Genomic DNA, 111100 nt, shown 5'->3' with positions numbered 1-111100 from the left:
GGCATCCAGTCTGACAGGGGCCATGGGGACGCTTGACGTGCCCCCGACAGCATTTTAGAACAATTCTAAACCGCGGTCCGCCGCGGTGGCCATGACGTAAACATGCCGACGATGAGGGTCAATCACTCCCGATGACCCCCGATTGCTCCCTGGTGCCAGTGTTGCTCCGGGATGAGGCTGCGGGCCGCGATGCCGATGGATGCGGGCCATGGTGCCCATGGAGACGTGTGATGAAGCTTTCGACCAAGGGACGCTACGCGATGGTGGCACTGGCCGATATCGCGCTGCAGGGCGAGGACGTGCTGGTCTCGCTCGGCGAGATATCCAAGCGGCAGGCTATCTCGCTGCCCTATCTCGAGCAGCTCTTCGTGAAACTGCGCCGGGCCGGGCTCGTCTCATCGGTGCGCGGGCCGGGCGGGGGCTACAAGCTCGCGCGGGCGGCCACAGAGATCCGCGTGGCCGAGATCCTCGGCGCGGTGGATGAAACGGTGAGCGCGATGCATACCGGGGCAGGGGCCTCGGGCGCGGTGTCGGGGTCGCGGGCGCAGAGCATGACGAACCGGCTCTGGGAAGGGCTGTCGGCCCATGTCTACGTCTTTCTCCACCAGACCCGGCTCAGCGATGTCGTGCGCAATGACCTGACGCCGTGCCCGGCCGTGCCTTCGCTCTTCGAGGTGGTCGACGAATGAGCGTGACGGCGCGAGCGGACTGGGGCTCTGCCCCAGACCCCGAGGTACGACGCACAAAGAAACCGGGGACCGAGCTCTGATGCAGCGGGTGTATCTCGACTATAATGCCACGTCGCCGCTGCGGGCGGAGGCGCGCGCGGCGATGATCGCGGCCATGGATGCGCTGGGGAACCCGTCCTCCGTCCATGCGGAAGGGCGCGCGGCCAAGGCCATCGTGGAGAAGGCGCGGGCGCAGATCGCGGAGGCGATCGGGGCGTCGGGCGCTGACATCGTCTTCACGTCCTCGGCCACCGAGGCGGCGGCGCTGGCACTGTCGGGGCGCGAGCTCGCGGGCGCGGCGGTGGAGCATGACGCGGTGCGCGCCTACGCGGACGCCTCGCTCCCGGTGTCGCGCGACGGGGCGGTGACCGTGCGCGATCCAGCGGCAACGACCCTGCAGCTCGCCAATTCCGAGACCGGGGTCATGCAGACGCTGCCCGCCGGGATCGCGGTGAGCGATTTCACGCAGGCCTTCGGCAAGGTGCCGGTTTCTTTTGCCTGGTCGGGGGCCGAGATGGCGCTCGTCTCCGCCCACAAGCTCGGCGGGCCCAAGGGCGTGGGCGCGCTCATCGTGCGGCAGGGCGTGGATGTCCCCGCGCAGATCCGCGGCGGCGGGCAGGAGATGGGGCGGCGCTCGGGCACGGAGAATGTCATCGGCATCGCGGGCTTCGGCGCGGCCGCGGAGGCCGCGAGCCGGGATCTCGAAACCGGGGTCTGGAGCCGCGTCGAGGAATTTAGAAATATTCTAGAAACAACTCTGGAAGCCGTGACGAACAATATTATTTTTGTCGGGAAAGGCGCCGCACGCTTGCCCAACACCTCCTGCTTCATCGCACCCGGCTGGAAGGGCGAGACGCAGGTGATGCAGATGGACCTCGCGGGCTTCGCCGTATCGGCGGGCTCAGCCTGCTCGAGCGGGAAGGTCCGGGCCTCGGGCGTGCTGACGGCGATGGGCTATGACGCGACCGAGGCCAGCCAGGCTCTCCGCGTCTCCATCGGGCCCGCCACGACGGAGGAAGACGTGCGCAGGTTCGCAAACACCTGGGCCTCGAAATACGAAAAGATTTGCGCCAGAGCAGCGTGAGAGGAAGATCCATGGCAGCACTTGACACGATGAAGGTCAAAGAAGGCGTCGAGGAAGACACCGTCGCCAAGGTCGCGGCGCTGGCCGGCAAGTACAAGCACGGCTGGGAAACCGAGATCGAGATGGACTACGCGCCGAAGGGCCTCTCCGAGGACATCGTGCGCCTGATCTCCGCCAAGAACGACGAGCCCGAATGGATGCTCGAATGGCGCCTCAACGCCTACCAGCGCTGGCTTTCCATGAAAGAGCCCGATTGGGCGATGGTCGATTTCCCGAAGATCGACCTGCAGGACCAGTATTACTACGCGCGCCCGAAGAGCATGGAGGAAAAGCCGAAGTCGCTAGACGAGGTCGATCCGAAGCTTCTGGAGACCTACACCAAGCTCGGCATTCCGCTGAAGGAGCAGAAAATCCTCGCAGGCGTCGAAGAGGTGGACGCGACGCCCGAGGACAATTCTGAACGCCGTGTTGCGGTCGACGCGGTCTTCGACAGCGTCTCCGTGGGTACGACCTTCAAGAAGGAGCTCGCCGAAAAGGGCGTGATCTTCTGCTCGATCTCCGAGGCGATCAAGGATTACCCGGACCTCGTGAAAAAGTATATCGGCTCCGTCATCCCGCCGTCGGACAACTACTATGCCGGGCTGAATTCGGCCGTCTTCTCCGACGGCTCGTTCGTCTATGTCCCGCCGGGGGTGCGCTGCCCTATGGAGCTTTCCACCTATTTCCGGATTAACGCGGAAAACACCGGCCAGTTTGAGCGCACGCTCATCATCTGCGACCGCGAGGCCTATGTGAGCTACCTCGAAGGCTGCACCGCGCCCCAGCGCGATATCGCGCAACTCCATGCAGCGGTCGTGGAGATTGTCGTCATGGACGACGCGGAGGTGAAGTATTCCACGGTGCAGAACTGGTTCCCGGGCGATGAAGAGGGCAAGGGCGGCATCTACAACTTCGTCACCAAGCGCGCCGATTGCCGGGGCGACCGCTCTAAGGTGATGTGGACGCAGGTGGAGACCGGCTCGGCCGTCACGTGGAAGTATCCGTCCTGCATCCTCCGGGGAGAGGAGAGCCAGGGCGAGTTTTACTCCATCGCCATCGCCAACAACCTCCAGCAGGCCGATACCGGCACGAAGATGATCCACCTGGGCAAGAACACGAAGTCGCGCATCGTCTCGAAGGGGATCAGCGCGGGCAAGGCCCAGAATACCTATCGCGGCCTTGTGACGATGCACAATCGCGCCAAGAACAGCCGCAACTACACCCAGTGCGACAGTCTCCTCATCGGCGATACCTGCGGGGCGCATACCGTCCCCTATATCGAGGTGAAGAACAACTCGAGCCGGGTGGAGCACGAGGCGACGACCTCGAAGGTCGATGACGACCAGCTCTTCTACTGCCGCCAGCGCGGCATGGACGAGGAAGAGGCGGTGGCGCTCGTGGTCAACGGCTTCTGCAAGGAAGTGCTGCAGGCCCTGCCCATGGAGTTCGCGATGGAAGCGCAGCAGCTCGTGGCGATCTCGCTCGAGGGATCGGTGGGCTGATCCGAGCGCACCGGCACCATGGACGACGCGCAGACATATACGCAGGCGCAGAAGGCGCGCATTGCCAGAACCTCGCGCAGGTCGGCGGGTCGTGAGGCCTGGCTGATCTTTTCCGCCGGCGGTGCGGCGATCGCCGTGGCGCTGTTCGTGCTCGGCTTTCCCGGCCTGCTCACGCTGAAGTTGCTGACCGGGCTCCCCGAGACTGCGCTGTGGGGCGCGATGGCCTTCGGGATCGCGGCGTGTCTGGCGACTTTCCATTTCCCGCGCGCCTCGCGGGCGATCGCAGCGGCGAAGCGCCTTGATGTCGAACTCCTCTACGCCGAGGAGCGTGTGCGGCGTGGAAGCCCTCGGCAGGGCCACCATGACGACGGGCCGATCGCGCCATGAGCCGACTTTTCGCTGCCACGGCCACCGCGATCTTCTGCGCGGGCTTCGCTTTCGTCGTCGACGCGATCACCGACGCGCTCGCGGCCTGGCAGCTCGTGACCCTGGCCGCGCTCTCCGGGTTTCTCGGCTCTCTATTCGGAAATTCACTCCTCGGGATGCGGCGCAAATGAGGCGCAGGTTTTCCAAAAGGTTGCCGCAATCCGGCCCCGTTTCGCCCCTAACGTGCATGGGTGGGGGCAAAAGGGGATTGAGATATGTCGACCTTGAGCCAAGATCGAAAGCGCGCGTGGGAAGAGCGGCTGGCCCGCATCGAGTCCGGGCGCACCATGACGCAGACAGCGGGCGCCGAGGGTACCGTGCCCATGAAGCTTGCCAAGCGCGGCGGCGGCAAGGTCAAGGTGGGCATGACGGGCTACGTCGCGCTTCTCGCGGGTATGGCTGCGGGCTGGTGCTCGGCGATGCTGGCCTGCGTGGCCGCGCCCTCCGCGATGCTTCTCGAGGCCTACGACTTCGGCGAACGGGCGGAGCTCATCGCGCTCTACACCGATCCGCTCGCGGCCTTCCTCTGCTTTGTCGTCCTGTGCGGTATCCTGCGGATGCAGAGCTTTTCGGGAAAGTTCTTCGGCCTCGTGATCATGGCCTGGGTCTTCGGGCTGCAGATGGATCTCGGCGCGCCCACGGTGGCGGAGGTCGTCGAGTTCGGCAAAGCGATCGTGGCGGGCGAGATTGCCTGGAGCGAGAAGATCGCCGACTTCCAGACCTGGGCCAACGAGTCCCTGGCCTAACCACAGACTTCACATCCGAGCGCATTTGCCCCGGTGCCGACTTGTTGGCCCGGGTGTTCGTGCTTGCGTCCCCGCTTATGTCCCCCATTGAAAGTGCCGCGCCCGGTGCGCGGTCCAAAGGAGCCGTCCGATGCTAGAAATCAAGAACCTGCACGTCGAACTCGAGGAGGAGGGCAAGAAGATCCTGAAGGGGGTCGACCTGGTGCTCGAACCCGGCAAGGTCCACGCGATCATGGGGCCGAACGGCTCGGGCAAGTCCACGCTCTCCTACGTCCTCGCCGGCCGCGAAGGCTACGAGGTGACCGAAGGCACGGCCACGATGGACGGCGAGGACATCCTCGACATGGAGCCGGAAGAGCGCGCGGCCGCAGGCCTTTTCCTCGCGTTCCAGTATCCGGTGGAGATCCCCGGTGTGGGCAACATGACCTTCCTGAGGACCGCCGTGAACGCGCAGCGCAAGGCGCGCGGCGAGGACGAGCTCAGCGCGGGCGAGTTCCTCAAGGTGATCCGCGAGAACGCCAAGGCGCTCAAGATCGATGCGGACATGCTCAAGCGGCCCGTCAATGTCGGCTTTTCCGGCGGTGAGAAGAAGCGCAACGAGATCCTGCAGATGGCGATGCTCGAGCCCAAGATGTGCATCCTCGACGAGACGGATTCCGGCCTCGACGTGGACGCGATGAAGCTCGTGGCGCAGGGCGTGAACGCGCTCCGCGACGAGGGCCGCACCTTCCTTGTGATCACCCACTACCAGCGCCTGCTCGACCATATCCAGCCGGATGTCGTCCACATCATGGCCGATGGGCGCATGGTCACCCAGGGCGGGCCGGAGCTCGCGCTCGAGGTGGAGAACAACGGCTACGCAAACCTCCTCGAGGAGGCGTAGATGGCGCTGCCAGAAGCACGACAGGACCTCACCGAGGCGGTGCTCGCCGCCCATCCGCTGCCGGAGGCGGGCCCGTGGCTCACGCAGGCGCGTGAGGCTGCCCGGCTGCGGCTCGCAGCACTCGGGATGCCCATGGGCCGGGACGAGTACTGGAAATTCACCCGCCCGGACGCGTGGACAGGCGCCAAGGCCCATGATGCCTCTTCCGAGGCGTCGCGTGTGTTCGACGCCGCCGCGCCGCTGACGCTTGTTTTCGTGGATGGCGTCTTCGATGCGGACGCCTCCGACGACACCGCCCTCGAGCACGTGAAGATCGAGCGGCTCGCGGATGTGAGCCATACCGACCTGCACTGGGCCAAGGCGCTCTACGGCGTGCTCGAAGCGTCCGCGAACGAGGCGCCGCGCGTCGATGGCGCGCGCCTCTTCAAGCCGGTGGCGCGCCCCCTTGCGGCGCTCAACACCGCCACTGCCGAGGACGGGCTCCTCATCCACGCCACGGGCGCGGTCGCGCGGCCCATCCGCATCTCCTACCGCTCGGGCGGGGGCGAGGCCGTGCTGCATCACCTCGTGAAGGTCGATCCCGGCGCGTCGCTCACGCTTCTCGAAGAGGGGCAGCCGGGCGGGCGCTCGAACGTGATGCTCGAGGCCGATATCGCCGAGACCGGCACGTTCCATCACCTGCGCATCCAGGCCCCGGAGCAGGATCGCGCCACGCTCACCAATCTCTTTGCCCGCACGGGCGTGGAGAGCACGTTCAAGAGCTTCGGCTTCACCGCCAATGGCGCGGCCACGCGGAACGAGGCCGTCCTCGAGATCCTCGGGGACAATGCCGTCGCGCATATCGCGGGCGGTTGCCTTGGCGATGGGGCGCGCGGAAAATTCCACCACGACGACACCGTCTATATCACCCATGACGCGGTGAACTGCGAAAGCCGGCAGGTCTTCAAGAAGGTGCTGCGCAACGGCGCGGTGGGTGTCTTCCAGGGCAAGATTCTCGTGCAGCCTCACGCGCAGAAGACCGATGGCTACCAGATCAGCCAGTCGCTTCTGCTCGATGACGACAGCCAGTTTCTCGCCAAGCCCGAGCTCGAGATCTACGCCGACGACGTGGCCTGCTCGCACGGGTCGACGTCGGGCGCGATCGACGAGGAGGCGCTCTTTTACCTGCGCTCCCGGGGCGTGCCGCGGAAGACGGCGGAGAACCTGCTGACGCTTTCCTTCCTCGCCGAGGCACTCGATGAGATCGAGGATGCCGAGCTGGCGGAGATGGTGCTGGGCCAGATCGAAGGGTGGCTCGCGGACTGATGCCTGTGACGCGCGACATCGTGCAGAGCTACCGCCGTCCGCGGACGGTCATGCGCCGGCTTCTCGAGGCCGGGCAGCGGGAGGACCGTGCCATCGCCATCCTTCTGGGCGCCTGCACCATGCTCTTCGTGGCCTCCTGGCCGCGGCTCGCGCGGCAGGCGGAGCTGACAGGGAGCGATCTCACGCAGGATCTCGTCTACGCGATGTTCTCCTCGCTCTTCATCATGCCGCTCATCCTCTACGGGCTCGCGGCGCTCTCACATCTTCTCGCCCGCGCCATCGGAGGGAAGGGGACGTGGTACGGTGCGCGGCTCGCGCTCTTCTGGACCCTCCTGGCGACCTCGCCGCTCATTTTGCTCTGGGGGCTCACGCAGGGCTTCATCGGGGCGGGCACGGAGGCGCAGCTGACGGGTGGGCTCTGGTTCGTGATCTTTGTCGTGCTGTGGTCGGTCAATCTCAGGGAGGCGGAGCAGGGATGAACGGCCTCGTCTCCCTCATGGGCACCTCGGTGACGCGTCCGACAGAGGCCGCGCGCGCGCTCCTCGGGCTCAATCTGAGCCGGGATGTGGCGTGGACGATGCTGGCGCTCTCGCTCGTCGTGACCGTGCTGGTGATGTTTGTCATGTCGGGCGGGGAGCCCGTGCCGCTCGTGCCCGCGCTAGAGCCGCTTAGCCCGTGGATGACGCTCGTCTTCCTCGGCTGCACGACCGTAATCCTGGGCTACGCGATCCATTTCACGGGCAACGCGATGGATGGGGAGGGCACGCTGACAGGCGCGCTTCTCATCGTGGCTTGGCTGCAGATTTTGCAGGTCGCCGGGCTCATCATCCAGGGGATGCTCATCCTCTTTTCCCCGCCGCTCAGCGCCCTGGCGGGCCTCGGTATCTCCATCGGGCTCATCTGGGTGCTCTTGAGCTTTGTCAGCGAGCTGCACAATTTCGGCTCGCTGGGCCGGGCGGCGCTTCTCATGCTCTTCGTCATCGTGGGCATCATGCTCGGCCTCACGCTTCTTCTCGGTCTCATCGGAGTGGGTCTATGACATACGACGTCGCCGCGGTGCGCCGCGATTTCCCGATCCTCGCGCGGGAGGTGAACGGCAAGCCGCTTGTCTATCTCGACAACGGCGCCTCGCCGCAAAAGCCGCAAGCGGTCATCGATGCGGTCAGCCATGCCTACAGCCACGAATACGCCAATGTTCACCGTGGCTTGCACTATCTGTCTAATGTGGCCACCGAGAAATACGAGGCCGTCCGTGGGACGCTCGCGCGCTTCCTGAACGCGCCCTCGGAGGAGGAGATCGTCTTCACCTCGGGCACGACGGAAGGGATCAACCTCGTCGCCTATGCCTGGGCCATGCCGCGCTTCGAGCCCGGCGACGAGATCGTGCTCTCCATCGCCGAGCACCACGCCAACATCGTGCCTTGGCATTTCCTGCGCGAACGGCAGGGTGCTGTGTTGAAGTGGGTGGACGTGGACAGCGCGGGGGCGCTAGACCCCCAAGCGGTCATCGACGCCATCGGCCCGAAGACGAAGCTCGTGGCGATCACCCATCTTTCCAACGTGTTGGGCACGAAAGTCGATGTGAAAGCCATCACCGAGGCGGCTCACGCGAAAGGCGTGGCAGTCCTCGTCGACGGCTCGCAGGCCGCTGCGCACATGCCCGTGGACGTGGCCGATCTCGACTGCGATTTCTACGCCGTTACCGGCCACAAGCTCTACGGCCCGTCAGGCTCCGGCGCGATTTACATCAAGCGCGCGCGGATGGAGGAGATGCGCCCCTTCATGGGCGGCGGGGACATGATCAACGAAGTCCACCGCGACCACATCTCCTGGAATAAGCCGCCGATGAAGTTCGAGGCGGGGACGCCGGGCATCGTGCAGCAGATCGGGCTCGGCGTGGCGGTGGAGTACATGTTGGCCCACGGGATGGAGGCCATTTCCGCCCACGAGGACACGCTGCGCGATTATGCGCGCGATCGGCTCGACGGCCTGAACTGGCTCAACGTGCAGGGGCATACCCCTGACAAGGCAGCGATTTTCTCGTTCACGATGAACGGCGCCGCCCATGCCCACGATATCTCGACCATCCTCGACAAGCGCGGCATCGCCGTGCGCGCGGGGCACCATTGCTGCCAGCCGCTCATGGAGCACATGGGCGTGCCTGCGACGGCGCGGGCCTCGTTCGGAATGTACAACACGACCGAGGAGGTGGACGCCCTCGTCGACGCGTTGGAGCTCTGTCACGATCTCCTGGCCTAAGGGGACGAAGCGGGCATCAGTTCTGTGAAAATGGCGGACCGTAGAGGATTCGAACCTCTGGCCTCTGCCTTCGGAGGGCAGCGCTCTATCCAGCTGAGCTAACGGTCCACTGCCGTGGCTATAGGCGGCTCTGCGCAGTGCTGCAATGCCTCACATGCGGGCGCTCGAGGCCAGACAAGAAAAAAGCCCCAGCGGGGCCTTTTCTCGATCAGGTAGGGCTGGGGTTCAGCGGCCCCAGGTGCGCACCGTTCCGCAATCCACGTGCACGAAGTTCGACCCCGAATACTTGCCGACGCCGCCTGCCGCGCAGGAGGCTGCCGCGCGGGCCACGGCGCTCACGGAGCGGCCGTTCATGCGCAGGTCGGCTGCTTTCGCTTCCATGTGGAGGGAGCGCTTGGCCACGCCCGAGGAGCGCCGACGCAGCATCGCGTTGGTCTGGGGCGTGCGGTAGCCCGAAAGCAGCATGAAGCCATTGTCGGTGTCGAGGAGGTTGCGCGTGGCGGCGATGATATCGACGGTGCGCGTGTCCATGGAGGCGGCCGCGTCCTGACGCCAGTCGCGCATGAAGTAATTCACTTCCTGCATGGCGTCGGCGATGTACTTGCCGTCGATCCAGTAGATCATGTCGAGATGTTCGCCCGTGCGCCCGGAATACATCTTGATCCGGCGCACATCGCCCGCACCGCGCAGAAAGCCGAAAGCGTTGGAGTAGGTCGGCGCTGCCGTGATGGCGGTGGCTACAAATGCACGCAGTAACCCGCGACGCGAAAAGCGCATGCCTGTATCGTTCATGGCCTCAATGCCCTTGTTGTCCCGTTCACCAAACCGCGCCAATCTTTGTTGGCCATCGGCGTCCCCAGGTGTTGCGGCCTTATGGCATAAGACGTGAGGCCTCCCAAGACGGTTTTGCCCAAAGCCCTGGATTGTTTCCCAAATTGGCGAATTCTTGCGCATCCAAGGGGGGCTGTGACTTTTGTGCAAAGGCGCGGTGATTGTTGGCAACAGGGTTGGAGAGCGCCTTGGCGATGCCGTATTCGTGAGTGGACGCGCGGCGATTGATGCCGTGTCATCATTCCATTGTAGTTTTGATTTCACCGGAAGGTTGGTCATGGCGCTCTCTCACTGGCTTTCGCGGGTCCTCTGCAAACTCCTTGCCATCGGTGGTGTCGCCGTGTGCTTCGCCCTTCCGGCGCAGGCGCAGGTCACCGCCTTCAAGCAGGCCGTGGCGGAAGCGGCGGCCGGGGATGCGGCCATCGCGACCTTCTACCGGGAGCGCGCCTACACCCCGATTTGGACGCGAGACGCCGACCAGGCACGCCGGGTGGCGTTGATCGAGGCACTGCGCGAGGCGCCGCTCCACGGACTGCCGGTGTCGGACTACGCGCCGAACGCCGTGATCTCGCAGATGCGCGCAGCGCGCACCGTGGCCGATATGGGCGCGCTCGAAGTCTACATGACGCGGACCTTCCTCGAGTATGCCCGCGACGTGCAGACGGGCGTGCTCACCCCGGGCGAGGTGGATGACGAGATCAAGCGTGAGGTGCCGCTGCGCGACCGCGGTGCGCTCCTGACGGAGTTCGGCGCATCGGCAGCGCCCGGCGCGTTCATGGACGCCTTGCCACCCGCGACACAGGAATACACGCGCCTCATGAAGCAGAAGCGCATGCTTGAAGAGCTCATGGCCGGGGGAGGTTGGGGCGCCACGGTACAGGCGCGGGCCTTGGAAATCGGTGATCGAGGCCCGGCCGTCGTGGCGCTCCGCAACAGGCTCATCGCCATGGGCCATCTCGAGCGGACCACGACCGAGACCTATGACCTCGCCATCTCGCAGGCGGTGCGCCGGTTCCAAGCGGCCAACGGGCTCGAGGAAGATGGCGTGGCCGGGGCCGGCACGCTGGCCGAGATCAACAAGGGCGTGGATACGCGCCTCGCTCAGGTCCATGTGGCCATGGAGCGCGAGCGCTGGATCAACCGGCCCCTGGGTGATCGCCACATCTGGGTAAACCTCACGGATTTCACCGCGCAGGTGCGTGACCACGGCGTGACGACCTTCAAGACCCGCTCCGTCATCGGCGCGCGCGACAGTGACCGCCGCTCGCCGGAATTTTCCGATGAGATGGAGCACATGGTCATCAACCCGAGCTGGTACGTGCCGCGCTCCATCGCGACGAAGGAATACCTGCCGCAGCTCAAGGCCAATCCCAACGCCGTGGGTCATCTCGAGATCACCGATGTGCGCGGGCGTCGCGTGAACCGCGCGGAGGTGGACTTTACCCAGTTCACGCAGCGCAACTTCCCATTCGACATGCGCCAGCCGCCGAGCCGCTCCAACGCGCTGGGGCTCGTGAAGTTCATGTTCCCGAACAAGTACAACATCTACCTGCACGACACGCCGCAGAAGAGCCTCTTTGCGCGCGAGGTGCGCGCCTTCTCCCACGGCTGCATCCGGCTCAATGACCCGTTCGATTTCGCCTATGCGCTGCTGGCCGCGCAGGAGGCAGATCCCGAAGGCTTCTTCCAGGCAAAGCTGCGGACAGGCGTGGAGGCGCAGGTCGATCTCGTGGAGCCCGTACCGGTCCATCTCGTCTATCGCACCGCCTTCACGACCCCCACAGGCGAGCTGCATTTCCGCCGCGATGTCTATGGCCGCGACGCCCGCATCTGGGATGCGCTCGCGGCGCAAGGGGTGGCGCTAGGCGCGCCGAGGGGGTAGCACCGCCCCGCGCGGCGGCCCTGCCGCGGGAGGAGGCGATGGCCCACAAGATCAAGGATATCGCCGCCGCCCTCGGCGTGGCCCCACAGGGCGACGGGGAGCTCACCGTCTCCGGTCTGGCAGAGCCTGCCATGGCAGCGCCCGATGAACTCGCACTCGCCTCCAACCCGGCCTACGCCGAAACACTCGCCCACGGTGCAGCGCGGGCCGCGCTTCTCTGGGACGGGGCAGATTGGCAGGGGCTCGGGCTCGCCGCGGCCATTTGCGTTGGCCGCCCGCGCTATGCCATGGCCGCGCTCACGAGGCTCTATGACGCCGCCTGGGAAGCTGCCGGCGCGCCGAGCCAGCATCCCACCGCCGTCATCGCGCCCGATGCGGCGGTCGAAGCCGTGGCGCTCGGCCCCTACACGGTCATCGGGCCCGGTGTCGTGATCGAGGCCGGCGCGCGGATCGGCAGCCATGTGAGCATCGGGGCAGGGACGCGCATCGGCGCCGATGCCTTCATCCGTGACGGGGTGCGCATCACCCATGGCGTGCGGATTGGGGCGCGTGTGGTCATCCAGCCGGGCGCCGTCCTCGGCGGCGATGGCTTTTCGTTCGTAACGCCGGAGCCCTCGAGCGCCGAGACCGTGCGCGAAACGCTGGGCAAGGAGAGCGAGGCCGCGCAGCAGCCCTGGGCGCGTATCCATTCGCTGGGCGGGGTAGAGATCGGAGACGACGTGGAGATCGGCGCGGGCAGCAGCATCGACCGCGGCACCATCCGCGCGACGCGCATCGGCACGGGCACCAAGATCGACAGCCTCGTGCAGGTGGGACACAACGCCGAGATCGGCCAGCATTGCCTGCTCTGCGGCCAGGTGGGCATCGCGGGCTCCGCCAAGATCGGCGATTTCGTCATCCTCGGCGGGCAGTCCGGCGTGGTCGACAACATCAGCATCGGCGACCGCGTCGTCACCGGGGCCGGCACGCTCTGCATGTCGAACGTACCGGCCGGGCGCGTCATGCTCGGCTCGCCCGCCACGCAGATGACCGCCAGCATCGAAAGCTACAAGGCGCTCCGCCGCCTCCCGCGTGACCTCGCGGCGCTCAAAAAAGCGGTTTCAAAGCTCCGGGGGAGTGACTAAATCCGGCGCGAGCGAGGCAGGAGAGCGCCCATGGATGTCGACACGAAGGTCAAGGAGATCATCGCCGAACAGGCGATGCTCGAGCCCGCGGACGTCTCCGACGAAAGCACGCTCGAAGACCTCGGCCTCGATTCCCTCGGCCTCGTGGAATGCATCTTCGGCATTGAGGAGGCCTTCGACATCCAAGTGCCGTTCAACGCCAACGAGCCCGAGAAGAGCGATTTTGACATCTCCTCCGTCGCCGCCATCACGCGCGCGGTCAAAGAGCTGATCAAAGAGCAGAAATGAAGCACAGCTCATGAAACGCGTGGTCATCACCGGGGCAGGCACGATCAATGCCTTGGGCCACGACGTGCCCACCACGCTCGAGGCCATGCGCGAGGGCCGTTGCGGCATCGGTGCGCTGGACTTTCCCAATGTCGACCGGCTTCAGATCAAGATCGGCGGGCAGGTGACGGGCTATGACGAGGCCCAGCATTTCAATCGCCAGCAGGTCGCGCTCTACGACCGCTTCACCCAGTTCACGCTGCTCGCGGCGCGCGAGGCCATCGGGCAGGCGGGGCTGACCTTCGGCGGCGAATTGGCCGCGCGGGCGGGCGTCGTGCTCGGCACCGCCGCGGGCGGGATGAACACCTGGGAGGACAATTACCGCGCCGTCTACGAGGAGGGGAAGAACCGGGTCCACCCCTTCGTCGTCCCCAAGCTGATGAATAACGCCGCGGCCTCCCACGTCTCCATGGAATACAATCTGAAGGGGCCGTCCTTTACCGTCTCCACCGCGTGCTCCTCCTCCAATCACGCCATGGGCCTCGCGTTCCAGATGATCCGCGCGGGTATGGCCGATGCGATGGTCACGGGCGGGGCGGAGGCGATGCTTACCTTCGGCGGGATCAAGGCGTGGGAAGGGCTGCGGGTGATGTCACGCGACGCCTGCCGCCCGTTCTCGGGCAACCGGAACGGCATGGTGCAGGGCGAAGGCGCGGGCATCTTCGTCCTCGAGGAGATGGGCCATGCCAAGGCGCGCGGCGCCGAGATCCTCGCGGAGATCACGGGCTTCGCCATGACCTCGGATGCCGCCGACATCGTGATGCCGTCGCAGCAGGGGGCGGGCCGCGCCATCGCCGGTGCGCTGCGCGACGCGGGCATGAACCCGGGCGAGATCGGCTACATCAACGCCCATGGCACCGGAACCGCCGCCAATGACAAGACGGAATGCGCGGCTGTGGCCGGCGCGTTCGGCCCGGAGGCCGACCGGGTGATGATCTCTTCAACGAAGTCGATGCACGGCCATTGCATCGGCGGGACGGGCGCCGTGGAGCTCCTGGCCTGCATGATGGCGCTGCGCGACGGGGTCATTGCGCCCACGATCGGCTACGAGGAGCCGGATCCGGAATGCGCGCTCGATGTGGTGCCCAACGAGGCGCGCGAGGTGAGGGTCACGGGCGCGCTCTCTAATGCCTTCGCGTTTGGCGGGCTCAACGCGGTGCTGGCGCTGCGCGCGGCCTGAGCCGGGCTTCCAGTCCGAACTTGCCGATCCGGGCATGAAAAAAGGCGCCCCGTCGGAGCGCCTTTCTTTTTTCATTCAAGACGGTGGCTAGCGCGTTGCGAGTGCGTCGTAGGCCGCGGTGAAGCCCGTAAGCGACACGTTGAGTGCCACGGGCTCTTCAGGGGCGCCGGCTGCCACGATCGTCATCGTGGCCTCTGCCCCGCGCTTCATCGCGTCGATGTCGTCCTGGGTGAAGCCCACCCGCGCGATGCAGCCCTGCCGGGTGCAGAAGGAGAACGGATAGCGGCGCGCGGCCCCCGCATCGATCTGCAGCGTGATCTGCTGCATGAGCAGGGTCTCCAGCGGGGTGACGATGGTGCCGCCGGCCACGGCCTGGCCGCCATTCGCGAGCGGTATGAGGGAAATCTCTGCCACCGAGTTTCCGTCGCTGTCGAGGAGGAGCTGGTAGGCGTTGCAGGGGTCGTCACCGTCGGCGGTGGCCACGCAGCGATGCGCCCAGTCGCCGAAGGTGTCGCCCACGTATTCCTGGCCCACGGTACGGCCATCGACGATCGTCTCGCCCATGGAAAGGCCCTCGGCGGCCGTGCCGCCATCGCTTTCCTGCGCGGCCAGCGTGCCTGCGAAAGGCAGCGTGCATGCGAGCGCTGCCGCCGTCGTGATCTGCCGAATGGAAGTCATTCCTTACTCCTCGATTTGGATTGCGGGGCGCTTAACACGGGGCAGCGGGAGTGTCAGCGCAAAAGGCCGTGCGCGGCAGGATCCCGCAAGCCGCACCTTTGCCAACGCGGAATAGAAAAAGGGCCCGCTGATGCGAACCCTTTTTCGACGTCTCTCCCCGTCGGACTGGCCGACTTATTGCGCGTGACGCTACGTTTCCCGCGCCGCGGCGTCAACACACTTCTCAGGTCCCATGACGGCTTTGCGTTGAAAGGCTTATGCGGCGCGCCTGAAGTGGCTGGTCCTGCGGCGCAAGCGGGGTATTGTCCGGCGAGAACAGGCGGGGAGATACGCGATGGAGAAGGGGATTTTTGTCGGGGGCGGCGGCGAGGGATACGGCGCGCGCCAGGAGCTCACCCTCAAATATGCCAACCGCCACGGGCTCGTGGCCGGGGCGACTGGCACGGGCAAGACCGTGACGCTCCAGATCCTCGCCGAGGGCTTCTCGGCGGCGGGTGTGCCGGTCTTCCTGTCGGACGTGAAGGGGGACCTTTCAGGCCTCGCAAAGGCCGGAAGCGCGGATTTCAAGCTTCACGGCGCCTTCACCTCCCGCGCCGAGACCATCGGCTTCACCGATTATACCTATGACAGCGTGCCGGTGACGTTCTGGGATCTCTTCGGAGAAAAGGGTCACCCCGTGCGCACGACCGTGGCGGAGATGGGCCCGCTTCTTCTCGCGCGGCTCCTCGAGCTCTCCGAGGCGCAGGAGGGCATCCTCAACATCGCCTTCCGCGTGGCCGACGAGCAGGGCCTGCCGCTCCTCGATCTCAAGGATCTCCAATCGCTTCTCGTCTGGGTGGGTGAGAACCGCGACACGCTCTCGCTGCGCTACGGCAATGTCTCCGTCGCCTCCATCGGCGCGATCCAGCGGCGGCTCCTCGTGATCGAGAATCAGGGCGGGGCAAAGCTCTTCGGCGAGCCTGCACTCGAGCTCTCGGATATCATGCGCACGGACACGGATGGGCGCGGCCGCGTCAACATCCTCGCCGCCGACCAGCTCATGTCTTCTCCCCGCCTTTACGCCACCTTCCTCCTCTGGCTCCTCTCGGAGCTCTTCGAGGAACTGCCGGAGGTGGGCGATCCCGATAAGCCCCGCCTCGTCTTCTTCTTCGACGAGGCGCATCTCCTCTTCGAGGACGCACCGAAGGCGCTCGTGGAGAAGGTGGAGCAGGTGGCGCGCCTCATCCGCTCAAAGGGCGTGGGCGTCTACTTCATCACGCAGTCACCCGACGACATCCCCGAGGATATCCTGGGCCAGCTCGGCAACCGCGTGCAGCACGCGCTGCGCGCCTTCACCGCGCGCGACAGGAAGGCGCTCAAGATGGCCGCCGAGACCTACCGCGAGAACCCGCGCTTCGACACCGAGGAGGCGATCCGCGAGGTGGGCGTGGGCGAGGCGGTGACATCGATGCTCCAGAAAAAGGGCGTGCCCGGCATCGTGGAGCGGACCCTCATCCGCCCGCCATCCTCTCAACTCGGGCCCATCACGGAGGCCGAGCGGGCAGGGGTCATGGCCGCGAGCCCCGTGGCTGGCAAATACGAGGCGCTGAAGGACCGCGAGAGCGCTTTCGAGCTCCTCACCGCCCGGGCCGAGCAGGCCGCCAAGGCGGCCGAAGCGGCAGAGACCGCCGAGGAGGAGGCGGAGGCCATGGAACGCGAATACCGTGCGGCGCGGCGCTATTCGGGCGCTCGCGTGAACCGCTCCACGAGCCGCCGCGTGGGCGCCGAGAGCGTGGGCAGCGCGCTCGGCTCCGCCATCATCAAGGAGCTCAAAGGCACCACCGGGCGCCGGATCGTGCGCGGCGTGCTGGGCGGACTCTTCAAGGGCCGCTGACCGAGGCGGCAAAGAGAAAGGGCGGGCCCATCCGGCCCCGCCCTTTCTCTTTGCAACAATTCCTCGGGGTGTGGGGGCTGGCCCCCCACAAATCCCGGCTCAGGCCGCGAGGTCGAAGCGGTCGAGCGTCATCACCTTCGTCCACGCCGCCACAAAATCACGGGCGAACTTCTCGGCGTTGTCGTCCTGGGCATAGACCTCCGCGTAGCTCCGCAGGATGGAGTTCGACCCGAAGACGAGGTCGGCGCGTGTGGCCGTCCACTTCACATCACCCGTCACCCGGTCGCGCACCTCGTAGGTGTCGCCCGCGGGATGCCAGCTGTTCGACATGTCCGTGAGGTTCACAAAGAAGTCGTTCGTGAGCGCCCCCTCCCGGTCGGTGAAGACGCCGTGCTTCGATCCGCCGTGGTTCGTGCCCATGACACGCATCCCCCCGAGGAGGACCGTCATCTCCCAGCCGGTCAGCCCCATGAGCTGCGCGCGGTCGAGGAGCATCTCCTCGGGCGAGACGGAGTAGACCTCCTTGGAGAAGTTGCGGAAGCCATCGGCGAGCGGCTCGAGCACGTCGAAGCTTTCGGCGTCCGTCATCTCGTCGGCGGCGTCGCCTCGGCCCGGCGCGAAGGGCACCTCCATGGAAAGGCCTGCGGCCGCGATGCACTGCTCCACTCCCACATTGCCCGCCAGCACGATCGTGTCGGCGATGGAGGCGTCGTGCTTTGCGGCGAGCGGCTCGAGCACGCCCAACACCCGCGTCAGGCGCTCGGGTTCGTTACCCTCCCACTCGTTCTGCGGCGCAAGGCGGATGCGTGCGCCGTTGGCGCCGCCCCGGCGGTCGGAGCCGCGATAGGTGCGCGCGCTGTCCCAGGCGGTGGCCACGAGGTCCGCCGCGGGCACGCCCGCTGCCGCGATGGCGGATTTCAGTGCGTTCACGTCGTAGCCCGTGGGGCCTGCCGGCACCGGGTCCTGCCAGATGAGGTCCTCATCGGGCACGTCCGGGCCGAGGTAGTTCACGCGCGGGCCCATGTCGCGGTGCGTGAGCTTGAACCACGCCCGCGCGAAGGTGTCGGCGAAGTACTCGGGATCGGCGCGGAAGCGTTGGCAGATCTCGTTGTAGATGGGGTCCACCCGCATCGCCATGTCGGCATCCGTCATGATCACGCGGCCCCGCTTCGTCGGGTCCGTGGCGTCGAGCGGTTTGACCTCCTCGGGCATGTCCACCGGCTCCCACTGCCAGGCACCGGCGGGGGATTTCTGCAGCTCCCATTCGTAATCGAAGAGGTAGTCGAAATAGCCCATGTCCCACTCGGTTGGCTCTTTCGTCCACGCGCCCTCGATGCCCGAGGTGAAGGCGTTGGCGGCCTTGCCCTGGTGGCCCGGGTTGGCCCAGCCGAAGCCCTGCGCTTCGAGGTTCTCAGCCTCGGGCTCGGAGCCGATGAGCTGCCCGTCGCCATTGCCGTGCGCCTTGCCCACGGTGTGGCCGCCGCAAGTGAGTGCCGCGGTCTCTTCGTCGTTCATGGCCATGCGGGCGAAGGTCGTGCGCACGTGCATGGCGGTGTGGGCCGGGTTGGGCTGGCCGTTGATGCCTTCCGGGTTCACGTAGACGAGGCCCATGTGCACGGCGGCAAGCGGGTTCTCGAGGCTGTCGGCATCGTCGATATCGCCGTAGCGGTTCTCCGACGGGGCGAGCCATTCGGTCTCCGCACCCCAGTAGACATCCGTCTCCGGGCCCCAGATGTCCTCGCGGCCAAAGCCGAAGCCGAAGGTTTTGAGCCCCATGCTCTCATAGGCCACGGTGCCCGAGAGCAGGATGAGGTCGGCCCAGGAGAGCGCGTTGCCGTATTTCTTCTTGATCGGCCACAGCAGGCGGCGCGCCTTGTCGAGGGAGGCGTTGTCGGGCCAGGAGTTCAGGGGGGCAAAGCGGATGTTGCCGCCCGCACCGCCGCCGCGCCCGTCAGAGACACGGTAGGAGCCCGCGGAGTGCCATGCGAGGCGGATGAAGAGGCCGCCGTAATGGCCCCAATCGGCGGGCCACCAGTCCTGGCTCTCGGTCATCAGCGCATGAAGATCGGCCTTCAGCGCGTCGAAATCGAGGGTCTGCACTGCGTCACGGTAGGAGAACTCCGCATCCATCGGGTCCACGCGGGCGCCCTTTTGGTGGAGGATGTCGAGGTTCAGCGCCTTGGGCCACCACTTGGTGACGGAGGGCTTGGTGAGCGAGGTGTTGCCGCCATGGGCGACGGGGCAACCGGTGATATTGGGGGTGTTTCCGTCCATCAACAAAGGCCTTTCGCTGCGTGGGGTCGTGGCAAATGGGGGGGCCGCAGGCACAGCAGCGCGCGGCACGTCGTGCAAGTATTTAGAATGATTCCAAGGCTTGCAAGCAAAAGGCGCGTGACCCGTGCGCGCCGCGACGACGCGCCCCTGCGCTGACCCCCGCGCTGACCAAGATGACGGCACGCGGCGCTATTTCAGGGGGCGGACCTTGAGCCGGGTAATCCGGTTGGCATCCTTTTCCATGACCTCGAAACGGAAGCCGTGAAAGTTGAACACCTGGCCCGTCGTCGGGATCATTTGCGCCTCGTGTATGACAAGGCCCGCCACGGTGTTCGCCTCCTCGTCGGGGAGGTTCCAGTCATGAGCGCGGTTGAGATCTCGGATCGTCATGGACCCTTCGACGATGTATTGGCCGTCGGCCGTCTTGGCGACCTCGTCTTCCTCCTGGTCGAACTCGTCTGCGATCTCGCCCACGATCTCCTCGAGGATGTCTTCAAGCGTCAAGAGGCCCTGGAGCGAGCCGTATTCGTCCACCACCAGCGCGAAATGCGCGCGGCGGCGCAGGAACTCGCGCATCTGGTCGTCGAGCGTTGTCGTCTCGGGGACGAAGTAGGGCTCCATGGCCACGTCGAGCACGTTGAATTCCGCGATGTCCTTGCGCACGAGCTTGTCCATGGCGCGCGCGAGGTCCTTTGCGTGGATGATGCCCACGATGTTCTCGGGATCATCGCGGAAAAGCGGCAGGCGCGTGTGGCGCGACTGCAGCGCGGCAGAGAGGATGTCGCCCGGGGCGAGGGAGACATCGATCATCTCGATGGAGGAGCGATGGAGCATGATCTCCTCCACGGTGCGCTCGGCGAGATCGAGCGCGCCGAGGATCCGGTCCCGGTCCTCCTTCTCGACGACGCCCTCCTGGTGGCCGAGGGAGAGCGCGCCCGCGATCTCCTCGCGCACGGCCAGCACGTTGGTGCCCGGGTCGATCCGGACACCGAAGACACGGAGCACGCCGCGCACGAGAATGCGAACCGCGCGCACGATGGGCGAGAAGAGCATCACGACCACGGAGATCGGGCGCGCCACGAGGGCCGCCGCGGTCTCGGAGTTGGTGATGGCGTAGGTCTTGGGCAGCACCTCAGCGAAGATGAGCACGAGGAGCGTCATCACGAGGGTGGCAAGCGCGACGCCGCTTTCGCCGAAGGCGCGGGTGAAGAGCGCCGTCGCGAGCGATGTGGCGAGGATATTGACGAGGTTGTTGCCGAGAAGGACCGAGCCGATCAGGCGCTCGTTGTCCTCGGTGATGCGGAGCGCCGCGGCGGCGCCGCCCGAGCCCTTGTCGGCCTGCGCGCGCAGCTTGCCGCGCGACGCCGCCGTCAGCGCCGTCTCCGAGCCCGAGAAGAAGCCCGACATCACGAGGAGAAAGAGGATCGCGGCGGCCGTGATCCAGAAGGCGCTGTCGAGGCCCTCGAGGCCCAGCATCGTGGAGGTGGGGTCTGTCATGACGCGGATATGCCGCTCGCTCCGTCCTCTGACAAGTCTCTCGCTTTCGCGTCCTGCGCCCAATTCCTCGGGAACGGAATTGAAAGGCGTTTCGGACGGCCTGCGCCCTGATCAGAGATCAGCAAGGGGGTGATGCTCGAGCACCAGATCGCGGAGGCGATCCTCGAGCACATGGGTGTAGATCTCGGTGGTGGCGATATCGGCGTGGCCAAGAAGCGTCTGGATCGCGCGGAGATCGGCCCCGTTGGCCAGAAGATGCGTCGCGAAGGCATGGCGCAGCGTATGGGGGGTGACCTTCGCCGGGCTCAAGCTCGCAGCCACGGCCAGCGTCTTGATCTGCACGTAGAAGGCATGGCGCGTGAGGTGCCCGTCCTTGCCGCGCGAGGGAAAGAGGTATTTGGGCGCGGGGCCCTCGAGCCCGTCGAGATGCTCGAGCCAGTGGGCCAGCGCGTCGCGGGCGGGCTCGGAAAGCGGGACAAGCCGTTCCTTGCCGCCCTTGCCGCGAATGAGGAGCATCCGGGGATCCCCGCGCGCGGCGCTCAGCGGGAGGGAGACAAGCTCCGTCACACGCATGCCCGTGGCGTAGAGCACCTCCATCAGGCAGGTGGCGCGGAGGCGGGCGGCATCGGATTTGCCATGGTGACGCGCGGCCTCGAGGAGCGCTTCCACCTCTTCGAGGCTCAGCGTCTTGGGCAGCCGGGCATCGCGCCCCGGCCCAGTGATTTGGATCGCCGGATTATCCCCGCGCCAGCCTTCCTCGAAGCAGAAGCGGTAGAGCTGCTTGAGCGAGGACAGCCGCCGGGCACGGGTGGCGCGCGCGAGGCCCTGCGCTTCGCAGAATTGCAGGTAGGCCTCGATATCGTCCCGGCTGGCCCGAGCGAAATCGAGGCCCCGGCGGCTCAGCCACGCGCTGGCATCCTTGAGGTCCCTTGCATAGGCGGCCTGGGTGTTCGGGGCGGCGTCGAGCTCCGCGGCCTGGGCTTCGATGAAAGCCGCGATCGCATGGGCGTCGTCCCTCATGCATCCGCCTGCATCAGAAGCAAATGCAGCGCCGCTTGGCGGGCGATATCCTCGAGGCCCACCGAGCGCAGCAGCGTGAGCGCGCGGGTGAGCTCGATGGAGGCGCCGCTGCGCGCGGCCTCGATCGTGGCGAGCGCATCGAGGAGGGCCAGGCCGAGCGAGACCGGCGGATCGATCTCGCGACCGGGGCGGAAAGCTTCGGCCACGGCCTCTTCGAGCGCGGAGTTCGCACTGGCGGAGCGGACGCGCCCGCGCGCCACCTCTGCCGTGAGGCCGCTCTCGGCGGTCACGGCTTCGTAGAATGGGGACATGAGCAGGAGCCGCTCCCGCGCCATGCCACCGCCCTCCGCCGTGCTCAGATCCTCGGCGACCATGGCGGCGAGCTGCGCTTCGAGGCCCGCGGCGGCCATGGCGGCCCGCGCCTCGTTGAGCGCGGTCTCAAAGCCCGCGCCCGCCTCGAGGGCCTCACTCAGGCGGCGCACCGCCTCGGCCCTGTCCCAGACCCCACCGGAGGCCGCGGGCACGCGGGCTCGGTAGAGCGCGGCGAGCTGGCCTGCGGGGAAGGCGCCCGTGCGCACGAGGCGCTCGGCGGCGTCGAGTTGCGCCTTCCAGCCCATGTCCGGCCGCAGGTCAGAGACCGCGAATGCGCGCGGCAGCTCTGCCGTGGCCATGGGCGCGCCCACGGCCTCGCGGAGCCGCATGAGAAGCGGGGTCACCGGGCCCGGCGGAAGCGGCGGGGCGGTGCCGTCGGAGAATTCAGGCTCGAGGAACTGCGCGAGGAGCTCGCCCGTTTCAGGCGGCACGTCGCCCAAGACTTCGGCGGTGTTGAGCGCCACGGCGGCCGCGTTCCAATCGGCATTCCGAGCGAGGCAGAAGACAAGGAGGGCGATGTCGTCCGAAAGCGCCGCCTCGCCGCGCAGGCGCGCGCAGGCTGCATCCTCCCGCCCCACGAGGAGCGAGACATCTGCGTAGCGCGCGAAGACGCGCGGGTCGCGCAGGAGCGTCTCCCCGGCTTCCTCCAGCAGGGAAAGCGCGGCGGGCACGGCCCCGAGTGCGGTTAGCTGATCGATGCGCAGGGCGAGGAAGGCGGCCTCGTCGGTCCCGCGCGGGGGCGCCGCCGCGGTGAGGAGGAGGCGCTGGCGCATCTGCTGCACGGGGACCATGGCCTCGGCGGGGATCGCATCGAAGGCCGCGGCGATCTCCGCGGCATTGGCCCCCTGCCAAAGCGTCGAGGGAAGGCCACTCACCGCCGTGGAGATGACACCCGTACCTATGCCGCCGCCATCCTCGAGCGGTGCAGCCGCCACATCGGGCGCGGCCCCGCTCTGCGTCACCGGCGCCTCGAGCCCGAGGAACGGCGCGTCGAGCGCGGGCTCCACGGGCACGTCACCCAGCCAGTCGATGGCCGAAAGCGGGGCATCCCCGCCCTCCGCCGCCTCCTGCGCGAGGGCATGCCCCGCGAGCAAAGCCAAAGCAGCTGTCAGGACAAGGCGGTCAATCAATCTCGAGCTCCACGGGTACCGTCACGGTCTCCCGCTCGGGCAGGAAATCAGCGCCGATCACGGGACCGAGATAGGCATAGCCCGTCAGGCCGATCCCCGCGAGGATCACGAGGTAGAAGAGGTATTTGAGTATTCGCCACATGCTGTGCTCTTGGGCCCATGACTGCTCTTTGTGCGGTCCGTCGCGAAGATACTCGCTCGGCTTGCGTTTATATATGGCCTTTCAGGGATATTGACGCCATTCAACCCCTTGTAGCAAGAGCTTTGCGTGCCTTGGCGGAAACGTGCCATGGCATGCGTGAGAGCCGTGACCGGGGAGCGCCATGGGCCGCTTGAAGAAAACCATCGTCCTCGTGGGCATGATGGGCGCGGGCAAGACAGCGGTGGGCCGCGCGCTGGCCGCGCTCCTCGACGTGCCGTTTCGCGACAGCGACCAAGCGCTGGAGGAAGCCGCCAACATGACCGTGGCGGAGGTCTTCGCCCGTGATGGCGAGGCGTTCTTTCGAGAGAAGGAGGTGCAAGTGATCGCGCGCCTGATGGCGCTGTCGCCGCCGGGGATCCTGTCGACGGGCGGGGGCGCGTTCCTGCGTCCCGAGACACGAGAGACGATCGCCGCGGCCGGGCTCTCCGTCTGGCTTCGCGCCGAGGAGCCGCTCCTCTGGGAGCGGGTGCGGCACAAGGAGACGCGCCCACTGTTGCAGACGGACGATCCGCGCAAGACGCTGCGCGAACTCATCGCCCTCAGGGAGCCGCATTACGCGCGCGCCGGGCTCGTCGTCGATGCCGATGCCAGCTACTCGGTTCAGGACATGGCGCGCCACGTGGCCGCCGCGATCTCGGCCGATCGCCCGGACGTGCTGGAGACGGTGGATGCGTGAGACGGTCCACGTGGCCCTCGGTGCGCGCGCCTATGACGTGGTGCTGGGGCCCGGTCTTCTGGACGAGGCGGGCGCACGCGTGGCCCCACTTCTGTCGCGGCCGCGCGTGGCCATTGTCACCGACGAGAACGTGGCGGCGCATCATCTGGCGCGCCTCGTGGCCGCCCTCGAGGCCGAGGGCCTGTCTGCCTCGTCGCTGACGCTGCCGGCGGGCGAGGCCACGAAGAGCTGGCCCCACCTGACGCGCACTGTCGAGTGGCTCCTCGCCGAGAAGATCGAACGCCGGGACGTGGTCATCGCCTTTGGCGGCGGCGTCATCGGGGATCTCGTGGGGCTCGCGGCCGCGATCCTCCGGCGCGGCGTGCGCTTCGTGCAGATCCCCACGAGTCTCCTGGCGCAGGTCGACAGCTCCGTGGGTGGCAAGACCGGGATCAACGCACCGCAGGGCAAGAACCTCATCGGTGCGTTTCACCAGCCCGCGCTCGTGCTCGCCGATACCGGCCTCCTCGACACGCTGACAGAGCGGGATTTCCTCGCGGGCTACGGGGAGGTGATGAAATACGGCCTCCTCGGCGACGCAGCCTTCTTCGGCTGGCTCGAAGCCCATGGCCCGGCGCTGCGCGACGGGGACGCCGCCGCCCGGCTGCGCGCGGTCACGCGGTCCGTGGAAATGAAGGCCGAGATCGTCGTGCGCGACGAGACAGAACAGGGCGACCGCGCGCTGCTCAATCTGGGCCACACGTTCTGCCATGCGCTCGAGGCCGCCACAGGCTATTCCGACCGGCTCCTCCACGGCGAGGGGGTGGCGATCGGATGCGCGCTCGCCACGGAGCTTTCCGCCCGGCTCGGCCTCGCGTCGCAGGAAGAGCCCGGTCGCGTTTCCGCCCATCTGGGGGCCATGGGCATGAAGGCGCGGCTGTCCGACATCCCCGGCGCGCTGCCGTCCTCCGACGCGCTGATCGAGCTCATGGGGCAGGACAAGAAGGTCGTCGACGGCGCGCTGCGTTTTGTCCTCATGCGCGGGATCGGAGAGGCCTTCGTGACAGGCGACGTGCCGCGCGAGACCGTCTTCGACGTGCTGGAGGATGCCCGGTGAGGCGGTGGCTGTGGGCGGCGCTCGTCGTGCTTGCGGCCTGCGCCCCTGCGGACGTTCCCCCCTTCGCACCCCCCGCTCCGGGGGCCAGCATCTACCCGATCGAGGTGATCACGACGCGCGTGCCGCGCCCGGGCACGGCCTCGCTCTTCGGCGCGGATCGGAGCACCGGTCTGAATTACGCGCGCGCGCACGTTTCGGTGCCGCCCACGCACCGGACCGGGCAGATCGCCTATCCGAGTGGCCCGGCCGACGCGGCGCGGACCTTCGCGATCACGGCCGTGACACCCTACAGGAGCTTCGCCGGGATGGACGCGGCCCTCGGCGGCGCGCGCGAGGTGGTGCTCTACGTCCACGGCTTCAACAACACGGTGCCCGAGGCCGCGTTTCAGGCAGCGCAGATCCGGCACGACTTCGAGATCGAGCAGCCCACGGTGCTTTTCGCCTGGCCCTCCGCGGGGGATGTGCGCGGCTATCTCTATGACCGCGACAGCGTCCTCTTCGCCCGGGGCGACCTCGTGGCGGCGCTGCGCGATCTCACGCGGTCGCGGCGCGTGCTGATCGTGGCCCATTCCATGGGCAGCCTGCTGACGATGGAAGCCATGCGCCAGCTCGCCCTCGAAGGCGAGGGCAGGGTGCTTCGGCGGATCAGCGGGGTGACGCTTGTCTCTCCTGATATCGACAGCGATCTCTTCCGCCGCCAGGCCGCCGATATCGGGGCCTTGCCGCAGCCCTTCGTGATCTTCGTGGCGCAGGCCGACCGGGCGCTGAGCCTGTCGGGCCTGCTCACCGGCCGCCGCGAGCGTCTTGGCAACATTTCGAGCGCGGCAGATATCGGGGATCTGCCCGTGGCCGTCGTGGATTTCACCGCGCTGGCGGCGCGGCGCGGGCTCAACCATCAAATCGCGCTGGAGAGCCCCGCGGCGATCAGCATCCTGCGCTCGGTGCGGGACGGGGAGGCCACGGCGCTCTCGCGGCTGGCCCCCTACCTGATCAACGCCCCCGCGCGGCTGCCCGGGGGCAATTGAGCGTCATCTAGAACGGGATCTCGTCGTCGAGATCGGCTGCCGGGGCAGGGGCGCTGTAGCCGCCGCCGCCACCGCCGCGTTGGTCGCCGCCGCCATAGCCGCCGCCCGATCCGCGATCGTCGCGGACATAGCCGCCACCGCCGCCGCCCATGCTCGCGCCGCCGCCTTCATTGCGGCCGTCGAGCATGGTGAGGTTGCCGGTGTAGTTGCGCAGCACGACCTCGGTGGAGTACCGGTCCTGCCCGTTCTGGTCCTGCCACTTGCGGGTCTCGAGCTGACCCTCGAGATAGACTTTGGAGCCCTTGCGCAGGTACTGCTCGGCGATGCGCACGAGGCCCTCGTTGAAGATCGCCACGCGGTGCCATTCCGTCTTTTCGCGGCGCTCGCCCGTGTTGCGGTCTTTCCAGTTCTCCGACGTCGCCACGCTCAGGTTGCAGACCTTGCCGCCGTTCTGGAAGCTGCGCACCTCCGGGTCCTGGCCCAGATTGCCGACGATGATCACTTTGTTCACAGAGCCCGCCATGGGTCCTCCTTCGAATCTCGCTGATTTTCCTCAATTCATTCATGTATTCGTTAACGAGCCCTGAATGTCCATTAAGCGTGGCTTTTTGCGGCGTCTTCGCTATAGGTTCCGCCCATGGGACGGCTGCTGTCACAGCTGGGATTGATGATGGCTGCCAGTGCCTTGGCGGCCTCTGCTGCCGTGGCGCAGACCACTTCGACGAAAAGCCGGAAGTCGATATTCCAGAGCCAGCTCGACGTGCTCGATAACAGGGCGGCCTCGCAATACTCGAGCTCGGTGCGGCTCACGCCCCGGGCCTTCGAGACACCCTCCCTCGCCAACGTGCCGCGCTACGAGGGCCGCTATAACGGCCCCTATCTCGAGATGGCCCGGCGCGCGGCGCGCCAGCACGGCATCCCCGAGGATCTCTTCCTCAGGCTCGTGCAGCAGGAAAGCGGCTGGAATGCGCGGGCGCGCTCGCACAAGGGGGCCATGGGCCTCGCTCAGCTCATGCCCGCCACGGCGCGTTACCTGCGCGTCGATCCAAACGATCCGCGGCAGAATCTCGAGGGCGGCGCGCGGTATCTCGCGGAGCAGTACCGCAGGTTCCGGTCATGGCGCCTGGCGCTCGCAGCCTACAATGCCGGCCCGCATCGCGTGGAGGAGTACGGCGGGGTCCCGCCCTTTAAGGAAACGCAGAACTACGTGCGGATCATCTTGGGATCCTAGCCTCACGCGCGGCGCGTCCCGGGCTACGACCCGGGACCTCGTTTTTTGAGGCAGAGGCCCCGGCGCGGTGGCCGGGGCGTGGGGCGCATCAGTCCTTCAGGCTCTCCTCCCGCAGGCCGTCGGCCAGGAGATTGAGGCCGAGCACCAGCGTCACAAGCGCCACGGCGGGCACGATGGCCGGATGCGGGAAGGCGCTGAGCAGGCGGCGGCCCGCGTTGATCGTCGTCCCCCAGTCCGGGCTTTCCGGCGGCAGGCCCAGGCCGAAGAAGCCCAGGGTCCCCAGAAGGATTGTCGTGTAGCCGATGCGCAGGCAGAAATCGACGATGAGCGGACCCCGCGCATTGGGCAGGATTTCCCAGAGCATGATGTACCACGGCCCCTCACCGCGCGTGGTGGCGGCGGCCACGTAGTCGCGCGTCTGGATGTCGAGGGCGAGGCCCCGCACGATGCGGAAGACGGTGGGCGAGTTCACGAAGACCACCGAGACGAAAACGATGAGGATACCGCCCGGCACGTCGAAGAGGTCCGCGACACCCATGAAATCCACCGGCGTGTTGAACTGCGAAATGAGCGAGAGATAGAGCCACCCGCCGACCAGCACCGTGCCGGCCACGAGCACGTTCCGCTTCGTTGGCGTTGTGAAATAGCGCGAATTGAAAAGCACCACGAGAAAGAGGATCGGGAAGAGGAATAGGACCATGGCCATGTAGGTAGGCAGGCCCGTGGCCACGATCTCGGGTGTCACCAGCAGGTAGAAGAGCAGGATCACCGGGAAGGCCAGGATGAGGTTCGCCACGAAGGTCAGCACCGTGTCGAAGGCCCCGCCGAAATAGCCCGCGGGCAGGCCCAGCGTGATCCCCACCATGAAGGCGAAGAGCGTCGCGAGCGGCGCGATGGTGATGACGATCTGGCTTCCCGCCACCATGCGCGAGAAGACGTCGCGCGCCAGCGCGTCCCCGCCGAGAAGGTAGTGCGGGTAGGCGCCGTCCTCGCCACCGCTCAGGGGCGATCCGGGCGGTTCGTTCTTCATCACCACTTCTTGCGCGAGGGGGTCGTAGGTCATGATCAGGTTGGCGAAGACCGCGGTGAAGACCCAGAATAGCACGAGGCCGAGGCCCACCATGCCGATGGGGCTGTCAAAGAGCTTGCCATAGAGGCCTAGCCGCTTCTTGAACATGATGGAAAGGGCGAAGGTCGCGATAAGCGCGACCCAGACAGGCGTGAACCGCGCGCCCACCTCGCCGATGATGCCCGTGATGCCGTAGGGGCCCACGATCGCCACGGCCATGTAGAGCACGACAATGGCCACGATGCCCGTGGCCGAGGCGAGGAACGCCATGGAGGCGTAGTCCGCCGGGCCCTTCTGCATCGCCAGAAGCCCCGAGCGGTTCGTGGTCACGAAGATCGGGATGATGAATTGCAACGCCATGCTCAGGATCGCGATGACGCCCAGCGCGTAGATGATGGGATTGAGATACGCTCCGAAGGAGCCGGTCCAGGTCAGTGCTTCCATGGGTCCTGCTCCTCGTTAAGCGACGCGAATGCGCGGGTTGAGATAGACATAGCCGATATCGGATATGAGCTGCGTGACGAGCACGACGACGACGGCCACCACCGAGCAGGCGAGCAGCAGGTCGATATCGTTGTTGCCCGCCGCCTGCACGAGGAGCCAGCCGAAGCCTTTGTAGTTGAAGAGCGTCTCCACGATGACGACGCCGTTCAAAAGCCATGGGAATTGCAGCATGATGACGGTGAAGGGCGCGATGAGCGCGTTTCTGAGTGCGTGCTTCAGCACGATGTTCTTGAAGCTCACGCCTTTGAGCCGTGCCGTGCGGATGTACTGCGCGGTCATGACTTCGGCCATGGAGGCCCGCGTCATCCGCGCGATGTATCCTAGGCCGTAGAGCGCGATGGTGATTACCGGCAGGAAGAAATTCTCGAAGTTCGCGCCGTCCATGGCGGAGGTGGCGGAGCCCTTGAAAATCCGCCCGAAGCCTGCCGAGGAGGCAAAAAGCGCGATGAAGATCACGCCCGAGACGTATTCCGGCGTGGCCGTGAAGGCGATGGAGGTGGTCGAGAGCGTCCGGTCCGTGCGCGAGCCCTCCCGCATCCCCGCCAGCACGCCGAAGATCAGCGCGCCGGGGACCATCACGATCATGACCCACATCATCAGGAAGCCGGTGAGGCCCAGCCGCTCGAAGGTGATGCCGCCCACGCCTTCCTTGAAGACCGTGGAGAAGCCCCAGTTGCCCTGCAGAAGCCCGCAATATTCCGGCGTGTCCTCGGGCTCCACGCCCGGGCGCACGCAGCGGCCCACGACGCGGCCATCCTCGAGCTCGGTGATGTGGCCCGGTAGCACGCCAGCCCATTCGAGATACTTCACCGGCATGGGCTCCAGGTAGCCCCGCGGCTCCAGCCAGCTCTGCACCTCGGCCTCCGTCATGCGGAAATTGCCCTGCGTCTTCGCGAGCTTCTCCAGGTTCGGATAGAGGTTCGTCAGGAAGAAGACGATGTAGGTCAGGCAGATCGCCGTGAGCAGCATGACGCTCGCGCGTCGAAGGATGAACTTACCCATCAGGGCCCCTGTGTTGGCTGTGGCGCCGCGCTCGCACGGAAAAGGAGGGCGCTCTTTTCATGGTTTTCCGGGATCGTGGGCACGCTCCACGGAAGAGGGGCCGCCGGTCTCCCGGCGGCCCCGTCTTGTCAGCGGTCCGTTAGGCCGCGAAGCCCCACTTATAGACCTGCGGCAGGTAGGCGATGTGCATGTCCACACCCACCATGCCCTCGCGGTGGTGACGCGTGAGCGTCCGCCAGTAGGGCTGAATGGTGACGCCTTCGTCGATCATGATCGCCTGAAGCTGGCCCATGACCTCGCGGCGCGCGTCAGCGTCAGCGATGGAATTCGCCTGCGCGAGGAGCGCGTCGAACTCGGCATTCGCAAAGCCGCTCTCGTTCCACGCCTCGCCGGAGCGATAGGCGAGACCGAGGACCTGCGTGCCCAGCGGGCGGTGGTTCCAGTTCGTGGAGCTGAACGGGTACTTGGCCCAGTCATTCCAGAACGTGGAGCCGGGCAGGACCGTCCGGCGCACGTTGATGCCCGCATCGCGCAGCTGCGCGGCCACCGCATCGGTGGTGTTCTTGCGGTAATCGTCGTCGATGGAGATCAGCTCGTGCTCGAAGTCGGCCATGCCGGCTTCCGCCATCAGCTCGGCCGCGCGGGCCGGGTTGTGCGGGATGCGCGTCACGGACGGATCGTGCTCGGGGTGCACCGGGCCCACATGGGCGTTGTCGGCGGTGATGCCGAGACCGGAAACGCCAAGCTCGAGGCAGACGGCGTTGTCGACGGCCATGGCGATGGCCTGACGCACGCGCTTGTCTGCGTAGGGGCGCATGCCGTCCACTTCGGCGAGCTGGTTCGGACGGATGCAGACCGTGGCGCCCGAGACGACGTCGGACTGGACGAGGCCGAGGCCGGTCTGGATGTCGACGAAGTCACCCACCGTCTCCCAGTTCATGTCGATCTCTTCGGCCTCGAAGGCTGCGACGAACGCGGCCGGGTCGGTGCCGTAATCGATGAACTCGATGCGGTCGACGTAGCCACCCTTGCCAGCAGCATAGCCCCACCACTCGTGATCGGGGTTCTTCTCGACGATGCCGCGCACGCCCACTTCGAGCTCGACTGGGCGCATGAAGCCGGTGCCGATCGGGCTGTCGATGCTCTCGAGCGAGGTGTCCGGATGCACGATGGCCGCCGGATAATCCGCCATGCCGGCGATGAGCGTGATGTCAGGCGCGGGCAAGTTAAGTTGCACGGTGTTCTCGTCCACGACCACGATCGCGCCTTCGATGGCACGGTTCGTATTGCTGTCGATGAGCGTGGCGAAGCGGCCCGCCATGGAGTTGCCCTCCACATCGGCCTCGCACCAGCCCGCGATGTTGCGGGCGACGTCTTCGGCGGTGAACGCGTCGCCGTTGTTCCAGGTCACACCCTGGCGCACGTTGAGCGTGTACTGCGTGGCGTCCTCGTTCACTTCCCAGCTCTCGAGGAGCATCGGCTCGAAGGAGCCGTCGGAATTGTATTCGACGAGGTACTCAAGCCAGCCGGCGGTGTAGGTGGCGATCTGGGTCCAGTCGTAGGTGCGCGGATCCTTGAGCGCGCGGACTTCCATCTGCATGCGGATGGTGCCGCCCTGCTGGGCGTGGGCCGCGGCCTTGGCCGGGGTCGCCCCGATCATGCCGTAGGCAACCGAGGTGGCCACACCCAACGCCGTGGTGCGTGCAAGAAACTCGCGGCGGTCCATCTTGCCCGCTTTGTGCTCCTCTGCGTACATCACCGCTGCAGGATGCACCTTCAGGTTCGTCTGCGTCATCGTAATCTCCCTGTGACACATCAATATTCGAGAACGGGGGATATCTGCGCTGCGCCACCCGTCCGGCGGCGCTGTCCCGGCACATACCTCCCCTCGCGTGGATGCCATTCGGCATTATTCGCAATCATAGGTCAACGGCTGCTTTCGCCCATCCGTATAACAATTGCGACACGCCGCGCGTCGAAAACAGACTTCGACACGAGGTTCAACCAAGTTTCAGTTCAGGCGGGGCGAGGGCACACGCGTCTCGGCGCCGCGAAAATCGCTCGGCGTGCGGCCCGTCTGCTTCTGAAAGGCGCGGGTGAAATAGGCCGCAGACGAAAAGCCGAGGCCCTCCGCGATCTGGCCCACGGGGCGCGAGGTCTGCGCGAGCATGGCGCGGGCCTCGTGCATGACGCGCTCGTTGAGCAGGGTGTGTGCCGAATGCCCGAGCGCCGCCTTGCAGGCCCGTGTGAGGTGCGTCGGCGTGACGCCGAGCTCCTTGGCGAGGGCATCGACGGAGCGGCCCTTGGCATAGTCGCGTTCCACGAGTTGCGTGAAGCGCTTGGCGAGGGCCTCGGAGGCGGAGCCCTGGCTCACCTCGAGCTGGTTGGTCTGCCGCGCGAGCCATACCGAGATGAGCCCGATGTGATGATGGGCCGCGCGCCGCCTGAGCTCCGGTGATCCGATGTCCTTCCGGGTGAGCTCGCGCTGCAGCGCTTCGAAGAGCGTCACGAACTCGCCGTGCTGAAGCACGTCGCGGACTCTGTAGAGGATGGGTGCGGTGGGCAGCTCACCGCCCGCTGTCACCGGCACAGTCAGGAGCTGGCCGAAATGGCCGGGCTTGGCGTCGAAGGCGTGGGGTGTGCCGGCTGGCAAGTAGACGATCGTGTTGGTGGAAAAGACCGAGCGCTTGCCACCCAGTGTGATGCGCCCCTGGCCCTTTGTGAACCAGATCAGCGTGTGGCTGTCGCTGGCATGAAGCGTCTCAGCGCGCCAGGCCGCGCGCGCAGAAATCTGCGGCAGGGGCGTGATGCTGATTTCGTCGTGGGACGGCATGGGCGTTGGTCCGTGTTCGATTTGTGAAGAAATAGCGGCAAAATTGAGGCGCGCGAAGCCGCTAAATGTGGGGTTTGGTCAAAGACGGGCGCGCGAGATATCAGTCTCCCAGCGCTATCCTGCGCCAGTCCTTCATCCGCGCGCGAAACCATGTGCGCTGCCGCTTGGCATATTGGCGGGTGCTGAGGATGGCGGCCTCGCGGGCCTCTGTGAGGCTCATTGTGCCGCGCAGATGGGCGATGAGCTCCGGCGCGCCGATGGCCTTCGCGGCGGGCCGTGCCGGGTCCCAATGCGGCAGCATGGCGCGCGCCTCCTCGAGGGCGCCCTCCGCGATCATGAGGTCAAAACGCTGCTCGATGCGCGGGTTGAGCCAGGTCTTGCTTGCATCGAGATGGAGCAGGTGGGCGTCCCGCGGGGTGACGAGCGGTGGCGGCGTGTCCCGTTGCCAGGCAGCGATCCCGCGCCCGGTGGCCGCCAGCACCTCCCAGGCGCGCTGCACGCGCGCCGGGTTCATGACGTCGATCCGCGCGGCGGTCTCCGCGTCGAGCTCGGCGAGGAGTGCGGCGCGCCCCTCGGAGGCCATGCGCGCATCGGCGCGGGCCCGGATCTCCTGCGGTGTCGCGGGGATCTCGGCCAAGCCCTCCGTGAGCGCGCGGAAGTAGAGCCCCGTGCCGCCCACGATGACCGGTGCCGGGCTTAGCTTGAGAAGCGGGGCCACCTCGCGCAACCACTCTCCTACCGAGTAGGCCGCGTCGTGGGGCACATGCCCGTAGAGGCGGTGCTCCGCGGTGGCCTCGTCCGCGGCCGACGGCCGCGCGGATAGCACGCGCCAGCAGGCATAGACCTGCAGCGCGTCAGCGTTGACGATCTGCCGCCCTTGCGCGGTCGCGATCTCGAGCGCGAGCGCCGATTTGCCGCTCGCTGTCGCACCGGCCATGAGCACGTGCCGCGCCGGATCAAGATCCCCAATATTTATCAGAGGCTTAGAAGCCAATTCCACCCCTCGCCGCAGCGGGCAAATCCGCGTTGAACCCGCGGGCCTTTTTCGACATGTTGCGCGCAGCTAGCAAGGGGGCCCGACGATGAGCGAAACCGACAGCGACCACGATCCCCGGTTCAAGCGCGTCCTTCTCAAGATCTCCGGCGAGGCGCTCATGGGCGACCAAGGCTACGGGCTCCACCCGCCCACCGTGGAGCGCATCGCGCAGGAGGTGAAAGGTGTCCACGACATGGGCGTGGAGATCTGCATGGTGATCGGCGGCGGCAACATCTTCCGCGGGCTGCAGGGCTCGGCCCAGGGTATGGAGCGGACCACGGCCGATTACATGGGGATGCTCGCCACGGTCATGAACGCGCTGGCCATGCAGGCCGCGCTCGAAAAGCTCGGGATCTTCACCCGCGTGATCTCCGCCATTCCCATGGACCAGGTCTGCGAGCCCTATATCCGCCGCCGCGCCGTGCGCCACCTCGAGAAGAAGCGGGTCTGCATCTTTGCCGCCGGCACCGGCAATCCGTATTTCACGACCGACACCGCCGCCACGCTGCGCGCCAACGAGATGTCCTGCCAGGCGATCTTCAAGGGCACCAAGGTCGACGGCGTCTACGACAAGGACCCCGCCAAGCACGACGATGCCAAGCGCTTTGACACGGTCACTTATGACGAGGTGCTGCAGAAGCGCCTCGGCGTCATGGATGCCTCCGCCATCGCGCTCGCACGGGACAACAAGCTGCCGATCATCGTCTTCTCGCTCGACGAGCCCGGCGGCTTCCGCGGGATCCTCGCGGGGCAGGGGACCTTTACCCGCGTCGAGGGCTGAGCGCCCGCGCAGTGCGGTACGCGTGCAACGCCCCGCGCCCACGCAGCCCACGCCTATACAAGTGGCGAAGAAGCGCGATATACCCTCCCGCAAAAGCAGAATTGACGAAAAGAGCAGCTGGCCATGTCCGACGAAATCATCGAACCAGATACCGCTGACCTCCAGAAGCGCATGGATGGCGCCATCGCCTCCCTGCGGACGGAATTCGCATCGCTGCGCACGGGGCGCGCCTCGGCCTCCATGCTCGAGCCCGTCATGGTGGACGCCTATGGCCAGCCCACGCCGATCAACCAGGTCGGGACGGTCAACGTCCCCGAGCCGCGCATGGTCACGGTCAACATCTGGGACAAGTCGCTCGTCGGGAAGGCCGAGAAGGCCATTCGCGAAAGCGGGCTCGGGATCAATCCGCAGCTCAACGGCACCATCATCATGCTGCCGATCCCCGAATTGAACGAGGAACGCCGCAAGGAGCTCTCCAAGGTCGCCGCGCAATATGCCGAAAGCGCCCGCGTCGCGATCCGCAACGTGCGCCGCGACGGCATGGACCAGGTCAAGAAGGCCAAGGCCGCCGGCATGGCCGAAGATGACCAGAAGCTCTGGGAGAGCGAGATCCAGGACATGACCAACGCGATGATCAAGCGGGTGGACGAGCAGCTCGACACCAAGCAAGCCGAGATCATGCAGGTCTGATCCGGTGAGCCTCGACACCGACAGCCCGTTTCACGTCGCCTGCATCATGGACGGCAATGGCCGCTGGGCGCAAAGCCGCGGACGGCCGCGCCTCGTGGGCCATCACGTGGGCGCGCGGCGCGTGAAGGACATCGTGCGCCGCTGCCCGGACATCGGGGTCACGCACCTGACGATCTTCGCCTTCTCCACCGAGAACTGGAAACGCACGCAGACGGAAGTGGCCGGTCTCATGCGCCTCTTCCGGCGCTACATCACCCACGAGGCGCGCGCGCTCCATGCCCAGGGCGTGCGCGTCCGCTTCATCGGGGATCGCATCCGCCTCGAGGACAGCCTCGTGGCGTTGATGGACGATCTCGAGCTGATGACGGCGGGCAATGAGGGCCTAAATCTCACCATCGCCATCAATTACGGCGGGCGCGACGAGGTGACCCGCGCCGCCCGGCGCATGGCGGTCGAGGTCTCGCAAGGGCGGCTCGATCCCAAGGCCGTGGATGCCGAATGCCTCGCGGGCTTCCTCGACACGCGCTTCCTGCCTGACCCCGATCTCGTCATCCGCACGAGTGGCGAGGCGCGGATCTCCAACTTCCTCCTCTGGCAGTCGGCCTATGCGGAGTACGAATTCATCGACACGCTCTGGCCGGATTTCACCGCGGACGAATTCGAGCGGACGGTGTCAGGCTACGGCACGCGGGAGCGGCGCTTTGGTGGCGTGATCGCATGACCTCTCCGAAATGGGACGACCTGCAAGCGCGCCTCGTCTCCGGCGCGCTGATGGCGCTGCTGGGGATCGCGGCCGTGGCGCTCGGCGGGGTCTGGTTCCAGATGCTCACCGTCTTCGTCACCGCTATCATGGTCTGGGAGCTATGGACGATGATCGCGCCCGAAGCGCCGGTGCCCGGCATGCTCCTCGCGGCGGGAACGGCCTCGGTGCTCTCCGGGCTCTTCGCCGATCCGCTGATCCTTGCCTTCGCCCTTGCGCCGCCGATCCTCGGCGCGCTCGCGCTCTCGCGGGAGCGTCTGACCTTCGCGGCCTTCGCGCTGGCGATCATCATCGCGGGCTGGGGGCTCGTGACCTTTCGCGAGGAGCACGGGATGGTCTGGATCATCTGGCTCATCCTCGTCGTCGTGATCACCGACGTGGCGGGCTATTTCGCCGGTCGCGTCTTCGGCGGCCCCAAATTCTGGCCTGCCATCTCGCCCAAGAAGACGTGGTCAGGCACCGTCGCGGGCTGGGTCGGTGCCGCGCTCGTCGGCGCGGCCTTCCTGACGTTCACCAAGGCGGGCGCCGATCTCATCTGGATCTCCGCCGTCGTGAGCTTTGCCAGCCAGATGGGCGACATCGCCGAAAGTGCCCTCAAGCGGCGCATGAACGTGAAGGACAGCTCCACCCTCATCCCCGGCCATGGCGGGCTATTTGACCGTTTCGACGGCCTTCTCGGGGCCTCGCTCGTCATGCTCGGGGCCGCGCTCATCGTCAACGTGCCCGACGTGGCGCTCTAGGGCGCGCGGATCCCACCCTTGATAACTCTGCTCATCCGCCTCATCTCTCGCCGGTAAGAGCACGCCGATAGGATACATAACAGCCCATGGACCTCACCAGCTTGATCGCGACTTTCGGTGGCCTCACCTGGGTGATCGTCACCTTCATCGTCGCGCTCAGCGTGATCGTGGCGGTCCATGAATACGGTCACTACATCGTGGGCCGCTGGTGCGGGATCAAGGCGGATGTCTTTTCGGTGGGCTTCGGAAAGCCCCTCGTGCAGCGCACCGACCGGCACGGGACGGTCTGGCAGCTCGCGCTCTTGCCCTTCGGCGGCTACGTGAAATTCCGCGGCGATGCCAATGCGGCCTCGGCAGGGGCCGACGGCGAGACCATGAGCGCGCTGAGCCCCGAGGAGCGACGCGCCACGATGCACGGCGCACCGGTCTGGGCACGGTCGCTCACGGTGGCGGCGGGCCCGGTGTTCAATTTCATCCTGTCGGCGCTGATCTTCGCGGCGTTCTTCATGTTCAACGGCGAGGCCCGCGAGCCGCTGACGGTGGATACGAGCCTGCCGATGCCGGTCGTCAACGAGCTCGAGCAGGGGGACGTGATCCGCTCCATCGGCGGCGTCGCGCTCAGCTCCGTCGAGGAGCTCGCCACGATCCGCGACGAGGTCCCCGGGACGGCCACGCTGACCTATATCATCGAGCGGGACGGGCAGGAGATGGCGGTGGAAGCGCCCCATATCTCGCCGCCGCTCGTGCGGGCCGTGACGCTCGAAAGCGCCGCGGAGGATGCCGGGATCGAGGCCGGGGACGTCGTGCTCAGCATCGATGGCACCGACATTGCCATCTTCGACGACATGATCGAGATCGTCACCGCCACGGCTGGCAAGCCCCTGGCGCTCGAGGTCTGGCGGGACGGCGAGGTGCTCGATTTCATCCTCGAGCCCCGCGCGACGGACGAGCGGCTCGAGGGCGGCGGGTTCGAGACCAATTATCGGATCGGCCTCCGCGGCGGCACCTTCTTTGACCCCGTGACCGAGACGGTGGGGCCGCTCACCGCGATCCCCGCGGCGATCAGCCAGGTGGGCTTCATCATCGTGGCCTCGCTCGACGGGCTCTGGAACATCATCACCGGCGCCATCGGGACATGCAATCTCTCCGGCCCGGTGGGCATCGCCACGACCGCGGGCACCATGGCCAGCCTCGGGATCGACGACTTCATCCAGTTCATCGCCTTCATTTCCACGGCCGTGGGGCTCGTGAACCTCTTCCCGATCCCGATCCTCGATGGCGGGCACCTCGTGCTCCATGCCTACGAGGCCGCCGCCCGCCGCCCGCCGTCGGAGCGGGTGATGAACGGGCTCATGGTCTTCGGCCTCTCGGTGGTGGTCTTCGTCATGGTCTTCGGGCTCGCCAACGACATCGTCTGCCGCGTCCTGTGACGCCCACGCGCCCCCAAGAGACCTAGGCTGCGCCGCATTCTCGCCCCATTCCCCCGCGATCTTCCTAACAAGGAAACACGCGACCCATCGGGGGATGAGACATGCAGACCATCCAGAACAACGCAAAAGGGCTCGGCCTGATCGTGGATATGGCCTGGGACCGGCTGCTTTTCGTCGCCGCCATCGGCATCGCGCTCGTGGCATCGTCCAACATCGGCTACCTGGCGATCCCCGCCGGCTTCTGAGCCCTGCACGCAACAACTCGACCCGGGCCGCGCTTCTGCGCGGCTTTCTGCGTTATGCTGTTTTGACAGGTCTGGGCCAACCGGCTAACAGCTATAAAAAACAGCAGGCGGGGGCATGGGCAGATGCAGCTGATTTGGAGCACGTTTCGCGGGCGTGGGCTCACCTATCTTTTGGCGGCGGGGCTCGCGCTGCTCCTTGCCACTGATGCGATCGCGCAATCGCGCATTTCCAACATCAACGTCGAAGGCAACCGCCGCATAGAGACGGCGACGATTATCAGCTTTGCCGGGATCACGCCGGGAGAGGTGCTGAGCACCGGCGAAATCAACGATGCGATCCAGCGCATTCGCGCCTCCGGCCTCTTCGCCACTGTGGACGCGGTGCCCTCGGGCGGCACGCTGACGATCATCGTCGAGGAATTCCCGACAGTGAACAGGGTGGCCTTCGACGGCAATGCGCGCATCTCGGATGCCGATCTCGAGCGGATTGTCCGCTCGCAGCCCAGGCGCGTCTTCAATCCCACCGTCGCCGAACAGGACGCCGCCGCCATCAGCCAGGCCTACGCGAACGAGGGCCGCATCGCGGCCACCGTGAACCCGCGCATCATTCGCCGCTCCGACAACCGCGTCGATCTGATCTACGAGATCACCGAGGGCGGCGTCGTGGAGGTGGAGCGCATCTCCTTCGTGGGCAACCGCGCCTTCTCCGACCGCCGTCTGCGCCGCGTCCTCGAGACGACGCAGGCCGGGCTCTTCCGCCTCCTCGTGCGCACCGACACCTTCGTAGAGGACCGCCTCGAATTCGATCAGCAGGTCTTGCGGGATTTCTACAATTCGCGCGGCTACGTGGACTTCCGCACAGTGAGCGTAAGCTCCGAGCTCAGCCCGCAGCGGGACGCGTTCTTCATCACCTTCAATGTCATCGAAGGGCAGCAATTCCGCGTGGGTCAGGTCACCACGACCTCGCTGCTCGATGATGTGGACGCCGCGCCCTTCGATGCGGCCACGCGGCTGCGCTCGGGCGCGATCTACTCGCCGGTAGCCATCGAGAACGACATCGACCGCCTAGAGACGCTGGCTCTCCGTCAGGGGCTCAACTTCGTCCGCGTCACCCCGCGGATCACCCGCAATGACCGGGACCTGACGCTCGACGTCGATTTCGAGATCGACCGCGGCCCGCGCGTTTTCGTCGAGCGCATCGATATCGAGGGCAACACAACGACGCTCGACCGTGTCATCCGCCGCCAGTTCCAGGTGGTGGAGGGCGATCCCTTCAATCCCCGCCAGATCCGGGCCTCCGCGGAGCGTATCCGCGCACTGGGATACTTCGCCAATGCCGACGTGAATGCGCGCGAAGGCTCCTCGCCGGACCAGGTCATCATCGACGTGGATGTCGTCGAGCAGCCCACGGGCTCCTTCTCCTTCGGGGGCAACTTCTCGACGGAGAATGGCTTCGGGCTGCTCTTCGAGTTTTCCGAGCGGAACTTCCTGGGGCGTGGCCAGACGCTCAACGCCCGGCTTGCGACCGGGGAAGACAACGCGCTCTTCTCGCTCAATTTCGTGGAGCCGGGACTCTTTGACCGCGACCTCGCGGGCGGGCTGCGCTTCAATTTCTCGCGCACCAATAACGACGACGCGCTCTATGACACGCAGACCTTCGAGATCTCGCCGTCGCTCGGTTTTCCCGTCTCCGAGAACGGGCGCGTGACGACGGGCGTCTTCGTTCGCAACCGGGACCTCTTCGACGTGTCCTCCGATGCAGCAGGCATCCTGCAGGACGAAGGCCTCCGCGGTGACGAGACCACCTACGGCCTCGCCTACAGTTACTCCTTCGACAATCGCCGCTCCGGGCTCAATCCGCGCGCCGGCGTCCTCCTCCGCGTGGGGCAGGAATTCGCGTTCGGCGACAGCCAGTTCGTGGAGACGACGGCTCTGGCAGCCGCTGAGACCCGCGTGCTCGGGGAAGATGTGCTGCTCCGGGCCACGCTCGAGGGCGGCGCGCTCAACTACCTGGACGGTACGAGCCGCGTCACGGATCGCTTCTTCCTCGGCTCGCGCCGGATGCGGGGCTTCCGTGCCTCCGGCATCGGCCCCCGTGAACGGGGCACGTCGGGATCGGGCGAGGCCTTCGACGACGCACTCGGCGGCGAATTCTTCGCCGTGGCCCGGCTCGAGGCGGAATTCCCCATCGGGCTTCCCGAAGAATATGGCATCACCGGTGGTGTGTTCTTCGATTACGGCTCGGTCTGGAATATCGGCGACACGTCCGGCGCCACGGGCACGGTCTTTTACGACGACTTTACCCCGCGCAGCGTGGTCGGCGTCGCGATCCTCTGGGACAGCCCCCTCGGCCCGCTCCGCTTCAATTTCTCGGACGCGATCCAGAAGGAAGAGTTCGACGATGAGCAGGAGTTCGACCTGACGATCTCCACCTCCTTCTGATGGCGTGCGCGGGCTGGCTCCGCGCGGGCCTTCTGGCGCTCGCCCTCTTCGGTACGGCCCCGGTGGCGCAGGCGCAGGAAGCGCCCGCGCCTCTGGCGCTGCGCTCCCCGGTGCTGACGATCGAATCCGCGCGGCTCTTCCCCGAAACGGAGCTCGGTCGATCCATCCTCGCGCAGATCGCCGAGGAGCAGCGCATCTTCAACATCGAGAACCAGGAGTTGGCGGATGCCTTCCGCGAGGAGGAGCTCGCGCTGACGGATCGCCGCGCAACGCTCCCGCGCGACGAGTTCGCCGCGCTCGCGGAGGATTTCGATGCCCGGGTTCAGGCGGCCCGGCGCGAGCGGGACGCGCGCGAGGCCGAGATCGAGGCCAGCGCCGATCTCCGGCGGCGCTCGTTCAGCCAGGCCGTGCGCCCGATCCTCAACCAGATCATGCGAGAGGCCGGGGCGGCCGTCCTCATCGAGGCCGAGACCGTGCTCATCCGCGCCGACGCCATCGACATCACCGATATCGCGATCGTGCGGATCGACGCGGCCACCGAGCTCGACCCGGACGCGCTGCCCGAGGGCTCTGAGGGGCTAGAGGGCACGGAGCCGCCCGAGGACGACGCGGCGCCCGAAGAGTAGCCCGCTTGCCAGAGCCTTGCCCCCTTGGTAGCCCGGCCAGAGGCAAAGAAGGACGCGCCATGACCGACGCCACGACCCTGCACCAGACGGCCGATATCCAGCTCATCCAGCGGCTCTTGCCCCACCGCTACCCGTTCCTCCTCGTGGACCGCGTGACCGATATCGACGGCACGGCCTCGGCCACCGGCTGGAAGAACGTCACGATGAACGAGCCCCATTTCCAGGGCCATTTCCCGGGCACGCCGATCATGCCGGGCGTGACCATCGTGGAGGCCATGGCGCAGACCGCGGCGGTGATGGTGGGCACTTCGCTCGGCCTCGCGGACAAGGAGATGCTCATCTACTTCATGGCCATCGACGGCTGCAAATTCCGGCGCAAGGTCATCCCCGGCGATGTGCTGCGCATGGAGTTGAAGACCTTGCGGGGCAAGGCCGGCGGCAAGGTATGGAAGTTCGAGGGCAAGGCCACCGTGGAGGGCGAGCTCGCCTGCCAGGCGGAATTCACCGCCATGATGGACCTGCCCGAGTGAGCGGGACGGAGCCCAGTGACACCAGCGTGACCCAGAACGACCATATCCACCCCACTGCCATCGTCGAGGCGGGCGCCAAGGTGGACCCGTCCGCGAAGGTGGGGCCGTTTTGCATCGTCGGCGCAGAGGCGGTGCTTGGCCCGCGCGTGGAGCTCAAGAGCCACGTGATCGTCACCGGCAAGACGCGCATCGGGGAGGGGACGGTCGTCTTCCCCTTCAGCGTGCTGGGCGAGATCCCGCAGGATCTGAAGTTCAAGGGCGAGGCCTCCGAGCTCGTCATCGGCGCACGAAACCGAATCCGAGAGCACGTGACCATGAATACCGGCACCGAGGGCGGTGGCGGGGTCACGCGCGTGGGCGATGACGGGCTCTTTATGGCCGGCTGTCACATCGCCCATGACGCCCGGATCGGGGATCGCGTCATTGTCGTGAATTCTGCCGCCATTGCGGGGCACTGCGTCCTAGAGGACGAGGTCATCGTCGGCGGGCTCTGCGGGATCCACCAATGGGTCCGCATCGGGCGCGGCGCGATCATCGGCGCGCTTTCCATGGTCACCGCCGACGTCATGCCCCATGGCCTCGTTCAGGGCGCGCGGGGCGAGCTCGACGGGCTCAATCTCGTGGGACTGAAGCGCCGCGGCGTGGCGCGCGCGGATATCACCGCGCTTCGCGCCGCCTTCCAGATGCTCGCCCAGGGCGACGGCGCCTTTCTCGACCGCGCGCGCCGCCTCAAGGACGAAAGCGAGAGCGCCTATGTGCAGGACATGGTGCGCTTCATCACCGGCGGGGAAAGCGACCGCGGCTTCCTGACCCCGAAATGAGCGGTCGCCTCGCGCTGATCGCGGGGGCGGGCACGCTGCCCGGTGTGATCGCCGCCCGGGCCGGGGAGAGGCCCTTCATCGCGGCCATGGCGGACCACATGCCCGACGGTCTTGCCCCCGATCTCACCTTTCGGCTGGAGCATCTCGGCAGCACGCTGGAGCGCCTGCGCGACGCGGGCGTCTCCCGGCTCTGCCTCGTTGGGAAGGTCACGCGGCCCAGCATCGACCCCGCGGAAATCGATCCCGCGACGCGGCCCCTCGTGCCCCGGCTCATGGACGCGCTTGCCCGCGGCGATGACGGCGCGCTGCGGGCTTTGCTGTCGATCCTCGAAGAGGCCGGGTTCGAGGTCGTCGGAGCCCATGACATCGCCCCGGATCTGCTGCCTGCGCCGGGCGTGATCACCGGCGAGGTGACCGCGCGGGACGAGGCCGATGCCGCGCGCGGGGCGGAGATCGTCGCCGCGCTCGGCGCGGCCGATGTGGGGCAGGCTTGCGTGGTGGCCGCGGGGCAGGCGCTCGCCGTGGAGACCTTGCCCGGCACCGATTGGATGCTGCGCTCTCTCCTGTCGCATACGACGCTGCCGACCGTACTCAACCCGCTCGGCATGGCTGCCGACTGGCTCAGCGGACCGGCCGCACCCCGCGTGGCGCGGGACCCCGGCCTGCCGCCCGGCGGCCTGCTCTACAAGGCACCGAAGCCCGGGCAGGAGCTCCGGGTGGACATGCCAACCATCGGCCCCGCGACCGCGCGCCACGCGGCGGAGGCGGGGCTCGCGGGCATCGTCATCGCCGCGGGCGGCGTGCTCCTCCTCGAGCGGGAGGCCACCATCGCGGAGGCCGAGGCCGCCGGCCTCTTCCTCTGGGTGCGGCCGTGAAACTCTTCCTGACAGCCGGGGAGCCCTCCGGCGATGCCCTCGGGGCGGCACTGGTCGCGGGTCTCCGGGCCTTGCAGCCGGATGTGGAGCTCCGCGGCGTGGCCGGGCCGCAGATGAAAGCGGCGGGCATGGAGAGCCTTTTCCCGATGGAAGAGCTCTCGGTCATGGGCATCGCGGAGGTGCTGCCGAAGTACTTTCCTCTCAAGCGCCGTATCCGAGAGACCGCCGTGGCCGCGCTTGCGTGGCAGCCCGATGCCGTCGTCACCATCGACAGCCCTGATTTCTCCCTGCGCGTCGCCAAGCTGATCAAATCCGCCTCCCGCCTTCGCACGGTGCATTACGTGGCCCCTACGGTCTGGGCGTGGCGCCCTGGGCGGGCGGCAAAGATGGCGCCGCTCATCGACCATGTCCTCGCGCTCTTTCCGTTCGAGCCGCCCTACATGACAGCCCATGGCATGACCTGTGATTTCGTGGGGCACCCGGTCGCAGCGCGCGCGCCGGTCCCTGCGGAGGCGCAGCGAGCTTTCCGCGCGGCGCATGGCCTCGGCGATGCGCGCGCGCTCGTTCTCCTGCCGGGGTCGCGCCGGGGCGAGGTCGAGCGCCTGATCCCGGTTTTTGCCGAGGCCCTTGCGCGCTCGGAGCTCAAGGATTGGCCCGTGATCCTGCCCACCTTGCCCCATATCGCGCCCCGCGTCCGGGAGCTTGCCACGGCGCTGCCACGCGCGCCCATCATCCTCGGCGATGCCGGGCAGGGCGCGTCCGAGGCCGCCGAGGACCGCCGCGTGGCCATGGCCGCCGCCGACCTCGCCCTCGCCGCCTCGGGGACGGTCTCGCTCGAGCTTGCCGCCGCCAAGACGCCCATGGTGATCGCCTACGACATGAACTGGCTCACGCGCGCCTATATCGAGCGCCGCCTCCTGACCGACACCGTCACGCTCGTGAACCTCGTAAGCAAGACGCGGGCCGTGCCCGAATTCATCGGAAAGGCCTGCCGGCCCGAGCGGATCGCGCCGGCGCTCGACGCGCTCGCGCGGGATCCGGCGGACCAGCTGAGCGCCATGGCACAGACGATGGAGCAGCTCGGGGCGGGGCAGGAGGCACCGGGGCTGCGTGCGGCGAAGTCGCTTCTCGCGCATCTGCCCTCGGGCTGAGGATCAGCGCGCGCTTCGGGGCCGCTCGTAATAGCCGGTATCGACCCAGGCCGCGCCGTCCCAATGGTCTTTCTCCCCGCAGCGGACCTCCGTGAAGCCGAGCTTTCCCAGGAGATGCGCGGAGGCCGTGTTCTCCGGGGTGATCTCCGCGGTGATGATCTCGAGGTCCATCAGGCTGTGCAGTACCGGCAGAAGCGCCCCGAGCGCCTCTGACATGAGCCCCTGGCCCCAATGCGGGCGGATGAGGAAATACCCGAGCTCCGGGGCCTTCCAGATCCCGGCCTTGCCGATGACCGCCCCGTCACGCTCGAGCACGTATTCCCGCGTCACGTGGGGCGGGCTCTCCACGGTGCCGCGGACCCATGCTTGCGTCTCTTCGAGGCTCTCATGGGGCGCGGACCAGTATGCCATCGCCGCCGGGTCCGAGAAGAAGGCGTGCAGCGCTGCCGCGTCGCGCAGGGCCATCGGGCGGAGCGTCAGACGCTCCGTCCGGATGATCTCAGCCACGGGTGATCCAGCCGCCGCCGAGCACGCGCGTGCTGTCGGGGGCGTAGAAGACGCAGGCCTGGCCCGGGCTGATGCCCTCCTCGGCCACCACGAGCTCCACCTCGGCGGTGCGCGGCCCCGTCGGGCGCAGCACGGCGTCCCGCGGGGGGCGGGTGGAGCGCACCTTCGCGGTGATGTTCCAGGCCTTGGCGCTTTCGAAGGGCGCGTCGCCCAGCCAGTTCACCTCCGCCACCGGCACGCGGCGCGTGGCGAGCAGGTCTTTCGGGCCCACGATCACGCGGCGCGCATCCACGTCGAGCTTCACGACGTAGAGCGGCTCGTCGAGCCCGCCGATGCCGAGGCCCCGCCGCTGCCCGATCGTGTAGTGGATGACACCGCGATGCGTACCGAGGACGCGCCCGTCGGCATGGACGATCTCGCCGGGATCGGCCGCGCCCGGACGCAGCTTCTCGATGACGGCGGCATAGTCGCCGTTCGGGACAAAGCAGATGTCCTGGCTGTCGGGCTTGTCGGCCACCGGAAGCCCGTGCTTGGCCGCCAGCGCGCGCGTCTCGGCCTTCGTGGCGAGGTGCCCGAGGGGGAAGCGCAGGTAATCGAGCTGCTCGGCGGTCGTCGAGAACAGGAAATAGCTCTGGTCGCGCACGGGATCGGCGGCCATGTGCAGCTCGGGCCCCGCCGCGCCCATCCTGCGCTGGATATAGTGCCCGGTGGCCATGCAATCAGCCTCGAGATCCTTGGCGGTCTCGAGCAGGTCGCGGAACTTCACCCGCTCGTTGCAGCGGATGCAGGGCACCGGAGTTGCGCCTGCGAGATAGCTGTCGGCGAACTCGTCGATCACCGCCTCGCGAAAGGTGTTTTCGTAGTCGAGCACGTAGTGTGGAAAGCCCATTTCCTCAGCCACGCGGCGGGCATCGTGGATGTCGCGCCCGGCGCAACAGGCGCCTTTCTTGGCCAGCGCCGCGCCGTGATCGTAGAGCTGGAGGGTGACGCCGACGACATCATAGCCCTCCGCCGCGAGTTCGGCGGCGACGACCGAGCTGTCCACGCCACCCGACATCGCGACCACCACCCGCGTCTGGGCGGGCGGCTTGGCAAATCCGAGCGAATTCAGTTCGTGGGTCGTGTCGAGCGACATGGGTCTCATCCTCTTCAGGAGGCGCGGAATATAGGAAAATCCGAAACACTCACAAGGGCCCGTTTCACCCCCCGTTAAGCGAAGCGCACGAGAGTGTCATCAAAGTCCGCGCAGAAGAGTGAGTAGAATGTTTTTGAAGAAACTGGATGGGCCCAGAACGGTGACCCTGCCCGACGGGAGTGTGATGACCCGGGCAGACCTGCCTCCCGTCAACACGACGCGCTGGGTCGCGAGCCGAAAAGCCACTGTTATCAAGGGGATCGTGTCTGGGCTGATTACCCGCGAGGAAGCCTGCCAGCTCTACGCGCTCAGCGAGGAGGAGCTGGCGAGCTGGATGCATGCCGTGAGCCGCCACGGGGAGAAGGCGCTCAAGGCCACCGCGCTGAAGAAATATCGTCAACCTTAAGTTGTAGTGCAGCAGCCTCCTATGTGGTAACGCGGTATTAACCATTGGCTGCCAAGGTGGAGACGCTGAGCCATTCGGAGGAAGTGTTGATGCGCGTACTGCTTGTGGAAGACGATCCAACCACGTCCAAGAGCATCGAATTGATGCTGACCCATGCGAATTTGAACGTGTACGCCACCGACATGGGCGAGGAAGGGATCGATCTCGCGAAGCTCTACGACTACGACCTGATCCTGCTCGACATCAACCTGCCGGACATGAACGGCCTCGAGGTCCTGCGGCAGCTCCGGCTGAGCCGCATCGAGACGCCGATCCTCATCCTCTCCGGCGACACCGACACCGAAAGCAAGATCAAGGGCTTCGGCTTCGGCGCGGACGATTACATGACAAAGCCCTTTCACCGCGAGGAGCTCGTCGCGCGGATCCACGCCATCATCCGCCGCTCGAAGGGCCATGCCCAGAGCATCATCAAGACCGGGCGTGTCGTGGTAAACCTCGACGCCAAGACCGTGGAGGTGGACGGCAAGAGCGTGCACCTGACGGGCAAGGAATACCAGATGCTCGAGCTCCTCTCGCTCCGCAAGGGGACCACGCTCACCAAGGAAATGTTCCTCAATCATCTTTATGGCGGGATGGACGAGCCGGAGCTCAAGATCATCGACGTCTTCATATGCAAGCTCCGCAAGAAGCTCTCCACGGCCACGGATGGGGAAAACCACATCGAGACGGTCTGGGGCCGGGGCTACGTGCTCCGCGACCCGGAACGCGCGGCCGAGGAGCCGCCGGTGGCCATCCGCGCCTGACACGGGCCCCTCTCTTTCCTCTCTCTTCCACTCACTGACGACCACCCCATGAGCGCCTCCCAATGTGTTGGGGGGCGTTCGCGGTTTTGGGGTTCAGGTCGGGGAAGGGACCCGGGCGGCGTGCTGGAAAGCATCTCGGGCGGTGGGGCGGACCGCGCCTCCCATGTGCCTGAGGTGCCCGCATCGCGGGGCGCAAGGCTGGACGCATCCCTCCTCGCGCCCTAACACCAACCCCAAGACGACCTGGGGCACTTTCGATGACGGACACGACGCATGGCGCGGCAGACATAGAGGCGCTCTCCAAGGACGAGGCCGCTGAAGAGCTCGCCACGCTGGCAGCAGAGCTCGCCCGCGCCAACAGCGCCTATCACACGGAAGACGCGCCGGAGATCTCGGATGCGGAGTACGACGCGCTCAAGGCGCGGAACGCCGCGATCGAGGCCCGTTTCCCCGATCTCAAGCGCGCGGACAGCCCCTCCGAGCAGGTGGGCGCCGCCATCAACACGGCCTTCGGCAAGGTCACCCACGCGGTGCGCATGATGTCGCTCTCGAACGCATTCGAGGATGCGGACGTGGCCGAATTCGACGCCCGCACGCGCAAGTATCTCGGGCTCGGCGCCGATGCCGCGCTGGCCTACACGGCCGAGCCTAAAATCGATGGCCTCTCGCTCTCGCTGCGCTACGAGAAGGGGCGCCTCGTGCAGGCGGCCACGCGGGGCGATGGGGCCGTGGGAGAGGATGTGACCGCCAACGCGCGCACCATCGACGACGTCCCGGAGAGGCTCGAGGGCGCGCCCGAGCTTCTCGAGATCCGTGGCGAGGTCTACATGGCCCATGCCGATTTCGAGGCCTTGAACGAGCGGCAGGCAGAGCAGGGTGCCAAGACCTTCGCGAACCCGCGCAACGCCGCCGCGGGCTCTCTCCGCCAGCTCGACAGCGCCATCACCGCCGCGCGCCCGCTGCGCTTTTTCGCCTATAGCTGGGGCGCGCTCTCCGAGCCCCTCGCGGAGACGCAATCGGGCGCCGTGGCGCGCATGGCGGCGCTCGGATTTTCGACCAACCCGCTGACCCTGCGCTGCGAGAGCCCGGAAGAGATGCTCGCCCATTACCGCGAGATCGAGCAGAAACGCGCCACGCTCGGCTATGACATCGACGGCGTCGTCTACAAGGTCGACGACCTCGCGCTGCAGGAGCGCATGGGCTTCCGCTCCACCACGCCTCGCTGGGCCATCGCGCACAAATTCCCGGCAGAGCTCGCCTGGACGACGCTCGAAAAGATCGAGATCCAGGTGGGCCGCACGGGCGCTCTGAGCCCCGTGGCGCGCCTTGCGCCTGTCACGGTGGGGGGCGTCGTCGTCTCCAACGCCACCCTCCATAACGAGGATTACATCGCCGGGCGCGACAACAAGGGCGGCGAGATCAGGGGCGGCAAGGACATCCGCGCCGGGGACTGGGTGCAGGTCTACCGGGCGGGCGATGTCATCCCCAAGGTCGCTGACGTGGACCTCTCGAAACGCCCCGACGGTGCCCAACGCTTCGCATTCCCGAGCACCTGCCCGGACTGCGGCTCGGAGGCCATTCGCGAAGAAGGCGATGCCGTCCACCGCTGCACGGGCGGTCTCATCTGCCCGGCGCAGGCCGTCGAGAAGCTGAAGCATTTCGTCTCGCGCGGCGCGCTCGACATCGACGGGCTCGGCGCGAAACAGATCGAGATGTTCTACGGCGACGACACGCTCCCGATCCGCGAGCCGGCTGATATCTTCACGCTGGCCAGGCGCGACGCCGACAACGTCTCCAAGCTGGCAAATCGCGAGGGCTACGGCGCGAAATCGGCGGACAATCTCTTTGCCGGGATCGAGGCGCGGCGGAGCTTTGCCTTCTCCCGCGTCCTCTTCGGCCTGGGCATCCGGCACGTGGGCGAGGCCGCCGCGCGCCTCATCGCGCGCCATTACGGCAGCTGGAGCGCGTTCACTGAAGCGATGGACAAGGCCGCCCAGGAACCGGCCATGGAAGCGCAGACCAAGGAGGCGCTGACAACGAGCCCCGCCTGGCAGGATCTCCTAGGCGTTGACGGCGTGGGGCAGACGCTCGCCGCCTCCCTCATCACCACCTTCGCGCAGGAGCGCGAGCGCGCCTCCATCGACCGCCTGGCGCATGAACTCACCATCGAGGACGAGGCCGCCCCAGCGCAGAGCTCGCCCGTGGCGGGCAAGACGGTCGTCTTCACCGGCACGCTCGAAAAGATGACCCGCGCCGAGGCCAAGGCCCGCGCCGAGTCGCTCGGCGCGAAGGTTTCGGGCTCGGTGAGCGCGAAGACCGATCTCCTCGTGGCAGGCCCGGGCGCGGGATCGAAGGCCAAGAAGGCCGCGGAGCTCGGCATCGAGACCATCGACGAGGATGGCTGGCTGGATCTCATCGGCGGATGAGCACCCGCCCGGAACTCCTTTTTCCGCTCTTCGGGGATCTCGAGACGCTCCCTGGCGTGGGCCCGAAAATGGCACAGAACATGGCCGCGCTCGGCATCGAGAAGCCGCGTGACCTGCTCTTTCATCTGCCGCACGCGATCATCGATCGCCGTCCGGTGGAGACGGTGCAGGGGCAGGGGCTCCCTGCGACGCTGACGGTGGAGGTGGAGGTCAAACGCCACCACGCGCCGAGCCGACGGGGCGCACCGCACCGCATCTTCGTGGAGGACAGCGCGACAGCCTTCCAGCTCGTCTACTTCCACGCGCGAGGCCCGTATCTGGAGAAGATCCTGCCCGTGGGCGCGCGGCGTGTCGTTTCGGGCAAGGTCGAGCTCTTCGACGGGGAGGCCAACATGGTCCATCCCGATCACGTCGTGGCGCCCGATGATCTTCAGGAGATACCGGAGGTGGAGGCCGTCTACCCGCAGGGCGCCGGCGTGACCTCCAAGGTGCTGTCGAAGGCGGTGGCAGGCGCGCTGGAGCGGCTCCCCGACTTTCCCGAATGGGCAGACGCGGCGCTCGTGGCGGAGAAGGGCTGGGCCAGCACTGCCGAGGCGATCCGCGCGGTTCAGGCGCCCCGCACGATGGGGGATGTCTCACCGTCATCCGCCGCCCGCACGAGGCTCGCCTATGACGAGCTCCTCGCGCACCAGCTGACGCTAGCGCTCGCCCGCGCGCGCGATCGCAAGGCCAAGGGGATCGTCAGCGAGGGAGACGGGCGTCTCCGCCAGCGGATCCTCGATGCGCTGCCCTTCGACCCCACCGGCGCGCAGACCCGCGCCATGGACGAGATCGCCGCCGACATGGCCCGCCCGAAGCGGATGAACAGGCTGCTGCAAGGCGATGTGGGCGCAGGGAAAACCCTCGTTGCCTTCCTCGCGCTGCTCGTGGCCGTGGAGGCGGGCGGACAGGGCGTGATGATGGCGCCCACGGAGATCCTCGCGCGCCAGCACCTCGAGAGCCTCGCGCCCATGGCCTCTGACGCCGGCGTGCGGCTCGTGCTCCTCACCGGCCGCGACAAGGGCGCGGGCCGCGAGGAGAAGCTTCAGGCGCTGGCCGCGGGAGAGATCGATATACTCGTGGGCACCCATGCGGTCTTCCAGAAGGACGTGGTCTTCTGCGACCTGCGGCTGGCCATCGTGGACGAGCAGCACCGCTTTGGCGTGCGTCAGCGGCTTCTTCTCGGAGAAAAGGGTGCGGCGGCGGATGTGCTCGTGATGACGGCGACGCCCATCCCGCGCAGCCTCGCGCTCGCGCAGTACGGGGACATGGACGTCTCACTCCTCGATGAGAAGCCCCCCGGGCGCACGCCGATCCAGACGGCGACCGTGCCCATGGAGCGGATCGACGACGTCGTCGCCAAACTCCGCGCCGCGGTGGCCGAGGGCAAGCAGGCCTACTGGGTCTGCCCCCTCGTGGAAGAAAGCGAGACGGTGGACATGACCGCCGCCGAGGACCGTTTCAAGCGGCTCCGCGCCGCGCTCGGGGAGGGGGTCGTGGGGCTCGTCCATGGCCAGATGCCGCCCGCCGAGAAAGACGCCGCGATGGCGCGCTTTGCGTCGGGCGAGACATCGGTCCTCGTGGCGACGACGGTGATCGAGGTGGGGGTGAATGTGCCCAACGCGACGATCATGGTCATCGAACGCGCCGAGAGCTTTGGCCTCGCGCAGCTCCACCAGCTGCGCGGCCGCGTGGGGCGCGGCTCCCTCGCCTCCACCTGCCTCCTCATCTATCAGGCCCCGCTCACCGAGGGCGGGGAGCGCAGGCTGCGCATCATGCGCGAGACGGAGGATGGCTTTCGCATCGCCGAAGAAGATCTCGCCATCCGTGGCGCGGGCGACATGATCGGGACGGCGCAATCGGGCCTGCCGCGCTTTCGCGTGGCCAATCTGGAGGCGATGCCGGGGCTCATGGCCACCGCGCAGAGCGATGCGCGCAAGCTTCTCCACGACGATCCCACGCTGGAGAGCCCGCGCGGCAAGGCGGCGCGTGTTCTCCTCTGGTTCATGGAGCAGGACCGGGCGATCCGTTTGATCTCAGTGGGTTAGCGGCTTTCTGCGCGAAAAGTTCACGTTTGTTCTTAAAAAGTTCTTTACGCGCGGGCATCGGTGTGAGAACAAAGTGTCAACAAGACACTTCAACAGACGAGCTGCACCATGAAAAAGATCGCCACCGCCCTCCGCATCCCCACGCTCCTGCAGGACGTGATCGGCGTCACCGCGCTCATGGCCATGCTTTATACCGGGCTCTGGATGCCCGCGTTCATCTAAGGTTTCTGCCTGCGGTCCCCTGACGCTTAGCGCTTTTGTCCCCTCGTTCGCGCTGATGCCCCCAGCATTCCGGCCCTGAGATCTGCCTCTCTCACTGGCCAGCGTCACATCATCGGATTGCACACCTCGCGCCGCGTATCCCTGCCAGGAGACGCGGCGCTTTTTCTTTGGCTGGCAGGGGTCAGGCCGCTTTCGCCTCGGCGTCATCGAGCGCGGCGAGGGTGGCGTTGAGGGAAAGCATGATGGAGGCGTGGCGGTTCTTGTAGGGGACCGCCGCTTCGAGGACCTCGAATCCCGCCCAGGAGGCGGGTCGCGCGCCGCCTTCGAGCATGGTGCGCAGGGCGTCCCGCGCTTCGGCCACGTCGGCGCGGGATTTGCCGATGACATGGCTGCCTACCACGGACGCCGCCGCCTGACCCAGCGCGCAAGCCTTCACATCCTGTGCAAAGCCGCTGACGCGCCCGGCCTCGGTCACCACATCCACCGTGACAGCCGACCCGCATTGCGGAGAGCGCTCCCGCGCCGTCCCGTCGGGGGCCTCGAGGCGCCCCAGATGCGGGATGTCCGCCGCCAGCGCGAGAATGCGCGTGGAGTAGAGCTTCATCAGGTCTTGTTCCATGGGCCTTGCAGTGCCTCCCGAGGGCCTAGATAAGCGCGCGGGCCAGAAAAGGAAATTGTCATGTTTGACCCGGCAAGCCTCACCTACGACGCCAAGGGCCTCATCCCCGCCATCGCGCAGGCTGAGGACGGAACCGTGCTCATGATGGCCTGGATGAACGCGGAGGCGGTGGCTCGCACGCTCGAGACGGGTCGCGTGACCTACTGGTCGCGCTCGCGGCAATCCTTCTGGGTGAAGGGCGAGACGTCCGGGCACGTGCAGGAGCTCGTGGATTTTCGCGTCGATTGCGACCGCGACTGCCTGCTCGTGATCGTGCGCCAGACCGGCCCCGCCTGCCATACCGGGCGGCTCAGCTGCTTTTACACGGCCGTGCGTGAGGGCGAAGAGACGGAGCTTATGAAGCCGCTCTAAAGCCCCACCAGCGCGCGCACATCCGCCGGGCTCAGCCCGTCCTCGCGGTACTGCCGGATGGCGCGCGCATCGTCACGCTTGGCCAGCCGCTTACCGGCCTCGTCGCGGATCAGGCGGTGGTGGTGGTAGGCGGGGGGCGTGAGTCCGAGCAGCGCAAGGATAAGCACCTGTATCCCCGTGAACTCGAAGAGGTCCTCGCCCCGGATGACATCCGTGATCCCCTCGTGGATATCGTCCAGGGTCGAGGCGAGGAAATAGGCCACGACCCCGTCCTTGCGGCCAACGACGACGTCGCCGGAGACGCGGGCGAGAGTGGTGGCGTCGAGGCTGTGCTCCCCCTCATGGGCCGGTCCTGTCTCGATGAAACGGACCGGCCCCGCCAGCGCCATCGCATTCGTCAGATCGAGGCGGATCGCATCACCCTCCCGCCAACTCGACATGGGCCGCCCCCGGCAGGTGCCGGGATAGGGCCCGGGCAGGTATCCCTCTTGCGGCGCGGAGAGGGCCGCCCGGATATCGCCGCGCGTGCAGGAGCAGGGATAGAGGAGGTCCATCGCCTCCAGCCGGTCGAGCGCCGCTTGATACCTCGGCAAATGCTCGGACTGGCGCAGGGGCGGCTCGGGCCAGGTGAGGCCGAGCCAGCGCAGGTCGTCTTCCACCTGCGCGATCCAGTGGTCCTTGCTGCGCTCGAAATCCGTATCCTCGTGGCGCAGCAGGAACGTCCCGCCCGCCGCGCAGGCCATGTCGTGGGCCAGCATCGCCGAATAGGCATGTCCCAGATGGAGCGGCCCCGTGGGAGAGGGCGCGAAGCGTGTGATCATCGCCGCCGGAGAACGATGACGTCCGAGCCGGTGACCTTGTCACTCAGATGCGGCCCGTGCTGGCGGGAGAGCTGCCGTGCAGTGCCGTCCTCGAGGACCTCGGCGAGGGCATCCATGTAGGCCGCGTCCTCCAGCGTCGGATCGTTGTAGCTGAACGCGAGGATGCCCTCGGGCCCCAGATTGTCGAGAAGCACGCGCAGCATGTCCGGCGGGGCCGCCCCCAGCGAGATGACACCCGTGGCCACGATGCAGGCATAATCGCCCGGCACCGCATCGACCCGCCCCGGCGAGCCGAGCCAGACGTTGCGATAGACATCCCGCCCCTCGTGCTGCTTGTCGTAGGCATGCTCCAGCATGGGCTCGGAGATATCGGTGCCATCGATGATCTCGTAGCCCTGCTGCACGAGGGCGAGGCCCGAGAGGCCGGTGCCACAGCCGAAATCGAGGATCGGGTCCTGCGGAGTCACATGGGGGCGGATCGCCTCTGCGATGCGGGCCGGGGTGGCGTAGGCCATGCCCTGGACGTCGGCCTCGTAGGTCTCAGCCCACTCCGCATAGATCTTTTGCGTGTCTTCAACGCTGCGGGGCGTCCACAGCTGCTCTTTCATCTGGTCTGTCATGGCGCGACGCTAACATAGGGTCAGGCAGCATCCAACGCGGGCGCGCCGAGCCACGCGGTCCAGTCCGCCTTCGCCCGGTCGGTGTAGGCCTTGTAGCGCGCGGGTCGGTTGCGACGCCCGCCGCGCACGTCGATGGGCGGGAAGAGCCCGAAATTGACGTTCATCGGCTGGAAGGTCTTGGCCTCCGCGCCGCCGGTGATGTGCGTGATAAGCGCGCCCGTGGCGGTGGTGGGCGGGGGCGTGTGGAGCGGGCGGCCTTGGATCTCGGCCGCGGCGAGGCGCCCGGCGAGGAGGCCCATGGCCGCGCTTTCCACGTAGCCTTCCACGCCCGTGATCTGGCCGGCGAAGCGGATGTTGGGCCGGGACTTGAGCCGCATATCCGCGGTGAGGAGTGTCGGCGAATTGAGGAAGGTGTTGCGGTGGATGCCGCCCAGCCGCGCGAATTCGGCGCCCTCGAGGCCGGGGATGCGCCGCAGCACCTCCTTTTGCGCGCCGTACTTCATCTTGGTCTGGAAGCCCACGATATTGTAGAGCGTTCCCAGCGCGTTATCCCGGCGAAGCTGAACCACTGCATGAGGTTTGATGTCGGGCTGATGCGGGTTCGTCAGGCCCACGGGCTTCATGGGGCCGTGGCGCAGTGTCTCGCGCCCGCGCTCGGCCATGACCTCGATGGGTAGGCAGCCGTCGAAATAGCCCGCCGTCTCGCCCGGTTTGAAGGCCGTTTTCTCCGCCGTGAGCAGCGCGTCGATGAAGCCCTCGTATTGCTCGCGGTCCATGGGGCAATTGAGATAGGCGCGGCGCTCCTCCTCCGTCTCGCCCTTGTCGTAGCGGGATTGCATCCACGCTTTCGACATGTCGATCGTGTCGGCATAGAGGATCGGCGCGATGGCATCGAAGAAGGCGAGCGCTTCTGTGCCCGTCTCGGCGCGGATAGCCTCGGCCAGCGTGTCGGAGGTCAGCGGCCCGGTGGCGAAGATCCAGTGCCCCCCGCTGGGTAGCTCCTCGATTTCTTCATAGGAAACAGAGACATTGGGCAGGCTCTTCAAGCGCGCGGTCACGGATTGCGCGAAGGGCTCCCGGTCCACGGCGAGTGCGCCGCCCGCGGGCAGCCGGTGCGCATCGGCCATCTCCATGATCAGCCCGCCGGCCGCGCGCATCTCCCAGTGGAGGAGGCCCACGGCGTTCTGCTCACTGTCGTCGGAGCGGAACGAGTTGGAGCAGACCATTTCGGCCAGGTCGCCCGTCTGGTGCGCGAAGGTGCCGGTCTTTGGCCGCATCTCGTGGATGACGACGCGGATGCCCGCTTGCGCGGCCTGCCAGGCGGCCTCGGAGCCCGCCATGCCGCCGCCGACGATGTGCAATGTCTCTGTCATGGGGGCGATGTAAAACCCCGCGCCGGGGATGAAAAGCCTTCTGACCCTACCTCATTGATCCCAGTCCGGCGGACGTTTCTCGATGAAGGCCTGCACGCCCTCGGCGGTGTCCGCGCGCGCCATGTTCTCGACCATGACGTCGCCGGTGTAGCGGTAGGCCTCGGCTACTTGCATCTCGACCTGGCGATAGAAGGCTTCCTTGCCGATCTTGACGGCTGTGCCGAGCTTCCCCGCGATCTGGTGGGCGAGGGCGTCGGTTTCCTCCGCCAATCTGTCCGCTGCCACGACCCGGTTCACGAGGCCGGCCGCGCGCGCTTCCTCCGCGCTCAGGAAATCGCCAGTCGTCAGCATCTCGAAGGCATGCTTGCGCGGGATGTTCCGGGAGAGCGCCACCATCGGCGTGGAGCAGAAGAGCCCGATATTGACCCCGTTGACGCCGAAGCGCGTGCCGTCCGCGGCCACGGCGAGATCACAGCTCGCCACGAGTTGGCAGCCCGCCGCCGTGGCGATCCCGTGGGGCTGCGCGATGACCGGCTGGGGCAGGGTCGGGATCGTCTGCATCATCGCCGCACACCGGTCGAAAAGGTCTTTCCACGCCGCGCGCCCGCCATCGGGGGCCTGCCGGGCTGCCTGCATCTCCTTGAGGTCATGGCCCGCGCAAAACGCCTTGCCCGCGCCCCCAAGCACGATCACCCGGCAGCGCGCCGTCTCGCGTAACTCGTCGAAGGCACCCTGCAGCGCGGCGAGCATCGCGTCAGAGAGCGCGTTGAGCCGCTCTGGCGCGTTCATCGTCAGCCGCGTGACCGGCCCGTCTTCCGTCAGGTCGAGAATTGACATGGGCATCCCCCTCCCGCACGACCCTCGCAAAGACGAGGGAGGCGCGCAATGGACGCGGTGATGAGCATACCGGAGCTGCACGCGTTTCTCGCGGAGGTTTTCCCGCAGGTGAACCACCAGTTCGCGGTGGAAGAGATCACGGAGGACGGGATCGTCGTGCGGCTCATCGTGGGAGAGGAGCATCTTCGCCCGGGTGGCACCGTCTCCGGCCCCTCGATGTTTGGCCTGGCGGACGTGGCCGTTTACCTCGCCGTGTTGAGCCGGATCGGGCCGAAGGCGCTGGCGGTGACGACGAACTGCTCCATCGATTTCATGCGAAAGCCCGCCGCGGCCACCGATCTCATCGCGACGTGCACGCTCCTCAAGCTCGGCAAGGCGCTGGCGGTGGGGGATTGTCTCCTGCGGTCCGAGGGGATGGCGGCGCCCGTGGCGCGGGCCTCGCTTACCTACTCGATCCCGCCCAAATGAGGGCAGGGCGCGGGCCCGGGGAGAGAGGCGCGCCCTGCCATGGCAGCGCTTGCGGCGCCTAGCGCTGCCAGAAGCGCTTGTCGGCCTCCCGGCGGGCCTCCGCCTCGGTCACGCCGATATCCTCGAGGATGTGAGGGGGCAGATCGCTTAGCTGCGCGCGTGTCCGCGCGCGCATCGCCCATTTGGTCACCACCAGCGCGAGAAGGACGAAGAGCGTCGCGAGCGCGGGCAGGCGCACGTGACGATCGAGCTGCTGCAGCTGGTCGAGGGTGAGGGTTTGCGTGGTCATGATGTGCCCTCCTGAGCGGTATGTATTGATACAATTGTCAGCTTGTGACATGAGTATTGATACAAAGAGAATTTGTACCCCGCGAGGAAAGAATTGTAATGGATACAACTTGGGCCGACGGCCTCACATTCCGCGACGGGCCGAAATACCTCGTTCTGCGTGACGCCATCGCGCAGGCGGTGGAGCGGGGGCATCTGAGCGTGGGGGCGAAGCTGCCGCCTGTCCGCGAGCTGGCCTATCGGCTTTCCATCACGCCCGGCACGGTGGCGCGGGCCTATTCGATCCTCACCGATCAGGGCGTGCTGCGGGCCGAGGTGGGCCGGGGCACTTTCGTGGAGCGACGTGGCGGGCCAGTTTTCTCCGACGATGGCGGGGAGGAGCGCGGGGCCACCTATTACGATCCGGTGCCCCATGGGACCCAGTTTGACGGCGGGCCTGTTTCCATGATGTCGCCGGGCATCCGCAATGTGGGGCAGGCGGAGTACCTGCGGGATTTGTTGGGGCGCATCGCTGCTGATCCCCCATCGGGCCTCATGCATTACCCGACGCGGGAGAGCTTTGGCCCGGTGCGACGCGCGGCGCGGCACTGGCTTCGCGATGCGGGACTCGGCGCGCTCGATGAGATCGACATCGTGCTGGCCCATGGCGGGCAGAACGCGATCCTCCTCGTGATGCAGGCGGTGCTGCGCGGCAAGCGTCCCACGGTGCTGGTGGAGGAGCTATGCTACACCGGCTTCCGGCGCGCGGCGCAGCTTTTGCGGGCGGATGTGGTGCCTGTGGCGATGGACGAACATGGCATCAGGCCGGACGCCTTGGAGGCGGCAGCCGGGGCGGAGGCGCAGCTTCTGTGCACCACGGCCAACCTCCATAACCCGACCTGTATCTTTACGCCCGAGACCCGAAGGCGCGAGATCGCGGAGGTGGCGCGGCGTTGCAATTTCCACATTCTGGAAGACGATTGGTATCAGGTGCCGGGCCTTCCAGCGCCAAGTTATCGCGCCATTGCACCGGAGCGGAGCTGGTATGTGAGCTCGATCTCGAAGCTCATCACGCCCGCTTTGCGGATCGGGTTCGCGGTTTCCCCGCCCGGTGGTGGGACCCATCTGAGGCGCGCGGCGGAAGACGGTTTCTTTGGGCTGGCTACGGTGCTCGCCGATGTGGCCACCGCGCTCATGGAAGATCCGGCGATGGAGCAACTCGTGGACAGCGTCCGCGCCGCTTACCGCGCTCGGCAACAGGTGCTGCTCAACCATCTCGGTGGCTTCGATATCCGCTGGCAGGATGACGCGCCCATCGTGTGGCTGACGCTGCCCGAGGGCTGGCGCACAGCGGAGTTCTGCGCGGCGGCGGAGGCTGTGGGCGTGCGCGTGCGCAGCTCGGAAGCCTTCGCGCCCCGCGATGCGCGCACGCCCCATGCCGTGCGGCTTTCGCTCAATGCCTCGGTTCCCGATGCAGCCTTTGAGGCGGCGGCGCGGAAACTGCGCGACCTGCTCGAGCATCCGCCGGAGGAGGCCATGGTCTAGCGCTCAGGGCAGGCCCGCGAGCCCGTAGAGCAGGCCCACGAGCACCGCCGCCGCGCTGATGGTCGCCGCGTAGCCGAAGAGCTTACGATGATCGAAGGGGCGCTCGCCGAAGGTCTTCCCGTGAAGGCCGCATGTGACGACCTTGTAGGCCTTCGCGCCGTGCTCGTAATGCAGGATGTAGACGGGCAGGAGGATCCGCCGGTAGCGCACGCCGCTCGTGGCGGTGTTGTATCCGATATTCGACAGCCGCCGCCGCGAATGGCGTTGGATCTGGTTGCGGATGAGCAGGTCCTTGTCGCGCTGCTTGGCCATCAGCCCGTCTTCGACATTGAGGTGATGCCGCTCCGCCGGAAACCCGGCGATGTAGGCCGGGGCGTAGGGGCGCAGCGTTCCGGGGTCGAAATCATGGAGCACGCCGTCGCGGATGAGCGGCGTGATGTGCGGCGAGGCCGGGACAAGGAGATCGTCGAAGCGCGTCTCGAAGACCCCTGTCTCCCGCCGCCGCACCCGCTGCTTGCCCACCTTTGTCGTGTAGGTGCCCCAGTAATCGACGAGCTCGGTGCTGTCGAAGGTGAAGAAGGGCGCATAGAGCGTGGCCATGCGCCCTGCTTCCATGGAGGCCGCGAGGCCCGCGGGGGCGGCGAGGCGCTTGGCGATCCAGGCGCGCGCATTCTGCCACGCGATGTCTTCCACGATCTGGAAGGGAATGAGCGCCATGGCCGGGTATCCCACATCCTCGAGCGTGCGCACGAGGGGCCCGTTGCAATAGGAGCAGCGCTCGCTCAGGGCCGCGCCCTCGATGATGACGCTGCCGCCGCAGGCGGTGCAGCGGTGGGCGTGGCTGCGCTCGGCCACGGGCACGTCGGGGACGGTGGCGCGATAGGCCGTCTCCGCCGCCGGGTCGGCGCGGGCATCGTCGATGATCTCGTGCGCGGTGCCGCAGCTGTCGCAGACGAGCGCCCCCTCGCGCGGGCTGTAGGCGCATTGCCCGCCGCAGGCCGTGCAGCGGAGATCGGTTTGAGCGACCGCCATCAATCGGACCCGATCGCCGCCGCGATCTCCAGAAGGATCCGGAGCCGCAACCAGGAGCGCGCAATGGCGGCGTCGAGATCGCCGAGGCGGATCCAGTCGCCCACGATCGTGCCGCCGAACCAGAGCGCCATGACCCAGAGTGCAATGATGGCCCAGCCCGCGGTGGCGCGCAGGAAGGAGGCGGAGCCGCGCTTCAATTCGTGGTGCGCCTCGCGCATGGCGATGATGCGGCGCGTGGGCAGGTAGCCGAGGAGCGTGCCGAGGGCTACCAGGGCGAGGATCGCGAGGGAGGGTTCGAGGAGGCTCATTTGTGGGGTATATTAATACCTAATTTACAAGCGCATGAAAACACGACAGAAAATAGGGAAAGTCGGACTTGTATCGCGTAACCCCATGCGTATAACCGCGCAATCCGAATTCCAATCGTTTCTACAGGTCGACCCATGAAAACCTACTCCGCAACGCCGGCGGATATCGACAAGAAATGGATCCTCATCGACGCCGAGGGCGTCGTGCTGGGCCGTCTCGCCTCGATCATCGCCAGCCGCCTCCGTGGCAAGCACAAGGCCACCTTCACACCCAACATGGACATGGGTGACAATGTCATCGTCATCAATGCCGAGAAGGTGCAGCTGACGGGCAAGAAGCGCCAAGAGAAGTACTACTGGCACACCGGCTACCCGGGCGGCATCAAGTCCCGCACCAAGGAGCAGCTCCTCGAGGGCAAGCATCCCGAGCGCGTGGTCGAGCTCGCCGTGAAGCGCATGCTCCCCGGCAACCGCCTTTCCCGCAAGCAGATGACCAACCTGCGCATCTACGCCGGCACCGAGCATCCCCATGACGCGCAAGCGCCCGAAGTGCTCGATGTCAAAGCGATGAACAAGAAAAACACCCGGACGTAAGCGACATGGCTGACCAGATTTCTTCGCTCGACGAGCTTTCCGCAATCGCCGGTGACGCCGCCCCCGAGGGTGTCGAAACCGAAATCTCCATCGCCCGCGAGCCCGTCCGTGACGAGCTCGGCCGCTCCTACGCGACCGGCAAGCGGAAGGACGCGGTCGCCCGCGTCTGGATCAAGCCGGGCTCCGGCAAGGTGACCGTGAACGGCAAGGACCAGGACGCCTACTTCGCGCGCCCCGTTCTGCAGCTCATCCTGCGCCAGCCCATGCAGGTGGCCGGTGTCGAGGGCGAGTTCGACGTCATGGCGACCGTGAAGGGCGGCGGCCTCACCGGACAGGCCGGCGCGGTCAAGCACGGCATCTCCAAGGCGTTGCAGCTCTATGATCCCAGCCTGCGCGGCGCGCTCAAGGCCGCGGGCTTCCTCACGCGCGACAGCCGCGTGGTGGAGCGCAAGAAGTTCGGCCGCCGGAAGGCCCGCCGGAGCTTCCAGTTCTCAAAGCGTTAATCGCATCTGCATACGAGAAAAGGCCCGCCATCGAGCGGGCCTTTTTTGTGCCGCGGGCAGAGCCGGAGGGCCGGGGAGCTCTGCGGGCGACGTCCCCCGTGAGGGCCTGCGCGGGGCCCTATCTGGGCGGCGTGTAGGCCTTACTCGCCCTGGCCGCTGCCGCAGCCACCTTTGCGATATCGAGCTCGGTGTGGATCGACACGTCGTCGACCGCACCGCTCGAATAGACGATCGCATGAACAGCACTCAGCGCTTCTTCGTTCGGAACATCACACAAGAACGCGAAGTCATAGGGGCCGCGGACGAAAAACCCGTCCACCCAGTTCCCCCCGACACCTTCGATCAGAGATTTCATCGTCTTCACACGCGCTTGCGGGTCGGCAAGGACGCCATTGATGACGGCGGGCGCATACTTTCCCATGGCAATGCACTTCATAACAAACGGTCCTCCCTTGTGTGCCACCGGATATCCAGCGGCCCTTTTCCCCTACGTCAAAATGTCTCGTTTTTCAATGTCGTGGGCGGCGGAGACGGAGGGCTGGTGGGCGGAGGGTTGGTAAATAATAAATGGAAATCAGTGCCTTGATGGCCGAACCTTATCCGGTCGCTCGGCCGCGCGATGGGCACCTTGCTCAAGGCACCGGCGGCCACCTTCGGGCTGGCGGTGGCAGCCACCGCTGCTAGCTTTGCGTTCATGGAACCGCAGCCCAACAAGCCAAAGGTCGTACCCCTCTTCGATCCCGAGCGCCTCGCCCGGATCAAGGAGGAGGAGAAGCGCCGCTCGATGCCGGAGCTTCTCATGCTGATGGTTTTGTGGTGCGTGGCGATCCTTTGCGTGGCGCCTGTCCTGCTTCTGGCCTTCGTCGGGTATTCCTAGGGCGCGGACCCTTGCATCATCGTCGCCGAGTGGGCCTAGTACGGCCCATGGCAGGGGACATCCTTTCGAAAGAGGCGCGCAGCGGACTGCTCATGGTGAGCCCGGCCGCGCTCTATGCCATCGGGCTCCTGGCCGTGCCGCTCGGGGCGATCATCCTCTTCAGTTTCTGGACGCAGGACTACCTCACGCTCATCACCGAGCCCACGCTCGCCAATTACCGGGAGGCGTGGGACAATCCGCTCTACGGTGAGCTCTTGCGGCGGTCCCTCTGGATCGCGGCGGCGGCCACGGCCGTCACGGTCGTGCTCGCCTTTCCGATCGCCTACTTCGTGAGTTTCCATGTCCGCCCCGAGCGGAAATCGCTCTGGCTCTTCCTCATCACAATCCCGTTCTGGACGAGCTACCTGATCCGGGTGTTCCTCTGGAAGGTCATCCTCGGCTTCAACGGCGTCCTCAACACGTCGCTCCAGGGCCTCGGCCTCATCGAAGAGCCGCTGACCTTCATCCTCTACAACGCCAATGCGGTCGTCATCACGCTGGCCCATGCCTTCGCGCCCTTCGCGATCCTGCCGATCTTCGTGGCGCTGGAGCGGATCGACCGCTCGCTTTTAGAGGCTGGGCGCGACCTCGGGGAGACGACGCTCATGACATTCTGGCGGGTGACGCTGCCGCTCGCGATGCCCGGTGTCGTGGCGGCCGTGCTCATCGTCTTCATCCCCACGATCGGGGATTACGTGACGCCCCGCCTCGTGGGCGGGCCCGAGGGCTCCATGATCGCCAACATGATCCAGGTGCAATTCCTGCGTTTGAACAACGCGCCCATGGGCGCCGCCCTCGCGGTGATCGCCATGGCCTCTGTTTCGGCGCTGGCGCTCCTCTTCGTCTGGCTCAACCGCCGCTTCCTCCGGGTGAAGCAATGAGCCTGCGCACATACGCCGTCGCGTACCTGATCTTTCTCTATTTGCCGATCTTCCTGTTGCCGCTCTTCGCGTTCAACGATTCCACCATCATCGCCTTCCCGCTGGACGGCTTCACCTTCCGCTGGTTCGGCGAGCTCTGGACCACGCCCGCGCTCCACGACGCTGTGCGGAACTCGGTCTTCATCGCCCTGGTGACGGCAGTCTTCTCCACGATCCTCGGGATCTGTGCCGCGCGGGCCGGGGCGAAATACGACTTCCCGCTCAAGCGATCGATCCTCGGGCTCATCATGGTGCCACTCGTGCTGCCAGAGATCATCGTGGGCGTCTCGCTCCTCGTCGTGGTCGTGCAGCTCTTCGACTGGAGCCTGAGCACCTGGACGGTGATCGCGGCCCATGTCCTGATCTGCACGCCGTTCTCCATCGCGATCCTCAATGGCGCGTTCCAGAACATCGACACCTCGCTCGAGGAGGCCGCGCTCGACTTGGGGGAGACGCCGGTCTCCACCTTCCGCCTGGTGACGCTGCCGCTCGTGATGCCGGGCATCATCTCCTCGCTCCTCATCTCCTTCACGATCAGCCTCGACGAGTTCATCATCGCCTTCTTCCTCACCGGCGCGGAGCCCACGATGCCGGTCTATATCTGGGGGCTCCTGCGTTTCCCGCAGCAGCTTCCGGCGGTCATGGCGCTCGGGACGATCCTCGTGGTGCTCTCCATCGTGCTTCTCGTCATCGCCGAGTACTTTCGCCGCAAAGGCCTCGCCCGCGCGGGCCTCAGGGACAAGGGGGGCTTCCTGTGACCGACACGGCCAGAGATGCCATCATCTCGCTTCGCGACGTGGACAAGTTCTACGGCGACTACCACGCGCTGCGGGACGTAAGCCTCGATATCGCGGAGGGCGAATTCTTCTCGCTTCTGGGCCCGTCGGGCTGCGGGAAGACGACGCTGCTGCGCACCATCGCGGGCTTCGAGGAGGCCAGCGACGGGACGCTCATGCTCGCGGGCAAGAACATGAAGGGCGTGCCTGCAAACCGGCGACCCACCAACATGGTGTTTCAGAGCTACGCGATCTTTCCGCATCTCGACGTGGCCCAGAACGTGGCCTTCGGGCTGCGCAAGCGCCGCGATCTCGATGCCGCCGCGAAGGCGCGGCAGGTGGAGGAGGCGCTGGCCATGGTGGGGCTGGGCGGCTTCGAGCGCCGCGCGGCCCACGCACTCTCCGGCGGGCAGCGGCAACGCGTGGCGCTTGCCCGCGCGCTGATCCTGCGGCCCAAGGTGCTCCTCCTCGACGAGCCACTTTCCGCGCTCGACAAGAAGATGCGCGAACAGATGCAGGGCGAGCTGCGCAGGCTCCAGCGGCAGGTGGGCATCACCTTCATCCTCGTGACCCATGACCAGGAAGAAGCGCTCATCATGTCGGATCGCATCGCCGTCATGTTCGAGGGCGAGATCGCGCAGGTGGCCGATCCGCAGACGCTCTACCGCCGTCCGAAGACGAAAAAGGTCGCCGATTTCATCGGGGTGATGAACTTCCTGCCCGCCGAGGCCCGGACAGAGGGCGCATCGATCAAGGTGGAGATCGCGGGCCTCGGTCACGCCACGCTCGACGTCGATCAATGCCCGGGCGGCGCGGTGAGCGGGCCCGCGCAGGTGGGCATCCGTCCCGAGCTCATGACGCTCGCCTTCGAAGGCGAGCAGCATCCGGCGGTGGTGGAGGGGCAGGTGGCCGAGCAATACTACTACGGCGACATGACTTATTATGACGTGCGCCTCGCGGGGGTGCCGGAGCCCGTGACGCTTTCGATGAAGAACATCGTGGGCCGCCCCGTGCTCGAGCGGGGGGCCACGGCCCGCGTCGCGTGGGATCCCCGGGCCCTCGTGCTGTTCTCGGAATAGAGCGCCGAAGGCGTGTGCAAGCCACTTCACGCGGCGTCGTAGCCGCGCAATGGCCCTCAAAGGCCGGTTTCCCTCAGACCTCCTCGTCCGCCGGGATCAGCCCGAGACCGCGCAGGTAGATGCCGATGCCGGTCTCCAGGAGGTCCTCGGGCGGGTAGGGGCTCTTGGTGCCGGGCGTGCCGCGGGCAAAGAGCTCCACCACGCCGTGGCTCATGGCCCAGACATGGGCCGAGAACATCTGCGGCGGCGGGCGCTTGTCGGGCGGGATGTGCTTCGACAGGTCCGCCGCGGCTTTCTCGAGGACTCCCGTCGCGCGGCTGGCCACGTCGTTCAGTTCCGGTGTCCTCTGCGGGGAGATTCCGGATTCGAACATCGCCACGTAATGCCCGGGGAAGCGCCTGGCGAAAGCCAGATAGGCGCGCCCCACCGTCTCGAAGGCCGCCAGCGCCGAAGGCTGGCCCTTGTCATAGGCATGCTCCATGAGATCGGCGAAGATCCCGTAGCCCTGCCGCGCTGCCTCCGCGATGAGATCCTCGCGCCCCTCGAAGTGCCGGTAGACGGCGGCGGGCGTCACGCCGGCGTCCTTGGCGGCCTCAGAGAGCGTGAAGCCCGTGGGCCCCTTCTCCTCGATCAGCCGCAGCGCCGCATCCACCAGGGCCTGGCGCAGGTTGCCGTGATGATAGCCGCGCTTAGGCATGCCAGATGTCGATGCTGCCCGCGACGTCGCGGTCGCAGGTCCCGAGCGCGTCGTCGTCTCGGCCCGCATAGTCAAAGCGCGTGAGGACGTCGCGGATCGCGTTCAGCCGCGCGCGGCGCTTGTCGTCGCTGCGCACTACCGTCCAGGGGCAGGGGTCATTGGTGCGGGTGAGCGTTTCGCGGATCGCGTCGGTGTAGGCATCCCAGCGGTTGAGGCCTTCCACGTCGATCCAGCTCAGCTTCCACTGCTTGAGGGGATCGCTCTCACGATCGAGAAAGCGCTTCAGCTGCGTGGCGCGCCCCACGTTGAGCCAGAACTTTATGAGATGGATGCCGTCGCTACGCAGCATCTCCTCGAAGGGGCCCACCTGGCCGAACCAGAGCTCCCGCTGCTCAGGCGTGCAGAACTCGAAGACATGCTCCACGACGCCGCGATTGTACCAGGAGCGGTCGAAGAAGACGATCTCGCCCTCGGCCGGGAGATGCGCGATGTAGCGTTGGAAGTACCAGCTCGCCGCCTCGCGATCCGACGGCTTGGAGAGCGCCACGACCCGCGCGGAGCGTGGATTGAGGTTCTCACGGAAGCGCTTGATCGTGCCGCCTTTTCCCGCCGCGTCACGCCCTTCGAAGACGATGGCCACGCGCTGACCCGTTTCCTTCACCCAGGCGAGGAACTTGACCAGCTCGATCTGGAGCGCCTCATAGCGCTCTTCGTAGTCCTTGCGGCCGAGCCGTTCGGCATGGGGGTAGTCGGGCTCGAGGATATCGCCTTTCTTCGCGCCCTCGATGAGCGCGCGCACCTCCGTGGGCGCGGCCTCCTCGAAGTGGCGCGTGATGGCGGCGTCGAAGGGTTTGCCCATGCGCGTCTCCTCGTGCCTGTGGAATATGGCGGTGCCGGGAGCCTAGCGCAATCCGGCGGTGAGGCCGGCGCGCTCGGCGGCGCGGTCGATGGCGGCCTCCACCTCCGCGGCGGCGTTGTGCTGGGGCATGTGCCCGATGCCCTCGAGCACGGTGAGTACGGCCCCGGGGGCCTGCCCGGAGAGCGGGATCGAGTGCACGGCAAGCGGCACGATATCATCGGCATCGCCGTGCACGATCTCGATGGGCATGGTGAGCGCGGCGTAGCCCGGGACCATCTCGATGATGTGGGGCTTGAGGCCGTGGACCTGCCGCCCGTTGGCATAGAGCGTCTCCCGCCGGGCCGAGAGACGCGGGCCGATATAATCGGCGTAGCCCTGGGGCGCATCCTGCGGACGGAAGATCCCGGCCACCGTACCGGCGACGTATCCGTCTGGGACAAAGGCCGTGGCGAGCGGATTGAAGATCGGGCCGATGATCGGGTGCGAGGTGACGTTGTAAAACCAGCCGAGGCCGCCTTCCCACTCGTTGGAGACGCCGCCGACCATCACGACCCCGGCAGTCTCATCGGGTCGCTCGAGCGCCCAGGCCATGGCCACGGCCCCGCCGAAGGAATGGCCCAGCACGACGGGCTGCGACACATCGAGCGCGTCGGCGGCGTCCTGGAGGAAGCGCGCCTGCTCTCTCGGGGTCTCCGCGTCGCGGGAAAAGACCCCGTAATCCTCGATGCGCCCTGTATATCCGAGCCCTGGACGGTCGAAGACGGTGACGCGGTACCGGTCTGTCAGTCGATCCATGAAGGCGAAGGTGAAATCCCGGGTCGATCCGCCCGCGCCGTGCAGAAGGATGATGTCGGGGCCCTCTCCGCGCTGCACGTAATGGACGGGCACGCCGTCCACCTCCACGAAGGCACCCTCGGGCGGGAAGGCGGCCTCGGTCCGTTGCTCTTCGGCCGCTGCGAGGGCGCGCACGCCGACGACGGTGCCCGCGACGAGGAGGACAAGGACGAGGAGCACCATGGTTTTGCCTGTCACTTGGTTGTCTTCCGGAGATCTGTTTGAGCCTGACCGATGAGCGCGGCCTCGTATGGCGTGGTCAGATAAATCTCGGAGAGCCAATTGCCATAAAGGAGATGCGCGTGGGAGCGCCAACGGTTCTGCGGCTTGGCCGTGGGATCGTTGCCGGGGAAGTAGTCAACAGGCATCCCGATCTCGGCACCCTCGACCTGCGCGTTCTCGAGATCGCGGGCATATTCCTCCGCAAGCGTGGTCGAGTCGTATTCGAAATGGTTGAAGACGTAGATCGCCCGGTGGGCCGGGTCCTCCACGAGCGCCGGCCCCACGGCATCGGAATGCAGGAGGATCGGCAGCCCGGCCGCCTCGATCTCGGCCTTGCGCATCTCTGTCCAGCGGCTCACAGGCATGGCGAGATCGTCGGAAAATCCGCGCAGATAGGGGCTTTCCGGCGCGAAGTTCATGTGTCGGTAGCAGCCGAAGAGCTTCTCTGGCAAAAGATGTTTCGCCACCCCGTGGAAGTGATGGATCATCGCCATCCCGCCCCAGCAGACGCCGAAGGTGGAATGCACGTGGCTCTGCGTCCATGCCATCACCTCGGTGAGCTCGTCCCAGTAGGTCACGTCCTCGAACGGCAGATGCTCGATGGGCGCTCCTGTGATGATGAGCCCATCGAACTTCTCGGCCTTCACCTCCTGGAAGGGGCGGTAAAAGGCCTCCATGTGCTCCTCGGCGGTGTTCTTGGAATAGTGCTCGCTCATGCGGATGAGGTGGAAATCGATCTGCAGCGGTGTTGCGCCGATCAGCCGGGCAAACTGGTTTTCCGTCTGGATCTTCTTCGGCATGAGGTTCAGGAGCCCGATCTTGAGCGGGCGGATGTCCTGGCGGGCAGCGAAGCCCTGATCCATCACCATCACCCCCTCCCGGGAGAGGACGTCGTAGGCGGGCAAGTCGGAGGGAAGCGTGATCGGCATGGGAGGCGCAGTTAAGCCGCGCGGCGCTTGGCTTCAATGGCGTCTGCCACGGCGTCGATGAAATCCGCCTCGCTGGCCACCTTTTCGAAGGCGCCCGAGGGGATCGTGACGCCCCAGCGCGCCATGGCGGCATAGCGCGGCTGTCGATGGGCGAGCGCGCGGGCATAGGTCCAGCGCACGAAGTCGTCGGGATCGATCTCTGCCTCCGCGCGCCCGGCGGTGTAGTCTGCCCAACAGGCCTCGAGGAAGGCGGGTTGGTAGCACATGGGCTTCGGGTCTGCGTCGAAGCGCTTGATGAGGGTCTCGGTATGGGCGGCGTCGCCCTCGATCCAGACCGGGAGCATATGGGCACTGATCTCGGTCATGATCGGGTCGGCCGGGTCGGTGCCATCGGCCACCTCGCAGAGCGATCCCGAGCTGTCGCAGATGAAATGCGGGTAGCCATAGAGCGCCTTGGCCCGATTGATGAAAGGCACGGCGTCGCGCGTGGCGTCGCGCTCGGCGGCGTGGTGGAGGGCCTGTCTGCGCTGGTATTCAGCCAGGCTGAGCCCGCCCGCCGCCGGATTGCCCGGCTTGCCGAGATAGGTGGAGAGCGGCGCGAGGTTCTCGAACGTGATGTTGGAGGCGACGTAGATCGAATCCGAGCGCAGAAGCTCCGCCAGAAACGGGTTCTTCATCGCCTCGGCCTTGAAGTTGTCCGCGATGTGCTCGCCCATGTATCGCGTGCCGATGCGGTAATCGACGGAGTAGTGAAACCAGCCCCCGCTGTCGCGGAGCATCTGGCTCACATGGGTCTTGCCGAGCCCGGACATGGCAAAGAGGCAGACGCGCTTTTCGGGGGCGGCGCGCCAGTCTGCGGCGGTCTTGTAGATCATGGGCGTGGCGCGGCTCTCGTTCAGTCGCGCTGTCTTAGCGAGCTGCCGCGCGCGGGAAAAGGGGTTTTGCCCGCGAGGATGAGGAGGCCCGCGGCGAGAATGGCGAAGCCCACGAAGGCACGCGGCGCGAGTGCCTCTCCGAGGAAGACGGCGCCGAGCACGATGGCGATGGGTGCAATAAGGAGCGTGCAGATCATCAGGTTTCCCGATCCCGCCATGGCGAGCACGCGGTAGTAGAGGAGGTAGGCCGCCGCAGTCGCGATAACGGTGACGTAGGCGATGGCCGCCCATGTTTCCCAGCCGAGGGCGAGGGAGAGCGGCCCCTCGACACCCCAGGCCAGCGGCACCATCACGAGGGTGGAGGCCGTCAGCATGCCCGCCGCCTGCACGAGCGGGTGAAGCCCCTTGAGAAACCACCGCGCCCAGACCCCGGCCAAGGCGTAAGACAGCGTCGAGGCCACGACCGCGATCTGCCCAAGGCTCGTGAGATCCAGCGTGGCGAGCGTGCCTATGCCGATGGCCGTCGCCACCCCGAAAAAGCCCAGCGTGACGCCAAGGAGCTTCCGGCCGCTCAGCCGCTCATCCGCGAGGAAGAGCGCCGCGACGAGTACGCCCCAGAACGCCGTCCCCGCGTTTAGGATCGCGACGAGCCCGCTTTCCACGTGAAGCTGCGCCCACGCCTGGAGCGTGAAGGGCACCGCGTTGTTGAGAAGCCCCATGCCCAAGAAGCCAAAGAGGAGGCGCGCCGAGAGCGGGAGAGGCAGCCGGAGGACCGCCACAACTGCCCAGAGGAGGAGACACGCCCAGCCTACGCGGTGGGCCACCACCGTCAGCGGCCCGATCGTGTCGAGCGCGATGCGCACGCTCAGAAACGTGCCGCCCCAGATGAGAGATAGAAGGAGGAGCTCACCCCAGGCCCGCGGGCCCATCGTCATTTGCGTCGCCATGGCAGCGGAATAACGTCGGCTGCGGGCGCTTTGCATCCCGAAACTTGCGCAAAACGAAAAAGCCCCGGCGCGGCGGCCGGGGCTCTTAATTGGATGGTGCGTTAATCAGAAGGCGAAGCCGACCCGGACGCCGACACCGATCACTTCGTTGTCGTCAAAGTTCACATCGCCCACGAGGCCATTTTCGACGACCTGGTCGCCGGGAATGCCGTAGGTGATGCCGCCGGAGATCGTGACGCCGCCGTCGAGGGCATAGGAGCCGGATACTGCGAAGCTGCTGAGGCCGGTGGTCGGTGCAAGAGCCGTGGTGGACGGGATGACGCCCTGCTCCTCATAGGTGTAGGACACTGCGACCGAGAGCTCTTCCGAAAGGCGACGGCCCACACCCACGGTGTAGGTGATGGTGTCATCTTCGAAGTTTACATACTCCGCCGGGCTCACGCCTGGCACGCCATCGCCGGGCGTGGTCAGGTTGAACCCGCCCCAGCCGACCCAACGGACGGTACCGAAGACGAGCGTGTCCTGTGCAACGCCAGTCTGGAAGTCGAGGTTGATGCTCTCCGGGAATTCCACGTCAAACGCAGTGTCCACGCCGTTCTCCGTCGCGGTGAACTCGGACGTGATCGCGCTCGAATAGGTGAGCGCCACGCGCAGCGCGATGTCCTCGCGCTCGTAGGCGGCACCCACAACCGTGCCGAGATCGAAGCTCGATTCAGCGGAGAGAAGGGCAGGGGTAAAGCCGAAGAAGGTCAGGATGCTGCCCTCCACGCTCAGCGCGCGCACGCCACCGTGGACGCTGAAGCCGTTGGCGAGTTCGTAGCGGCCAAGCACCGTGACGGCGTCCGAGTTGATGTCTGCGAAGCCGCCGAAGAAGGGCGCGCCAGCGTCATACTCCACGAGCGCCCCGAACGGCTGATCGTAGATCACCGAAAGGCTGAGCGCGTCGGACAGCTGCTGTTTGAAGGCAAAGCCTGTCTGCTGGTAGGAGCCGAGCGGGCTAGCCTCGCCACCGGTGAAGGTGCCGTTTGCCTCGGGGCTCACGTTGCCGAAGGAGAACTGGGCATAGCCGCCCATGTCGCCGGTGTCCTGGAAAATGACGCCGATGCCCTGCCCGGAGCGGTCGATGCCGCCAGCGGATGCGGCGGATGCTGCGATGGCGAGTGCGGCGCTCGTCGTGAGGTATTTTTTCATGTTATCTCTTCCCTATGCGGCACTCCCATACGCCGCTCTGCGCGCAACATCCGGCATGTTCACAAAACGGTCAATTTATGACGCCGCGTTACAAGCCTGCGTTGAAAAAAGCGTCACATTTTGGCCATACGCGCTTCGCGCAGGATGTTGAGGTAGTTGGCCGCAAAGATCAGCGCGGCTCCCACGAAGACGAGCGCGTCGAGCGGTTCGGCGTAGAAGGCCATCCCGATGAGCGCGATCACCGGCAAGCGCACGAAGTCCACCGGCATCACAACCGACGCGGGCGCGAGCGAGAGCGCGGTCGTCAGGCAGAAATGCGCCACGAGCCCGGCGAGCCCGATGACGAGGAGCCAGGGCAGCGTGGCCGCCGAGGGAAGCGCGATATCGCCGTCAAAGCCCGCGCAGATCACGCCGAAGACCGCCTGCATCACGGTGAGGTAGAAGAGGATGCAGGTGATCGTCTCCGTGCGTGTCAGCATCTTGGTGAAGATGGCCGACCCCGCAAAGCCGATGGCCGCCGCGGCCCCGATGACGATCCCGGGCTCCACGCTGGAGAAATCGGGGCGCGAGACGATGAGCACACCGACAAAGCCCAGCGCGGCAAATCCCACCTTGGGCCATGTGAGCCGCTCGCCGAGGAAGAGCGGCGCGAGGAGCAGCACCCAGATGGGGGAGGTGAATTCCAGCGCGAAGAGTTGGGCCAGCGGAATCAGCGTCAGCGCGTAAAACCAGCAATTCTGCCCGAAGAAATGCGCGAGATTACGCACGGCATGGAGGCCGAGATTGCGCCGATTGACCTCGCCCAGCGTCCCAGCGGCCCAGGCCACGCCAACAACAACCGCGATCCCGAGAAACGAGCGGTACATCATGATCTCGAAGGTATCGAGCTCGAAGCTCACCGCGCGCCCGGCCACGGCCATGGCGGTGAAGGAGACGATGGCACCGATCATCCAGACCGCGCCGCGTACGGTGTCGGTCATGACAGCGTCAATCGGCGGCGGCGTCGTGGCATGTCGTATATCCTCGGTATCACCCGGCGGGCCGGTTCTCGGCCCTTCTCAGTCTTGCGCCTGCTATGGACGCGATGGTCTGGAACGTCAAAAGCGACGAGCCCAGTCACCCGAAATCCTCATTGCGTTCTGCGGTGCCCTCAGGGGCTGCCTTTCCAAAGCTCCCATGTGATGGGGAACTTCTCTCGGCAGAACGAATACTGTGGTGCGAGGAAATCCTGGAGCGCTCGCGTCGTCTCCGCGGACCTAGATGCCGACGGAGATGCGTTGACCCGCTTGTCGAACTCGGCACCCTCGATCTTGAAGCCAAGAAACGCGCTGATCCGCTCGATGCTGGCCTCGTTAAACAAATCCTCGAAGATCGCGAAATGGACCTTGTCCTTCGGGAAAACGCTCTCGATGTTTTCCACAGTCGATCTGTAGTCGGACCGGGCCACCTGACCTGGAAGCTTCAGGTAATCGAGCACCTTCTTTTCCGCGTAGCTGTCGGTCGGCTGGTTTCCTTTCCGCTTTCGATTACGCTCCTGCATCCTCGCCGCAGACCAGATCCGTTCGATTGGATCGCGCATCAGGAAGAAAACCCGCACGTCGAACCCCGCGCCATCGAGATATCCGTGGATCTTCTCGAGCCCGTCTCGCCCAATCACGGAATAGCTCGGTGTGATATCACCGCTCACGTTGATCTCCGGGGTGATGAGACCTCGGAAGTATGCGGTGTAGACCGCAGGGTCGGCCTGCATCATCCGACGGATCGCATCCGCGGCTGTGTCGGGGCTCTTTAAGGGCGCCTCGAAACGGCTGCCGAGATCAGAGAAGACATAGTCCCATATGTGGTACTCCTTCTTGAACCCGAGGTTCACATTGCTCTGTTTCGACAGGAGGCTGTGGAGCCAGGATGTGCCTGCCTTTTGCGCGCCCAAGCCGAGAATAAATATTGGCTTCATGACTTCTTCCTTACACGGGCCTGCGCCGCCTCAAGCACACTATCGCTCGCGCCATGGCTCTTGAAGGTGACGAGGCACTGCTCACGCTATTCCCACTCGATGGTGCCCGGGGGCTTGGAGGTGATGTCGTAGGTGACGCGGTTGATGCCGCGCACTTCGTTGATGATGCGCGTGGCTGTCTCGCCGAGGAAGTCGTGGCTGAACGGGTAGTAATCCGCCGTCATACCGTCGACGCTCGTCACCGCGCGGAGCGCGCAGGCGAAGTCATAGGTGCGCCCGTCGCCCATGACGCCCACCGTGCGCACGGGCAGGATCGCCACGAAGGCCTGCCAGATCTCGTCGTAGAGCCCGTGCTTCCGGATCTGGTCGATATAGACGGCGTCGGCCTCGCGCAGGATGTCGAGCTTCTCGCGCGTGATCACTCCGGGGCAGCGGATGGCGAGGCCCGGGCCAGGGAAGGGATGGCGACCGATGAAGCTGTCTGGCAGGCCGAGCTCGCGGCCCAAGGCGCGCACCTCGTCCTTGAAGAGCTCGCGCAGCGGCTCCACGAGCTTAAGCCCCATTTTCTCCGGCAGTCCGCCCACGTTGTGGTGGCTCTTGATCGTCACGGAGGGCCCGCCGGAAAAGCTCACGCTCTCGATCACGTCGGGATAGAGCGTGCCCTGCGCGAGAAAGGCCGCGCCTTCGATCTCGTCGGCGTGCTTCTGGAAGACATCGATGAAGAGCCGACCGATGGTCTTTCGTTTCTCCTCGGGGTCGCTCACGCCCTTGAGCGCGCCGAGGAAAAGATCGCTCTCGTCGGCATGAATGAGCGGGATGTTGAAGGCGTCGCGGAACATGCCCACCACTTCCTCCGCCTCGTTCTTCCTGAGGAGCCCGTGATCGACGAAAACGCAGGTAAGCTGGTCGCCGATGGCCTCGTGGATCAGCACCGCAGCCACCGATGAATCCACCCCGCCCGACAGCCCGCAGATCACCTTGCCGTCGCCCACCTGCTCGCGGATGAGGCGCACGGCCTCCTCGCGGTAGGCGCCCATGGTCCAGTCGCCGGTGAAGCCCGCGAGCCTAACGAAATTCTCATAGAGTGTGCGGCCATTGGGCGTGTGGTGCACCTCGGGGTGAAACTGCACGGCGAAGAACTTGCGCGCGAGGTCCGCGGTGATCGCGAAAGGCGCGTTGGGCGAGGTGCCATAGACCTCGAAGCCCGGCGCGATCTCGGCCACGTGGTCCCCGTGGGACATCCAGACCTGCTCGCGGTCCTCGAGGAACCAGCCGGTGAGGAGGTCGATGCGGTCCTCGGAGGGCGTCACATAGGCCCGTCCGAACTCCGCCGTGCCGTGCCCGCGCTCCACGCGCCCGCCGAGCATGTGCATCATGACCTGTTGACCGTAGCAAATGCCCAGGATCGGCACGCCAAGCTCGAAGACCGACGCAGGAGGCTGAGGCGCGTCCGCGTCCATGACGCTTGCGGGACCGCCGGAAAAGATCACCGCCTTCGGCGCGAACTCGGCAAGGAAGGCCTCCGTCACCTTTTGGAAGGGATGGATCTCGCAATAGACGTTCAGCTCCCGCAGGCGGCGCGCGATCAGCTGCGTGACCTGGGATCCGAAATCGATGATGAGCAGGCGGTCATGTTGGTCCATGTCCCGCCTTTACGCGCGGCCCTGCGGGTGCGCAACGGGCGGCATTTCGCTCTGCGCCGCCATTGGTCGTTTTTCGGCCCGCGTGCCGCCCGCGAAGGCACTAGCCTATGGTCAGTCAGAGAAGGGGAGCCGCCCGCCATGAAAGATGCACCCACCGGAGCCCGCCGCGGTCGCGGAGGAGGGGGGGCCGCCCGGCGTGCTGCGCGCACGGGTGTCAGGCTCGAGGCGGCGCGCTTCATCGAGCGCAATATCCCGGTCATGGATCTCCTGAGTACCGAGGCGCTCGACATCATCGAGGACCGCGCCGAGGAGGTGCTCGAGGAGATCGGGGTGGCCTTCGTCGAGAACCCTGCGGCGCTCGCGCGCTGGAAAGAGGCGGGCGCCGATGTCCAGAGCGAGCGGGTGCGGTTGCCGCGCGGGCTCGCACGCAAGCTCTGCGCCACGGCGCCTGCGCGTTTCACCCAGCACGCGCGCAATCCCGAGCGCGCGGTGGAGATCGGCGGCAAGAGCCTCGTTTGCGCCCCGGTCTATGGGCCGCCCTTCGTGCGCGATGCCGGAGGAGGCCGCCGGTACGCCACCATGGCCGATTTCGAGACCTTCGTGAAACTCGGCTACATGTCGAAATGGGTGCACCATTCCGGCGGCACGGTCTGCGAGCCCACGGACGTGGCGGTCAACAAGCGCCACCTCGACATGCTGCGCGCGCATATGGTGCTCTCTGACAAGCCGTTTATGGGCTCGGTGACGGAGCCCAGCCGCGCGCAGGACAGCGTGGAGATGTGCGAGATCCTCTTCGGCAAGGATTTCGTGGCCCAGAACACGGTGATGACATCGCTCATCAACATCAACTCGCCGCTCACCTTCGACAGCACGATGATGGGCGCGCTCGAGATCTATGCCGCCGCAAACCAGGCCTGCATCGTCTCGCCCTTCATCGTGGGCGGTGCCATGGCGCCCGTCTCCGTGGCGGGCACGCTCGTGCAGGTGCTGGCCGAGGTCATGGCCGGCATCGCCTACAGCCAGCTCATCCGCCCCGGCGCGCCCGTGATCTTCGGCACCTTCGTGACCTCGATCGACATGGGAAGCGGGGCGCCGACCTTCGGCACGCCCGAGGCCTCCCAGATCCTCTACGGCGCGGGCCAGCTCGCCAGGCGCATGGGGCTACCCTTCCGCTCGGGCGGCGGGCTTTGCGGCTCGAAGCTGCCGGATGCGCAGGCCGCCTACGAGACCGCCAACACGCTCAACGCCGCGCTCATGGGCGGGGTGAACTTCATGCTTCATTCCTGTGGCTGGCTGGAGGGCGGGCTGGTCTCGAGCTTCGAGAAATTCGTGATGGATGCTGACCAGCTCGGCACGCTGCACAAGATGGCCGCCGGCGTGGCGCACGACGAAAACGCGCTCGCCATGGACGCGCTGCGCGAGGTGGGCCCCGGCGGGCACTACCTCGACGCCGCCCATACCCACGCGAATTACAAGGAGGCGTTCTGGCGCTCAGATGTCTTCGACTACAAGCCTTTCGAGACCTGGGCCGACGAAGGCGCGCGAGATACCCAGATGCTGGCCACGGCGCGCGTGGAAAAGCTCCTCGCCGCCTACCAGGCCCCGGCGCTCGATCCGGCCATCAACGAGGCGCTCAACGCCTACGTGACGGAGAAGAAGGCCTCCATGCCGGACGCCTTCGTTTGACGATCACACCTTGGCGTCGCGCGCGGCACCAAGAAGCGCGGCCTCACCCATCAGCGCGATGAGCACGTCGATATGGCGGCCGATGGTGTAGCTGCCGTCGCCGCTCTCGCGGGCGTCATTGTATCCCGCCTCGATCTCCATGAGCCGCGTGGCGGCCTCCGTGGGCCCCGGCGCGCGGGGTGTGCCGAGGATCTTCCGGAGATGGCGGCTCCGGTCGTAATCGAGGAGCCCGTGCCGCGCGGCAGAGATCAGAAGCCGGGGACGGGAGAGTGTGGACAGACGTGTGTATACATCTTGCATGGGTGCGGACCTCCTTGCTATGCGAGGACCATCCCACAACCTATGGATGTGTTGCGCGCTCCCCGAAAATAGCGAGCGGTCAAGTCATAAGCGATTACAATTTGTCGCGAATGCTGCGGGTATCAGCGATCATTAACCAATCGGTAACGAATACATCCATAGGTTGATTCCCGTGACGGTCAAGGGCGCGGCTCAAGCAGGTGCCTGTTCATGACCTTGGGGAAAAGTCTGGGAATAGGGGGCGGTGCTCATGCATCTCGCCGGTAAAGATGTGGATGAGGCGGGCCTGCCGCCATGGCTACCGGAGCCAGCGCGGCACTACCTTTTTCACACCGAAGCCGGGCTCTCGATCCGGGCCGTGGCGCGGCGCGCGGGCGTTCACGCCTCCACCGTGCTCCGCCAGGTCCAGCGCTTTGAGCAGCGCCGGGACGATCCGCTGATAGACGAAGGACTGCGCCGCCTGGGGTGGTCCCATTTTCGAAAGTCAGACGGAAAGGATCCGATCAAGATGCCCCAAGCCGCGCTCAGCCTTGTTCCCGACGCAGACACCGCGCCCTCCGAAGCGCTCATCGCCCGCGAAGGCCGCCGCATCCTGCGTCGTCTTTGCGAGACGGGGGCCGTGCTCGCGGTGGCCCGGGAGATGGAGAAGGCCGTCGTCGTCCGCGATACCGCCGATGGGGGGACAACAAAGACCGCCGTCGTCGACCGCCCCGTGGCACAGGCCATGGCGCTGAAGGACTGGATCGCCTGCGCCGCGCCCGAGGCCCGCATCGCGCGCTACCGCATCACGCAGGCCGGCCGCGCGGCGCTCAAGCGGCTTCTGGCTGAGCAGGAGAATCGGAAGGCGGGCTTCGCGGAGGCGCAAAGCCCCTTCGCCGCGCAACATCGCGATTGGGCCGAGCGTGACGTCATGGAGGCGGGCGAGACGCGCCCGCGCCGGCTCCGCTACAACCTCGCCGAAAGCCCGCTTGCCGCGCTGGCCCGCCGCAAGGACCGGGACGGTGCGCCCTTTCTCAGCGACGATCTCGTGGCCGCGGGCGAACGCCTGCGCGAGGATTTCGAGCTGGCGCAGATGGGGCCGCGCGTGGCGCAGAACTGGGACCGCTTCCTCACCGGCGGCCATGACGGCAGCTTCACCTCCACCGACGGCCTCGGCGGCCCCGAGGCGGCGCGCACCCGTGTGCAGGACGCGCTCGCCGATCTCGGGCCCGGGCTCGGCGACGTGGCGCTGCGCTGCTGCTGCTTCCTCGAAGGGCTCGAGACCGCGGAAAAGCGCATGGGATGGTCGGCGCGCTCGGGCAAGATCGTGCTGCGCATCGCGCTGGGGCGTCTGATGGAGCACTACGCGCGCCGCCACGGCAAGTATGGCCCGATGATCGGCTGACGCCGCTGGATTTTTCATGTGGATCGCGGGCGTTGCGGCGCCCGCGTGATGCGGTGTCCGTACGCGCTAAGGCGGTTTCCATGCGTCCGGCGCATTGCCGCATCCCTGCCGGATTCATGGACAATATCAGTGCACTGGCTTACCTCGGGGGAAAGCCAAGCCTGAAAGGACGCCCATGCGCGACCTCGCACCGCCAAAGCTCAAGACCCGCGACATCACGGACCGCGTGCAGCGCCACCCGGAAAAGCAGCGCGGCCCCGACAATCCCCAGCCCAAGAAGCCGGACTGGATCCGCGTGAAGGCGCCGGTGGGCGAGGGCTACAGGCAGACCCGCGAGATCATGCGGGAGAACAAGCTCACCACCGTCTGCGAAGAGGCCGGCTGCCCCAACATGGGCGAGTGTTGGAACCAGGGCCACGCCACCATGATGATCATGGGCGAGGTCTGCACCCGCGCCTGCACCTTCTGCAATATCGCCACGGGAAAGCCGCCGGAGGATCTCGACCCGTTCGAGCCGGGCCGCGTGGCCTTCGCGGTCAAGAAGCTCGGCCTCAACCATGTCGTCGTGACCTCCGTGGACCGTGACGACGTGGAAGACGGCGGCGCCGCGCATTTCGCGCAGACGATCCGCGCCATCCGAAAGCAATCTCCAGACACCACCATCGAGATCCTCACGCCTGATTTTATCCGCTGCGATGACAAGGCCTTGGAGGTCGTCGTTGAAGCGAAGCCCGACGTCTTCAACCACAATCTGGAGACGGTGCCGGGCCTCTACCCGGAAGTGCGCCCGGGCGCGCGTTACTTCCATTCGCTGCGCCTTCTTCAGCGCGTGAAGGAGCTCGAGCCCGCCATCTTCACCAAGTCCGGGATCATGGTGGGCCTCGGCGAGCGCGAGCAGGAGGTGACGCAGGTCATGGAAGACATGCGCGCGGCGGACATCGATTTTCTCACCATCGGCCAGTATCTCCAGCCCACGCCCAAGCACCACGCCGTGGACCGCTTCGTGACGCCCGAGGAGTTCGCCAGCTACGAGAAGAGGGCCTGGAACAAGGGCTTTCTCATGGTCTCATCGACGCCGCTCACGCGCTCGAGCTACCACGCGGGCGATGACTTCGCGAAGCTCCGGGCCGCGCGCGAGGCAAAATTGGTGAAATCCGCCTCCAAGTAAGGCATGATCAATCCATTGCATCATCAATGGGTTAGACATGGACATTACATTTCTCACTTGGAACGTTGAGCACTTCAACGGCAAGAAAGGCGCTGAGAAGGCTGGCCGCGTGGCGCGCGTCATCGCGGAAATCGAGGCGCATGCGCCTGATGTGTTCGGCATTCTCGAGGTGGAGGCGGCCACCGCCTTCGGCGCGCTGGCGGAGGCGCTGACGGACTACAATTTCCACCTGTCCGAGGGCACCCAGACGCAGGAGATCCTCATCGGTTGGCGGAAGTCGCTGCGCGCCTTCGTGACCCAGAAGGGCGAATTCAAGGAGAACAACATCTATCTCCGCCCGGCCTCGCTCCTGACGATCTACAGTGACGGAGGCCGCCCGATCCCCGTCCTCTTCGGGCATTTCAAATCTTCGCCCACGCCAGAGGGCTTCGGTCTTCGCGCGGCGATGGTGGAGAAGGTGGGCGCGCTCAAGAAGGCCATGGACAAGGCGGCGCCGAGTTACGGCCTCGTGACCGCGCCCATGGTTTTCCTCGGCGATATCAATACGATGGGGCTCACGCTGACGGACTCGCCCGATGATATCTCTGAGGCTGACGAGATCGCGCGCATGGCCCGCCGCCTCGCACGGCGCAATCTGCGCCCGCTGGTGAAATCGCACCCGGCCACCTTCTTTGACGGCAGCACGGGGACCTACGGCGAGAGCGACCTCGATCATATCTTCGCGGATGGCTCGGTGGAGGTTGTGCCCACCGATGGCCACGAGGCGCTCGTGGCGGGCTGGGCGCTGGAGCCCGAGGGGCCCTCCCGCGATGGCTGGATCGCGTCGATGTCGGACCATGCGCCGGTGGTGGCGACCCTGCGGTTTCCGACGGTCTAGCGCGGGCGGGCCCGCGCCACGGGCAGGGGCGCAAGCCTATTTTGCGACTTCGATCGCCGGGCCTCGGCGCAGGTTTAGGTTCCGGTCTTCGAACTCGAGCCCGAGCAACTGCTCAAGCCCTATGATGACAGCCGCCGCGCCCGCCACGCCCAGCACGAGCAGCACCTTCCAGAACGGCGGCGGGTGCCGCACGATCCGGGCCATCCGCACGAGCCAGAGCGGGCCCATCAGGTGAACCTGACCTTGCCGATGTGATCGAGGTTGCGGTTGCGCTGCGCGTAATCGATCCCGTAGCCCACGACGAATTCATCGGGGATCTCGAAGCCGGTGTAATCGGCCTTGAAATCCACCTTTCGCCGGGAGGGCTTGTCGAGAAGCGCGATCGTCCGCATGCGCTTCGGGTGCCGCGCTTTCAGGTGCCCCACGATGGCCTGCATCGTGTAGCCGGTATCGACGATGTCTTCGACGACGAGCACGTCACGCGCTTCAATGGCGCCGCGCAAGTCCTTGAGAATGCGCACTTCGCCAGAGCTTTCCACGGCATTGCCATAGCTCGTCACCTCGATGAAATCGACCTCGATGGGCAGCTCGAGCTCGCGCACGAGATCGGCGATGAAGATGAAGGAGCCCCGGAGGATGCCCACCACGACGAGCTTGTCGGTGTTGGTGAAGTCCCGCTCGATGGCCCGCGCCATCTCCTCGATCTTGGCGGCGATGCTCTTGGCGGAGATCATCTTGTCGATGACATAAGGTCGCTCTGTCATGTGCCTTCCCTTGACTGACCCGCATTCCTAAACACATCGCACGCCACACAGCGAGCAGGAACGCGATGCCCACCCATTCCGAAACGAAGCGGCTGCCCTACAGCGCGGAGCAGATGTTTGCGCTCGTGGCCGACGTGGGAAACTACCCGAAATTCATCCCGTGGTGCGCCGCTGCGCGGATCCGCTCGAAGGAGCCCTACCAGGACGGGGAGCTCATGAAGGCGGATCTCGTCATCTCCTTTCGCGTCTTCCGCGAGCGCTTCGGCAGCCGCGTGGAACTCTACGAGGAGCAGGGCCGCATCGTCACCGAGTATATCGACGGGCCGTTCCGGCACATGCACTCGACCTGGGATTTCGCCGAGGCCGAGGGCGGCTCTGATGTGACATTCCACGTGGATTTCGAATTCAAGAACGCGGTGCTGCAGGGCCTCATCGGGATGGTCTTCAACGACGCGATGCAGCGCATCGTGCGCGCCTTCGAGCGCCGCGCGAAGGAGCTCTACGGCTAGCTAGCGCTCGAGCGCCTCCATGAGCAGTGTGAGCGCGTGGTCCCGCGCCGCTGCGCGGACCTTGCCGCGCCCCAGCGCGCCGAACTCCACCGTCTCCGCCGTCGTGCCCTCCGCCGTCGCCATGCCGAAGCAGACCCGCCCCTCTGGCTTATGCTCGGACCCGCCGGGCCCCGCGATGCCGCTGATCGCCACGGCGAGATCGGCCCCGGCGGCCTCAAGCGCGCCGCGCGCCATCTCCCGCACGACCTCCTCCGAGACCGCGCCGTGGGCTGCGAGCGTGGCCTCGGTGACGCCCAGCATCTCGTGCTTGGCCGCGTTCGAATAGGTCACGAAGCCGCGCTCGAACACGTCCGAGGAGCCCGCCACATCGGTGAGGGCCGCAGCCACCATCCCGCCGGTGCAGCTTTCCGCGGCGGTGACCGTCCAGCCCCGCGCGCGCAGCGCATCGAGGAGCGCTGCGACGCTCATGCCGGCGTCACCGCGGCAGTGAATAAGAACGCGAGCACGACCGCCGGGAGGTAGACGACCCACGCGAAGACCCCCGCCACCGCATCATCGGCCATGAGGCCCAGCGCATCGTGGCGCGCATCCATCCGGCCCACGAGCCACGGCTTCCAGATGTCGAAGAGCCGGAACGCGAGGAAGGCCGCCGCGACCCAGCCCAGGGCCTCTCCGCTCAGCGTACGCTCCGGCGCAACGAAGAAGGCCCAGGGCAGAAGCGCGATCCATTGGCCCGCCACCTCGTCGATCACGATCTCCGAAGGGTCTTCCCGGCCCGGCCCGGTCTCCCGGCGCGCGGCCCAGAGCCCCGCTGCAAAAGCGCACGCGGCCATCACAAGGAGAAGGGGCCAGCCCCCGACAAGGTGGATAAACGGCGCGAGCACGGCAGCGGCAAGCGAACCCCAGGTGCCCGGCGCGGGCCGCAGGTAGCCCACGTATCCGAAGGTCGCGATCGCGCGCGCGAGGGAAGTCGTCGCCATGGAGCCAGTTACGAGGTTGCATGGGGATGGGGCAAGTGCCTGTCTTTTTCCGGTCATTCTGCACAATAATTAATCACATGATGCATCTCGCGCCGACAGCGACTATGCAGCGGTGGAGGCCGCAGTCGCCCGCCGCTAGATGTCCCAAGACGCCCAAGGAATGAGCATTTGTTGAAGTTTCCGGCAGATGGCGCAAGCGCGCCTCCCGTGGTCCTGGCCCCGCTCGCGGGCATCACGGACTTGCCGTTTCGGTCGCTCGTGGCGGGCTTCGGCGCCGATCTCGTCGTCAGCGAGATGGTGGCCAGCCAGGAAATGGTGGAGGCCAAGCCCTCTGTCCGCGACCGCGCTGAGCTCGGCGCGGCCGTGGCGCGCACGGCGGTGCAGATCGCGGGCCGCGAGGCACGCTGGATGGCCGAGGCCGCGAAACTTCTCGCGGGGCAGGGGGCCCGCGTCATCGACATCAACATGGGATGCCCGGCCAAGAAGGTGACAAGCGGCTATTCAGGCTCTGCGCTCCTCAAGGATCTCGACCACGCGCTCTCCCTCATCGAGGCGGTGGTGGCTGCCGTGGAGGTGCCGGTGACGCTGAAGACGCGCCTCGGCTGGGACGACGATCTGCTCAACGCGCCCGCGCTGGCCCGCCGCGCCGAGGCCGCCGGCATCCACTGGATCACGATCCATGGCCGCACCCGCGGCCAGTTCTACAAGGGCCGCGCCAACTGGCATGCCATCCGCCGGGTCACCGAGGCGGTGGAGATCCCCGTCATCGCCAACGGCGACATCTGCACGGTGGAGGATGCCCGCGCGGCCCTCGCCGCGAGCGGGGCGCACGGCGTCATGGTCGGTCGCGGAGCGCAAGGCGCGCCCTGGCGGCTCGCCCAGATCCGCGACGCGCTCGCGGGTCGGACCCCGCGACCCAGCCCCGGCGCCGCGGAACGCCTTCGCATCGTTGAAGAGCATTACGACGCCATGATCGCGTTCTACGGCCCCGCGCTTGGCACCCGCGTGGCCCGCAAGCATCTGGGCTGGTACATGGACGGCGCGGAGACGCCCGCGGACCTGCGCAAGCGGGTCCTCACCGCCGGCACCCCCGCGGAGGTCATCGCACTGCTGCCCGACGCGCTCGCGCCCTCGAGGCTCGCGGCATGACGCAGGAGACGAGCTTTGACGATCTCTGGTCCTCGCTGCCGGTGCCCGCGCTGACGCTTTGCGACGACGACACGATCTCGAAGATCAATCCCGCCGCCGAGGCTTTTCTTAACCAGTCGAAGAAGGCGCTCTCCGGGCAGCCCGTCTGGGACAAGGTCATGGTGGACGCGCCTCTCGACGCCGCACTCGCCCGTGCCCGGCTCAATGGCGTGCCGCTTTTCGTCAATGACGTCGATGTGGGCTCCGGGCAGCGCCCGCCGCTCCAGTGCAACATCCAGATTGCTCCGCTGCAGGGCGCGACGGGCCAGATGCTCGTGCTCATCGAACCGCGGGAGATGGCCGGTCGCGTGGGCCGCAACTACAACTCGAAGACCGCCGCCAAGAGCGCCATCGGCATGGCCGAGATGCTGGCCCATGAGATCAAGAACCCGCTCGCCGGCATCACTGGCGCCGCGCAACTCCTCTCGATGAACCTGAAGCCCGAAGACCTGGAGATGACCGATCTCATCGTCGCCGAGACCCGGCGCATCGTGAAGCTCCTCGAACAGGTGGAGGAATTCGGCAACGTTTCCCCGCCGCAGCTCAAGCCCGTGAATATCCACGACGTTCTCGACCGGGCGCGTAAGTCGGCGCTCCTGGGTTTTGCCGCCCACATGACGATCAAGGAGCGCTACGACCCGTCGCTTCCGCCCACGATCGCCGACGCGGACCAGCTCCTCCAAGTGCTTTTGAACCTCATCAAGAACGCCGCGCAGGCCACGAAAGGCGCGGAAGGGACGATCACGCTTCATACCTACTACGAGCGCAGCTTGCGCCTGCGCCGCCGGGACGGCACCGGCCGCACCGTGCCGCTCCAGATCGCGATCATCGATGACGGGCCGGGCCTGCCCGAAGATATCGCCACCGACATCTTCGAGCCCTTCGTCTCCGGCCGCGAGAACGGCACCGGGCTCGGCCTCGCGCTCGTTTCCAAGATCATCGCCGACCACGATGGCTGGATCACCGTCGACAGCGTCCCCGGGCGCACCGTTTTCCGTATTTCCCTCCCCGTGGCGCCTGACGATGGCGCCGAGGTCTAGTCTTTAGAGGAGCATTCCATGGATGGCACCGTTCTCATTGCCGATGACGACCGCACGATCCGCACGGTTCTGACCCAGGCGCTCACGCGCGCGGGCTGCAAGGTGCACGCGACCTCCTCGCTCATGACGCTCCTGAGGTGGGTGGAGGAAGGGAAGGGCGACCTCGTGATCTCGGACGTGATGATGCCCGACGGCAATGGCCTCGACGCGCTCCCGAAGATCGGCGAGACGCGGCCGGGCCTGCCGGTCATCGTGATCTCGGCGCAGAACACCATCGTCACCGCGATCCAGGCCACCGAGAAGGACGCCTACGACTACCTCCCGAAGCCCTTCGATCTGCCTGACCTGATGAAGCGGGCCTCCCGCGCGCTCGAAGTGAAGCGCCGCGCCGCCGCACCCGCGCCGGGGGAGGAGCGCGGGACCTCCGACGACCTGCCCCTCGTGGGGCGCACGCCCTCCATGCAGGCGCTCTATCGCCTTGTAGCGCGGGTGATGAATGCCGAGCTTCCCGTGCTCATCTCCGGCGAAAGCGGCACTGGTAAGAGCCTCATCGCCAAGGCGATCCACGATTTCTCCGACCGGCGGAACTCCCCCTTCGTGACGGTGTCGGTGGAGGATCTCGAGGGGCTCGATGGCCCGTCCACGCTCCTTGCAAAGGCGCGCGGCGGCTCGCTGCTCTTCGACGAGGTGGGCGACATGCCCGACGAGGCGCAGGCGCGCATCGTGCGCATGCTCGACCAGCTCACCGAGAACAGCCCCCGCATCATGGCCACGAGCCAGGTGGATCTCATGGGAAAGATGGAGGCGGGTGCCTTCCGGCAGGATCTCTTCTACCGGCTTTCGGGCGTGACCATGACGGTGCCGGCGCTTCGCGAGCGCGTGGACGACATTCCGCTCCTCGCCGATCACTTCCTCGCCCGCGCGGTGCGCGAGGGCGCCTCGCTGCGGAAGCTCAATGCGGCCGCCACCGAACTCGTGCGCACCTATTCCTGGCCGGGCAACGTGCGCCAGCTCGAAAACGCGATCCGCCGGCTCGTGGTGACCGCTGCCGAGGAGGAGATCACGCGGGCAGAGGTGGAGGCTGTGCTGGGCAACCAGCCCGCCGTCGATCCCGTGGCCGGGGCCGTCGATGCCGAGAAGCTCTCGGCCTCCGTCGCCAAGCACCTGCGGCGCTACTTCGATCTCCATGGCGGGGTCCTGCCGCCGCCCGGCCTCTACCAGCGGATTCTGCGCGAAATCGAGCTTCCGCTCATCGAGATTGCCCTCGATGCCACGGGAGGAAACCAGGCCAAGTGCGCAGACTTGCTGGGAATTAACCGAAATACGCTTCGAAAGAAGATCACGGACCTCGATATTCGCGTGACTCGGCGGCGCAAACTGATGTAAACATGCCACATAGCGTGACAAAGCAGCCGCAGAGTTGCTCCAAGATCACGCGCGGTAGAGGCGACCCGGCAGCGGGGCGCTGCATCAGGTGAGGCGTTTTGGCGGTATCGCGGACGACATTCGCATTGGCGCGTTTTTCTCGCTGGAGACGGCGTGGGGACGTGACGGCCGCAGCCACGGGCATCCTCGTGGCGCTCGGCCCCGTGCTCGCGATCCTGACCTACCTGGCCCTCGGCCCCATCGACGAGGGCGGCACGGGCAACTCGCTCCGCATCATCCTGCTCGCCGATTTCGTCTACGTCATGACCGTGGCCGCGCTCGTGCTGTCGCGCGTGGCGCGCATGGTGGCCGCACGGCGCGCGCGTTCGGCGGGCTCCCGGCTCCATCTCCGTCTCACGGGCGTCTTCGCTTTCCTCGCGCTTGTGCCCACGGTGCTCGTCGCCGTCTTCGCCGTACTCACCGTCAATATCGGTCTAGAGGGCTGGTTCTCGGAGCGCGTCCGGTCTGTGATCGGCGCGTCGGTTTCGGCAGCCGAAGCCTATGGCCGCGCCGAGGAGCGCGGGCTGGCGAGCGACACCGTCATCATCGCCCGCGTGCTCAACGGCGAGCGTACCGCGCAGCCCTTCCTCGCCGACAGTGATTTCGACGGGCAGGTGCGCCAGATCCTCGCGCGCGTCCAGCCGCGCGTGCAGCGGGGCCTCAAGGAGGCCTTCGTCATCGACAGCCGCGCCGTGATCCGGGCGCGCGGGGCCTCCTCCTACGAGTTCGATTACGACCCCCCCACGCCCGCACAGTTTGATGCGCTCGACACCGTGAATGTCCTGGTGATCGAGGATTGGGAGCAGAATGAATTCCGCGCGCTTACGCGGCTCGAGGGCTTCACCGACCGCTATCTCTACCTGAGCCGCACGGTGGACGGTGAGATCCTCACGCTCCTCGACGAGACGCAAGAGACCGCGCAGCTCTACCAGCAGCTCGAGAGCGAGCGCGGGCGCGTGCTCTTCGATTTCGGCCTGCTCTATATCGGCTTCGCGGTGGTGCTGATCCTCGCGGCCACCTGGGCCGGGCTCTGGTTCGCGGAGCGTTTGTCGCGGCCCGTGGGGCGGCTTGCAGGCGCGGCGCAGCGCGTGGGCACGGGCGATCTCGATGTCCGCGTGCCCGAGGAGCAGGGCGATGACGAGATCGCCATGCTGGGCCGATACTTCAACCAGATGACCGCCCAGCTCAAAGGGCAGCGCCAAGCGCTCCTCGACAATACCGAGCAGATCGAGCGCCGCCGCAGGCTCTTTGACTCGGTGCTGAGTTCGGTGACCTCGGGCGTCGTCGGCGTGGACAGCACAGGCCGCATCACCTTCGTGAACCGCTCGGCGGAGCGCCTGCTCGGCCTCGCCACGGAGGCCGAGAACCGGCCGCTGGCCGTGGCGATCCCGGAGTTCGGCCAACTCTTTGAGGAGGTACAGACCGCCCGCAACGGCAGTGCCCAGGGCGAGGTGCGGCTCACGCGGGGCGGGAGCGACGAGATCCTTCTCGTCCGCATGGCCACGCGGCTCGGCGAGGGTGATGGGTCAGAGGGCTACGTCATCGCCTTCGAGGATGTCACGAGCCTCGTCAGCGCGCAGCGCATGGCCGCATGGGGCGACGTGGCGCGCCGCATCGCCCACGAGATCAAGAACCCGCTCACGCCGATCCAGCTTTCCGCGGAGCGCATCAAGCGCAAGTTCGGCCCCAAGGTGGGCGAAGACAGCGACCAGCTCGACCAAATGACCGATGTCATCGTCCGCCAGACCAACGACCTGCGCCGCATCGTTGACGAGTTCTCCAAGTTCGCCCGGATGCCCGAGCCCGAGCGCACGCCGGGGGACATGGGCGAGATCGTCCGCGCGGCGGTGCTGCTTCAGGAAAACGGCAATCCCGGCATCACTTACGAGACCGCCCTCGAGAAAGGCCCCATGCCCGTGCTCGTAGACGACACTATGATCTCCCAGGCCCTCACCAACCTCCTGAAGAATGCCGCCGAGGCCATCGAGACCCGCGCCGCCGCGGGCCAGGACTTTGCGCCGTGCATCCGCGTAACGCTTAAGGCCGACGCCGAGGAGATCCACCTGAGCATCGAGGACAATGGTACAGGTCTCCCCGAGGACCGCATGCGCCTCTTCGAGCCCTACGTGACCTCCCGCGCCGAAGGTACCGGCCTCGGCCTGCCAATCGTGCTCAAGATCATCGAGGAGCATGACGGCACGCTCACGCTCTCGGATGCCGATCCCTTCGACCCCAACGAGGCCGGTCCCGCGGACCAGTCCCTCCACAGGGGCGCGCGTGCCGATCTGCGCCTGCCCCGGTCCACCACCCCATCGCCCCCGGTCAAGACCACTGAAAAAGAAGCAGTTTGAGGTAACCATGACCCAGTCCAAAGCCGACATTCTCATCGTTGACGACGAAAAGGACATCCGCGAGCTCATCGCCGACATCCTCGAAGACGAAGGCTTCTCCACCCGCCTCGCCGGCAATTCCGACGAGGCCATGGGCCAGATCAACACCGAGGCGCCCGCGCTTCTCATCCTCGATATCTGGCTCAAGGACAGCCGCATGGACGGGATCGACATCCTCAAATCCGTCAAGCGGGACAATCCGGACGTGCCGGTCGTCATCATCTCGGGCCACGGGAACATCGAGATCGCCGTCGCGGCGATCAAGCAGGGCGCCTACGACTTCATCGAAAAGCCCTTCAACATCGACCAGCTCCTCGTCGTCATCCGCCGCGCCATGGAGACGTCGCGGCTCCGCCGGGAGAACAACCAGCTCAAGCGCCGTGACGGGACAAGCGCCACCATGGTGGGCGAGGGGGCCTCGTTCCGCGCGCTGCGCACGCAGCTCGACAAGGTCACGAAGTCCAATGGCCGCGTCATGCTCACCGGTCCCGCCGGGGCCGGCAAGGAGGTCGCCGCCCGCTACATCCATGCCCATTCAACGCGGTCGGGCGCGCCCTTCGTTTCGGTGAATTCCGCCGCCATCGAGCCCGAGCGGATGGAGGAGGTGCTCTTTGGCCGTGAAAGCGCCGAGCGCGGCGTGGAGCCGGGGCTTCTCGAGCAGGCCCATGGCGGGGTCATCTTCTTCGACGAGGTGGCCGACATGCCCCTCGGCACCCAGTCCAAGATCCTGCGCGTCCTCGTGGATCAGAGCTTCCAGCGCGTGGGCGGCACCTCCAAGGTCCGGGTCGATATCCGCGTCATTTCCAGCACCAACAGGAACCTGCGCGCCGAGATCAACGCCGGCACCTTCCGGCAGGAGCTCTATCACCGGCTCAACGTGGTGCCGATCGACGTGCCCTCGCTCGAGGACCGCCGGGAAGACATCCCGCTCCTCGCGCGGCATTTCATCGAGGAGTTCAACCGCTCGCAGGGCCTGCCCAACCGCGCGCTGACCGAGGAGGCAGACGCGCTGCTCCAGACCATGGTCTGGCCGGGCAATGTGCGCCAGTTGAAGAACATGATGGAGCGGGTGCTGATCCTCGGGACGGGGAACGACCCGATCACCCCCTCTGATCTGCCGCAGGCCGAAGCCGCCCCCACCGATGACCGGGTCGTGCTCTCGGGGTCGCTGGCCACGCTCAGCCTGCGCGAGGCCCGCGAGCTCTTCGAGCGGGAGTACCTGCTCACGCAGATCAACCGCTTCGGCGGCAACATCTCCCGCACCGCGGCCTTCGTGGGCATGGAGCGCTCGGCGCTCCACCGCAAGCTCAAGAGCCTTGGCGTCGTCACCACCAACAAATCCGGCGCGCGCGTGGCCCAGTTCGAGGATGCGAATTCCGAGGGGTGATGCTTGCGTTGGCGTCTGGGCCCTGATCCCCGCGCCACGCTCCGGTCGCGCGTTGTGCAGGACATCCGCGGCGCTTGACCGGTCTCAAGACGCGTGCGACCACGAGGAAAACAAGACAGGCAGGATCACGACAGCGACATGCGGACTGTCCTTCACATCGGTCTTCCAAAGACCGGCTCCACGTCCATCCAGGAAAACTTCACGCTGCACCATGACACCCTCAGAGGGCACGGGATCCTGTTCCCGCTCGTCGAGGGGCGCTTTTTGCATCCGTTTCACGTGCGGCGCGTGTTGCTCGCCGGGGATATCGAGAGCCTGAGGCAACCAGCGCATCGCGAGGTCAAGGCCGTCGAGACCCTGCGGGAGATCGAGCGCGCCGTGGCGCTGAAGCCGGATGTGCTGTTCCTGTCGAGCGAGGACATCGCGGCGAAGTTTGAGGCCTTCGACGTCCTGAAGCGCAACATGGACGGGTTTTCCGATGACACGCGGGTCCTCGCGTATTTCCGCGATCCCGTGAGTTACTACCGCTCCATGGTTCAGCATCACGTGAAATCCCAGAGCGATTTCCCGCCCCTCGCCGCATGGGACAGCACGTTTCTCAAGATCTGCGAGAGAGGCAAGGCGGTCTTCGGGGACGCATTCAGGCCGGTGGCCACCAACAAGGGCGCGCTACGACGGGGATCGATCGTCGATGATGCCTTGGGCCATTGCCTCGATGATCCGTCCGAGAGCCTCTCCATCGACACCACGCGCAACAACAGCTCCAGCTCCAGTGCCGTGAGTGTCGTGCTTCAGGATTTCATGCTCCAGCACCAGAAAGGCGTTAAGCAATACGGGCGGCGGAACACGCAGCTCAGGAAGACGCTGGAGACACATGCGCGCAAGAGCGGCCTTTCCAGCCGGGCGACCCTCAAGGACGGCGCGGAGGAGGCGATCCTCGCCCATTCGCGAGACGAGCTCCTCGCGCTGCGTGACGCGCACGGCCTCGTCTTCGATGCGGTGGACTACGATGCGCTGGCCACCTGCAAGGCCTTTGGGGCCTTTCAGGGCTGCACGCGCATTTCCGATGTCTTCGAGGTGGATGACGCGGCCGTGGCGGAGCTGAAGGCCGTGGCGAACGAGTTTCTCAAGTCCTATGACCTTACCGTCCAGTGATGGCGTCCGCACGCCGCGCATCGGCCAGCCCCATTGACCCGACACCACAACCCTGCCAACCCTCACATCTCGATAGCCCCGTCGGGGCGCCGCTGAAGAGAACCCGATGAAGGTCATCATCTGTGGGGCCGGGCAGGTGGGATGGCAGATCGCCAAGCACCTGGCCGGTGAAAAGAACGACGTCACCGTGGTCGACATGAATGCCGATCTCGTGCGCCGTGCCACCGACGCGCTCGATGTCCAAGGCATCACCGGGCACGCCTCCTACCCCGATATCCTCAAGCGCGCCGGGGCCGATGACGCCGACATGGTCATCGCCGCCACCCATTCCGACGAGGTCAACATGGTCACCTGCCAGGTGGCCCATTCCATCTTCGAGATCCCGAGGAAGATCGCGCGGCTCAGGGCGCAGTCCTATCTCGACGCCATCTACGCCGATATCTACCGCCGCGATCACCTGCCCATTGACGTGGTGATCTCGCCCGAAAAGGAAGTGGCCGAGGCCGCGCTGCGCCGGATCAACGCGCCCGCAGCCTTCGACACCGAGCTCTTCTTTGGCGGCAAGGCGCAGCTTCTGGGCATCAATATCGAGGATGCCTGCCCGGTCATGAACACGCCGCTCCGCCAGCTGACGGAGCTTTTTTCCACCCTGCGCGCGCGCATCGTGGGCATCCGCCGCGCGGGCAAGCTTTTCGCCCCCGACGCCGATGACCAGATCATCGAGGGCGACAGCTGCTATTTCATGGCGCACATGGAAGACGTGCCGCGCACGCTGGAGGTCTTCGGCAAGATGACCAAGAAGCAGGAGCGCATCGTCATCCTCGGCGGTGGCAATGTGGGCCTGCGCGTGGCCCGCACGCTCGAGAGCCGGACAGAGCGCGTGCGCGCCCGCGTCATCGAGAAGAACCGAGCCTGTGCGGAGCGCGCCGCCGACGTGCTGGAAAAGACCATCGTGCTCCATGGTGACGGCCTCGACAGCGCGCTTATGACGGAGGCCGGCGTCCAGAATGCCGACGCGCTTCTCGCTGTCACCGACGACGACAAGACCAACATCCTCGCCGCCGTCCGCGCCAAGCAGGCCGGCGCGCAGAACGCGATCACGCTGATCAATGATCCCACGCTTGTCCCGCTCCTCGATGCGCTCAACATCGATGCCTACATCAACCCGCGCTCAACGACGGTGAGCTCGATCCTGCGCCATATCCGTCACGGGCGGGTCAAAAGCGTCTATTCCATCGGCGATGCCGAGGCCGAGCTCATCGAGGCGCAGGTCCTGTCCACGAGCCCCATCGCGGGCGAGAAGGTGGGCGATATCGACTTCCCGAAGGGCGTGCTCGTGGGCGCGATCCAATCGGGCAAGGAGGTGGTGGCGCCGGTGGCCGATACCGTTATCAAGGAAGGCGACGTGGTGGCGATCTTTGCCCTCACGCAGGACGTGCCGGAGGTGGAGCGGCTGTTGCAGGTCTCCATCGACTTCTTCTAGAGCGCCGCGCGGTGTGGGCTTCCCTCAGTGATCCCGTGGCACCTGACGTCATGCCCACGCGGCTGATCCGGCCCACCCATTTCCTGCGCCAATTCGGGGCCGCCTAGGCCATGCGCGCCACGCTCAATTCGCTGCCGATCATCGTCGTTCTGGCGGGGATCTCCGGGCTGATGATGGTGGCGCCCGCAGCCGTGGCCGCCAATGCCGGGGATTGGACCTCGTCGCGCGCCTTCTTCCAGTCGGGCGTTTTCACCTGCATGATCGCACTGCTACTCGCCATCGTCACCAAGGGCCTCGCCCCGCGGCACCAGGTGCGCAGTCAGCTCCTCGCGCTGCTCATCGCCTTCCTCGTGCTGCCCTTCATCCTCGCGCTGCCCTTCCGCACGAGCCTCGGCGACACCTCCTTCACCAATGCCTATTTCGAGATGGTCTCGGCCATGACCACCACGGGCGCCACGCTCTACGGTGCGCCCGGGCGGCTGAGCGAGGCGGAGGCTTTCTGGCGGGCCTTCGTGGCCTGGGGCGGGGGCATGCTCATGTGGTCGGCTGCGGTGGCGCTCTTCGCGCCCATGGGTCTCGGCGGCTACGAGGTGGCCGAGCGGCGCGGGCCCGCCGTGGGCCTCGGCGCGCAATCGGGGGAGGAGCGGTTGGCCACGGACAGGCTCCTCCGCGCGGGCTCGCAGCTTTTCCCGGTCTATGCGGGGCTGACGCTGGCGCTCTTTGTCGGGCTCCTCGTGGCAGGCGACGCGCCTTTGACGGCGGGGATGCATGCCATGTCCACCATCGCCACGGCGGGCTTTTCGCCCGTAGGCGGGGTGGAGAACGCGGGCTCCGGCCGTTGGGGCGAGCTCCTGATCGTGCTCTTTTTCATCTTCGCCCTCTCGCGGCGGACGTTCTCCACGGGCGTGCTCGGGGACGCCACGCTCGACATCCGGCAGGATCCGGAGCTGCGGCTCGCCCTCGTCGTCGTGCTGGTGATCTCGCTCGGGCTCTTTTTGCGCCACTACGTGGCCGCGAGCCAGATCGACGAGGCGGTGGGCTTCGTCTCCGCGCTGCGCGCGCTTTGGGGGTCGGTCTTCACGGCGCTCTCGTTCCTGTCCACGACAGGCTTCGTGAGCGCGGACTGGCTCACCGCGCGCAGCTGGTCGGGGATCGCGGCGCCGGGCCTCCTGCTCATGGGGCTTGCCATCATCGGCGGGGGTGTGGCGACGACGGCGGGCGGTGTGAAGCTCCTGCGCGTCTACGCGCTCCTCAAGCATGGCGAGCGCGAGATCGGGCGCCTCGTCTATCCCAATTCCGTGGGCGGGGCAGGGCGTTTTGCCCGCCACATCCGCCGCGAGGGCGCCTTCATCGCCTGGATCGTGTTCATGCTGCTTGGGCTCTCGCTCGCGGTGGTCATGCTCGCGCTTTCGGCCACGGGCGAGGATTTCGAGACCTCGCTCATCCTGAGCGTGGCGACGCTCACGAATACCGGCCCGCTGGCACAGGTGGCCACCGATGTGCCCATCGATCTCGCCCCACTCTCGGCCACTGCGAAATACATCCTGACCGCTGCCATGGCCGTCGGGCGGCTTGAAACGCTCGTCATCGTGGCGCTCTTGAACCCCGCTTTCTGGCGCAGTTGATGCCGCAGGTGCAGCATAAATCGCTATAACGGCTTGAATTTCGTCTGGAACCTCTCTCCATTACCTCTATTAGTGGTAAAAATTCTCAGGCATTGGGTGGGGAGCCCCGCCTGAAAAGAGAAAAGATCGAGAGAGGCTGGGCCGATGGCATCAGATAAGCAGAATTTGCAAGACGCATTCCTCAACCATGTGCGCAAGACGAAGGTGCCGGTGACGATCTTCCTGATCAACGGCGTCAAGCTGCAGGGCGTCATCACCTGGTTCGACAATTTCTGCGTCCTCTTGCGCCGCGATGGGCAAAGCCAGCTTGTCTACAAGCACGCGATCTCCACGATCATGCCGTCGCAGCCGATCTCGCTCTACGAAGGGGAGGAATGAGCCCCTATATAGAGGCTCCATGACCGACCTTTACACGACAGAAACCAAAGCCACCCGCGCCTGGGTGCTGCACCCCGACATCAAGACAGAGACCCAGCGCCGCGCGCCTGAGCATGCGCTGGCCGAGGCCGTCTCGCTTGCCGTGGCGCTGCCCGATCTCGTGGTGGCGGGCGAGGAGGTCGTGCGGCTGCCGCGCGCCCATCCCGGCATGCTCTTCGGCGCGGGCAAGATCGAGGAGCTGGGCCAGCTCTTCAAGCGCGAGGAGATCGAGCTCGTCTTGATCGACGGGCCGGTGACCCCGGTCCAGCAGCGCAACCTCGAACGCGCGTGGAAGGTGAAGCTCCTCGACCGGACGGGCCTCATCCTCGAGATCTTCTCGGACCGCGCCGCGACCCGCGAGGGCGTGCTGCAGGTCGAGATGGCGCATCTGAGCTACCAGCGCACGCGCCTCGTCCGCGCCTGGACCCACCTCGAACGCCAGCGCGGCGGGCTGGGCTTCGTAGGCGGCCCGGGCGAAACCCAGATCGAGGCGGACCGGCGCGCCATCGACGACCAGCTCGGCCGCCTCCGGCGTCAGCTCTCGAAGGTGGTGAAGACCCGCACGCTCCACCGCTCCGCCCGCGCCAAGGTGCCTTACCCGATCGTGGCGCTCGTGGGCTACACGAACGCGGGCAAATCCACGCTCTTCAATCGCCTTACAGGCGCCGAGGTCATGGCCAAGGACATGCTCTTTGCCACGCTCGATCCCACGATGCGCGCGGTTCAGCTGCCCGACGAGACGGACGTGATCCTGTCGGACACGGTGGGCTTCATCTCGGACCTGCCCACCGAACTCGTCGCCGCCTTCCGCGCCACGCTGGAGGAGGTCACGGCCGCCGACCTCATCCTCCATGTCCGCGACATCTCCCACCCCGAGACCGAGGAGCAGGCCGCCGACGTGGCCGACATCCTCGGCGGTCTGGGCATCGCCGAAGGCGTGCCGCTCTTCGAGGTCTGGAACAAGACCGACGGGCTCGAGGCCGAGGCGCTGGAGATCCGGCAAAACCTCGCCGCGCGGGAAGAGAACGTCTTTTTGACCTCCGCGCTCACCGGCGAGGGTCTCCCGCGGCTCCTGGAGGCGATCTCGTCCGCAATCACGCCGCCCCGGGAGGTGGTGACGCTCGCGCTCTCTCACGCCGACGGCAAGAAGCGCGCCTGGCTTTACGAGCAGGGCGTCGTGCAGGGCGAGGACCAGACCGAGGCGGGCCCCGCGCTCACCGTGGAATGGACGGCCACCCAGGCCGCGCGCTACGGCAAGCTCTAGCACCCCTGGCGCAGGCAGGAGCGGGGGGCCAGCCCCCCACACCCCCCGAGGTACGGGGGCACAAAGAAACCTGGCACGGGGACAATCGGCGCCGCGCCGTCGACGTCTGCCGGGGACGGTCTACCTATTCTCCAACTGGAGGCCGCCATGCTCGAAGACAAACGCGTCGATCTCGACGCCGAAAAGCAAAAGCGCGTTCTGCGGCGCCTAGTGGAAGACCTGACGCGCGAGAGCGCCGATATCTACTACCAGCCCACCAGCGTGATCGCGCGGATCGTGAAGACACAGGTCGATGCGGGCACGGGGCTCAATGCCGACGAGCTCGATCTCCTGCGCCGCTTGAGCCAGCGCGACATCGAGGTCCTGCTCAGCCTGCACTGACTAGCGCGGCACGAGCCGCGTGATCCCGATATTGGCGGCACGCGCGAGCGCGGGGTCGAGCGACATGGGTACGTATTCCCCGCGCCGCCAGCGCTCTCCAAGATCGTCGTAGTGGCGCGAGAGCGGGTGCCCGGACTGGCCCGTGGCGATGATGAAGAGCGAGGAATCCGGGTCCGCGAAGTCGTAGACCCCCCGGTAGCCCGCGCCGCTCACGTTCCAGAAGGGCTCCGCGCCGCGGCCCACGGTCTGTCCCCGCAGCAGCGTGAAGTCTCCGCCCGAGGTCGATTGCCGGATATTGACGATCCAGCCAAGCCAATTCGATCGGCCGAGCACCGGGTGGTCATGGCGCGCCTCGTGGGCGTCGCCCCAGCGCAGCGAGGAGAGGCGGGCGGCGCCATAGGTCTCCTCGATCCAGAGCACCGCGTCGTCGAGCGCGGCCCGCGCGATCATGGTACAGTCCTCCACCTGCGCGGATTGCACGATATCGCACCACGCGCCTGCGCCCTCGATGTCGCGGTAGACCCGCTCGAGGAAGACCGGCTCCACGTGGACGAATTCGCTGGCCAGGGGGCCCAGCTCGTCCCGGATGAGCCGGGCCTGCAGCGCGCGCATCCACGCCGCGTAGAGTAGGGGCTCGGGCAGGTGCTCGTTCATCTCGCCCGACCATTCCGCCAGCAGCTCCAGCGCCTCCTGGCGCTTCCGCTCCACCGTGCCCGCGGGCGCGGCCTCACCGGTAAACCAGAGATCGGCCCCGATGAGCGGCAGGAGGTTGCGCGCGGCGGGGCTCACGGTGTCGAGCTGCGCCTCCATGAAGCTCTCGCGGGTGTGGACCTGCCGGCCCTGCATGAGCCGCTCCCAGCGCTGGACGCGTTGGCTGTCGCCCCAGTGAAAGCTCACGTGCCGCGGGAAGGGCCGGTCGACGCTCTTGTTGTTGGTGTTGCCGAGGATGCCGCCCTCGGCGCCGATGAATTCGGGATTGGCGTCGTAGGGCAAGCGTCCGCGCCAGCGGTTCTCCACGCGCCAGCCGGGCGTGGGCAGGCGGCCCTGGGCCTGGTGACGCACGTCGCGGGAGGGCAGCGCGCCGATGGTCTTCATGGCGATCTCGGTGCCGTCGGCGAGGACGAGGTTCTGCGCGGGCGCGCGGTAGCCTTCGGCGGCGGCGATGGCCGCGCGCACGGAGCCCGCCTTCGAGGTGGCCAGCGCGGCGGAATAGGTGGTGTCGGCGGGATCGAGCGCCGTCCAGGCGAGGCTCATCACATGGCCGGGCGGCGTGACGGTGTTGAGGCCGAACATGTCGGGCGAAAGCACGGGGCCGTTCACCGTCCAGCGCAGGGTCAGTGTCTCCGGCGCGCCCTCGGCCACCTCGATGATGGACTGCCGCTCGCGGAAATCGGCCCAGCCCCCTGGCACGCGGTACTGGCCGGGATCCTCCGGATTGACCTCCTCGATATAGAGGTCCTGATCATCGGCATAGGCCGTGGTGAGACCCCAGCCGAGATCGGCGGAGCGGCCCACGAGCACCAGCGGCAGGCCCGGGATCGTGCCCCCGATCTGCCCGCCGCCCTCGAGCTCGATCCGCGCCAGATACCAGAGCGCCGGCGCCGAGAAGCCGAGATGGGGGTCATTGGCGAGCAATGTACCGCCGGAGGCCGATCGCTCGGGCGCGGCGGCCCAGGCATTGGAGGCGCCCCCAAATCCCCTCGGCCGGGCCGGGGAGAGCGGCGAGGCCACGCGTCGAGGCGCCACGAAGGGCACCGTGCCCGGCGCGAGCGAGGCATAATCCGGCAGCGCCGCGACGCCCGTGCCCGGATATTCGGGCAGGATGTCCATCATCCGCTCTTCGGACAGCGCCAGCGAGACGCGCGCGCGCAGCACCTCCTCCTCGAGATGGGAGGCGACCCTGAGCGCCATGAGCTTTTGCACAGCGAGGCTGTCGGCAGGTGTCCAGGGCGCGATGGCGGGCTCGAAGAGGAAGAATTCCGGCGCCCCGCGCCCAAGCGCGCCCTCGTTGATCTCCGCGAGCCGCGCATTCACCCCCGCCGCGTAGGCCTCGAGCGCGGCGCGCCCCTCTGGCGTCTGCGCCGCCACCGAGCTTTGCGCGAGGCGGTAGAGATCGAGACGCCGCATCATTCGGTCCACCGGCAGTGTCGTGGCGCCGAAGAGCGCCGAGAGCCGGCCCTGCGCCGTGCGGCGCAGCATGGTCATCTGCCAGAGCCTGTCCTGCGCATGCACATAGCCCAGCCCGAAGAAGGTATCGCTGTCCGTCGTGCCGAAGATGTGCGGGACATTCGCGGTATCCCGCGCGATCTCCACCTCCGCGCCGAGACCCGTCACCGGGACCGTCCGGTCATAGTCCGGCAGCGAACGGGAGAACACGTAGTAGGCCAGCACGATCGCCAGCACGCCCAGAACGAGCGCCGCCGATGTCAGGCGGACAAGCCAGCGGAACAGGGTCATCGGGTCTCCCGGGAGGGCATGCGCGGCCCCCTTACCTGCGTTGACGCGGGGCGGGCCGCGGTTAGGTTGCCAAAAACGTTAAGCACATCGCTCGGAAGGATGAAACATGGCCAAGGTCGCATTTCTCGGATTGGGGGTCATGGGCTATCCCATGGCCGGGCACCTCGCCAAGGCGGGGCATGATGTGACGGTCTACAACCGCACCGCCAAGAAGGCCGAGGCCTGGGCGGCGGAGCATGGCGGGGCCCATGCGGCCACACCCGCAGACGCCGCCGCGGGGCAGGATTTCGTCATGGCCTGCGTGGGCAATGACGATGACCTCCGCGAGGTCTGTCTCGGCGAGGGCGGGGCGCTGGCGGCCATGGGCGCGGAAGCGCTCTTCGTCGATCACACGACCGTCTCCGCCAGGGTCACGCGCGAGCTTTACGAGGCCGCCGGCGGCCGCTTTGTCGACGCGCCGGTGAGCGGCGGGCAGGCGGGCGCGGAGAACGCTCAACTCGGCATCATGTGCGGCGGCGACGCCCCCCACTACGCCAAAGCCGAGCCAATCATGGAGGTATATGCCAAGGCCTGCCGCCGCATGGGCGAAAGCGGGGCAGGGCAGCTCACCAAGATGGTCAACCAGATCTGCATCGCGGGCCTCGTCCAGGGCCTCTCGGAGGGTCTGCACTTCGCCGAGAAGGCGGGCCTCGACATCCGCGAGGTCGTCAGCGTCATCAGCCAAGGGGCCGCGGGCTCCTGGCAGATGTCGAACCGCTACGAGACGATGGCCGACGGAAAGTTCGATCACGGCTTCGCGGTGGACTGGATGCGCAAGGATCTCGGCATCTGCCTCCAGACCGCCAACGAGAACGGCGCCTCCATCCCCGTCACCGCCCTCGTGGACCAGTTCTACAAGGACGTGCAGAAAATGGGTGGCGGCCGCTGGGACACGTCGAGCCTCGTGGAGCGCCTGCGCAAGCTGGGCTAGACGGCGTGCGCGCGAAGCGTCGTCGCGGCGAGACTGTGCGCCTAAGTCGGGCCCGCGGCGGCTGATCGCGAGGGCTGTGGCGCGAACGAGGCCCGTAAATCACGGCTCGAATTGTGCCTACATTCCGCCGCGGCCCGGCAAAAATTCGCCTAACTTTAACCCATCTTTCCCACTACCGGAGGGGTCGGGATAATGACGCGAGGGCGAGATTATGGGCTTCAGAGTACTGGCAGCAGACGAAGGCATCTTCGTCGGTAGGGACGACGGTCACACCGTCACATTCGGCACCCTCACGGTGGCGCTGGAGGCCGAGGGCATCCTGGGTCGACGCCAGCGGCGCTTCTCGATCCGCACGGATCTCGACGCCGTGGAGATCATCCACCAGCACGCCGACCGCCCGAGCAAGGGCCCCGCGGGCTGGGGCCTCGTGGACGAGGCGCTGGCGGGCCCTTTCGGCGATGTCATTAGCGGCTGGCTCATCGGCAAGACCGAGATGGTCGTCGCAGCCGTGCGCATGAAGGACGGTACGAAATTCCTCGCGCAATTCACAAAGGGACAGCTGCGCATGCTCTCCCGCGTGAAGCGCCTCACCGCCGCCGCCAAGCGCTACGAAAGCCTCCGCGATGCCAAGCCCATCGTCTTCGAGACCTGCGCCCTGGCCGCGATCAGCGCCGATGGCCGCCCCACCATCCATTGAAGGGGACCTCCGCCCGCAAGGCGATGGGGGCTGAGTCCATTGAGTTCAAAAGAAATCAGCCGCCCGAAGGCGGCTGATATTGCGTCCAGTCAGTTCGGATCAGCTTACTGGGTGATGCCCGCGCTGTTGCTGCCGCCCGTCTGAGAGAGGTTGGCGATATTGCTGTTGCCGGTCTGCGCGACAGCGAACTGGTTCATGTTGCCGCCGGACACGCTCACAGTTGCGAAGTTGTCCGAGCCGATCTGCGATCCCGCAAAATTCGACATGCTCGTGTCCATGACGGCATTGAAGAGGTTGCCCGCGCCGTCCTGCGTGATGGTGCCGTTCGTCAGACCCACGGCATCCGCGGCCCCGCTGAAGAGCCCCACGCCGTTGCCGTCACCGGTCAGGTCGAAAGAGACACCGAAGCCGTCCGAGCCGTCACCATTGGTGCCCGACTGGCTGATCGAAAGCTCGTTCGACGAGCCAACGATGGAGACGTCCGCGAAGTTCGTGCCCACCTGCGAGATGCCCACGTTGTTGAAGTTGCCGCCGACCACGGCCAGCGTCACGAGGTTGGACGTGCCCGACTGGGAGATGCCCAAGTCGTTGTCGCTGCCTGTCACGGTCAGATTGCCCACGTCGTTGCCGACGCCGAACTGAACGACGCTGAACGCGTTACGGTCACCGTTGACAGTGAGGTTGATGTTGTTTCCCCCATCTGCGGCGCCATCAAAGGCAGCGCCCTGCTTGAGCACGTTGTTGACCTTGCTGGCATTGTTGTTCGCCGGGATGGCCGAGAGCGCGAAGCCCGTGAGGTTGCTGCGCCCGTTGTCGCTACCGGTGATGTTCACGCTGATCGTGTTGTCGCCGAGGCCGCTATCAGTGGCCTGTTCAATGCGGTTGATGCGGTTGTTGTTGCCCGTCATCGTGACGTTCAGCGCGTTCGAGCTCACACCGCCCGCGGTAAACTGGCTGGCGATACCGATCTCGTTCATTCCGGTCGACCCGTCGCTCGCGCCTTGCACGATGGTCATGACGTTGCCGCCAGCGCCTGACCCGCCCTCGGCCCGCTGGCCTACAGATCCCACGAGGTTGTCGTCACCGATCTGCGTGAAGGTGGCCGTGTTTGCCGTGCCGTTGCTCCCCAGCTGACGCCCGCCGAGCGAAGAGGCCACGGCGTTCCCATCTCCCATCTGAAGGACGGTGAGGGAGTTCTCGCCGCTCGTTTGGTCGGTCACCTGCCGGAAGGCGCGGGGACCCTGCGGGCGCGGCTCGTTACCCACGAAGTTGCCAGCGCCGTCTTGCTCCACGAGCGCGTTGTTGCCGCCGGCTGTCCCCGATTGGACCTGTTCGACGAGCGCAAAGTTGTCATCCGCCCAGGCCGACGCGAAACACAATGACAGGGCCGTCGTCGTCGCTAGCAATCTGGTGGTCTTCATAAGTCACTCCCTTTTGCCTCCCCCTGAACATCGCGGGAGCCAAACATTGACACAATTAAATCCGTTCCCCGGGGCAAAGTGCTGCCCATCCCAAACGGCTAACAAGAAATTTCCGTTTCTTGAAGCAAAGTTATTGGAATTCTCCCGAGGCGCCGAATGGCTTCCCAGAGCGCTTAAAAATTGCACAAAATGCAACTTGCGCGGGTATGCGCCCTCAACAGTACCCCACATTCGCCACAATTGACCTCACCGTTCGGGTATGAGCCCCCGTGGGAAGAAGCGCAGCATCAGGAGCAGCACGAGGCCCATCGTCAGGAGCCGCATGTGCGGCGCGCCGGCCAGGAGGTGGGTTTCCAGGGCGGAGCCGTCGGGCAGGGGGGCCGTGATGACCTCCATGATGAAGGCTGCGCCCACCTCCACCTGAACCCAGAGGAACCAGATGATGAAACCGCCGAGCACGGCGCCGAAATTGTTGCCAGAGCCGCCTACGATCACCATCACCCAGATGAGGAAGGTGAAGCGCAGCGGCTGATAGGCGGACGGCGTGAGCTGGCTGTCGAGCGTCGTCATCATCGCGCCCGCCATGCCGAGGATGGCCGAGCCCAGCACGAAGATCTGGAGATGGCGCGCGGTGACGTCCTTGCCCATGGCCTCGGCGGCGGTCTCGTTGTCCCGGATCGCGCGCATCATCCGCCCCCAGGGGGAGTTCAGCGCGAGCTGCGCAAGGACGAGGATGAGCACGAGCACGATGGTGAAGAGGATCGTCCATTCGAGCCGGACCTGGAGAGTGGAGGCGGCCACGATGTCGAGGCCGAAGGCATCGGCCCGTTCGGCGAAGGCCGGGTCGGCCTGCAAATCGACTTCGTAGGACACGGGCCGCGGGATACCCACGACGTTCTTGACGCCGCGGGAGAGCCAGTCCTCCGCCTTCAGGATGGCGATGATGATCTCGGCGATCCCCAGCGTGGCGATGGCGAGGTAATCCGAGCGGAGGCCGAGCGCCGTCTTCCCGATCACCCAGGCCGCGCCTGCCGCGATGAGGCCGCCCGCAGGCCAGGCCAGGATCATGCCGGCTCCCTCGAGCCCGAATCCGCCGAGATAGCCCGTGCCCGCCGGGTTCACCGCCTCGATGGCGTCCCGCGCCGGATCGAAGAACGTCCGGTAGACGAGAAAGCCCACCACCACGATCCCGAGCACGGCCAGATTCCGCGTCAAGCCGGCTGCGAGATGCCGGTAGGCCACGATGGCGGCCACGATGGTGGCGGCGCCGAGCGTCATGGCGATGGCCATGCCGCCACCGCCCGCCGCGATAGCCTCGGTGGTGGGCGGCATCCCGATGAGCACCGCCGCCAGCCCGCCCAACGCCACGAAGCCCATGACCCCGATGTTGAAGAGCCCGGCAAAGCCCCATTGCAGGTTCACGCCGAGCGACATGATCGCGCTCACGAGCCCCATGTTCAGAAGCACGAGCGCCGTGTTGACCCCCTGGAAGATCCCGGTGCCGAGGATGAGCACCGCCACGAGGCCAAAGAGACCGAGATCGCGCGCAGACAGCTGGCTCATAGCGCCTTCCCCTTCATGATGCCGGTGGGCTTGAAGAGGAGCACGATCACGAGGATCGCGAAGCTCACCGCGAATTTGTAGTCAGTGGTCAGAAGCTGCACGAGCCCGTCAGGCTCGAGGCTTTCGGGCAGGAGATAGGCCAGCACCTTCCTCAGCGGGTAGGTCAGCGCGATCTCGGCAAAGGCGATGACGAAGCCGCCCACGATGGCGCCCACTGGCGAGCCAAGCCCGCCCACGATGGCCGCCGCGAAGATCGGCAGGAGCAGCTGGAAATAGGTGAAGGCCTTGTAGGACTTGTCGAGCCCGTAGAGCGTCCCGGCGGTGGTGGCGAGCGCGGCCACCACGATCCATGTCACGGCCACGACCTTCTCGGGGTTGATGCCGGAGAGAAGCGCCAGGTCCTCGTTGTCGGAAAACGCACGCATGGATTTCCCCGTGCGCGTCTTGTTCAGGAAGTAGAAGAGCGCGGCCACCGCGATCACCGCCACCACGATGGTGATGGCCTGAGAGGTGCGGAAGGCCAGCCCCTCGTCGAGCCCCGTGGCATCGCGGAAATCCCGCGCGCGGATGATGAAGCGTTCGCCATCGGCGAAGCGGATGTCATCGACCCCGATGATAAAGCGCGTCACGCCATTGAGGACAAACATCACCCCCATGGAGACGATGACGAGGATGACGGGCGAGGCCTTCTGCCGCCGGTAGAATCGGTAGACCGAGCGATCGGTGAAGAGCACCATGAGCGCACAGGCCCCGATCCCCAGCGGCAGCGCCAGAAGTGCCGTGGGGAGCGGGCCCAATGAGAGCCCCAGCCCCTGCATCCACCACGTAAAGAGGATCACGAACATCGTCCCGAATGCCATGGTGTCCCCATGGGCGAAGTTCGAAAACCGCAGGATCGAATAGACCAGCGTCACCCCCAACGCGCCGAGCGCCAGCTGCGAGCCGTAGGCCACCCCCGGGATGACGATGAAATTCAGGATCACGATGATCGCGTTCAGGATATCCGTCATTTACAGGTCCCTAGATAGGTGATCGCCATCTCCGCCGCGGGCATGTGAAACGTCAGCCATGCCGCCTCGTCCGTGTAGGTCAGGTGCAGGCTGTTCCCCGTCTCCGGCACGAAGGCCGTGACGTTATGCGGCGCCGTGCCCGCAGTGTTGGAGTAAAGGCCGGGAAAAGTGCCGAAGACTGTCTCTACCGTCGCGCGCGCCGCCCCGGCATCGGGGGTGACACTGGCCTCGAAAGCGCTCACCGCACAGGCCTCGCCCGCAATACACTCCCGGTCGAATGTGCAGTCCACGGCCGCCGCCGCGCTGCCGACGCCGGCCAAATAAAGTGCCAGCCCCCGCTTCCACTGGCCATAAATACTCCCGCCGGAGGCAGACACGCCGCGGGCCCCGCGCGCGCCGCGCCAGCAAGGCACGGTCGTTGCCCCATCACCCGCCAAGGAACGACCTCCGCACCTCGGGGTCCGCGAGCAGCTCCTGGCCCGTCCCGGTATAGGCGTTGCGCCCCTGCACGAGCACGTAGCCCTTGTCCGCGATCTCGAGCGCCTGGCGCGCGTTCTGCTCCACCATCAGGATCGAGATGCCGGTCTTGGCCACCTCGATGATCCGGTCGAAGAGCTCGTCCATCACGATGGGGGAGACGCCCGCCGTGGGCTCGTCGAGCATGAGCACTTGCGGCTTCGTCATCAGCGCGCGCCCCACGGCGACCTGCTGCCGTTGGCCGCCCGAAAGCTCGCCCGCGGGCTGGCGGCGCTTCTCGCGCAGGATCGGGAAAAGGTCGTAGACACTCTCCATCGTGCCTCGCGCGTCGTCGTCGCGGATGAAGGCGCCCATCTCGAGGTTCTCCTCCACGGTCATGGAGGTGAAGATGTTGGAGGTCTGGGGCACGAAGCCCATGCCCTTTTGCACCCGGGCCTGGGGCGTGAGCGCGGTGATGTCCTCGCCCGCGAGGCGCACGGCGCCCTGGCGCACATCGAGCATCCCGAAGACGGCCTTCATCGCGGTGGACTTGCCCGCGCCGTTCGGCCCCACGATGACGGCGATCTCGCCCTCGTTCACCGCGATGGTGCAGTCATGCAGGATATCCGCCCCCTTGCCGTAGCCGCCGGTCATGGCGTCGCCGATGAGGAACGGGTCGGGCCCGCCCACCGGGATGCTCACGCCCCGCGCCGCGCCCTCGACGGTGGCGCCGGGGCGCGGGTTCTGGATCGACACGTCGTCATTGCCGCGGTCGCCGTAGGGATCAGACATCTCCTGAGGACCTCCACCCGTCCCGGGCTTGACCCGGGAGTTTTGTCTCGATTGTTGACGTCGGTTGAACGGCTGCGCGCGGCCCGCCTGACAGGTTAACACCCGCCGCGCCGACCGGCAGCCATACGCCAGCCATACGTGATCCATACGGAAGCTTGCTTCCCATTCTCACGCCGTCTTCTTGTTCTTAACGCCGGTGCCGAGATAGGCCTCGATCACCTGCTCGTTCGATTTGATCTCGTCGATGGTGCCCTTGGCGAGCACCTTGCCCTCGGCCATTACGATCACCGGATCGCAGAGCTTGCCGATGAAATCCATGTCATGCTCGATCACGCAGAAGGTGTAGCCGCGCTCTTTGTTCAGCCGCTGGATCGCGTCGGCGATGGTCATCAGGAGCGTGCGGTTCACGCCCGCGCCCACCTCGTCGAGAAAGACGATCTTGGCGTCGACCATCATGGTGCGCCCGAGCTCGAGGAGCTTCTTCTGGCCGCCTGAGAGGTTCCCAGCTTTCTCATCGGCGAGATGATCTATCGTAAGAAACTCAAGGACTTCGTCCGCCTTCTTCGCGAGTTCGCGCTCCTGCCGCCGGATCTCGCCACGGCGGAACCAGGCATTGATGAGCGTCTCGCCCGCCTGCGCGCCGGGCACCATCATCAGGTTCTCGCGCACGGTCATTGAGCTGAACTCGTGCGCGATCTGGAAGGTGCGGAGTAGGCCCTTGTGAAAGAGGTCATGGGGCGGCAGGCCCGTGATGTCCTCGCCCGCCATGGTGACCCGGCCACCCGTCGGTTCAAGATTGCCCGCGATCACGTTGAAAAGCGTGGTTTTTCCGGCGCCGTTTGGCCCTATCAGGCCGGTGATGGAGCCTTCCTCGATGGAGAGCGTCGCGCCGTCGACGGCATGGAAGCCGCCGAAATGCTTGTGCAGGTCATGGACCTCGATCATGGGGGTGCCCTCTTATGCGAACAGCCCGGAAAAACCGGGCTGTTCAGTGGCTTGCGTATGGATCTTAGCGGAAGTTGACGGTGACGTTTTCGCCGTCCTGCACTTCGATCTCGCGGTAGGAGCCGGCGCTCTCGCCGGGCCCGATGAGTTCCACGGCGGAGCCGCCCTGGTAGTCGATGTCCTCGCCCGCGCGCACGGCGGCGAGCGCCTCGGCGAGCTGGCCCGGGAAGAACTGGGTGCCCGGCGCGTTGGCGACGTTGAGGATTTCGGCTGCGTAGTCGGCGGGATCGGCAGAGCCGGCCGCTTCCATGGCGAGCATGAAGATCGCCGCCGCGTCATATGACTCGGGCGTGTAGGGCGAGGTGCCGTCAAAGCCGTTGGCTTCGCCGAGCGAGGACATGGCGTCCGCGCCTTCGCCGCCGGAACCTGCGATCTGGCCGAACGAGCCGTTAAGATCCGGTCCGACATTTGCGGGCAGGCTGTCGCCGATCATGCCGCCGGGCAGGCCGAACGTGTCCCATGCGCCCGCATCGAGCGAGGCACGGATGATGCCGAGGCCGCCCTGGTCGAGGTAGCCTGCCACGACGAGGAGCTCACCGCCCGCCGCGTCGAGTTCGGCGATTTCTGCGGAGTAGTCCGCGCGGCCGTCCTCATGGGCGGAGACGATGGTAACTTCACCGCCGAGCGCTTCGAAGGAGGCCTGGATGGCGTCCGCGAGGCCCTTGCCGTAGTCGTTGTTGGTATAGGTCAGCGCGATGGACTCGATGCCGCGCTCCACGAGGATGTCGGCCATGACCTGGCCTTCACGGGCGTCAGACGGCGCCGTGCGGAAGAAGAGGCCGTTGTCCTCGACGGTCGACAGCGCGGGCGACGTCGCCGACGGCGAGATCATCACCATGCCGTTCGGGATCGCCACGTTGGCGAGGATCGCGCCCGTGACACCGGAGCAGTCACCGCCCACGATGCCTGCGACGCCCTCGGCGATGAGGCGCTCGGCGTTGGAGGTGGCCAGCGCGTTGTCGATGCAGCCAGTGTCAGCGGACACGGCCTCCACCATGGCACCGTCGAGGATCCCGCCCGCGGCGTTCACTTCGCTCACGGCGAGCTCGGCACCGGCGCCCATGGGGCCGGTGAGGGATTCGATTGGGCCGGTGAAGCCGAAGAGGACGCCGAGCTTGATGGGGCTGTGGCCGTCAGCGCCCGCGGCGCCCGCCATAAGTGCCGTGGCCGCGGAGGCCAGAAGCAGCTTTTTCATTGGTTAGTCTCCCAGTTGGATTGTTTTCCAGCGCGTAAGGTACCCACCACGTTGGAAAAGGAAAGCAGGTTTCAGCAAGCGACTTGGCGCGAATTCTCAAAAAGGTGAGGGGCGCGATCCGGATTCGTGCCTATTTCACCCGTCAAAGAGGAGTTTTGCCGATGTTCCGTTCGCTCACCGCCGCACTTTTCATCGCCTTGGGAACGACCAGCAGTGCGCAGGTCGCCACTTCCGCAGGCGCGCTGGCCATGACACCGGTCGTGCAGGGGCTGAATTCCCCCTGGGGCTTCGGTTTCCTGCCCGGCGGCGAGATCATCATGACCGAGCAGGAGGGCCGCGTGCTCCTCGTGCGGCCCGGCTCCGGCGTGACCGAACTGCGCGGCGCGCCCGATGTCGTCTCACGGGGGCAGGGCGGCCTCCTCGACGTGCTCGTGCCGCGCGATTTCGCGTCCTCCCGTGAGCTCTTCTTCACGTATTCACAGCGGCAGGGCCTGGGTGGCGCGGGCACGGCCGTGGCCAAGGCCAGGCTGAGCGCGGACGGCACGCGCCTCGACGGGCTCGAGACGATCTTCGAGACGGCGCCCGGCGGCTCGGGCGGGCGGCATTTCGGCTCCCGCCTGGTGGAGGCGCGCGACGGCACGCTCTACCTCACGATCGGGGATCGGGGCGACAGGCCCTCCGCGCAGGACCTCACCATCGAGAACGGCTCCGTCGTGCGCATCACGAAGGATGGTGCGATCCCGCCCGGCAATCCCTTCGCGGGCCGGAGTGACGTGCAGCCCGGCATCTGGTCCTTCGGGCACCGCAATCCGCAGGGCATGGCGCTCGACGCCGACGGCAATATCTGGACGGTGGAACACGGCGCGCGCGGCGGCGACGAGATCAACTTCATCGAACCCGGCAACAATTACGGCTGGCCCGTCATCTCCTATGGCCGCCACTATTCCGGCGCGCGGATCGGCGAAGGGACCGCCAAGGAGGGCATGGAGCAGCCGGCCCACTACTGGGATCCCTCCATCGCGCCCTCGGGGATGATGATCTATTCCGGGGCGCTCTTCCCGGAATGGCGGGGCGACATCTTCGTAGGCTCGCTCAATTCCGATCTCATCTCTCGGCTCGACGTCAGCGGGCGCAATGTGAGCGAGGCCGAGCGCATCCAGTCTGACGAGACGGCACGCGTGCGCGATATCCGCGAGGCGCCCGACGGCTCGATCTGGTTCCTGAGTGCGGGCAACGGCACGCTTTACCGCGTTACGCCCGCGTCGAGCTGAGACAGCCGGCGCCGGTCACGCCCCGGACCTGATCCCGGGGCGGGCGGGGACGACCACGCCTCAGACGCTGAGCCGCGCTGCCTGCGCGCCACGCTCGCGATAGGGCGTGGTGTTGTAATGCGCGCGGTAGCATTTCGAGAAATGCGACGGCGAGGCGAAGCCGCAGGCGAGCGCCACGTTGATGACGCTCATATCGGTCTGCATGAGCAGGTTGCGCGCCTTCTGCAGGCGCAGTTCCATGTAGTACCGCTTGGGGGAGCGGTTGAGGTAGCGCCGGAAGAGGCGCTCGAGCTGCCGCGTGGACATGCCCACATCCTTGGCGAGGATCGAAGGTGAGATCGGCTCCTCGATGTTGAGCTCCATCTGCTGGATCACCTGGCTCAGTTTCGGATGCCGCACGCCGATGCGCGTGGGGATCGAGAGGCGCTGCGTATCCTGGTCAGTGCGGATGGTGGAGTAGATGAGCTGATCGGCCACGGCATTGGCGAGTTCTTCGCCGTGATCCTCGGCGATGAACTTGAGCATCAGATCGATGGAGGCGGTCCCGCCCGCCGTCGTCACGCGGTTGCCGTCGATCACGAAGACGCTCTTCGTGAGCTCCACCTCGTCGAATTCCTCGGTGAAGCTGTCCTGGTTTTCCCAATGGATGGTGGCGCGTTTGCCATCGAGGAGGCCCGCCTTTGCCAGCGAATAGCCCGCCGTGCAGAGCCCGCCCATGATGGGCCCCCGCCGCGCCTCGCGCCGGAGCCAGCTCAGCACCTTCTTCGACGTTGCCGCCTGCACGTCGATGCCGCCGCAGAGGAGGACGGTGTCGTCTCGCGAGACCTCGTCGAGATCCTTGTCCACGGAAAAGCCCGTTCCTGCCGAGCACCGGACATTGCCGCCGCCTTCGCCCATGAGCTCCCAGGAATAGAGGTCTTGCCCTGCCATGCGATTGGCGATCCGCAGGCTCTCCAGCGCGCTTGCAAAGCAAAGCAGAGTGAAATTCTCCAGCAGCACGAAGACGAACTTTCGCGGCTTTGCGCCGCCCGTTTCGATGTGGAGCTTCGGTGGCTGGGTCAGCATGTCGTAAAATCGCTTGCTATGTCG

Annotated in this window: 112 protein-coding genes and 1 tRNA gene; 64 read left to right on the top strand and 49 right to left on the bottom strand. The window is 66.4% G+C overall.

Annotation, left to right across the window (positions count from 1 at the left end):
* Positions 1–230 precede the first annotated feature (230 nt).
* The 11 genes from AAFM92_05665 (at position 231) to AAFM92_05615 (ending at position 8972) form a co-directional block, all read left to right on the top strand.
* On the top strand, positions 231–689 hold the full coding sequence (locus AAFM92_05665) for an Rrf2 family transcriptional regulator (GenBank protein ID MEL7299855.1): 459 nt from the start codon (positions 231–233) through the stop codon (positions 687–689).
* Positions 690–768: 79 nt separating this feature from the next.
* Positions 769–1812 (top strand): aminotransferase class V-fold PLP-dependent enzyme, encoded by a 1044-nt coding sequence (locus tag AAFM92_05660; GenBank protein ID MEL7299854.1) that lies wholly within the window; start codon positions 769–771, stop codon positions 1810–1812.
* 11 nt (positions 1813–1823) lie between these two features.
* Complete coding sequence (sufB, locus tag AAFM92_05655) at positions 1824–3353, top strand: Fe-S cluster assembly protein SufB (protein MEL7299853.1); 1530 nt, start codon at positions 1824–1826, stop codon at positions 3351–3353.
* Between the two features lie 18 nt (positions 3354–3371).
* Positions 3372–3740 carry a hypothetical protein gene (locus tag AAFM92_05650; protein MEL7299852.1) on the top strand — a complete coding sequence of 123 codons (369 nt, stop codon included), beginning with the start codon at positions 3372–3374 and terminating at the stop codon, positions 3738–3740.
* The gene (locus AAFM92_05645; protein ID MEL7299851.1) at positions 3737–3910 is read left to right on the top strand and encodes a hypothetical protein; all 174 of its coding nucleotides are present in this window, start codon (positions 3737–3739) and stop codon (positions 3908–3910) included. Before AAFM92_05650 ends, AAFM92_05645 begins: the two co-directional genes overlap by 4 nt.
* 84 nt (positions 3911–3994) lie before the next feature.
* Positions 3995–4525, top strand: a complete 531-nt coding sequence (locus AAFM92_05640; protein MEL7299850.1) for a hypothetical protein — start codon at positions 3995–3997, stop codon at positions 4523–4525.
* A gap of 130 nt (positions 4526–4655) precedes the next feature.
* On the top strand, positions 4656–5408 hold the full coding sequence (gene sufC / locus AAFM92_05635) for a Fe-S cluster assembly ATPase SufC (protein ID MEL7299849.1): 753 nt from the start codon (positions 4656–4658) through the stop codon (positions 5406–5408).
* On the top strand, positions 5409–6713 hold the full coding sequence (locus AAFM92_05630; GenBank protein ID MEL7299848.1) for a SufD family Fe-S cluster assembly protein: 1305 nt from the start codon (positions 5409–5411) through the stop codon (positions 6711–6713).
* Complete coding sequence (locus tag AAFM92_05625) at positions 6713–7192, top strand: YIP1 family protein (protein ID MEL7299847.1); 480 nt, start codon at positions 6713–6715, stop codon at positions 7190–7192. Before AAFM92_05630 ends, AAFM92_05625 begins: the two co-directional genes overlap by 1 nt.
* Positions 7189–7752: a YIP1 family protein gene (locus AAFM92_05620; protein MEL7299846.1), complete on the top strand. Its 564-nt coding sequence runs from the start codon at positions 7189–7191 to the stop codon at positions 7750–7752. Before AAFM92_05625 ends, AAFM92_05620 begins: the two co-directional genes overlap by 4 nt.
* Positions 7749–8972: a cysteine desulfurase gene (locus tag AAFM92_05615; protein MEL7299845.1), complete on the top strand. Its 1224-nt coding sequence runs from the start codon at positions 7749–7751 to the stop codon at positions 8970–8972. The genes AAFM92_05620 and AAFM92_05615 overlap by 4 nt, the downstream gene beginning before the upstream one ends.
* A 31-nt stretch (positions 8973–9003) precedes the next feature.
* Here the strand turns inward: AAFM92_05615 and AAFM92_05610 are convergent.
* Together AAFM92_05610 and AAFM92_05605 are read right to left on the bottom strand one after the other, a co-directional pair.
* Positions 9004–9080, bottom strand: a tRNA-Arg gene (locus AAFM92_05610).
* 117 nt (positions 9081–9197) lie between these two features.
* Positions 9198–9764 (bottom strand): DUF882 domain-containing protein, encoded by a 567-nt coding sequence (locus AAFM92_05605; GenBank protein ID MEL7299844.1) that lies wholly within the window; start codon positions 9762–9764, stop codon positions 9198–9200.
* Positions 9765–10080: 316 nt separating this feature from the next.
* Between AAFM92_05605 and AAFM92_05600 the strand changes: the two genes are divergently transcribed.
* The 4 genes from AAFM92_05600 to AAFM92_05585 are packed head-to-tail and all read left to right on the top strand — an operon-like array spanning position 10081 to position 14316.
* Positions 10081–11685, top strand: a complete 1605-nt coding sequence (locus tag AAFM92_05600) for a L,D-transpeptidase family protein (protein ID MEL7299843.1) — start codon at positions 10081–10083, stop codon at positions 11683–11685.
* A 38-nt stretch (positions 11686–11723) separates the two neighbouring features.
* Positions 11724–12809, top strand: coding sequence for a UDP-3-O-(3-hydroxymyristoyl)glucosamine N-acyltransferase (gene lpxD, locus AAFM92_05595; protein ID MEL7299842.1), 1086 nt, complete (start codon positions 11724–11726; stop codon positions 12807–12809).
* Between the two features lie 30 nt (positions 12810–12839).
* Complete coding sequence (locus tag AAFM92_05590) at positions 12840–13097, top strand: phosphopantetheine-binding protein (protein ID MEL7299841.1); 258 nt, start codon at positions 12840–12842, stop codon at positions 13095–13097.
* A 10-nt stretch (positions 13098–13107) separates the two neighbouring features.
* The gene (locus AAFM92_05585; GenBank protein MEL7299840.1) at positions 13108–14316 is read left to right on the top strand and encodes a beta-ketoacyl-[acyl-carrier-protein] synthase family protein; all 1209 of its coding nucleotides are present in this window, start codon (positions 13108–13110) and stop codon (positions 14314–14316) included.
* Positions 14317–14403: 87 nt separating this feature from the next.
* Here the strand turns inward: AAFM92_05585 and AAFM92_05580 are convergent, their stop codons facing one another.
* The gene (locus AAFM92_05580; GenBank protein ID MEL7299839.1) at positions 14404–14994 is read right to left on the bottom strand and encodes an invasion associated locus B family protein; all 591 of its coding nucleotides are present in this window, start codon (positions 14992–14994) and stop codon (positions 14404–14406) included.
* Positions 14995–15328: 334 nt separating this feature from the next.
* Here AAFM92_05580 and AAFM92_05575 point away from each other — a divergent pair, with 334 nt between their 5' ends.
* Complete coding sequence (locus tag AAFM92_05575) at positions 15329–16867, top strand: helicase HerA-like domain-containing protein (GenBank protein ID MEL7299838.1); 1539 nt, start codon at positions 15329–15331, stop codon at positions 16865–16867.
* A gap of 99 nt (positions 16868–16966) precedes the next feature.
* Here AAFM92_05575 and katG read toward each other — a convergent pair whose 3' ends face one another.
* From katG to AAFM92_05550, 5 genes are all read right to left on the bottom strand, one after another.
* Complete coding sequence (gene katG, locus AAFM92_05570; protein ID MEL7299837.1) at positions 16967–19141, bottom strand: catalase/peroxidase HPI; 2175 nt, start codon at positions 19139–19141, stop codon at positions 16967–16969.
* Between the two features lie 189 nt (positions 19142–19330).
* The gene (locus tag AAFM92_05565; protein MEL7299836.1) at positions 19331–20638 is read right to left on the bottom strand and encodes an HlyC/CorC family transporter; all 1308 of its coding nucleotides are present in this window, start codon (positions 20636–20638) and stop codon (positions 19331–19333) included.
* Positions 20639–20749: 111 nt separating this feature from the next.
* The gene (locus tag AAFM92_05560) at positions 20750–21658 is read right to left on the bottom strand and encodes a site-specific tyrosine recombinase XerD (protein MEL7299835.1); all 909 of its coding nucleotides are present in this window, start codon (positions 21656–21658) and stop codon (positions 20750–20752) included.
* Positions 21655–23160 carry a hypothetical protein gene (locus AAFM92_05555; GenBank protein ID MEL7299834.1) on the bottom strand — a complete coding sequence of 502 codons (1506 nt, stop codon included), beginning with the start codon at positions 23158–23160 and terminating at the stop codon, positions 21655–21657. Before AAFM92_05555 ends, AAFM92_05560 begins: the two co-directional genes overlap by 4 nt.
* Positions 23153–23302: a hypothetical protein gene (locus tag AAFM92_05550; GenBank protein ID MEL7299833.1), complete on the bottom strand. Its 150-nt coding sequence runs from the start codon at positions 23300–23302 to the stop codon at positions 23153–23155. The genes AAFM92_05555 and AAFM92_05550 overlap by 8 nt, the downstream gene beginning before the upstream one ends.
* Positions 23303–23483: 181 nt before the next feature.
* Here AAFM92_05550 and AAFM92_05545 point away from each other — a divergent pair, with 181 nt between their 5' ends.
* Genes AAFM92_05545 through AAFM92_05535 form a run of 3 tightly spaced genes read left to right on the top strand, consistent with a single transcriptional unit; the run spans position 23484 to position 26159 of the window.
* Positions 23484–24038: a shikimate kinase gene (locus AAFM92_05545; GenBank protein ID MEL7299832.1), complete on the top strand. Its 555-nt coding sequence runs from the start codon at positions 23484–23486 to the stop codon at positions 24036–24038.
* A complete protein-coding gene (aroB, locus tag AAFM92_05540) occupies positions 24031–25134 on the top strand; it encodes a 3-dehydroquinate synthase (protein MEL7299831.1) in 1104 nt (367 codons plus the stop codon). The genes AAFM92_05545 and aroB overlap by 8 nt, the downstream gene beginning before the upstream one ends.
* On the top strand, positions 25131–26159 hold the full coding sequence (locus AAFM92_05535) for an alpha/beta fold hydrolase (GenBank protein MEL7299830.1): 1029 nt from the start codon (positions 25131–25133) through the stop codon (positions 26157–26159). The genes aroB and AAFM92_05535 overlap by 4 nt, the downstream gene beginning before the upstream one ends.
* A 7-nt stretch (positions 26160–26166) precedes the next feature.
* Here the strand turns inward: AAFM92_05535 and ssb are convergent, their stop codons facing one another.
* Positions 26167–26682, bottom strand: coding sequence for a single-stranded DNA-binding protein (ssb, locus tag AAFM92_05530; GenBank protein MEL7299829.1), 516 nt, complete (start codon positions 26680–26682; stop codon positions 26167–26169).
* Positions 26683–26829: 147 nt separating this feature from the next.
* Between ssb and AAFM92_05525 the strand changes: the two genes are divergently transcribed.
* The gene (locus tag AAFM92_05525; GenBank protein MEL7299828.1) at positions 26830–27390 is read left to right on the top strand and encodes a lytic transglycosylase domain-containing protein; all 561 of its coding nucleotides are present in this window, start codon (positions 26830–26832) and stop codon (positions 27388–27390) included.
* A gap of 88 nt (positions 27391–27478) precedes the next feature.
* Here AAFM92_05525 and AAFM92_05520 read toward each other — a convergent pair whose 3' ends face one another.
* The 5 genes from AAFM92_05520 to miaA form a co-directional block, all read right to left on the bottom strand.
* The gene (locus AAFM92_05520; protein ID MEL7299827.1) at positions 27479–28903 is read right to left on the bottom strand and encodes an ABC transporter permease; all 1425 of its coding nucleotides are present in this window, start codon (positions 28901–28903) and stop codon (positions 27479–27481) included.
* Positions 28904–28918: 15 nt separating this feature from the next.
* The gene (locus AAFM92_05515) at positions 28919–29965 is read right to left on the bottom strand and encodes an ABC transporter permease (protein MEL7299826.1); all 1047 of its coding nucleotides are present in this window, start codon (positions 29963–29965) and stop codon (positions 28919–28921) included.
* Positions 29966–30104: 139 nt separating this feature from the next.
* Positions 30105–31760 carry an ABC transporter substrate-binding protein gene (locus AAFM92_05510; protein ID MEL7299825.1) on the bottom strand — a complete coding sequence of 552 codons (1656 nt, stop codon included), beginning with the start codon at positions 31758–31760 and terminating at the stop codon, positions 30105–30107.
* Positions 31761–31976: 216 nt separating this feature from the next.
* Positions 31977–32798 (bottom strand): AraC family transcriptional regulator, encoded by an 822-nt coding sequence (locus AAFM92_05505; protein MEL7299824.1) that lies wholly within the window; start codon positions 32796–32798, stop codon positions 31977–31979.
* Between the two features lie 100 nt (positions 32799–32898).
* Positions 32899–33735 carry a tRNA (adenosine(37)-N6)-dimethylallyltransferase MiaA gene (gene miaA, locus AAFM92_05500; GenBank protein MEL7299823.1) on the bottom strand — a complete coding sequence of 279 codons (837 nt, stop codon included), beginning with the start codon at positions 33733–33735 and terminating at the stop codon, positions 32899–32901.
* 145 nt (positions 33736–33880) lie between these two features.
* Between miaA and pyrH the strand changes: the two genes are divergently transcribed.
* From pyrH to lpxB, 12 genes are all read left to right on the top strand, one after another.
* Complete coding sequence (gene pyrH, locus AAFM92_05495) at positions 33881–34615, top strand: UMP kinase (GenBank protein ID MEL7299822.1); 735 nt, start codon at positions 33881–33883, stop codon at positions 34613–34615.
* Positions 34616–34738: 123 nt separating this feature from the next.
* Positions 34739–35305: a ribosome recycling factor gene (frr, locus tag AAFM92_05490; GenBank protein ID MEL7299821.1), complete on the top strand. Its 567-nt coding sequence runs from the start codon at positions 34739–34741 to the stop codon at positions 35303–35305.
* Between the two features lie 4 nt (positions 35306–35309).
* The gene (gene uppS, locus AAFM92_05485) at positions 35310–36026 is read left to right on the top strand and encodes a polyprenyl diphosphate synthase (protein MEL7299820.1); all 717 of its coding nucleotides are present in this window, start codon (positions 35310–35312) and stop codon (positions 36024–36026) included.
* Positions 36023–36805: a phosphatidate cytidylyltransferase gene (locus tag AAFM92_05480; protein ID MEL7299819.1), complete on the top strand. Its 783-nt coding sequence runs from the start codon at positions 36023–36025 to the stop codon at positions 36803–36805. Before uppS ends, AAFM92_05480 begins: the two co-directional genes overlap by 4 nt.
* 86 nt (positions 36806–36891) lie before the next feature.
* A complete protein-coding gene (gene rseP, locus AAFM92_05475; protein ID MEL7299818.1) occupies positions 36892–38235 on the top strand; it encodes an RIP metalloprotease RseP in 1344 nt (447 codons plus the stop codon).
* 101 nt (positions 38236–38336) lie between these two features.
* The gene (locus AAFM92_05470; protein ID MEL7299817.1) at positions 38337–38480 is read left to right on the top strand and encodes a hypothetical protein; all 144 of its coding nucleotides are present in this window, start codon (positions 38337–38339) and stop codon (positions 38478–38480) included.
* A 123-nt stretch (positions 38481–38603) separates the two neighbouring features.
* Positions 38604–40922 carry an outer membrane protein assembly factor BamA gene (bamA, locus tag AAFM92_05465; protein MEL7299816.1) on the top strand — a complete coding sequence of 773 codons (2319 nt, stop codon included), beginning with the start codon at positions 38604–38606 and terminating at the stop codon, positions 40920–40922.
* The gene (locus AAFM92_05460) at positions 40922–41548 is read left to right on the top strand and encodes an OmpH family outer membrane protein (protein MEL7299815.1); all 627 of its coding nucleotides are present in this window, start codon (positions 40922–40924) and stop codon (positions 41546–41548) included. Before bamA ends, AAFM92_05460 begins: the two co-directional genes overlap by 1 nt.
* Positions 41549–41607: 59 nt before the next feature.
* Positions 41608–42078, top strand: a complete 471-nt coding sequence (gene fabZ, locus AAFM92_05455; GenBank protein MEL7299814.1) for a 3-hydroxyacyl-ACP dehydratase FabZ — start codon at positions 41608–41610, stop codon at positions 42076–42078.
* A 26-nt stretch (positions 42079–42104) separates the two neighbouring features.
* Positions 42105–42899 (top strand): acyl-ACP--UDP-N-acetylglucosamine O-acyltransferase, encoded by a 795-nt coding sequence (gene lpxA, locus AAFM92_05450; protein ID MEL7299813.1) that lies wholly within the window; start codon positions 42105–42107, stop codon positions 42897–42899.
* Positions 42896–43774, top strand: a complete 879-nt coding sequence (lpxI, locus tag AAFM92_05445; protein MEL7299812.1) for a UDP-2,3-diacylglucosamine diphosphatase LpxI — start codon at positions 42896–42898, stop codon at positions 43772–43774. The genes lpxA and lpxI overlap by 4 nt, the downstream gene beginning before the upstream one ends.
* Positions 43771–44925 (top strand): lipid-A-disaccharide synthase, encoded by a 1155-nt coding sequence (gene lpxB / locus AAFM92_05440; protein ID MEL7299811.1) that lies wholly within the window; start codon positions 43771–43773, stop codon positions 44923–44925. Before lpxI ends, lpxB begins: the two co-directional genes overlap by 4 nt.
* A 3-nt stretch (positions 44926–44928) precedes the next feature.
* Here lpxB and AAFM92_05435 read toward each other — a convergent pair whose 3' ends face one another.
* Both AAFM92_05435 and mnmA read right to left on the bottom strand, forming a co-directional pair.
* Positions 44929–45432 (bottom strand): GNAT family N-acetyltransferase, encoded by a 504-nt coding sequence (locus tag AAFM92_05435; GenBank protein MEL7299810.1) that lies wholly within the window; start codon positions 45430–45432, stop codon positions 44929–44931.
* Positions 45425–46567, bottom strand: a complete 1143-nt coding sequence (gene mnmA, locus AAFM92_05430; GenBank protein ID MEL7299809.1) for a tRNA 2-thiouridine(34) synthase MnmA — start codon at positions 46565–46567, stop codon at positions 45425–45427. Before mnmA ends, AAFM92_05435 begins: the two co-directional genes overlap by 8 nt.
* A gap of 127 nt (positions 46568–46694) precedes the next feature.
* Here mnmA and AAFM92_05425 point away from each other — a divergent pair, with 127 nt between their 5' ends.
* The 4 genes from AAFM92_05425 to recG all read left to right on the top strand — a co-directional run bounded on the left by AAFM92_05425 (position 46695) and on the right by recG (position 52289).
* Positions 46695–46973, top strand: coding sequence for a DUF1153 domain-containing protein (locus tag AAFM92_05425; protein MEL7299808.1), 279 nt, complete (start codon positions 46695–46697; stop codon positions 46971–46973).
* An 89-nt stretch (positions 46974–47062) separates the two neighbouring features.
* Positions 47063–47776, top strand: a complete 714-nt coding sequence (locus tag AAFM92_05420; GenBank protein ID MEL7299807.1) for a response regulator transcription factor — start codon at positions 47063–47065, stop codon at positions 47774–47776.
* A gap of 257 nt (positions 47777–48033) precedes the next feature.
* Positions 48034–50202 carry an NAD-dependent DNA ligase LigA gene (ligA, locus tag AAFM92_05415; protein MEL7299806.1) on the top strand — a complete coding sequence of 723 codons (2169 nt, stop codon included), beginning with the start codon at positions 48034–48036 and terminating at the stop codon, positions 50200–50202.
* Positions 50199–52289 (top strand): ATP-dependent DNA helicase RecG, encoded by a 2091-nt coding sequence (gene recG, locus AAFM92_05410; protein ID MEL7299805.1) that lies wholly within the window; start codon positions 50199–50201, stop codon positions 52287–52289. The genes ligA and recG overlap by 4 nt, the downstream gene beginning before the upstream one ends.
* Positions 52290–52692: 403 nt before the next feature.
* On the opposite strand, the gene AAFM92_05405 is transcribed toward recG, so the two are convergent.
* Complete coding sequence (locus tag AAFM92_05405) at positions 52693–53130, bottom strand: iron-sulfur cluster assembly scaffold protein (protein ID MEL7299804.1); 438 nt, start codon at positions 53128–53130, stop codon at positions 52693–52695.
* Between the two features lie 60 nt (positions 53131–53190).
* Between AAFM92_05405 and hisI the strand changes: the two genes are divergently transcribed.
* Positions 53191–53541 (top strand): phosphoribosyl-AMP cyclohydrolase, encoded by a 351-nt coding sequence (gene hisI, locus AAFM92_05400; GenBank protein ID MEL7299803.1) that lies wholly within the window; start codon positions 53191–53193, stop codon positions 53539–53541.
* Here hisI and gluQRS read toward each other — a convergent pair.
* The 4 genes from gluQRS to AAFM92_05380 are packed head-to-tail and all read right to left on the bottom strand — an operon-like array spanning position 53538 to position 57192.
* The gene (gene gluQRS / locus AAFM92_05395; GenBank protein ID MEL7299802.1) at positions 53538–54362 is read right to left on the bottom strand and encodes a tRNA glutamyl-Q(34) synthetase GluQRS; all 825 of its coding nucleotides are present in this window, start codon (positions 54360–54362) and stop codon (positions 53538–53540) included. The genes hisI and gluQRS overlap by 4 nt on opposite strands.
* Positions 54359–54970 (bottom strand): class I SAM-dependent methyltransferase, encoded by a 612-nt coding sequence (locus AAFM92_05390; GenBank protein ID MEL7299801.1) that lies wholly within the window; start codon positions 54968–54970, stop codon positions 54359–54361. Before AAFM92_05390 ends, gluQRS begins: the two co-directional genes overlap by 4 nt.
* Before the next feature lie 32 nt (positions 54971–55002).
* Entirely contained in the window at positions 55003–56355 is a 1353-nt protein-coding gene (gene trmFO, locus AAFM92_05385) for a methylenetetrahydrofolate--tRNA-(uracil(54)-C(5))-methyltransferase (FADH(2)-oxidizing) TrmFO (GenBank protein MEL7299800.1), read from the bottom strand.
* Positions 56356–56406: 51 nt separating this feature from the next.
* A complete protein-coding gene (locus AAFM92_05380) occupies positions 56407–57192 on the bottom strand; it encodes an enoyl-CoA hydratase (GenBank protein MEL7299799.1) in 786 nt (261 codons plus the stop codon).
* A 48-nt stretch (positions 57193–57240) separates the two neighbouring features.
* Here AAFM92_05380 and AAFM92_05375 point away from each other — a divergent pair, with 48 nt between their 5' ends.
* Positions 57241–57660, top strand: a complete 420-nt coding sequence (locus AAFM92_05375) for a PaaI family thioesterase (GenBank protein ID MEL7299798.1) — start codon at positions 57241–57243, stop codon at positions 57658–57660.
* 58 nt (positions 57661–57718) lie between these two features.
* On the opposite strand, the gene AAFM92_05370 is transcribed toward AAFM92_05375, so the two are convergent.
* Positions 57719–57949 carry a DUF1127 domain-containing protein gene (locus AAFM92_05370; GenBank protein MEL7299797.1) on the bottom strand — a complete coding sequence of 77 codons (231 nt, stop codon included), beginning with the start codon at positions 57947–57949 and terminating at the stop codon, positions 57719–57721.
* A 98-nt stretch (positions 57950–58047) separates the two neighbouring features.
* Here AAFM92_05370 and AAFM92_05365 point away from each other — a divergent pair, with 98 nt between their 5' ends.
* Positions 58048–59472: a PLP-dependent aminotransferase family protein gene (locus tag AAFM92_05365; protein MEL7299796.1), complete on the top strand. Its 1425-nt coding sequence runs from the start codon at positions 58048–58050 to the stop codon at positions 59470–59472.
* Between the two features lie 3 nt (positions 59473–59475).
* On the opposite strand, the gene AAFM92_05360 is transcribed toward AAFM92_05365, so the two are convergent.
* On the bottom strand, positions 59476–60504 hold the full coding sequence (locus tag AAFM92_05360) for a hypothetical protein (protein ID MEL7299795.1): 1029 nt from the start codon (positions 60502–60504) through the stop codon (positions 59476–59478).
* Entirely contained in the window at positions 60504–60812 is a 309-nt protein-coding gene (locus tag AAFM92_05355; protein MEL7299794.1) for a hypothetical protein, read from the bottom strand. Before AAFM92_05355 ends, AAFM92_05360 begins: the two co-directional genes overlap by 1 nt.
* A gap of 135 nt (positions 60813–60947) precedes the next feature.
* Here AAFM92_05355 and rplM point away from each other — a divergent pair, with 135 nt between their 5' ends.
* Both rplM and rpsI read left to right on the top strand, forming a co-directional pair.
* Positions 60948–61406 carry a 50S ribosomal protein L13 gene (gene rplM, locus AAFM92_05350; GenBank protein MEL7299793.1) on the top strand — a complete coding sequence of 153 codons (459 nt, stop codon included), beginning with the start codon at positions 60948–60950 and terminating at the stop codon, positions 61404–61406.
* Between the two features lie 5 nt (positions 61407–61411).
* On the top strand, positions 61412–61909 hold the full coding sequence (gene rpsI, locus AAFM92_05345; GenBank protein MEL7299792.1) for a 30S ribosomal protein S9: 498 nt from the start codon (positions 61412–61414) through the stop codon (positions 61907–61909).
* A gap of 118 nt (positions 61910–62027) precedes the next feature.
* Here rpsI and AAFM92_05340 read toward each other — a convergent pair whose 3' ends face one another.
* Positions 62028–62345, bottom strand: coding sequence for a GYD domain-containing protein (locus tag AAFM92_05340; GenBank protein ID MEL7299791.1), 318 nt, complete (start codon positions 62343–62345; stop codon positions 62028–62030).
* A gap of 183 nt (positions 62346–62528) precedes the next feature.
* On the opposite strand from AAFM92_05340, the gene AAFM92_05335 reads away from it, so the two are divergent.
* Genes AAFM92_05335 through AAFM92_05320 form a run of 4 tightly spaced genes read left to right on the top strand, consistent with a single transcriptional unit; the run spans position 62529 to position 65600 of the window.
* Positions 62529–62786: a hypothetical protein gene (locus tag AAFM92_05335; GenBank protein MEL7299790.1), complete on the top strand. Its 258-nt coding sequence runs from the start codon at positions 62529–62531 to the stop codon at positions 62784–62786.
* A 47-nt stretch (positions 62787–62833) separates the two neighbouring features.
* The gene (locus tag AAFM92_05330) at positions 62834–63706 is read left to right on the top strand and encodes an ABC transporter permease (GenBank protein MEL7299789.1); all 873 of its coding nucleotides are present in this window, start codon (positions 62834–62836) and stop codon (positions 63704–63706) included.
* A complete protein-coding gene (locus AAFM92_05325) occupies positions 63703–64503 on the top strand; it encodes an ABC transporter permease (protein ID MEL7299788.1) in 801 nt (266 codons plus the stop codon). The genes AAFM92_05330 and AAFM92_05325 overlap by 4 nt, the downstream gene beginning before the upstream one ends.
* Entirely contained in the window at positions 64500–65600 is a 1101-nt protein-coding gene (locus AAFM92_05320; protein MEL7299787.1) for an ABC transporter ATP-binding protein, read from the top strand. The genes AAFM92_05325 and AAFM92_05320 overlap by 4 nt, the downstream gene beginning before the upstream one ends.
* Before the next feature lie 73 nt (positions 65601–65673).
* Here AAFM92_05320 and AAFM92_05315 read toward each other — a convergent pair whose 3' ends face one another.
* The 10 genes from AAFM92_05315 to guaA all read right to left on the bottom strand — a co-directional run bounded on the left by AAFM92_05315 (position 65674) and on the right by guaA (position 75751).
* Positions 65674–66297 (bottom strand): TetR/AcrR family transcriptional regulator, encoded by a 624-nt coding sequence (locus tag AAFM92_05315; GenBank protein ID MEL7299786.1) that lies wholly within the window; start codon positions 66295–66297, stop codon positions 65674–65676.
* The gene (ppk2, locus tag AAFM92_05310; GenBank protein ID MEL7299785.1) at positions 66290–67156 is read right to left on the bottom strand and encodes a polyphosphate kinase 2; all 867 of its coding nucleotides are present in this window, start codon (positions 67154–67156) and stop codon (positions 66290–66292) included. The genes AAFM92_05315 and ppk2 overlap by 8 nt, the downstream gene beginning before the upstream one ends.
* Before the next feature lie 42 nt (positions 67157–67198).
* Entirely contained in the window at positions 67199–68188 is a 990-nt protein-coding gene (locus tag AAFM92_05305; GenBank protein MEL7299784.1) for an alpha/beta hydrolase, read from the bottom strand.
* Positions 68185–69141 (bottom strand): homoserine O-succinyltransferase, encoded by a 957-nt coding sequence (gene metA, locus AAFM92_05300; GenBank protein MEL7299783.1) that lies wholly within the window; start codon positions 69139–69141, stop codon positions 68185–68187. Before metA ends, AAFM92_05305 begins: the two co-directional genes overlap by 4 nt.
* Positions 69142–69152: 11 nt before the next feature.
* Positions 69153–70016 carry an ATPase gene (locus AAFM92_05295; protein ID MEL7299782.1) on the bottom strand — a complete coding sequence of 288 codons (864 nt, stop codon included), beginning with the start codon at positions 70014–70016 and terminating at the stop codon, positions 69153–69155.
* Between the two features lie 20 nt (positions 70017–70036).
* Positions 70037–70963, bottom strand: a complete 927-nt coding sequence (locus tag AAFM92_05290) for a DMT family transporter (GenBank protein MEL7299781.1) — start codon at positions 70961–70963, stop codon at positions 70037–70039.
* Between the two features lie 105 nt (positions 70964–71068).
* Entirely contained in the window at positions 71069–72154 is a 1086-nt protein-coding gene (locus tag AAFM92_05285) for a transporter (GenBank protein MEL7299780.1), read from the bottom strand.
* A gap of 113 nt (positions 72155–72267) precedes the next feature.
* Positions 72268–73134 (bottom strand): DMT family transporter, encoded by an 867-nt coding sequence (locus AAFM92_05280; protein MEL7299779.1) that lies wholly within the window; start codon positions 73132–73134, stop codon positions 72268–72270.
* Positions 73135–73304: 170 nt separating this feature from the next.
* On the bottom strand, positions 73305–74108 hold the full coding sequence (locus AAFM92_05275) for a sulfotransferase domain-containing protein (protein MEL7299778.1): 804 nt from the start codon (positions 74106–74108) through the stop codon (positions 73305–73307).
* A gap of 86 nt (positions 74109–74194) precedes the next feature.
* Positions 74195–75751 (bottom strand): glutamine-hydrolyzing GMP synthase, encoded by a 1557-nt coding sequence (guaA, locus tag AAFM92_05270; GenBank protein ID MEL7299777.1) that lies wholly within the window; start codon positions 75749–75751, stop codon positions 74195–74197.
* A gap of 138 nt (positions 75752–75889) precedes the next feature.
* On the opposite strand from guaA, the gene AAFM92_05265 reads away from it, so the two are divergent.
* Entirely contained in the window at positions 75890–77437 is a 1548-nt protein-coding gene (locus AAFM92_05265) for a trimethylamine methyltransferase family protein (GenBank protein ID MEL7299776.1), read from the top strand.
* Between the two features lie 3 nt (positions 77438–77440).
* Here the strand turns inward: AAFM92_05265 and AAFM92_05260 are convergent, their stop codons facing one another.
* The gene (locus AAFM92_05260) at positions 77441–77737 is read right to left on the bottom strand and encodes a DUF6477 family protein (protein ID MEL7299775.1); all 297 of its coding nucleotides are present in this window, start codon (positions 77735–77737) and stop codon (positions 77441–77443) included.
* Positions 77738–77987: 250 nt separating this feature from the next.
* Here AAFM92_05260 and AAFM92_05255 point away from each other — a divergent pair, with 250 nt between their 5' ends.
* From AAFM92_05255 to AAFM92_05245, 3 genes are all read left to right on the top strand, one after another.
* Complete coding sequence (locus AAFM92_05255) at positions 77988–79121, top strand: DUF6456 domain-containing protein (GenBank protein ID MEL7299774.1); 1134 nt, start codon at positions 77988–77990, stop codon at positions 79119–79121.
* A gap of 175 nt (positions 79122–79296) precedes the next feature.
* Positions 79297–80289 carry a lipoyl synthase gene (lipA, locus tag AAFM92_05250; protein MEL7299773.1) on the top strand — a complete coding sequence of 331 codons (993 nt, stop codon included), beginning with the start codon at positions 79297–79299 and terminating at the stop codon, positions 80287–80289.
* 37 nt (positions 80290–80326) lie between these two features.
* Positions 80327–81166, top strand: a complete 840-nt coding sequence (locus AAFM92_05245) for an endonuclease/exonuclease/phosphatase family protein (GenBank protein MEL7299772.1) — start codon at positions 80327–80329, stop codon at positions 81164–81166.
* Positions 81167–81202: 36 nt separating this feature from the next.
* Here AAFM92_05245 and AAFM92_05240 read toward each other — a convergent pair whose 3' ends face one another.
* Together AAFM92_05240 and hpt are read right to left on the bottom strand one after the other, a co-directional pair.
* Positions 81203–81394: a hypothetical protein gene (locus AAFM92_05240; protein MEL7299771.1), complete on the bottom strand. Its 192-nt coding sequence runs from the start codon at positions 81392–81394 to the stop codon at positions 81203–81205.
* Positions 81394–81930: a hypoxanthine phosphoribosyltransferase gene (hpt, locus tag AAFM92_05235; GenBank protein ID MEL7299770.1), complete on the bottom strand. Its 537-nt coding sequence runs from the start codon at positions 81928–81930 to the stop codon at positions 81394–81396. Before hpt ends, AAFM92_05240 begins: the two co-directional genes overlap by 1 nt.
* 65 nt (positions 81931–81995) lie before the next feature.
* Here hpt and AAFM92_05230 point away from each other — a divergent pair, with 65 nt between their 5' ends.
* The gene (locus tag AAFM92_05230; protein MEL7299769.1) at positions 81996–82439 is read left to right on the top strand and encodes a type II toxin-antitoxin system RatA family toxin; all 444 of its coding nucleotides are present in this window, start codon (positions 81996–81998) and stop codon (positions 82437–82439) included.
* On the opposite strand, the gene AAFM92_05225 is transcribed toward AAFM92_05230, so the two are convergent.
* Both AAFM92_05225 and AAFM92_05220 read right to left on the bottom strand, forming a co-directional pair.
* Positions 82440–82907, bottom strand: a complete 468-nt coding sequence (locus AAFM92_05225) for a nicotinamide-nucleotide amidohydrolase family protein (protein MEL7299768.1) — start codon at positions 82905–82907, stop codon at positions 82440–82442.
* Complete coding sequence (locus AAFM92_05220) at positions 82904–83419, bottom strand: phosphatidylglycerophosphatase A (GenBank protein ID MEL7299767.1); 516 nt, start codon at positions 83417–83419, stop codon at positions 82904–82906. Before AAFM92_05220 ends, AAFM92_05225 begins: the two co-directional genes overlap by 4 nt.
* Positions 83420–83590: 171 nt before the next feature.
* On the opposite strand from AAFM92_05220, the gene dusB reads away from it, so the two are divergent.
* From dusB to AAFM92_05165, 11 genes are all read left to right on the top strand, one after another.
* Positions 83591–84568 carry a tRNA dihydrouridine synthase DusB gene (dusB, locus tag AAFM92_05215; GenBank protein ID MEL7299766.1) on the top strand — a complete coding sequence of 326 codons (978 nt, stop codon included), beginning with the start codon at positions 83591–83593 and terminating at the stop codon, positions 84566–84568.
* On the top strand, positions 84565–85647 hold the full coding sequence (locus tag AAFM92_05210) for an ATP-binding protein (protein MEL7299765.1): 1083 nt from the start codon (positions 84565–84567) through the stop codon (positions 85645–85647). The genes dusB and AAFM92_05210 overlap by 4 nt, the downstream gene beginning before the upstream one ends.
* 18 nt (positions 85648–85665) lie before the next feature.
* Positions 85666–87033, top strand: coding sequence for a response regulator (locus AAFM92_05205; GenBank protein MEL7299764.1), 1368 nt, complete (start codon positions 85666–85668; stop codon positions 87031–87033).
* Positions 87034–87194: 161 nt separating this feature from the next.
* The gene (locus AAFM92_05200) at positions 87195–89423 is read left to right on the top strand and encodes a PAS domain-containing sensor histidine kinase (protein ID MEL7299763.1); all 2229 of its coding nucleotides are present in this window, start codon (positions 87195–87197) and stop codon (positions 89421–89423) included.
* Between the two features lie 7 nt (positions 89424–89430).
* Entirely contained in the window at positions 89431–90849 is a 1419-nt protein-coding gene (locus AAFM92_05195) for a sigma-54 dependent transcriptional regulator (GenBank protein ID MEL7299762.1), read from the top strand.
* A gap of 138 nt (positions 90850–90987) precedes the next feature.
* A complete protein-coding gene (locus AAFM92_05190) occupies positions 90988–92004 on the top strand; it encodes a hypothetical protein (GenBank protein MEL7299761.1) in 1017 nt (338 codons plus the stop codon).
* A 106-nt stretch (positions 92005–92110) separates the two neighbouring features.
* Positions 92111–93487: a Trk system potassium transporter TrkA gene (trkA, locus tag AAFM92_05185; GenBank protein ID MEL7299760.1), complete on the top strand. Its 1377-nt coding sequence runs from the start codon at positions 92111–92113 to the stop codon at positions 93485–93487.
* Between the two features lie 110 nt (positions 93488–93597).
* Positions 93598–95112, top strand: coding sequence for a potassium transporter TrkG (locus AAFM92_05180; GenBank protein MEL7299759.1), 1515 nt, complete (start codon positions 93598–93600; stop codon positions 95110–95112).
* A 144-nt stretch (positions 95113–95256) separates the two neighbouring features.
* Complete coding sequence (hfq, locus tag AAFM92_05175; GenBank protein ID MEL7299758.1) at positions 95257–95490, top strand: RNA chaperone Hfq; 234 nt, start codon at positions 95257–95259, stop codon at positions 95488–95490.
* 19 nt (positions 95491–95509) lie between these two features.
* Positions 95510–96793, top strand: a complete 1284-nt coding sequence (hflX, locus tag AAFM92_05170) for a GTPase HflX (GenBank protein MEL7299757.1) — start codon at positions 95510–95512, stop codon at positions 96791–96793.
* Between the two features lie 147 nt (positions 96794–96940).
* Complete coding sequence (locus tag AAFM92_05165) at positions 96941–97174, top strand: hypothetical protein (GenBank protein MEL7299756.1); 234 nt, start codon at positions 96941–96943, stop codon at positions 97172–97174.
* Here the strand turns inward: AAFM92_05165 and AAFM92_05160 are convergent, their stop codons facing one another.
* On the bottom strand, positions 97175–99631 hold the full coding sequence (locus AAFM92_05160) for a penicillin acylase family protein (protein MEL7299755.1): 2457 nt from the start codon (positions 99629–99631) through the stop codon (positions 97175–97177). It lies immediately after the preceding gene.
* Between the two features lie 106 nt (positions 99632–99737).
* Here AAFM92_05160 and AAFM92_05155 point away from each other — a divergent pair, with 106 nt between their 5' ends.
* Both AAFM92_05155 and AAFM92_05150 read left to right on the top strand, forming a co-directional pair.
* Positions 99738–100601 (top strand): NAD(P)-dependent oxidoreductase, encoded by an 864-nt coding sequence (locus AAFM92_05155; GenBank protein ID MEL7299754.1) that lies wholly within the window; start codon positions 99738–99740, stop codon positions 100599–100601.
* A gap of 211 nt (positions 100602–100812) precedes the next feature.
* Positions 100813–101298 (top strand): hypothetical protein, encoded by a 486-nt coding sequence (locus AAFM92_05150; GenBank protein MEL7299753.1) that lies wholly within the window; start codon positions 100813–100815, stop codon positions 101296–101298.
* Between the two features lie 104 nt (positions 101299–101402).
* On the opposite strand, the gene AAFM92_05145 is transcribed toward AAFM92_05150, so the two are convergent.
* The 7 genes from AAFM92_05145 to AAFM92_05115 all read right to left on the bottom strand — a co-directional run bounded on the left by AAFM92_05145 (position 101403) and on the right by AAFM92_05115 (position 108740).
* A complete protein-coding gene (locus AAFM92_05145) occupies positions 101403–102719 on the bottom strand; it encodes a hypothetical protein (GenBank protein MEL7299752.1) in 1317 nt (438 codons plus the stop codon).
* Between the two features lie 246 nt (positions 102720–102965).
* A complete protein-coding gene (locus AAFM92_05140; protein MEL7299751.1) occupies positions 102966–104282 on the bottom strand; it encodes a branched-chain amino acid ABC transporter permease in 1317 nt (438 codons plus the stop codon).
* Positions 104279–105292, bottom strand: a complete 1014-nt coding sequence (locus tag AAFM92_05135; GenBank protein MEL7299750.1) for a branched-chain amino acid ABC transporter permease — start codon at positions 105290–105292, stop codon at positions 104279–104281. Before AAFM92_05135 ends, AAFM92_05140 begins: the two co-directional genes overlap by 4 nt.
* Positions 105289–105582: a hypothetical protein gene (locus AAFM92_05130; protein MEL7299749.1), complete on the bottom strand. Its 294-nt coding sequence runs from the start codon at positions 105580–105582 to the stop codon at positions 105289–105291. The genes AAFM92_05135 and AAFM92_05130 overlap by 4 nt, the downstream gene beginning before the upstream one ends.
* 136 nt (positions 105583–105718) lie before the next feature.
* Entirely contained in the window at positions 105719–106540 is an 822-nt protein-coding gene (locus AAFM92_05125) for an ABC transporter ATP-binding protein (protein MEL7299748.1), read from the bottom strand.
* Positions 106541–106708: 168 nt separating this feature from the next.
* Positions 106709–107485 carry an ABC transporter ATP-binding protein gene (locus tag AAFM92_05120; protein MEL7299747.1) on the bottom strand — a complete coding sequence of 259 codons (777 nt, stop codon included), beginning with the start codon at positions 107483–107485 and terminating at the stop codon, positions 106709–106711.
* A gap of 64 nt (positions 107486–107549) precedes the next feature.
* Positions 107550–108740 carry an ABC transporter substrate-binding protein gene (locus tag AAFM92_05115; GenBank protein MEL7299746.1) on the bottom strand — a complete coding sequence of 397 codons (1191 nt, stop codon included), beginning with the start codon at positions 108738–108740 and terminating at the stop codon, positions 107550–107552.
* A 161-nt stretch (positions 108741–108901) separates the two neighbouring features.
* Here AAFM92_05115 and AAFM92_05110 point away from each other — a divergent pair, with 161 nt between their 5' ends.
* Entirely contained in the window at positions 108902–110011 is a 1110-nt protein-coding gene (locus AAFM92_05110; protein ID MEL7299745.1) for a PQQ-dependent sugar dehydrogenase, read from the top strand.
* 60 nt (positions 110012–110071) lie between these two features.
* Here AAFM92_05110 and AAFM92_05105 read toward each other — a convergent pair whose 3' ends face one another.
* Entirely contained in the window at positions 110072–111076 is a 1005-nt protein-coding gene (locus tag AAFM92_05105) for a GlxA family transcriptional regulator (protein MEL7299744.1), read from the bottom strand.
* Positions 111077–111100: the final 24 nt, after the last annotated feature.

The sequence above is a fragment of the Pseudomonadota bacterium genome (genome assembly GCA_038533575.1).
GTDB lineage: Bacteria > Pseudomonadota > Alphaproteobacteria > Rhodobacterales > Rhodobacteraceae > Shimia_B.
Note: the sequence above shows the minus strand (reverse complement) of the source record. Positions and strands in the feature narration are given on the sequence as shown.

Bases quoted from the DNA above. Each gene is read 5' to 3' on its own strand.
- AAFM92_05665 (MEL7299855.1), top strand. From the start codon at position 231: ATGAAGCTTTCGACCAAGGGACGCTACGCGATGGTGGCACTGGCCGAT.
- AAFM92_05660 (MEL7299854.1), top strand. From the start codon at position 769: ATGCAGCGGGTGTATCTCGACTATAATGCCACGTCGCCGCTGCGGGCG.
- sufB (MEL7299853.1), top strand. From the start codon at position 1,824: ATGGCAGCACTTGACACGATGAAGGTCAAAGAAGGCGTCGAGGAAGAC.
- AAFM92_05650 (MEL7299852.1), top strand. From the start codon at position 3,372: ATGGACGACGCGCAGACATATACGCAGGCGCAGAAGGCGCGCATTGCC.
- AAFM92_05645 (MEL7299851.1), top strand. From the start codon at position 3,737: ATGAGCCGACTTTTCGCTGCCACGGCCACCGCGATCTTCTGCGCGGGC.
- AAFM92_05640 (MEL7299850.1), top strand. From the start codon at position 3,995: ATGTCGACCTTGAGCCAAGATCGAAAGCGCGCGTGGGAAGAGCGGCTG.
- sufC (MEL7299849.1), top strand. From the start codon at position 4,656: ATGCTAGAAATCAAGAACCTGCACGTCGAACTCGAGGAGGAGGGCAAG.
- AAFM92_05630 (MEL7299848.1), top strand. From the start codon at position 5,409: ATGGCGCTGCCAGAAGCACGACAGGACCTCACCGAGGCGGTGCTCGCC.
- AAFM92_05625 (MEL7299847.1), top strand. From the start codon at position 6,713: ATGCCTGTGACGCGCGACATCGTGCAGAGCTACCGCCGTCCGCGGACG.
- AAFM92_05620 (MEL7299846.1), top strand. From the start codon at position 7,189: ATGAACGGCCTCGTCTCCCTCATGGGCACCTCGGTGACGCGTCCGACA.
- AAFM92_05615 (MEL7299845.1), top strand. From the start codon at position 7,749: ATGACATACGACGTCGCCGCGGTGCGCCGCGATTTCCCGATCCTCGCG.
- AAFM92_05605 (MEL7299844.1), bottom strand. From the start codon at position 9,764: ATGAACGATACAGGCATGCGCTTTTCGCGTCGCGGGTTACTGCGTGCA.
- AAFM92_05600 (MEL7299843.1), top strand. From the start codon at position 10,081: ATGGCGCTCTCTCACTGGCTTTCGCGGGTCCTCTGCAAACTCCTTGCC.
- lpxD (MEL7299842.1), top strand. From the start codon at position 11,724: ATGGCCCACAAGATCAAGGATATCGCCGCCGCCCTCGGCGTGGCCCCA.
- AAFM92_05590 (MEL7299841.1), top strand. From the start codon at position 12,840: ATGGATGTCGACACGAAGGTCAAGGAGATCATCGCCGAACAGGCGATG.
- AAFM92_05585 (MEL7299840.1), top strand. From the start codon at position 13,108: ATGAAACGCGTGGTCATCACCGGGGCAGGCACGATCAATGCCTTGGGC.
- AAFM92_05580 (MEL7299839.1), bottom strand. From the start codon at position 14,994: ATGACTTCCATTCGGCAGATCACGACGGCGGCAGCGCTCGCATGCACG.
- AAFM92_05575 (MEL7299838.1), top strand. From the start codon at position 15,329: ATGGAGAAGGGGATTTTTGTCGGGGGCGGCGGCGAGGGATACGGCGCG.
- katG (MEL7299837.1), bottom strand. From the start codon at position 19,141: ATGGACGGAAACACCCCCAATATCACCGGTTGCCCCGTCGCCCATGGC.
- AAFM92_05565 (MEL7299836.1), bottom strand. From the start codon at position 20,638: ATGACAGACCCCACCTCCACGATGCTGGGCCTCGAGGGCCTCGACAGC.
- AAFM92_05560 (MEL7299835.1), bottom strand. From the start codon at position 21,658: ATGAGGGACGACGCCCATGCGATCGCGGCTTTCATCGAAGCCCAGGCC.
- AAFM92_05550 (MEL7299833.1), bottom strand. From the start codon at position 23,302: ATGTGGCGAATACTCAAATACCTCTTCTACCTCGTGATCCTCGCGGGG.
- AAFM92_05545 (MEL7299832.1), top strand. From the start codon at position 23,484: ATGGGCCGCTTGAAGAAAACCATCGTCCTCGTGGGCATGATGGGCGCG.
- aroB (MEL7299831.1), top strand. From the start codon at position 24,031: ATGCGTGAGACGGTCCACGTGGCCCTCGGTGCGCGCGCCTATGACGTG.
- ssb (MEL7299829.1), bottom strand. From the start codon at position 26,682: ATGGCGGGCTCTGTGAACAAAGTGATCATCGTCGGCAATCTGGGCCAG.
- AAFM92_05525 (MEL7299828.1), top strand. From the start codon at position 26,830: ATGGCTGCCAGTGCCTTGGCGGCCTCTGCTGCCGTGGCGCAGACCACT.
- AAFM92_05520 (MEL7299827.1), bottom strand. From the start codon at position 28,903: ATGGAAGCACTGACCTGGACCGGCTCCTTCGGAGCGTATCTCAATCCC.
- AAFM92_05515 (MEL7299826.1), bottom strand. From the start codon at position 29,965: ATGGGTAAGTTCATCCTTCGACGCGCGAGCGTCATGCTGCTCACGGCG.
- AAFM92_05510 (MEL7299825.1), bottom strand. From the start codon at position 31,760: ATGACGCAGACGAACCTGAAGGTGCATCCTGCAGCGGTGATGTACGCA.
- AAFM92_05505 (MEL7299824.1), bottom strand. From the start codon at position 32,798: ATGCCGTCCCACGACGAAATCAGCATCACGCCCCTGCCGCAGATTTCT.
- miaA (MEL7299823.1), bottom strand. From the start codon at position 33,735: ATGGCCGGTGCGACAGCGAGCGGCAAATCGGCGCTCGCGCTCGAGATC.
- pyrH (MEL7299822.1), top strand. From the start codon at position 33,881: ATGAGCGAAACCGACAGCGACCACGATCCCCGGTTCAAGCGCGTCCTT.
- frr (MEL7299821.1), top strand. From the start codon at position 34,739: ATGTCCGACGAAATCATCGAACCAGATACCGCTGACCTCCAGAAGCGC.
- AAFM92_05480 (MEL7299819.1), top strand. From the start codon at position 36,023: ATGACCTCTCCGAAATGGGACGACCTGCAAGCGCGCCTCGTCTCCGGC.
- rseP (MEL7299818.1), top strand. From the start codon at position 36,892: ATGGACCTCACCAGCTTGATCGCGACTTTCGGTGGCCTCACCTGGGTG.
- AAFM92_05470 (MEL7299817.1), top strand. From the start codon at position 38,337: ATGCAGACCATCCAGAACAACGCAAAAGGGCTCGGCCTGATCGTGGAT.
- bamA (MEL7299816.1), top strand. From the start codon at position 38,604: ATGCAGCTGATTTGGAGCACGTTTCGCGGGCGTGGGCTCACCTATCTT.
- AAFM92_05460 (MEL7299815.1), top strand. From the start codon at position 40,922: ATGGCGTGCGCGGGCTGGCTCCGCGCGGGCCTTCTGGCGCTCGCCCTC.
- fabZ (MEL7299814.1), top strand. From the start codon at position 41,608: ATGACCGACGCCACGACCCTGCACCAGACGGCCGATATCCAGCTCATC.
- lpxI (MEL7299812.1), top strand. From the start codon at position 42,896: ATGAGCGGTCGCCTCGCGCTGATCGCGGGGGCGGGCACGCTGCCCGGT.
- mnmA (MEL7299809.1), bottom strand. From the start codon at position 46,567: ATGTCGCTCGACACGACCCACGAACTGAATTCGCTCGGATTTGCCAAG.
- AAFM92_05425 (MEL7299808.1), top strand. From the start codon at position 46,695: ATGTTTTTGAAGAAACTGGATGGGCCCAGAACGGTGACCCTGCCCGAC.
- AAFM92_05420 (MEL7299807.1), top strand. From the start codon at position 47,063: ATGCGCGTACTGCTTGTGGAAGACGATCCAACCACGTCCAAGAGCATC.
- ligA (MEL7299806.1), top strand. From the start codon at position 48,034: ATGACGGACACGACGCATGGCGCGGCAGACATAGAGGCGCTCTCCAAG.
- recG (MEL7299805.1), top strand. From the start codon at position 50,199: ATGAGCACCCGCCCGGAACTCCTTTTTCCGCTCTTCGGGGATCTCGAG.
- AAFM92_05405 (MEL7299804.1), bottom strand. From the start codon at position 53,130: ATGGAACAAGACCTGATGAAGCTCTACTCCACGCGCATTCTCGCGCTG.
- hisI (MEL7299803.1), top strand. From the start codon at position 53,191: ATGTTTGACCCGGCAAGCCTCACCTACGACGCCAAGGGCCTCATCCCC.
- gluQRS (MEL7299802.1), bottom strand. From the start codon at position 54,362: ATGATCACACGCTTCGCGCCCTCTCCCACGGGGCCGCTCCATCTGGGA.
- AAFM92_05390 (MEL7299801.1), bottom strand. From the start codon at position 54,970: ATGAAAGAGCAGCTGTGGACGCCCCGCAGCGTTGAAGACACGCAAAAG.
- trmFO (MEL7299800.1), bottom strand. From the start codon at position 56,355: ATGACAGAGACATTGCACATCGTCGGCGGCGGCATGGCGGGCTCCGAG.
- AAFM92_05380 (MEL7299799.1), bottom strand. From the start codon at position 57,192: ATGTCAATTCTCGACCTGACGGAAGACGGGCCGGTCACGCGGCTGACG.
- AAFM92_05375 (MEL7299798.1), top strand. From the start codon at position 57,241: ATGGACGCGGTGATGAGCATACCGGAGCTGCACGCGTTTCTCGCGGAG.
- AAFM92_05370 (MEL7299797.1), bottom strand. From the start codon at position 57,949: ATGACCACGCAAACCCTCACCCTCGACCAGCTGCAGCAGCTCGATCGT.
- AAFM92_05365 (MEL7299796.1), top strand. From the start codon at position 58,048: ATGGATACAACTTGGGCCGACGGCCTCACATTCCGCGACGGGCCGAAA.
- AAFM92_05360 (MEL7299795.1), bottom strand. From the start codon at position 60,504: ATGGCGGTCGCTCAAACCGATCTCCGCTGCACGGCCTGCGGCGGGCAA.
- AAFM92_05355 (MEL7299794.1), bottom strand. From the start codon at position 60,812: ATGAGCCTCCTCGAACCCTCCCTCGCGATCCTCGCCCTGGTAGCCCTC.
- rplM (MEL7299793.1), top strand. From the start codon at position 60,948: ATGAAAACCTACTCCGCAACGCCGGCGGATATCGACAAGAAATGGATC.
- rpsI (MEL7299792.1), top strand. From the start codon at position 61,412: ATGGCTGACCAGATTTCTTCGCTCGACGAGCTTTCCGCAATCGCCGGT.
- AAFM92_05340 (MEL7299791.1), bottom strand. From the start codon at position 62,345: ATGAAGTGCATTGCCATGGGAAAGTATGCGCCCGCCGTCATCAATGGC.
- AAFM92_05335 (MEL7299790.1), top strand. From the start codon at position 62,529: ATGGGCACCTTGCTCAAGGCACCGGCGGCCACCTTCGGGCTGGCGGTG.
- AAFM92_05330 (MEL7299789.1), top strand. From the start codon at position 62,834: ATGGCAGGGGACATCCTTTCGAAAGAGGCGCGCAGCGGACTGCTCATG.
- AAFM92_05325 (MEL7299788.1), top strand. From the start codon at position 63,703: ATGAGCCTGCGCACATACGCCGTCGCGTACCTGATCTTTCTCTATTTG.
- AAFM92_05315 (MEL7299786.1), bottom strand. From the start codon at position 66,297: ATGCCTAAGCGCGGCTATCATCACGGCAACCTGCGCCAGGCCCTGGTG.
- ppk2 (MEL7299785.1), bottom strand. From the start codon at position 67,156: ATGGGCAAACCCTTCGACGCCGCCATCACGCGCCACTTCGAGGAGGCC.
- metA (MEL7299783.1), bottom strand. From the start codon at position 69,141: ATGCCGATCACGCTTCCCTCCGACTTGCCCGCCTACGACGTCCTCTCC.
- AAFM92_05295 (MEL7299782.1), bottom strand. From the start codon at position 70,016: ATGATCTACAAGACCGCCGCAGACTGGCGCGCCGCCCCCGAAAAGCGC.
- AAFM92_05290 (MEL7299781.1), bottom strand. From the start codon at position 70,963: ATGGCGACGCAAATGACGATGGGCCCGCGGGCCTGGGGTGAGCTCCTC.
- AAFM92_05285 (MEL7299780.1), bottom strand. From the start codon at position 72,154: ATGAAAAAATACCTCACGACGAGCGCCGCACTCGCCATCGCAGCATCC.
- AAFM92_05280 (MEL7299779.1), bottom strand. From the start codon at position 73,134: ATGACCGACACCGTACGCGGCGCGGTCTGGATGATCGGTGCCATCGTC.
- AAFM92_05275 (MEL7299778.1), bottom strand. From the start codon at position 74,108: ATGAAGCCAATATTTATTCTCGGCTTGGGCGCGCAAAAGGCAGGCACA.
- guaA (MEL7299777.1), bottom strand. From the start codon at position 75,751: ATGGACCAACATGACCGCCTGCTCATCATCGATTTCGGATCCCAGGTC.
- AAFM92_05265 (MEL7299776.1), top strand. From the start codon at position 75,890: ATGAAAGATGCACCCACCGGAGCCCGCCGCGGTCGCGGAGGAGGGGGG.
- AAFM92_05260 (MEL7299775.1), bottom strand. From the start codon at position 77,737: ATGCAAGATGTATACACACGTCTGTCCACACTCTCCCGTCCCCGGCTT.
- AAFM92_05255 (MEL7299774.1), top strand. From the start codon at position 77,988: ATGCATCTCGCCGGTAAAGATGTGGATGAGGCGGGCCTGCCGCCATGG.
- lipA (MEL7299773.1), top strand. From the start codon at position 79,297: ATGCGCGACCTCGCACCGCCAAAGCTCAAGACCCGCGACATCACGGAC.
- AAFM92_05245 (MEL7299772.1), top strand. From the start codon at position 80,327: ATGGACATTACATTTCTCACTTGGAACGTTGAGCACTTCAACGGCAAG.
- AAFM92_05240 (MEL7299771.1), bottom strand. From the start codon at position 81,394: ATGGGCCCGCTCTGGCTCGTGCGGATGGCCCGGATCGTGCGGCACCCG.
- hpt (MEL7299770.1), bottom strand. From the start codon at position 81,930: ATGACAGAGCGACCTTATGTCATCGACAAGATGATCTCCGCCAAGAGC.
- AAFM92_05230 (MEL7299769.1), top strand. From the start codon at position 81,996: ATGCCCACCCATTCCGAAACGAAGCGGCTGCCCTACAGCGCGGAGCAG.
- AAFM92_05225 (MEL7299768.1), bottom strand. From the start codon at position 82,907: ATGAGCGTCGCAGCGCTCCTCGATGCGCTGCGCGCGCGGGGCTGGACG.
- AAFM92_05220 (MEL7299767.1), bottom strand. From the start codon at position 83,419: ATGGCGACGACTTCCCTCGCGCGCGCGATCGCGACCTTCGGATACGTG.
- AAFM92_05210 (MEL7299765.1), top strand. From the start codon at position 84,565: ATGACGCAGGAGACGAGCTTTGACGATCTCTGGTCCTCGCTGCCGGTG.
- AAFM92_05205 (MEL7299764.1), top strand. From the start codon at position 85,666: ATGGATGGCACCGTTCTCATTGCCGATGACGACCGCACGATCCGCACG.
- AAFM92_05195 (MEL7299762.1), top strand. From the start codon at position 89,431: ATGACCCAGTCCAAAGCCGACATTCTCATCGTTGACGACGAAAAGGAC.
- AAFM92_05190 (MEL7299761.1), top strand. From the start codon at position 90,988: ATGCGGACTGTCCTTCACATCGGTCTTCCAAAGACCGGCTCCACGTCC.
- trkA (MEL7299760.1), top strand. From the start codon at position 92,111: ATGAAGGTCATCATCTGTGGGGCCGGGCAGGTGGGATGGCAGATCGCC.
- AAFM92_05180 (MEL7299759.1), top strand. From the start codon at position 93,598: ATGCGCGCCACGCTCAATTCGCTGCCGATCATCGTCGTTCTGGCGGGG.
- hfq (MEL7299758.1), top strand. From the start codon at position 95,257: ATGGCATCAGATAAGCAGAATTTGCAAGACGCATTCCTCAACCATGTG.
- hflX (MEL7299757.1), top strand. From the start codon at position 95,510: ATGACCGACCTTTACACGACAGAAACCAAAGCCACCCGCGCCTGGGTG.
- AAFM92_05165 (MEL7299756.1), top strand. From the start codon at position 96,941: ATGCTCGAAGACAAACGCGTCGATCTCGACGCCGAAAAGCAAAAGCGC.
- AAFM92_05160 (MEL7299755.1), bottom strand. From the start codon at position 99,631: ATGACCCTGTTCCGCTGGCTTGTCCGCCTGACATCGGCGGCGCTCGTT.
- AAFM92_05155 (MEL7299754.1), top strand. From the start codon at position 99,738: ATGGCCAAGGTCGCATTTCTCGGATTGGGGGTCATGGGCTATCCCATG.
- AAFM92_05150 (MEL7299753.1), top strand. From the start codon at position 100,813: ATGGGCTTCAGAGTACTGGCAGCAGACGAAGGCATCTTCGTCGGTAGG.
- AAFM92_05145 (MEL7299752.1), bottom strand. From the start codon at position 102,719: ATGAAGACCACCAGATTGCTAGCGACGACGACGGCCCTGTCATTGTGT.
- AAFM92_05140 (MEL7299751.1), bottom strand. From the start codon at position 104,282: ATGAGCCAGCTGTCTGCGCGCGATCTCGGTCTCTTTGGCCTCGTGGCG.
- AAFM92_05135 (MEL7299750.1), bottom strand. From the start codon at position 105,292: ATGACGGATATCCTGAACGCGATCATCGTGATCCTGAATTTCATCGTC.
- AAFM92_05125 (MEL7299748.1), bottom strand. From the start codon at position 106,540: ATGTCTGATCCCTACGGCGACCGCGGCAATGACGACGTGTCGATCCAG.
- AAFM92_05120 (MEL7299747.1), bottom strand. From the start codon at position 107,485: ATGATCGAGGTCCATGACCTGCACAAGCATTTCGGCGGCTTCCATGCC.
- AAFM92_05115 (MEL7299746.1), bottom strand. From the start codon at position 108,740: ATGAAAAAGCTGCTTCTGGCCTCCGCGGCCACGGCACTTATGGCGGGC.
- AAFM92_05110 (MEL7299745.1), top strand. From the start codon at position 108,902: ATGTTCCGTTCGCTCACCGCCGCACTTTTCATCGCCTTGGGAACGACC.
- AAFM92_05105 (MEL7299744.1), bottom strand. From the start codon at position 111,076: ATGCTGACCCAGCCACCGAAGCTCCACATCGAAACGGGCGGCGCAAAG.